This window comes from Bradyrhizobium sp. BR 10261 (assembly GCF_019455395.1).
Classification (GTDB): Bacteria; Pseudomonadota; Alphaproteobacteria; order Rhizobiales; family Xanthobacteraceae; genus Bradyrhizobium; species Bradyrhizobium manausense.
Map to the genome: position 1 here is coordinate 1 of NZ_JACOFQ010000015.1, position 113,547 is coordinate 113,547.

General features: G+C 64.8%; 106 protein-coding genes (1 of these 106 only partly in view). 41 read left to right on the forward strand and 65 right to left on the reverse strand.

From position 1 onward, the window contains the following. Window positions 1-78: 78 nt before the first annotated feature. On the reverse strand, window positions 79-918 hold the full coding sequence (locus tag HYH07_RS18700; protein WP_220003869.1) for an RMD1 family protein: 840 nt from the start codon (window positions 916-918) through the stop codon (window positions 79-81). Window positions 919-1,252: 334 nt separating this feature from the next. Between HYH07_RS18700 and HYH07_RS18705 the strand changes: the two genes are divergently transcribed. Beyond that, on the forward strand, window positions 1,253-1,828 hold the full coding sequence (locus HYH07_RS18705) for a glycosyl transferase (RefSeq protein WP_220003870.1): 576 nt from the start codon (window positions 1,253-1,255) through the stop codon (window positions 1,826-1,828). 77 nt (window positions 1,829-1,905) lie between these two features. Continuing rightward, complete coding sequence (locus HYH07_RS18710; RefSeq protein ID WP_220004021.1) at window positions 1,906-2,835, forward strand: helix-turn-helix domain-containing GNAT family N-acetyltransferase; 930 nt, start codon at window positions 1,906-1,908, stop codon at window positions 2,833-2,835. Between the two features lie 309 nt (window positions 2,836-3,144). Here the strand turns inward: HYH07_RS18710 and moaB are convergent, their stop codons facing one another. Together moaB and HYH07_RS18720 are read right to left on the reverse strand one after the other, a co-directional pair. Continuing rightward, window positions 3,145-3,708 carry a molybdenum cofactor biosynthesis protein B gene (moaB, locus tag HYH07_RS18715; RefSeq protein ID WP_220003871.1) on the reverse strand — a complete coding sequence of 188 codons (564 nt, stop codon included), beginning with the start codon at window positions 3,706-3,708 and terminating at the stop codon, window positions 3,145-3,147. 191 nt (window positions 3,709-3,899) lie between these two features. After that, window positions 3,900-4,841: a neutral zinc metallopeptidase gene (locus HYH07_RS18720; protein ID WP_057757147.1), complete on the reverse strand. Its 942-nt coding sequence runs from the start codon at window positions 4,839-4,841 to the stop codon at window positions 3,900-3,902. Between the two features lie 415 nt (window positions 4,842-5,256). Here HYH07_RS18720 and HYH07_RS18725 point away from each other — a divergent pair, with 415 nt between their 5' ends. Next, on the forward strand, window positions 5,257-6,387 hold the full coding sequence (locus HYH07_RS18725; RefSeq protein WP_283842832.1) for a site-specific DNA-methyltransferase: 1,131 nt from the start codon (window positions 5,257-5,259) through the stop codon (window positions 6,385-6,387). 231 nt (window positions 6,388-6,618) lie between these two features. Continuing rightward, the gene (locus HYH07_RS18730) at window positions 6,619-6,945 is read left to right on the forward strand and encodes a hypothetical protein (protein WP_220003873.1); all 327 of its coding nucleotides are present in this window, start codon (window positions 6,619-6,621) and stop codon (window positions 6,943-6,945) included. A 66-nt stretch (window positions 6,946-7,011) separates the two neighbouring features. On the opposite strand, the gene HYH07_RS18735 is transcribed toward HYH07_RS18730, so the two are convergent. Together HYH07_RS18735 and HYH07_RS18740 are read right to left on the reverse strand one after the other, a co-directional pair. Then, window positions 7,012-9,021: a methyl-accepting chemotaxis protein gene (locus tag HYH07_RS18735; protein ID WP_220003874.1), complete on the reverse strand. Its 2,010-nt coding sequence runs from the start codon at window positions 9,019-9,021 to the stop codon at window positions 7,012-7,014. 155 nt (window positions 9,022-9,176) lie between these two features. Beyond that, window positions 9,177-9,620, reverse strand: coding sequence for a nuclear transport factor 2 family protein (locus tag HYH07_RS18740; protein WP_220003875.1), 444 nt, complete (start codon window positions 9,618-9,620; stop codon window positions 9,177-9,179). 92 nt (window positions 9,621-9,712) lie between these two features. Here HYH07_RS18740 and HYH07_RS18745 point away from each other — a divergent pair, with 92 nt between their 5' ends. After that, window positions 9,713-10,627 (forward strand): LysR family transcriptional regulator, encoded by a 915-nt coding sequence (locus HYH07_RS18745; RefSeq protein WP_220003876.1) that lies wholly within the window; start codon window positions 9,713-9,715, stop codon window positions 10,625-10,627. Between the two features lie 141 nt (window positions 10,628-10,768). Here HYH07_RS18745 and HYH07_RS18750 read toward each other — a convergent pair whose 3' ends face one another. Continuing rightward, window positions 10,769-11,389 carry a glutathione S-transferase family protein gene (locus HYH07_RS18750; RefSeq protein ID WP_220003877.1) on the reverse strand — a complete coding sequence of 207 codons (621 nt, stop codon included), beginning with the start codon at window positions 11,387-11,389 and terminating at the stop codon, window positions 10,769-10,771. Window positions 11,390-11,516: 127 nt separating this feature from the next. Here HYH07_RS18750 and HYH07_RS18755 point away from each other — a divergent pair, with 127 nt between their 5' ends. Then, window positions 11,517-12,794 carry a flavin-dependent oxidoreductase gene (locus HYH07_RS18755; protein ID WP_220003878.1) on the forward strand — a complete coding sequence of 426 codons (1,278 nt, stop codon included), beginning with the start codon at window positions 11,517-11,519 and terminating at the stop codon, window positions 12,792-12,794. Window positions 12,795-12,971: 177 nt separating this feature from the next. Here the strand turns inward: HYH07_RS18755 and HYH07_RS18760 are convergent, their stop codons facing one another. Both HYH07_RS18760 and mutY read right to left on the reverse strand, forming a co-directional pair. Further along, window positions 12,972-13,391 carry a PaaI family thioesterase gene (locus HYH07_RS18760; RefSeq protein ID WP_220003879.1) on the reverse strand — a complete coding sequence of 140 codons (420 nt, stop codon included), beginning with the start codon at window positions 13,389-13,391 and terminating at the stop codon, window positions 12,972-12,974. Window positions 13,392-13,443: 52 nt separating this feature from the next. Beyond that, window positions 13,444-14,562, reverse strand: coding sequence for an A/G-specific adenine glycosylase (gene mutY / locus HYH07_RS18765; RefSeq protein WP_220003880.1), 1,119 nt, complete (start codon window positions 14,560-14,562; stop codon window positions 13,444-13,446). Window positions 14,563-14,684: 122 nt separating this feature from the next. On the opposite strand from mutY, the gene HYH07_RS18770 reads away from it, so the two are divergent. From HYH07_RS18770 to HYH07_RS18810, 9 genes are all read left to right on the forward strand, one after another. Then, complete coding sequence (locus HYH07_RS18770) at window positions 14,685-15,176, forward strand: DUF721 domain-containing protein (protein WP_220003881.1); 492 nt, start codon at window positions 14,685-14,687, stop codon at window positions 15,174-15,176. 135 nt (window positions 15,177-15,311) lie between these two features. Then, window positions 15,312-15,983 carry a DsbA family protein gene (locus HYH07_RS18775; RefSeq protein ID WP_220003882.1) on the forward strand — a complete coding sequence of 224 codons (672 nt, stop codon included), beginning with the start codon at window positions 15,312-15,314 and terminating at the stop codon, window positions 15,981-15,983. A gap of 216 nt (window positions 15,984-16,199) precedes the next feature. Then, window positions 16,200-19,664, forward strand: coding sequence for a chromosome segregation protein SMC (gene smc / locus HYH07_RS18780; protein ID WP_220003883.1), 3,465 nt, complete (start codon window positions 16,200-16,202; stop codon window positions 19,662-19,664). Between the two features lie 150 nt (window positions 19,665-19,814). Continuing rightward, window positions 19,815-20,795: a small ribosomal subunit Rsm22 family protein gene (locus HYH07_RS18785; RefSeq protein WP_220003884.1), complete on the forward strand. Its 981-nt coding sequence runs from the start codon at window positions 19,815-19,817 to the stop codon at window positions 20,793-20,795. A 140-nt stretch (window positions 20,796-20,935) separates the two neighbouring features. Further along, the gene (locus tag HYH07_RS18790) at window positions 20,936-21,496 is read left to right on the forward strand and encodes a LemA family protein (protein WP_128953324.1); all 561 of its coding nucleotides are present in this window, start codon (window positions 20,936-20,938) and stop codon (window positions 21,494-21,496) included. A gap of 32 nt (window positions 21,497-21,528) precedes the next feature. Beyond that, window positions 21,529-22,797 (forward strand): M48 family metallopeptidase, encoded by a 1,269-nt coding sequence (locus tag HYH07_RS18795; protein ID WP_220003885.1) that lies wholly within the window; start codon window positions 21,529-21,531, stop codon window positions 22,795-22,797. 196 nt (window positions 22,798-22,993) lie between these two features. Next, on the forward strand, window positions 22,994-23,746 hold the full coding sequence (locus tag HYH07_RS18800; protein WP_057757117.1) for a hypothetical protein: 753 nt from the start codon (window positions 22,994-22,996) through the stop codon (window positions 23,744-23,746). 60 nt (window positions 23,747-23,806) lie between these two features. After that, window positions 23,807-24,475: a hypothetical protein gene (locus tag HYH07_RS18805; RefSeq protein ID WP_220003886.1), complete on the forward strand. Its 669-nt coding sequence runs from the start codon at window positions 23,807-23,809 to the stop codon at window positions 24,473-24,475. An 82-nt stretch (window positions 24,476-24,557) separates the two neighbouring features. After that, window positions 24,558-24,890 carry a GIY-YIG nuclease family protein gene (locus HYH07_RS18810; RefSeq protein ID WP_220003887.1) on the forward strand — a complete coding sequence of 111 codons (333 nt, stop codon included), beginning with the start codon at window positions 24,558-24,560 and terminating at the stop codon, window positions 24,888-24,890. A gap of 6 nt (window positions 24,891-24,896) precedes the next feature. Here the strand turns inward: HYH07_RS18810 and HYH07_RS18815 are convergent, their stop codons facing one another. The 7 genes from HYH07_RS18815 to petA form a co-directional block, all read right to left on the reverse strand. Beyond that, the gene (locus HYH07_RS18815) at window positions 24,897-25,436 is read right to left on the reverse strand and encodes an adenine phosphoribosyltransferase (protein ID WP_220003888.1); all 540 of its coding nucleotides are present in this window, start codon (window positions 25,434-25,436) and stop codon (window positions 24,897-24,899) included. Between the two features lie 9 nt (window positions 25,437-25,445). Then, a complete protein-coding gene (locus HYH07_RS18820) occupies window positions 25,446-27,611 on the reverse strand; it encodes an anthranilate synthase component I (RefSeq protein ID WP_220003889.1) in 2,166 nt (721 codons plus the stop codon). A gap of 231 nt (window positions 27,612-27,842) precedes the next feature. Next, window positions 27,843-28,442 (reverse strand): hypothetical protein, encoded by a 600-nt coding sequence (locus tag HYH07_RS18825; protein ID WP_228749642.1) that lies wholly within the window; start codon window positions 28,440-28,442, stop codon window positions 27,843-27,845. A 59-nt stretch (window positions 28,443-28,501) separates the two neighbouring features. Next, a complete protein-coding gene (locus HYH07_RS18830) occupies window positions 28,502-28,945 on the reverse strand; it encodes a hypothetical protein (RefSeq protein WP_220003890.1) in 444 nt (147 codons plus the stop codon). Window positions 28,946-29,043: 98 nt separating this feature from the next. Continuing rightward, window positions 29,044-29,718: a dienelactone hydrolase family protein gene (locus HYH07_RS18835; protein ID WP_057757109.1), complete on the reverse strand. Its 675-nt coding sequence runs from the start codon at window positions 29,716-29,718 to the stop codon at window positions 29,044-29,046. Between the two features lie 242 nt (window positions 29,719-29,960). Beyond that, window positions 29,961-32,033 (reverse strand): cytochrome b/c1, encoded by a 2,073-nt coding sequence (gene fbcH, locus HYH07_RS18840; protein WP_220003891.1) that lies wholly within the window; start codon window positions 32,031-32,033, stop codon window positions 29,961-29,963. 62 nt (window positions 32,034-32,095) lie between these two features. Next, window positions 32,096-32,626 (reverse strand): ubiquinol-cytochrome c reductase iron-sulfur subunit, encoded by a 531-nt coding sequence (petA, locus tag HYH07_RS18845; RefSeq protein WP_057757105.1) that lies wholly within the window; start codon window positions 32,624-32,626, stop codon window positions 32,096-32,098. 279 nt (window positions 32,627-32,905) lie between these two features. Here petA and HYH07_RS18850 point away from each other — a divergent pair, with 279 nt between their 5' ends. The 5 genes from HYH07_RS18850 to HYH07_RS18870 all read left to right on the forward strand — a co-directional run bounded on the left by HYH07_RS18850 (window position 32,906) and on the right by HYH07_RS18870 (window position 36,150). Further along, window positions 32,906-33,370 carry a tRNA (cytidine(34)-2'-O)-methyltransferase gene (locus HYH07_RS18850; protein ID WP_220003892.1) on the forward strand — a complete coding sequence of 155 codons (465 nt, stop codon included), beginning with the start codon at window positions 32,906-32,908 and terminating at the stop codon, window positions 33,368-33,370. Window positions 33,371-33,383: 13 nt separating this feature from the next. Next, window positions 33,384-34,016: a 7-carboxy-7-deazaguanine synthase gene (queE, locus tag HYH07_RS18855; RefSeq protein ID WP_220003893.1), complete on the forward strand. Its 633-nt coding sequence runs from the start codon at window positions 33,384-33,386 to the stop codon at window positions 34,014-34,016. 14 nt (window positions 34,017-34,030) lie between these two features. Then, window positions 34,031-34,396 carry a 6-carboxytetrahydropterin synthase gene (locus tag HYH07_RS18860; protein ID WP_220003894.1) on the forward strand — a complete coding sequence of 122 codons (366 nt, stop codon included), beginning with the start codon at window positions 34,031-34,033 and terminating at the stop codon, window positions 34,394-34,396. A gap of 123 nt (window positions 34,397-34,519) precedes the next feature. After that, window positions 34,520-35,407 (forward strand): oxygen-dependent coproporphyrinogen oxidase, encoded by an 888-nt coding sequence (gene hemF / locus HYH07_RS18865; RefSeq protein ID WP_220003895.1) that lies wholly within the window; start codon window positions 34,520-34,522, stop codon window positions 35,405-35,407. Next, on the forward strand, window positions 35,398-36,150 hold the full coding sequence (locus tag HYH07_RS18870; protein WP_220003896.1) for an HAD family hydrolase: 753 nt from the start codon (window positions 35,398-35,400) through the stop codon (window positions 36,148-36,150). The genes hemF and HYH07_RS18870 overlap by 10 nt, the downstream gene beginning before the upstream one ends. A 172-nt stretch (window positions 36,151-36,322) precedes the next feature. On the opposite strand, the gene HYH07_RS18875 is transcribed toward HYH07_RS18870, so the two are convergent. Beyond that, complete coding sequence (locus HYH07_RS18875) at window positions 36,323-36,970, reverse strand: glutathione S-transferase family protein (protein ID WP_220003897.1); 648 nt, start codon at window positions 36,968-36,970, stop codon at window positions 36,323-36,325. Between the two features lie 141 nt (window positions 36,971-37,111). On the opposite strand from HYH07_RS18875, the gene HYH07_RS18880 reads away from it, so the two are divergent. From HYH07_RS18880 to HYH07_RS18900, 5 genes are all read left to right on the forward strand, one after another. Beyond that, window positions 37,112-37,759 (forward strand): hypothetical protein, encoded by a 648-nt coding sequence (locus HYH07_RS18880; protein WP_220003898.1) that lies wholly within the window; start codon window positions 37,112-37,114, stop codon window positions 37,757-37,759. Between the two features lie 261 nt (window positions 37,760-38,020). Then, window positions 38,021-38,707, forward strand: a complete 687-nt coding sequence (locus tag HYH07_RS18885; protein ID WP_220003899.1) for a YafY family protein — start codon at window positions 38,021-38,023, stop codon at window positions 38,705-38,707. Window positions 38,708-38,776: 69 nt separating this feature from the next. Continuing rightward, complete coding sequence (locus HYH07_RS18890; protein ID WP_220003900.1) at window positions 38,777-39,145, forward strand: VOC family protein; 369 nt, start codon at window positions 38,777-38,779, stop codon at window positions 39,143-39,145. A 183-nt stretch (window positions 39,146-39,328) separates the two neighbouring features. Beyond that, window positions 39,329-39,985: a hypothetical protein gene (locus HYH07_RS18895; protein WP_220003901.1), complete on the forward strand. Its 657-nt coding sequence runs from the start codon at window positions 39,329-39,331 to the stop codon at window positions 39,983-39,985. Window positions 39,986-40,271: 286 nt separating this feature from the next. Then, window positions 40,272-40,433, forward strand: coding sequence for a hypothetical protein (locus tag HYH07_RS18900; protein WP_167354013.1), 162 nt, complete (start codon window positions 40,272-40,274; stop codon window positions 40,431-40,433). A gap of 73 nt (window positions 40,434-40,506) precedes the next feature. On the opposite strand, the gene HYH07_RS18905 is transcribed toward HYH07_RS18900, so the two are convergent. The 5 genes from HYH07_RS18905 to HYH07_RS18925 are packed head-to-tail and all read right to left on the reverse strand — an operon-like array spanning window position 40,507 to window position 44,080. Then, window positions 40,507-41,277, reverse strand: coding sequence for a sulfite exporter TauE/SafE family protein (locus HYH07_RS18905; protein ID WP_220003902.1), 771 nt, complete (start codon window positions 41,275-41,277; stop codon window positions 40,507-40,509). Further along, window positions 41,274-42,527 carry a CCA tRNA nucleotidyltransferase gene (locus HYH07_RS18910; RefSeq protein ID WP_220003903.1) on the reverse strand — a complete coding sequence of 418 codons (1,254 nt, stop codon included), beginning with the start codon at window positions 42,525-42,527 and terminating at the stop codon, window positions 41,274-41,276. The genes HYH07_RS18905 and HYH07_RS18910 overlap by 4 nt, the downstream gene beginning before the upstream one ends. Before the next feature lie 10 nt (window positions 42,528-42,537). Beyond that, complete coding sequence (locus HYH07_RS18915) at window positions 42,538-42,801, reverse strand: DUF6111 family protein (RefSeq protein WP_220003904.1); 264 nt, start codon at window positions 42,799-42,801, stop codon at window positions 42,538-42,540. Next, entirely contained in the window at window positions 42,798-43,472 is a 675-nt protein-coding gene (locus HYH07_RS18920) for a CoA pyrophosphatase (RefSeq protein WP_220003905.1), read from the reverse strand. The genes HYH07_RS18915 and HYH07_RS18920 overlap by 4 nt, the downstream gene beginning before the upstream one ends. Continuing rightward, the gene (locus HYH07_RS18925; protein WP_220003906.1) at window positions 43,469-44,080 is read right to left on the reverse strand and encodes a DUF1285 domain-containing protein; all 612 of its coding nucleotides are present in this window, start codon (window positions 44,078-44,080) and stop codon (window positions 43,469-43,471) included. The genes HYH07_RS18920 and HYH07_RS18925 overlap by 4 nt, the downstream gene beginning before the upstream one ends. Before the next feature lie 274 nt (window positions 44,081-44,354). Between HYH07_RS18925 and HYH07_RS18930 the strand changes: the two genes are divergently transcribed. The 6 genes from HYH07_RS18930 (at window position 44,355) to HYH07_RS18955 (ending at window position 54,372) form a co-directional block, all read left to right on the forward strand. Continuing rightward, a complete protein-coding gene (locus HYH07_RS18930; protein WP_220003907.1) occupies window positions 44,355-45,353 on the forward strand; it encodes a MoxR family ATPase in 999 nt (332 codons plus the stop codon). Next, on the forward strand, window positions 45,353-46,297 hold the full coding sequence (locus tag HYH07_RS18935) for a DUF58 domain-containing protein (RefSeq protein WP_057757070.1): 945 nt from the start codon (window positions 45,353-45,355) through the stop codon (window positions 46,295-46,297). The genes HYH07_RS18930 and HYH07_RS18935 overlap by 1 nt, the downstream gene beginning before the upstream one ends. Further along, window positions 46,294-49,107 carry a DUF4159 domain-containing protein gene (locus tag HYH07_RS18940; RefSeq protein ID WP_220003908.1) on the forward strand — a complete coding sequence of 938 codons (2,814 nt, stop codon included), beginning with the start codon at window positions 46,294-46,296 and terminating at the stop codon, window positions 49,105-49,107. Before HYH07_RS18935 ends, HYH07_RS18940 begins: the two co-directional genes overlap by 4 nt. 7 nt (window positions 49,108-49,114) lie before the next feature. Beyond that, entirely contained in the window at window positions 49,115-51,178 is a 2,064-nt protein-coding gene (locus tag HYH07_RS18945) for a hypothetical protein (RefSeq protein ID WP_220003909.1), read from the forward strand. A gap of 378 nt (window positions 51,179-51,556) precedes the next feature. Then, complete coding sequence (locus HYH07_RS18950; protein ID WP_220003910.1) at window positions 51,557-51,955, forward strand: DUF2946 domain-containing protein; 399 nt, start codon at window positions 51,557-51,559, stop codon at window positions 51,953-51,955. Between the two features lie 224 nt (window positions 51,956-52,179). Further along, complete coding sequence (locus HYH07_RS18955) at window positions 52,180-54,372, forward strand: TonB-dependent receptor (RefSeq protein WP_228749643.1); 2,193 nt, start codon at window positions 52,180-52,182, stop codon at window positions 54,370-54,372. Between the two features lie 175 nt (window positions 54,373-54,547). On the opposite strand, the gene HYH07_RS18960 is transcribed toward HYH07_RS18955, so the two are convergent. The 7 genes from HYH07_RS18960 to HYH07_RS18990 all read right to left on the reverse strand — a co-directional run bounded on the left by HYH07_RS18960 (window position 54,548) and on the right by HYH07_RS18990 (window position 61,569). After that, window positions 54,548-54,931 (reverse strand): RidA family protein, encoded by a 384-nt coding sequence (locus HYH07_RS18960; RefSeq protein WP_220003912.1) that lies wholly within the window; start codon window positions 54,929-54,931, stop codon window positions 54,548-54,550. A gap of 25 nt (window positions 54,932-54,956) precedes the next feature. Continuing rightward, entirely contained in the window at window positions 54,957-56,567 is a 1,611-nt protein-coding gene (locus tag HYH07_RS18965; protein ID WP_220003913.1) for an amidohydrolase family protein, read from the reverse strand. A gap of 10 nt (window positions 56,568-56,577) precedes the next feature. Continuing rightward, entirely contained in the window at window positions 56,578-57,897 is a 1,320-nt protein-coding gene (locus HYH07_RS18970; protein WP_220003914.1) for an MFS transporter, read from the reverse strand. 265 nt (window positions 57,898-58,162) lie between these two features. Next, a complete protein-coding gene (locus tag HYH07_RS18975) occupies window positions 58,163-58,933 on the reverse strand; it encodes an IclR family transcriptional regulator (protein ID WP_220003915.1) in 771 nt (256 codons plus the stop codon). A 222-nt stretch (window positions 58,934-59,155) separates the two neighbouring features. Continuing rightward, window positions 59,156-59,671: a GNAT family N-acetyltransferase gene (locus tag HYH07_RS18980; protein WP_220003916.1), complete on the reverse strand. Its 516-nt coding sequence runs from the start codon at window positions 59,669-59,671 to the stop codon at window positions 59,156-59,158. A gap of 82 nt (window positions 59,672-59,753) precedes the next feature. Further along, window positions 59,754-60,905: a hypothetical protein gene (locus tag HYH07_RS18985; RefSeq protein ID WP_220003917.1), complete on the reverse strand. Its 1,152-nt coding sequence runs from the start codon at window positions 60,903-60,905 to the stop codon at window positions 59,754-59,756. A 172-nt stretch (window positions 60,906-61,077) separates the two neighbouring features. Next, entirely contained in the window at window positions 61,078-61,569 is a 492-nt protein-coding gene (locus tag HYH07_RS18990; RefSeq protein WP_220003918.1) for an NUDIX domain-containing protein, read from the reverse strand. Window positions 61,570-61,688: 119 nt separating this feature from the next. Between HYH07_RS18990 and HYH07_RS18995 the strand changes: the two genes are divergently transcribed. Then, window positions 61,689-62,570, forward strand: coding sequence for a metallophosphoesterase (locus HYH07_RS18995; protein WP_220003919.1), 882 nt, complete (start codon window positions 61,689-61,691; stop codon window positions 62,568-62,570). A 97-nt stretch (window positions 62,571-62,667) separates the two neighbouring features. Here HYH07_RS18995 and HYH07_RS19000 read toward each other — a convergent pair whose 3' ends face one another. From HYH07_RS19000 to HYH07_RS19010, 3 genes are all read right to left on the reverse strand, one after another. Then, entirely contained in the window at window positions 62,668-63,222 is a 555-nt protein-coding gene (locus tag HYH07_RS19000; protein ID WP_220003920.1) for a hypothetical protein, read from the reverse strand. Window positions 63,223-63,412: 190 nt separating this feature from the next. Then, complete coding sequence (locus tag HYH07_RS19005) at window positions 63,413-63,622, reverse strand: hypothetical protein (protein WP_008137787.1); 210 nt, start codon at window positions 63,620-63,622, stop codon at window positions 63,413-63,415. A 23-nt stretch (window positions 63,623-63,645) separates the two neighbouring features. Further along, window positions 63,646-65,280 carry an isocitrate lyase gene (locus HYH07_RS19010; RefSeq protein WP_220003921.1) on the reverse strand — a complete coding sequence of 545 codons (1,635 nt, stop codon included), beginning with the start codon at window positions 65,278-65,280 and terminating at the stop codon, window positions 63,646-63,648. Between the two features lie 233 nt (window positions 65,281-65,513). Here HYH07_RS19010 and HYH07_RS19015 point away from each other — a divergent pair, with 233 nt between their 5' ends. Beyond that, window positions 65,514-66,959 (forward strand): short-chain fatty acyl-CoA regulator family protein, encoded by a 1,446-nt coding sequence (locus tag HYH07_RS19015; RefSeq protein WP_057757041.1) that lies wholly within the window; start codon window positions 65,514-65,516, stop codon window positions 66,957-66,959. Window positions 66,960-67,102: 143 nt separating this feature from the next. Here the strand turns inward: HYH07_RS19015 and HYH07_RS19020 are convergent, their stop codons facing one another. Further along, on the reverse strand, window positions 67,103-67,396 hold the full coding sequence (locus tag HYH07_RS19020) for an antibiotic biosynthesis monooxygenase (RefSeq protein WP_220003922.1): 294 nt from the start codon (window positions 67,394-67,396) through the stop codon (window positions 67,103-67,105). Between the two features lie 227 nt (window positions 67,397-67,623). On the opposite strand from HYH07_RS19020, the gene HYH07_RS19025 reads away from it, so the two are divergent. Beyond that, window positions 67,624-68,436, forward strand: a complete 813-nt coding sequence (locus HYH07_RS19025; RefSeq protein ID WP_220003923.1) for a hypothetical protein — start codon at window positions 67,624-67,626, stop codon at window positions 68,434-68,436. A 178-nt stretch (window positions 68,437-68,614) separates the two neighbouring features. Then, on the forward strand, window positions 68,615-68,983 hold the full coding sequence (locus HYH07_RS19030) for a hypothetical protein (protein ID WP_220003924.1): 369 nt from the start codon (window positions 68,615-68,617) through the stop codon (window positions 68,981-68,983). Window positions 68,984-68,992: 9 nt separating this feature from the next. Here the strand turns inward: HYH07_RS19030 and HYH07_RS19035 are convergent, their stop codons facing one another. Both HYH07_RS19035 and htpX read right to left on the reverse strand, forming a co-directional pair. Next, window positions 68,993-69,634: a tetratricopeptide repeat protein gene (locus tag HYH07_RS19035; protein WP_220003925.1), complete on the reverse strand. Its 642-nt coding sequence runs from the start codon at window positions 69,632-69,634 to the stop codon at window positions 68,993-68,995. A gap of 257 nt (window positions 69,635-69,891) precedes the next feature. Then, a complete protein-coding gene (gene htpX / locus HYH07_RS19040) occupies window positions 69,892-70,824 on the reverse strand; it encodes a zinc metalloprotease HtpX (RefSeq protein WP_220003926.1) in 933 nt (310 codons plus the stop codon). A 286-nt stretch (window positions 70,825-71,110) separates the two neighbouring features. Here htpX and HYH07_RS19045 point away from each other — a divergent pair, with 286 nt between their 5' ends. The 3 genes from HYH07_RS19045 (at window position 71,111) to HYH07_RS19055 (ending at window position 74,463) form a co-directional block, all read left to right on the forward strand. After that, complete coding sequence (locus HYH07_RS19045) at window positions 71,111-72,412, forward strand: lytic murein transglycosylase (RefSeq protein WP_220003927.1); 1,302 nt, start codon at window positions 71,111-71,113, stop codon at window positions 72,410-72,412. Window positions 72,413-72,681: 269 nt separating this feature from the next. After that, window positions 72,682-73,185 (forward strand): DUF1993 family protein, encoded by a 504-nt coding sequence (locus HYH07_RS19050; RefSeq protein WP_220003928.1) that lies wholly within the window; start codon window positions 72,682-72,684, stop codon window positions 73,183-73,185. Window positions 73,186-73,362: 177 nt separating this feature from the next. Then, the gene (locus HYH07_RS19055) at window positions 73,363-74,463 is read left to right on the forward strand and encodes an alkene reductase (protein ID WP_220003929.1); all 1,101 of its coding nucleotides are present in this window, start codon (window positions 73,363-73,365) and stop codon (window positions 74,461-74,463) included. Window positions 74,464-74,541: 78 nt separating this feature from the next. Here the strand turns inward: HYH07_RS19055 and HYH07_RS19060 are convergent, their stop codons facing one another. The 15 genes from HYH07_RS19060 to glpD form a co-directional block, all read right to left on the reverse strand. Then, window positions 74,542-76,107 carry an aldehyde dehydrogenase family protein gene (locus HYH07_RS19060; RefSeq protein WP_220003930.1) on the reverse strand — a complete coding sequence of 522 codons (1,566 nt, stop codon included), beginning with the start codon at window positions 76,105-76,107 and terminating at the stop codon, window positions 74,542-74,544. A gap of 29 nt (window positions 76,108-76,136) precedes the next feature. Then, window positions 76,137-77,294: an alpha-hydroxy acid oxidase gene (locus HYH07_RS19065; RefSeq protein ID WP_220003931.1), complete on the reverse strand. Its 1,158-nt coding sequence runs from the start codon at window positions 77,292-77,294 to the stop codon at window positions 76,137-76,139. 7 nt (window positions 77,295-77,301) lie between these two features. After that, the gene (locus HYH07_RS19070) at window positions 77,302-78,105 is read right to left on the reverse strand and encodes an IclR family transcriptional regulator (RefSeq protein WP_271599742.1); all 804 of its coding nucleotides are present in this window, start codon (window positions 78,103-78,105) and stop codon (window positions 77,302-77,304) included. Window positions 78,106-78,195: 90 nt separating this feature from the next. After that, window positions 78,196-79,101 (reverse strand): 4-hydroxy-tetrahydrodipicolinate synthase, encoded by a 906-nt coding sequence (dapA, locus tag HYH07_RS19075; protein WP_220004023.1) that lies wholly within the window; start codon window positions 79,099-79,101, stop codon window positions 78,196-78,198. A gap of 33 nt (window positions 79,102-79,134) precedes the next feature. Next, the gene (locus tag HYH07_RS19080) at window positions 79,135-80,892 is read right to left on the reverse strand and encodes an ABC transporter permease subunit (protein WP_220004024.1); all 1,758 of its coding nucleotides are present in this window, start codon (window positions 80,890-80,892) and stop codon (window positions 79,135-79,137) included. 11 nt (window positions 80,893-80,903) lie between these two features. Then, window positions 80,904-81,992, reverse strand: coding sequence for an ABC transporter ATP-binding protein (locus HYH07_RS19085; protein ID WP_220003933.1), 1,089 nt, complete (start codon window positions 81,990-81,992; stop codon window positions 80,904-80,906). 26 nt (window positions 81,993-82,018) lie between these two features. Continuing rightward, window positions 82,019-83,098, reverse strand: coding sequence for an ABC transporter substrate-binding protein (locus HYH07_RS19090; RefSeq protein ID WP_220003934.1), 1,080 nt, complete (start codon window positions 83,096-83,098; stop codon window positions 82,019-82,021). 13 nt (window positions 83,099-83,111) lie between these two features. Continuing rightward, complete coding sequence (locus tag HYH07_RS19095; protein ID WP_220003935.1) at window positions 83,112-84,578, reverse strand: FAD-binding oxidoreductase; 1,467 nt, start codon at window positions 84,576-84,578, stop codon at window positions 83,112-83,114. Window positions 84,579-84,951: 373 nt separating this feature from the next. After that, on the reverse strand, window positions 84,952-86,748 hold the full coding sequence (locus tag HYH07_RS19100) for an ABC transporter substrate-binding protein (RefSeq protein ID WP_220003936.1): 1,797 nt from the start codon (window positions 86,746-86,748) through the stop codon (window positions 84,952-84,954). 78 nt (window positions 86,749-86,826) lie between these two features. Further along, entirely contained in the window at window positions 86,827-87,156 is a 330-nt protein-coding gene (locus tag HYH07_RS19105) for a DUF2160 domain-containing protein (protein ID WP_220003937.1), read from the reverse strand. An 11-nt stretch (window positions 87,157-87,167) separates the two neighbouring features. Further along, window positions 87,168-87,974 carry a carbohydrate ABC transporter permease gene (locus tag HYH07_RS19110; RefSeq protein ID WP_057757005.1) on the reverse strand — a complete coding sequence of 269 codons (807 nt, stop codon included), beginning with the start codon at window positions 87,972-87,974 and terminating at the stop codon, window positions 87,168-87,170. Next, entirely contained in the window at window positions 87,974-88,948 is a 975-nt protein-coding gene (locus HYH07_RS19115) for a carbohydrate ABC transporter permease (RefSeq protein ID WP_220003938.1), read from the reverse strand. The genes HYH07_RS19110 and HYH07_RS19115 overlap by 1 nt, the downstream gene beginning before the upstream one ends. Then, window positions 88,948-90,033 carry an ABC transporter ATP-binding protein gene (locus HYH07_RS19120; protein ID WP_220003939.1) on the reverse strand — a complete coding sequence of 362 codons (1,086 nt, stop codon included), beginning with the start codon at window positions 90,031-90,033 and terminating at the stop codon, window positions 88,948-88,950. The genes HYH07_RS19115 and HYH07_RS19120 overlap by 1 nt, the downstream gene beginning before the upstream one ends. 14 nt (window positions 90,034-90,047) lie before the next feature. Further along, complete coding sequence (locus tag HYH07_RS19125; RefSeq protein WP_220003940.1) at window positions 90,048-91,124, reverse strand: ABC transporter ATP-binding protein; 1,077 nt, start codon at window positions 91,122-91,124, stop codon at window positions 90,048-90,050. Then, window positions 91,121-92,671: a glycerol-3-phosphate dehydrogenase gene (gene glpD / locus HYH07_RS19130; protein WP_220003941.1), complete on the reverse strand. Its 1,551-nt coding sequence runs from the start codon at window positions 92,669-92,671 to the stop codon at window positions 91,121-91,123. Before glpD ends, HYH07_RS19125 begins: the two co-directional genes overlap by 4 nt. A 224-nt stretch (window positions 92,672-92,895) precedes the next feature. On the opposite strand from glpD, the gene HYH07_RS19135 reads away from it, so the two are divergent. Both HYH07_RS19135 and HYH07_RS19140 read left to right on the forward strand, forming a co-directional pair. Next, window positions 92,896-93,177, forward strand: coding sequence for a type II toxin-antitoxin system Phd/YefM family antitoxin (locus HYH07_RS19135; RefSeq protein ID WP_220003942.1), 282 nt, complete (start codon window positions 92,896-92,898; stop codon window positions 93,175-93,177). Next, entirely contained in the window at window positions 93,174-93,599 is a 426-nt protein-coding gene (locus tag HYH07_RS19140) for a type II toxin-antitoxin system VapC family toxin (protein WP_220003943.1), read from the forward strand. The genes HYH07_RS19135 and HYH07_RS19140 overlap by 4 nt, the downstream gene beginning before the upstream one ends. Window positions 93,600-93,605: 6 nt before the next feature. On the opposite strand, the gene HYH07_RS19145 is transcribed toward HYH07_RS19140, so the two are convergent. Then, window positions 93,606-94,451: a DeoR/GlpR family DNA-binding transcription regulator gene (locus tag HYH07_RS19145; RefSeq protein ID WP_220003944.1), complete on the reverse strand. Its 846-nt coding sequence runs from the start codon at window positions 94,449-94,451 to the stop codon at window positions 93,606-93,608. 111 nt (window positions 94,452-94,562) lie between these two features. Continuing rightward, on the reverse strand, window positions 94,563-95,237 hold the full coding sequence (locus HYH07_RS19150; protein WP_220003945.1) for an HAD family phosphatase: 675 nt from the start codon (window positions 95,235-95,237) through the stop codon (window positions 94,563-94,565). A 155-nt stretch (window positions 95,238-95,392) separates the two neighbouring features. On the opposite strand from HYH07_RS19150, the gene HYH07_RS19155 reads away from it, so the two are divergent. After that, window positions 95,393-95,785: a nuclear transport factor 2 family protein gene (locus HYH07_RS19155; RefSeq protein ID WP_220003946.1), complete on the forward strand. Its 393-nt coding sequence runs from the start codon at window positions 95,393-95,395 to the stop codon at window positions 95,783-95,785. A 223-nt stretch (window positions 95,786-96,008) separates the two neighbouring features. On the opposite strand, the gene HYH07_RS19160 is transcribed toward HYH07_RS19155, so the two are convergent. The 14 genes from HYH07_RS19160 to HYH07_RS19225 form a co-directional block, all read right to left on the reverse strand. Beyond that, window positions 96,009-96,200 (reverse strand): hypothetical protein, encoded by a 192-nt coding sequence (locus tag HYH07_RS19160; RefSeq protein ID WP_057756983.1) that lies wholly within the window; start codon window positions 96,198-96,200, stop codon window positions 96,009-96,011. A 221-nt stretch (window positions 96,201-96,421) separates the two neighbouring features. After that, window positions 96,422-96,832, reverse strand: a complete 411-nt coding sequence (locus HYH07_RS19165) for an acyl-CoA thioesterase (protein ID WP_220003947.1) — start codon at window positions 96,830-96,832, stop codon at window positions 96,422-96,424. Window positions 96,833-96,839: 7 nt separating this feature from the next. Then, window positions 96,840-98,936, reverse strand: coding sequence for a 3-hydroxyacyl-CoA dehydrogenase NAD-binding domain-containing protein (locus tag HYH07_RS19170; RefSeq protein ID WP_220003948.1), 2,097 nt, complete (start codon window positions 98,934-98,936; stop codon window positions 96,840-96,842). 2 nt (window positions 98,937-98,938) lie between these two features. Further along, window positions 98,939-100,192 (reverse strand): acetyl-CoA C-acetyltransferase, encoded by a 1,254-nt coding sequence (locus HYH07_RS19175; protein WP_220003949.1) that lies wholly within the window; start codon window positions 100,190-100,192, stop codon window positions 98,939-98,941. Further along, complete coding sequence (locus HYH07_RS19180) at window positions 100,192-102,459, reverse strand: acyl-CoA dehydrogenase (RefSeq protein WP_220003950.1); 2,268 nt, start codon at window positions 102,457-102,459, stop codon at window positions 100,192-100,194. Before HYH07_RS19180 ends, HYH07_RS19175 begins: the two co-directional genes overlap by 1 nt. A gap of 315 nt (window positions 102,460-102,774) precedes the next feature. Further along, on the reverse strand, window positions 102,775-103,398 hold the full coding sequence (locus HYH07_RS19185; protein ID WP_220003951.1) for a flavin reductase family protein: 624 nt from the start codon (window positions 103,396-103,398) through the stop codon (window positions 102,775-102,777). 172 nt (window positions 103,399-103,570) lie between these two features. Next, complete coding sequence (locus HYH07_RS19190; protein ID WP_220003952.1) at window positions 103,571-104,170, reverse strand: TetR/AcrR family transcriptional regulator; 600 nt, start codon at window positions 104,168-104,170, stop codon at window positions 103,571-103,573. Window positions 104,171-104,203: 33 nt separating this feature from the next. Continuing rightward, entirely contained in the window at window positions 104,204-107,341 is a 3,138-nt protein-coding gene (locus tag HYH07_RS19195) for an efflux RND transporter permease subunit (RefSeq protein ID WP_220003953.1), read from the reverse strand. 178 nt (window positions 107,342-107,519) lie between these two features. Continuing rightward, window positions 107,520-108,626, reverse strand: a complete 1,107-nt coding sequence (locus HYH07_RS19200; RefSeq protein WP_220003954.1) for an efflux RND transporter periplasmic adaptor subunit — start codon at window positions 108,624-108,626, stop codon at window positions 107,520-107,522. A 300-nt stretch (window positions 108,627-108,926) separates the two neighbouring features. Beyond that, entirely contained in the window at window positions 108,927-110,255 is a 1,329-nt protein-coding gene (locus tag HYH07_RS19205; RefSeq protein ID WP_220003955.1) for an MFS transporter, read from the reverse strand. Window positions 110,256-110,341: 86 nt separating this feature from the next. Beyond that, window positions 110,342-111,502 carry a winged helix-turn-helix domain-containing protein gene (locus HYH07_RS19210; protein WP_220003956.1) on the reverse strand — a complete coding sequence of 387 codons (1,161 nt, stop codon included), beginning with the start codon at window positions 111,500-111,502 and terminating at the stop codon, window positions 110,342-110,344. Window positions 111,503-111,619: 117 nt separating this feature from the next. Continuing rightward, window positions 111,620-111,874 (reverse strand): hypothetical protein, encoded by a 255-nt coding sequence (locus HYH07_RS19215; RefSeq protein WP_220003957.1) that lies wholly within the window; start codon window positions 111,872-111,874, stop codon window positions 111,620-111,622. Window positions 111,875-111,996: 122 nt separating this feature from the next. Beyond that, the gene (locus tag HYH07_RS19220; RefSeq protein WP_220003958.1) at window positions 111,997-112,254 is read right to left on the reverse strand and encodes a hypothetical protein; all 258 of its coding nucleotides are present in this window, start codon (window positions 112,252-112,254) and stop codon (window positions 111,997-111,999) included. Window positions 112,255-112,508: 254 nt separating this feature from the next. Next, window positions 112,509-113,547, reverse strand: the 3' portion of a protein-coding gene (locus tag HYH07_RS19225) for a caspase family protein (protein WP_220003959.1). 371 nt of this gene lie beyond the right edge of the window; only the last 1,039 of its 1,410 coding nucleotides appear in the window; its start codon lies off the right edge, out of view — the gene reads right to left on this strand; the stop codon is at window positions 112,509-112,511.

Genomic DNA, 113,547 nt, shown 5'->3' on the forward strand with positions numbered 1-113,547 from the left:
GGCGCAAGTGCGCCTTTGCCCACCCTACGAGACTTCGCTCGCCGAGACATCCGGCACGACAACGCGCAGGCTCAACGCTCAGTGAGCCCCCGCAAAAATCTGGACACACCCGATCACGACTTCGATCACGATCAGCACCACCACCGCGATTTCGAGCCGCAGTGAGCGTTGCGTGTCGATGATGTCGGTCAGCGCGTCGGCGGTCTCGGAAATAACCGTGAGCTTGCGCTCCAGCGTGTCGAGGCGCTCCTTCAGCTCGTACTCATCTTCGAGACGCGCATAGAGCCGGTCGAGCTGGGGTTTTTCCCAGAGCGCATCGGGCTTCTCGGCGACCGCGACGCGGCCGGCGACGCGCTGCTGCACCAGCAGCGCATTGCCGATCAATTGCAGGATGCCCTTGCGTCGCCGCGACGTCCGGCCCTTCTCGGCAAGCTCCCGCGCAAAGGGCTCGATGACATCGAAGACCGCAGCGACACGACGTTCGTCCCGCGCCAGTGACGTGCTCTTGGCGAGCGCGTCCGCGATCAGCAGCAGTCGCTCGTCGGAGAACTTGGAGAGGCAGATCGGCCCGCCCGGCTGGATCGCCTCGGCGCTTTCGTCCTTGCACAGCTGCGCCTGGGCGATCTCCTCCTCGATCGGGCTGAGCTCGCCGGTCACGCGGGACTTCAGGCTGTCGAGCAGCACCTTCTCCTCCGAAGGGAGGAGGCCGATCAGCACCACGACGCCGTAGCGGAAGATCACGGCGAGGCCGCCATGGACGCGAAACGCCGCCGGCGTCGAGGACACGAGGGTGCCGAGTTCGAGGTTCGAGGCGTTGATGCGTTCGCCGAGCATCACGGCGCGGATCCGCAAGGTCGGCGCGGGGTCCGGCTTCGGCGATGTTGACAGCGCACCAACGGGAAGTTGATCGACGGTCATTGGACATCTCGCTCTGCGCGGCGGCACTTGAACTTTTTTCCCACTTGAACTTTTTTCTCATCAGCAAGGTTCGTGTCAGACTACCGATGCACGATGGCTCGCGCGACGACATCGACCGAGAAAACCCGCGCTGAAGGTCACGAACCCGTCACTCGCCGAAATATTCGGCAATATGACCACCCTGCGCGCGACACATTCGGCTGCGGTGGACCGGCGGTGTTTACCATCGCACGACCAAACGCCGCCGAAAGTTGCACTCGGCATCGCTGCGTGTTTATGACAGTATCATAACGAGTTACGCTTCTCCCGAAGTGCTGATATCGAAGCCTCAATCATGCTGAGCGTCATCATAGCAACTGAAGGCGTCGAGCAGACGGCGGTCGCAACTCTGGCCGCGCTGGTCCCCGGCGCCGCAGCGGGCATCATCAAGGAAGTTTTGCTGGTCGACGGCGCCCGCAACGGCGTCATCGAGCGCGTTGCCGACGTCGCCGGCTGCCGTTTCATCGGCTACGAGGGAACTTCGCAGGGCGCAGCGCTGGCCGCCGGCGCGCTCCAGGCCCGTTCGCCGTGGCTGATGTTCCTCCCAGCCGGCGCGGTGCTGGACACCGGCTGGATCGAGGAAACAACCCAATTCATCCAGGCCGTCGCGGCCAGTGGCCGGGACCGCGCGGCCGTGTTTCGCTACGCGCGTTCGCCCTACGCAAATACCGGTTTTCGCGACCTGCTGTGGTTTGTGGCGCGCAAGCTGGTCGGCCCGCTCGGCGATCAGGGGCTTTTGATCGCGCGCGACCATTACGACCGGATCGGCGGCTATCCACCCCAGGCCCGCCGTTCCGAGGCCCGGCTGCTGCGGCGGCTCGGCCGTTCCTCCCGGACGTTGCTGCGCAGCCGGATCGTCATGGTCGGGTGAGGCCATCACATACTTGCCAAAGTCAAATAATTATTTGACAATGGCAATTATTGAGGTGTCCCATGCCAATCAGTTCCATGGCTATCAACGGTGTCGACGACCAGATCGCAGCGGTGCGCGCTTTCAACCGCTTCTATACCCGCAAGCTCGGGGTGCTCGACCAGCACCTCGGCAAGAGCCCGTTCTCGCTGAGCGAGGCCCGCGTGCTCTATGAGCTCGCGCATCGCGACGACGCTTCGGCGAAGGAGATTGGCAACGAGCTCGGCCTCGACCCCGGCTATCTCAGCCGCATCGTCCAGAGCTTCGACGAACAGGGGCTGATCACGCGCACGCCCCTGCCCGCGGATCGCAGGCAGTACCAGCTCAGCCTCACCACCAAGGGCCGCCAGGCCTTCGCCAAGCTGAACCTGGGCTCGCAAAACGAGGTTGCCGCCATGCTGGCCCGGCTCTCGGCCGGCGATGCAGCGCGGCTTACCCAGGCGATGGCGACCGTCCAGGCCGTCCTCGAGCAACGCCAGAGCCAGCCCGCATCCGTCGTGCTGCGCAGCCACCGCGTCGGTGACATGGGCTGGGTCATCTCCAAGCAAGGCGCCGCCTATGCCGCGGACTACGGCTGGGACATCAGCTACGAGGCGCTGGTCGCCGAGATCTGCGCACAGTTCATCAAGTCTTACGACGCCGCACGCGAGCATTGCTGGATCGCCGAATTGGATGGCGAGCCGGTCGGCTCGGTCTTCCTGGTCAAGGCCACCGACGAGCTCGCCAAGCTGCGCCTGTTGCAAGTGGAGAAGAAAGCGCGCGGCCTCGGTGTCGGCCGCGCGCTGGTCGAGCAATGCATCCAGGGCGCGCGCGAGCGAGGCTACAAAAGGATGACGCTGTGGACGCAGAGCATCCTGGTCGCCGCCCGCGGCATCTACAAGAGCGCCGGCTTCGAGCTGGTCGCAACCAAGCCGCATCACAGTTTTGGGCATGATCTTGTGGGCGAGACCTGGGAGATGGATCTGTAGCGATATCGCCACAACCGAGGTCTCGTGGGGTGGGTTAGGCGAAGCCGTAACCCGCCACGCTTCCGAAGATGCCGATCGAAGATGGTGGGTTACGCTCAACGCCTGCGCTTTGCGCAGCCGCTGAGCTAACCCACCCTACGAACCTGGAAAAAATCTCCGGCGAGTCTGGTCTCGTAGGGCGGGCAAACGCGCACTTGCGCCGTGCCCACGGACCCAGCATTACGGAAAGAGATCGTGGGCACGCTATCGCTTTGCCCACCCTACGATGCCTTTGGCTTGGCTTGCGAACGGGCTTGCGCGCCGGCGCAGCTACACCGTCGCGCCCTGCGCTTTCGGCCGGCGCAGGTGCTCGTCCAGCCGCGGCATGATTTCGACGAAATTGCAGGGGCGTGTGCGGTAGTCGAGCTGGCTTGCGAGGATGCCGTCCCAGCCATCGCGGCAGGCGCCGGGCGATCCGGGTAAGCAGAAGATGTAGGTCGCACCCGCAACGCCTGCGGTGGCGCGGCTCTGGATTGTCGAGGTGCCGATCTTGGCATGGCTCAGCATGTGGAAGGCGATCGAGAAACCATCCATGCGCTTTTCGAACAGCGGCTCGATCGCCTCCGGCGTGACGTCGCGCCCGGTGAAGCCGGTGCCGCCGGTGGTGATGACGACATCGACGCTGCTATCTGCGATCCAGCGGCGGATGACGGCGCGGATGGCCTCGACATCGTCGGTGACGATCTCGCGCGCGGCGAGATGATGGCCGGCTGCTGTAAGCCGGTCGACGAGCGTCTGTCCGGATTTGTCATCGGCCAGCGCGCGCGTGTCGGAGACGGTGAGCACCGCGATGTTGAGCGGGATGAACTGCTTGGATTCGTCGATGGAGGCCACAATTTTGCTCCTGCTTCCTCAAGCACTGCCGTCATCCCGGGACGAACGCACTTGCGTTCGCCCTCGAGGAGCGAACCTTGCGATGCAGCGCATCGCAAGGTGAAGCCTCGAAGGATGGCTTACGGGCTCCGCCCTCCTTCGAGGCTCGCCGAAGAGGCGAGCACCTCAGGATGACGCCACTAATAGCCGTGCTACGGCCCGCCGCCGCCGAACGTGTTGCATGCCTGCAGCGTGCCCTGCTGATAGCCGGTCATGAACCATTGCTTGCGCTGCGCGGCCGAGCCGTGGGTGAAGGAGTCAGGCACCACACGCCCCGTCGCCTGGCGCTGCAGCGTATCGTCGCCGATCGCGCTCGCCGTGGTCAGCGCGGCGTCGATGTCGCCGGCCTCGAGGAAGTTCGGACGCTTCTTCGCTTCGCGATTGACCCAGATGCCGGACAGACAATCGGCCTGGAGCTCGACCTTCACCTGCAGCGCGTTCGACTCGGCCTTGCTGCTGGCCTGCTGCTGCAGCCGCGTCACCTTGGGGATGATGCCGAGCAGGTTCTGGATGTGATGTCCGGCCTCATGCGCGATGATGTAGGCGGTGGTGAAGTTGCACGCCGACTTGCCGGAGCAGCCGCGGAAGCGCGTCTCGACCTCGCGGAAGAACGAGGTGTCGAGGAAGATGGTGCGATCCGGCGGGCAGTAGAACGGCCCCATCGCCGACTCGGCCCGGCCGCAGCGGCCGCCATTGGTGGCGTTGCGGAACAGCACGACCTTCGGACCGGTGTAGGACTGGCCGCTCGCCTGGAAGATCTCGCTCCAGCGATCGTCGATCTCGCCGAGGATGCCCGAGATCATGCTGCCCATCTCGTCGGTCGGCGCGCCGCGCTTGGCCTGACTGGACGGACGGTCGCTCTGGTAGCTCGGCGCCTGGCCGCCACCGGTGAGGATCTCGGCGCCGCCGATCAGGATGCGCGGGTCGATGCCGAAGGCGTAGCCGACCAGACCAAGCACGATGATGGTGCCGATGCCGAGCCCGCCACCGCCCATCGGCAGACCGAACCCGCCGCCTCCGCCGCCGAATCCTCCACCACCGTCGTCGCGACGATCCTCGATATCGTCGCTGCGGCGGAAATCATCGTAACGCATGGCGGGCTTCCCTTAGGTCGGCGATCATACGGCGCGGGCACGCGGAAATGCGAAAACCTTAACGCGCCACATACCTAAAATTTCCATTGCGTTAATCAATATCCCGCTCGGCAATTATTGCCTAGTGCGACAGCCTGCGACGCCAGCAATTTTTTCCGAGGGCCGAGCATTTTTTTCCGAGAGGAATTTGAGAGTCTTTTGCAGATCCAGCCACCCCCGCAACGCGAAGAAACGCGAAACACACTATAAAACACGGCAATTGCGCGCGGCTTCTCGCATGCAACAGGCGATGCGGGGCCTGCTCACGAAAGCGGCGGGTTAAGTCGATTTTTACTTTGCCGCTCCATTGTAACGGCCAGTCGGTTGTTTGGTCCCGCGTCGCCGACAGCGTCGCCTGAGTCAGAGTTCTTGAGTCATGGTAGTGTCGCGTCGCGGGGCGTCTGCAAAGGCGCCCCGCACAAATTTTGAGTCCGCTTCGCACAGCATCATTGTCGGCGATTGCGTCGCCGAGATGTCGAAGCTTCAGGCCGGCTCGGTCGATCTCGTGTTCGCCGATCCGCCCTACAATCTGCAGCTCAAGGGCGATCTCAAACGCCCCGACGAATCCCATGTCGATGCCGTCAACGACGACTGGGACAAGTTCGATTCATTCTCCGCCTATGACGATTTCACCCGCGCCTGGCTGCTCGCCGCGCGCCGCGCGATGAAGCCGTCGGCGACGATCTGGGTGATCGGCTCCTATCACAACATCTTCCGCGTCGGCGCGATCATGCAGGACCTCGGCTTCTGGCTCCTGAACGACATCGTCTGGCGCAAGACCAATCCGATGCCGAATTTCCGCGGCCGCCGCTTCACCAACGCGCACGAGACCATGATCTGGGCCGCGCGTGACGAAAAGGCCAAGGGCTACACCTTCAATTACGAGGCGCTGAAGGCGGCCAATGAGGACGTGCAGGCACGCTCCGACTGGCTGATCCCGCTCTGCACCGGCGAGGAACGCCTCAAGGGCGCCGACGGCAAGAAAGTGCATCCGACGCAAAAGCCGGAAGGCCTGCTCGCGCGCGTGCTGCTGTCCTCGTCCAAGCCCGGCGACCTCGTGGTCGATCCCTTCAACGGCACCGGCACCACCGGCGCGGTCGCCAAACGCCTCGGCCGTTCCTATATCGGCTTCGAGCGCGACAAGACCTATGCCAAGGCCGCAGAGGCGCGCATCGCCGCGGTCGAGCCGCTGCCGGAAGAGAGCCTTGCCCCGTTCATGACCGCGCGCGAGGCGCCGCGCGTGGCGTTCTCCGAATTGATCGAGCGCGGCATGATCATGCCCGGCACAAAACTGTTCGACGCCAAGAAGAAGCTGGGTGCGCTGGTGCGTGCCGACGGCGCCATCATGCTCGGCGACAAGGTCGGCTCGATCCACCGCATCGGCGCGGTGGCGCAAGGCGCGCAGGCCTGCAACGGCTGGACCTTCTGGCATGTCGAGACCAAGAAGGGTCTCAAGCTGATCGACGAGCTGCGCGCCGAGATCCGCGCCGGCATGGTGGCGGAGTAGTATCCTCCGCGCGCGTAGGGTGGGCAAAGCGAAGCGTGCCCACGTCCTGCCCGATTGATGCGAAGACGTGGGCACGGCGCTTCGCGCCTTTGCCCACCCTACGGCACTGCGGCCCAATGGATTCCGGGCTCGCGCCAAGCGGCGCGCCCCGGAATGACATAGTGTTGATTGGACGCTGTCGCCATCAGGATTACCTTTGAGCCATCAAACCGTCATGACGGTCCGGCTCCCATGCGACGACAGTCCGAGACCTTGCTGCTGGTGCCGCTGCTGCCGATCTTCCTGGTCGGCATGTTTCCGATGTTCCTGATCGCCCTGCTCGGCTTTTTCGGCCTCGCTTTGTTCGGCGTGCTCGTGATCTGCGTCGGGCTCGCGAGCAGCAACGAGGCGCACGACAATTTCAATCACGATGTCATCGTGCACGGCTACGCACGGGGCTCGGAGCGCAAGGCGCGCGTCTCCGACATGCATCTCGCGGCCAAGCTCGGGCTTCGCCTGGAAGCGGTCGGCGCCGCGATGATCGTCGCGGCCGGCATCGGCTTCGTCTATGCCGGCTGATCTGCGCACCACGCAGACACCGCCCGGCAAACCCGCTGTCGCTCTCCCCGGCCACGCTCAGGCACCTTAGGCAGCCTTGACCGACGCGATGAACTTTGCGACCTCGGTCTTCAATCGGTTGCTGTCTGTCGACAACGAGCGCGCCGCCGACAGGACCTGCGACGAGGCCGAGCCGGTGTCGGCCGCGCCGCGCTCGACGTCGCGGATATTGGTCGAGACGCGCTGGGTGCCGTGCGCGGCCTGCTGGATGTTGCGGGAGATCTCCTGCGTCGCTGCGCCCTGCTCTTCCACGGCAGCGGCGACCGCCGAGGAGATTTCCGACAGCCGCTCGATGGTGCCGCTGATCTCCCTGATGGAGCCGACCGACTCTTCGGTCGCGGTCTGGATGCCGGAGACCTGCTGGGCGATCTCGCCGGTCGCCTTTGCGGTCTGCTCGGCCAGCGCCTTGACCTCGGAGGCGACCACGGCAAAGCCGCGGCCGGCCTCGCCCGCGCGCGCGGCCTCGATGGTGGCGTTGAGCGCCAGCAGATTGGTCTGGCCGGCGATGGTGCTGATCAGCTCGACCACGTCGCCGATGCGGGCAGCCGCCTTGGAGAGCTCGCTGACGCGGGCGTTGGTCTTGCTTGCCTGCTCCACCGCCTCGCCGGCGATGCGGGCGGAGTCCTGGACCTGACGGGCGATCTCGCTCACCGAGGACGAGAGCTCCTCGGTCGCCGAGGCGACGGCCTGGACGTTGGCCGAGGCTTCCTGCGATGCGGAGGCGACTTCCGTCGACAGGTCCTGGGCGCGCGTCGCCGTCGTCGTCAGCGTGCCGGCCGAGGCCTCGAGCTCGCTGGAGGCCGACGACACGGTGTCGACGATCTCGCCGATCGCCTGCTCGAACTGGTCGGCGAGGCGGACCATGTCCTTCTTGCGATCCTGGGCCTGCCGCGCCTCGCTCTCGGCCTGCTCGTGGCGCAGGCGCTCGGTGTCGATCATGCTGTCCTTGAACACCTGGATCGCCTTGGCCATGTCGCCGATCTCGTCGGTCTTGCCGCGCGAGGGGATATCGACCGCGAGGTCGCCGCCGGCGAGCCGGCCCATCGCGCGCGTCATCGAGGTCAGCGGACCGACGATGCTGCGGGCGATCAGGAAGGCGACGATCACGCTGAATACGACCGCAAGGCCACCTGCGGCCGCCTGAATCCACGTCGTGCTGGCGATGACGCCTGCGGCGATCGCTCGCGTCTTCTGGGAGTCGGCCGTGAGCTCGGCATCCGCGACCTTGAGCTTGTCGATGCTTCCGGCGATCAAGGGCGCAATGTTGTTGCGGTAGGTCTCCTCCGCCACGAGGATTGCGGCGGACGTCGCCTCGAACGCCGCCTGGTAGGACGAAAGCGAGGCCTTGACGGGCGCGAGCGCAGACTTGACCTGCTCCGGCAGGGTGGCGTCCTGGAGCGCCGTGATCCGTTGCTGCGCCCTCTCGGTATTGGCTCTGAAGGTCGAGGACGCCTTGGAATCGCGCATGGCGAGGAAGCGCCAGCTCGCCAGACGCGCCTGCAGGATCTTGGACTCGAGGTCGGCGACGGGCGCGGTGATCTCGGGATCGTGGGTGCCATGCGCCGCAATGACCAGCTTGCCGGCATAGGTGTTCAGTTCCTCGCCACCGGGTAGCAGGGCGGCCTTGCCTTTCGTCGTCTCCTTGACCGCTGCGCCCATGCGCTGGCGCAGCGCCTGCAGCTTGTCGATATCGCCGATGAGGCCGTCGTAGATCTTGCGCCCCTCCTCGGTGAAGGACGCCGCCGAGGCCGCTTTCAGCAACTCGACCGCCGCCGCCTCCCGCTCCGCGGCCTCCTTGAAGGCGGGTTCGTTGGCGTCATAGATGTAGCGCAGATTGGCCCGTTGCAGCGCCTGGAGATGGACCGATATCTCCCGAACGCGCGCTGCATTGTCCGAGAAGGCGGACATTTTCGCGACCTGGTCCTGGACCGTCCGGAGGTTCCAGACGGCAACCACGGTCATGATCAGGCCCACGGCGGCAAGAGCCGTGAACCCGGCGTAAAGACGTCCCCGGATTCTCAAACGAATGCCCCGCATGATGCCACCCCCCGGATTCGAGCAGCCGAACGTCCTAACGGCGTTTCTCGCTGCGCGGCGACACAATGAGGCACACTTGTTAATTGTGTCCTTCCTGCTCGGGCGGAGGCGCCGAGGAGCGGGCGCCTGCCAAGCAACCGCCCGCCGCAGCCGGATCAGCCAGCGGCCCCGATTGCTGCTTGCGGGAACCGGCCCAGCACCTTCTCGGTCAGCACGGAGTCGCAGTACTCGCGGATCTCCTTGATCTTGCCGTCCTCGAACCGAAACACCAGGCAATAGTCGTTGTCGTAGCGCACGCCCTCCGGCGTGACGTTGTCGCCCTTGGCCTCGACCACGACGATGTCGCCATCGGCAATGAAGCGCTCGGCGACCGTGCGCGTGCGCTCGCGCAGGCGGGAGCGCACATAGCCGTGCAGATCCCTGAGGATCGCGTCCCTGCCAGTGAAGGTGCGCGACCAGGAATACTGTCCGGTGACGATCCATTTGGCGTCGTCGGCAAGGCTTGCGCTGAACAGCGACCGGTCGCGGACATCAGCGTCGGGGCTGGCGACGGCGGCGAAAATATCCTGCATCAGTTTCTTGTTGGCGGCAGCGCTCATGGCGGCATCTCCTTGTCATGGCAACACGGAGAACCTTGCCGCCGTGCTGAGAATTCTTCAAATCGATAGCGAATATGATATCTATTCGCCTCATGAATTTGAACTCGCTCGATCTCAACCTCCTGACCGCACTCGACGCGCTGCTGGGCGAGGCCAATGTCAGCCGCGCCGCCATGCGCATCGGGCTGTCACAGCCGGCCACCAGCCACGCCCTGCAGCGGCTGCGCGATATCTTCGCCGACCCGCTGCTGGTGCGAACCGGCGCACGGATGGAGCTGACGCCGCGGGCGCAAGCCCTGCGCGCGCCGCTGGCGCAGGCGCTGGACCAGGTGCGCGGGCTGTTCGTGCCCGAGGAATTCGACGCCGCGCGCAGCGAGCGGCAGTTCCGCCTGATGATGCCTGATCTCGCGGTCGAGCTATTGATGCCGCCCTTGATGGAGAAGGTCACGCGCCTTGCGCCCAATGTCCGCATCGACGTCGTGCCGTGGCGGGGACCGGCGATCTTTCACGCCGAATTCGCCCGCACCATCGACCTCGTGATCTCGATCGGCAACGCCTTCAAGGGTTTTCATCGCCAGCTGCTCTACACCGACAGCGATGCGCTGGCGGTGCGGCGCGGCCACCCGCTTGCGCCAAAGCTGAAGCGGCGCGAGGCGTTCCTCGCCGCGCGCCATCTCGGCGTGATCATCCGCGGCCAGCCCGAGGACCTGATCGACACCTGGCTGCGCAGCAAAGGCATCGAGCGGCACATATCGCTGGTGGTCTCGGGCTATCTCGAGGCCCTGCACGTCGCCGCCCGGACCGACCTCGTCGCCTTCGTGCCGCGGCGGCTGATCGCCGCGCTGTCGAAGCAGCTCGGCCTCGTCACAGTCGCGCCGCCGCTCGATCCCGGGATCGACGAGCAGTTCATGTTCTATCCGACCCGGGCGCAGATGGACCCGGGCTCGATCTGGCTGCGACGCTTGATGCTGGAGACGGGGCGGGAGTTGGAGAAGAAAGCTTCGTAGGGTGGGTTAGACCTGCGGCTGCGCAAAGCGCAGTCCGCTGGGCGTAACCCACCACTTCTGTTTCCGCCGATAGTGAAGAGGTGGGTTACGCCGAGCAGATGCGCTTCGCGCATCTGCAGGGCTAACCCACCCTACGAGACTTCACGCCTTCTGCGCGTCCATCACCTTGCGCACGGCGGGGCGGTCCGACATGCGCTTGAAATGGTCGGCGATCTTCGGCGTGGCGTTGATGTCGACGCTGTCGCCTTCGAGCCAGTGCGAGAGCGTGTGGAGATAGGGATCGCAGACCGTGAACTGATCGCCCATCACCCAGGGCCCTTTGAACATCCTCTGCTCGATCAGCTTGAAGCAGGCGCCCATGGTCTGCGGCACCATCGCCTTCATGTCGGCGAACGAGCTCTCCTGCGTCGCCCAACGCGCGCCGCGCAGCTTGTGGGCGTGATTGATGTGCACGGTCGAGCACAGATAGGAGTTGAAAGACTGCACCTGGGCGAAGTCGAAGGGATCGTCGAGCGGCGCGAGTTTCGCCTTCGGGAAGGTTTGCGCGATATAGGCCAGCATCGCCGGCGTCTCGGTGAGGACGCCGCGGTCGGTCACCAGGGCCGGGACGCGCCCCTTCGGGTTGATGGCGAGATATTCCGGGCTGTTCTGCTGATTGTCCTTCAAGCTCAGCCGTTCGGCCGTGTAGTCGGCTCCGGCCTCCTCCAGGGTCATGTAGGTGGCGAGCGCGCAGGTGCCGGGGGCGTAGTAGAGCTTGAGCATGTCGGACCTCATGGGAAAGCCGGACGTTAACGGCTGTTGCCCCCGAGGTCTAGAGCACGACATCCTCTTCGCAGTTGCCCACATCCGCCCGCCTGTGCCAAGACGCCTGCAATCGGAGGGGTTTGTCATGACGGTCCTCATCGCCGGCGGCGGCATCGGCGGGCTGACGCTCGCGCTCAGCCTGCATCAAATCGGCGTGCCGGTAAAAGTGTTCGAGAGCGTCGCGGAGCTGAAGCCGCTGGGCGTCGGCATCAACGTGCTGCCGCATGCGGTGCGCGAGCTGATCGAGCTCGGGCTGCTGGACAGGCTGGATGCCAGCGGCATGCGGACCCGCGAGCTCGTCTATTTCTCCAAGCACGGCAAGCCGATCTGGAGCGAGCCGCGCGGGCTGGAAGCCGGCTACAAATGGCCGCAGTTCTCGATCCATCGCGGCACGCTGCAGCAGATCCTGCTCGATGCCGCAATCGAGCGGCTCGGCCGCGAGAACATTTTGACCAGCCATCATCTGACCGGCTGGACCGAGACGGCCAGCGGCGTGCGTGCCGACTTCATCGACAAGGCGACCGGCAAGGCCGCAGGCACATATGAAGGCGCGATCCTGATCGCCGCCGACGGCATCCATTCCGCCGCGCGCGAAAAGCTCTATCCGAACGAAGGCCCACCGATCTGGAACGGCCGCATTCTCTGGCGCGGCGTCACCCCTTCGAAAGCCTTCCTCACCGGCCGCACCATGATCATGGCCGGCCACGAGATCCTGAAATTCGTCTGCTATCCGATCTCGAAGGAGCCGGACGCCGCAGGCAACCACCTGATCAATTGGGTCGCAGAGCGGCACATGCCGCCGACCTATCAATGGCGCCGCGAGGACTATAACCGCACCGCGCGGCTGGAGGAGTTCCTGCCCTGGTTCGAGAGCTGGACATTCGACTGGCTCGACGTGCCCGGCCTGATCAGGAATTGTCCGCACGCCTACGAGTATCCGCTGGTCGACCGCGATCCGGTCTCGCAATGGACCTTCGGCAAGGTGACGCTGATGGGCGATGCCGCGCATCCGATGTACCCGATCGGCTCGAACGGCGCCTCGCAGGCGATCCTCGATGCCCGCACCATCACCCGCGAGATCCTGGCGCATGGCCCGACGACCGCAGCTCTGCTCGCCTATGAGGCCGAGCGGCGGCCTGCGACCACCGATCTCGTGCTGCTCAACCGCAAGAACGGCCCCGAGCAGGTGATGCAGCTCGTCGAAGAACGCGCGCCTGACGGCTACAAGGTCGTCACCGACGTGCTGTCACAGAAAGAGCTGGAAGGCATCGCCGCGAACTACAAGCGCGTGGCGGGCTTCCAGGTCGAGGCGCTGAACGCCAAGCCGCCGATCGTGAGCAAGAACGCGCGGGTGGAGGTGTGAGCTCTATTCGCGCATAGCGCGGATTTTTAGGCTTCGTCATGCCCGGGCTTGTCCCGGGCATCCACGTTCTTCATTCTGCTCGGCAAGGCGTGGATGGCCGGGACAAGCCCGGCCATGACGGGGCGGATGCTTTGGCGCTCCAACACCAACATCGGATGCGGAGCTGCAGGGGATCCCTCACTTCACCACCCTCGCCGCCTCCAGCAATCGCTCGCTCGCGCTGGCCGTCGCCAGCACCGTGCCATCCCCCGTCATCAGCTTGGCCTCGACGAACGCGATGGTCTTGCCGAGCTGCGTCACCCTGGCTTCGCCGATGATCGGACCAGGCTTTGCGGGCGCGAGGAAATTCACGGTCATGCTGATGGTGGTGGTGTAGAGGCGGCCCTCGCTCATCACCAGCACCGCCGGTCCCATCGTGTCATCGAGCATTGCCGAGAGCATGCCGCCCTGAATGAAACCGGCCGGATTGCAGAATTCGGGTCTGCCCTCGAAGCCGAGCTTGATCCAACCCTCGTCGGGACGCGCGTCGAGCAGGCGCCAGCCGAGCAGCTCGGCGCAGGGCGGCCTCTTGAAGTTGTCGAGCGCGGTCTTGACCATTAGCAACCTCCGTATCGCATGCTGATAGCGCAGCGCTGCTGCCAGCGTGCTGTCAGGAAGCTGGCCCCGATGAAAGGTCCAGCGCGTGCGCGATCACCTTGCGCATGACGTTTGGCAGCGCCTCGTCGGCCAGCGTCGCGATCGGCACCCAGCGCATACCCGCTGGTGCCCGCGTGCGGGCGTCGGCCTTCGCGGTGTAGACCACCAGCTCCAGCGGAAAATGCGTGAAGACGTGGCTGACGACGCCCAGCTTGCGCTGCCAGCGTGACAATCGCTTCATAACAGGCGCCTGCTGTTTCGCGGTCGCATCGTCTTGGCCCGCCAGCCAGTCCGAGCCCGGCACCTCGGTCATGCCGCCGAGCAGGCCCTTTTCGGGCCTCGAGCGGACCAGCAGCTCATCGCCACGCGTGACGACGAAGGCAGCGCCGCGCCGCAGCGTCCCGCTCTTCTTCGGCGCCTTGCGCGGAAACGTCTCCTGCGTGCCCTGCGCGCGCGCCACACAATCCTCGTTCAACGGGCATAGTGAACAGGCCGGTTTCTTCGGCGTGCAGATCGAGGCGCCCAGATCCATCAGGGCCTGGGCACTGTCGCCGGCACGTGCGTTGGCCAGCAGCGTCGCTGCCATCCGCTGGATCAGCGGCTTGGCCTGCGGCAGCTCCTCCTCGACCGCATACAGGCGCGACACTACGCGCTCGATATTGCCGTCGACAGGCATGGTGTGGCGGTCGAACGCGATCGCGGCAATCGCCGCCGCCGTGTAGGGCCCAATCCCCGGCAGCGCCCGCAGCCCCTCCTCCGTATCGGGGAAGACGCCGCGATGCTCGCGCGTCACTGCGACCGCACAGGCATGAAGATTGCGCGCACGCGAATAATAGCCGAGCCCGGCCCACATCCGCAGCACGTCATCAAGCGAGGCGGTTCCCAAGGCCGTGACGTCAGGCCAGCGCGCGACGAATTTCTCGAAATAGGGCCCGACCGCCTTCACTGTGGTCTGCTGCAGCATGATCTCCGAGAGCCAGACGCGGTAGGGATCCGACGTCTCGCCGGGCGCGGCGCGCCAGGGCAGCCTGCGGCGGTGGCGGTCGTACCAGGCGAGCAACTCGACTGGGCGCGACACGGTCTCTGACGGTCTGGGTTCCGATGTCGCCATCCGGGCGGATTTGGTGCTCATACTCTCACAGTAGCGACAACGCACCGGCCTCTCCACGTCATGCCCGCGCTCGTCGCGGGCATCCACGTCTTTCTTCGCTGCGGGGAGTCTGCCGGTCGCACGCCGGAGTGCTATAAGGCCCCATGGCCAAATTCCCCCCCAAACCCGGGCCCATCAGCGCCAAGCCGCTCGGGATCCTGCTCAACGACGTCTTTGCCGAGGCCTATGCCAAGCAGGGATTTGCGTCGCGCGAGCTGGTGACGCGGTGGGCGCAGATCGCGGGACCCGAGATCGCCGCCCATGCCGAGCCGCTGAAGATGCAGTGGCCGCGGCCCGTGGAGGGCCAGCCGCAGGAGCCGGCGACGCTGGTGCTGCGGGTCGAGGGGCCGATGGCGCTGGAAATCCAGCACTCGGCCGACGTGATCCTGGAACGGGTCAACCGCTTCTTCGGCTGGAGCGCGGTCGGCAAGCTCGCCTTCCGCCAGGCTCCCTTGTCGCGGCGCCGGGTCCGCAAACGACCCGGCCCGCCGGACCCCAAGGCCGTCGCCAAGGTGGCGGAGAGCCTGGGCGATATCGAAGATGAGGAATTGAAGACGGCGCTGGCGCGGCTCGGAGCCGCCATCAAGCGAAATTGAGCCTCATTCCCGGGCTATTCTGGACCCGTTGCTGCCGCTCGCCATTGCCTCAAACCACGTTTCAAGCTAGCGACAGGCCGCCCGGGAACCTCGATACGCACCTCGGGCAAGACCACGCCAATTCGGGAGCCGACCTTGATCATCACCCGCCGCGCCTTCACCACGATGCTGTCGCTGACCGGTCTTGCCGCGCTCGCCGGGCTCTCGCCGCTGCGGTTCATCTCCGAAGCCTTGATCCCTGAAGCCATGGCGCAGGACGCCGCAGCCGTGGCCAAGCCCGTATCGCTGCCCGACATGGCGCTCGGCCCGAAGGACGCCGCTGTGACCATCACCGAATTCGCCTCGATGACCTGCCCACACTGCGCGGCCTTCAACGAGCAGGTGTTCCCCAAGATCAAGTCGGAGTACATCGACACCGGCAAGATCCGCTACGTCTTCCGCGAGTTCCCGCTCGACATCAAGGCCGCTGCGGGCTCGATGCTGTCGCGCTGCATCGCCAATGGCGACGCCGCGAAATACTTCGCCGTCACCGACATGCTGTTCCGCCAGCAGAACGACTGGGTGGCGAAGAACACCACGGAGACCCTGACGCGGATCGGCAAGCAGGCCGGCCTCACCCAGCAGCAGGTGGAAGCCTGCCTGAAGGACCAGGCGCTGCTCGACAAGATCGCCGCCGACCAGAAATACGCCAGCGACGTTCTCAAGGTGGATTCGACGCCGACCTTCTTCATCAACGGCGAGAAGATCAAGGGCGAGGCTTCGTTCGAGGAGTTCGCCAAGAAGATCAATCCGCTGCTGAAGAGCTGATTCGCTCGTCAAGATCCTGATTCGCATCTCGAAAGCCGTATCTTTCCCGGCATAAATCCCTTGGGAAAAGCGGCTTTCGCTGGTTGCCCTCGCGGCGCACCGCGGCCATTGTCCGCCGCATGAGGCGCCCCGCGCGACTCGCCCAGACAGCGACATTGCCTTCCATGGTATTGTCCGGGCAGGGGGATTCGCGCCTGCCAACAGAGATGCGTGCTTATGAAAATCACCCGCCTGCGCCTTCACGGCTTCAAGTCTTTCGTTGAGCCCACGGACTTCGTCATCGAGCCTGGCCTCACCGGCGTGGTCGGCCCCAACGGTTGTGGCAAGTCGAACCTCGTCGAGGCGCTGCGCTGGGCGATGGGTGAAACCTCCTACAAGAGCTTGCGCGCCGCCGACATGGACGCGGTGATCTTCGCCGGTTCCGGCAACCGTCCGGCGCGCAACCACGCCGAAGTGACGATGACGATCGACAATGCCGATCGCACCGCGCCGGCGGCGATGAACGACAGCCAGATTCTCGAAATCTCCCGCCGCATCGAGCGCGAGGCGGGCTCGGTCTATCGCATCAACGGCCGCGACGTGCGCGCCCGCGACGTGCAGATCCTGTTCGCAGATGCCGCCACCGGCGCTCGCTCGCCGGCCCTCGTCCACCAGGGCAAGATCGGCGAGATCATCCAGGCCAAGCCCGAGCAGCGCCGCCGCGTGCTGGAAGACGCCGCGGGCGTTGCCGGTCTGCACGCCCGCCGCCACGAAGCCGAGCTGCGGCTGAAGGCGGCCGAGACCAACCTTACCCGCGTCGAGGACGTGATCGGCCAGCTCGCAGGGCAAATGGAAGGCCTGAAGAAGCAGGCCCGCCAGGCCGTGCGCTATCGCGAGGTCGCGGCCAAGGTCCGCAAGGCGGAAGCGACGCTCTTCCATCTACGCTGGATCGGCGCCCATGCCGACGTCAACGAATCCGGCCAGACGCATGACCTTGCCGTGCGCGAGATGGCCGAGCGCACCCAGCATCAGGCCGAGGCCGCGCGTATCCAGGCGATCCGCGCCGCCGAAATGCCGGCGCTGCGCGATGCCGAGGCGCGCGCCGCCGCAGGCCTGCAGCGCCTGACCAATGCCCGCGAGCAGCTCGACCGCGAGGAAGAGCGCGCCAAGGAGCGCGTCGCCGAGCTCGAGCGTCGTCTCGCCCAGTTCGAAGGCGATATTTCCCGCGCTCAGCAACAAACCATGGATGCCGACGTCGCGCTGCAGCGGCTCGACACCGAAGACGCCGAGCTGAAGGAAGAAATCAAGTCGCGCGTCGAGAAGCGTTCCGGTGTCGACGAGCGTGTCGCCGAAGCCGAGGCGGTGCTGACCGAGACCGAGCAGCAGTTCGCCGAGCTCACCACCGCGCTCGCCGACCTCACCGCCAAGCGCAACCAGCTCGAGGCCAACGTCCGCACCCACCGCGACAAGCTCGCCCGCCTCGACCACGAAATCGCGAATGTTGCCGCCGAGGAGCAGAAGCTCGCTGCGGAGACCGGCGGCTTCGGCGACCTCGACGAGCTGACCGCCGCGGTCGAGAGCGCCGAGCAGACGCTGGCGGCTTCGGAAGCGGCAGCTCAAGCGAGCGAAGCCGCGCATGTCGCCGCACGCCAGACGCTGGAAGCCTCGCGCTCGCCGCTGGTCGAAGCCGACAAGCGCGTGCAGCGGCTCGACACCGAGGCGCGCACGATCTCGAAAATCGTCAACGGCGAGACCAAGAATCTGTGGCCGCCGATCATCGACGGCATCACGGTCGACAAGGGCTTTGAAAAGGCCATCGGCGCCGCGCTCGGCGACGATCTCGATGCGCCGATCGATCCCTCGGCACCGATGCGCTGGACCAATGTCGGCGTCACCGAGGGCGATCCGGAGCTGCCCGAGGGCGTCACCCCGCTCGCCAACCATGTGCAGGCGCCGGCCGAGCTGACGCGCCGCCTGGCGCAGATCGGCGTGGTGCCGCGCGAGCGCGGGGCCGAGCTGGTCGCCCAGCTCAAGACCGGCCAGCGACTGGTCTCGCCCGAGGGCGATGTCTGGCGCTGGGATGGTTTTGTCGCCGCCGCGCACGCCCCGACTGGCGCGGCACGGCGCCTCGCCGAGCGCGCCCGCCTCGTCGACATCGAGAACGAGCTGGAGCAGGCCCGCATCGACGCGCAGATCAAGCGCCAGGCGCTGGAGAATGCCGAGTCCGAGCTGCAGATGGCGGCGAGCACCGAAGGCGCCAGCCGCGAAGCCATGCGTGCCGCGCAGCGCGAGCTGAACGTCGCGCGCGAGCGCCATGCCGCCGCCGAGCGCGAGATCAGCCGCCATGCCGCGCGCAAGGCGACACTGTCGGAAGCGCATAGCCGTCTTGCCGCCGACCGCGCCGAGGCTGAAGCTGCCTACGAATACGCCGAAGCCGGCATCAGCGAGCTGCCGTCGAGCGAGGACACCGAGACGCGTCTCGCCGCGGTGCGGAGCGACATCGAAAACCACCGCCGCATCGCCGCTCAGGTCCGCGCCGAGGCGCAGGCCCTGGCGCGCGAGGCTGAGCTGGCCGACCGCCGCGTCCAGGCGATCCTCGCCGAACGTACCGAGTGGCAGAACCGCAAGGAAAGCGCGGCTTCCCACATCGACACCATCCAGGCCCGTATTGCCGAACTCACGATCGAGCGCAGCGAGCTCGAAAACGCGCCCGCATTGTTCGCCGAGAAGCGCAGCGCGCTGATCACCGAGATCGAATACGCCGAGAACGAGCGCCGCATGGCCGCCGACGCGCTCGCCACCGCCGAGACCGCGATGGCCGAGACCGATCGCGTCGCCAAGCTGACGCTTGAGGCTTTGTCGAGCGCCCGCGAGGCCACCGCCCGCGCCGAGGAGCGCATGGAAGGCGCGCGGCGCCGGCTCGAGGATATCGAGCGAGAGATCCGCGACATGCTGGAAGTCGAGCCGCAGGCCGTCGCCGGTCTTGCCGAGATCGAGCCCGGCGCCGAGCTGCCGCCGCTGCACGACATCGAGGAAGACCTCGAAAAGATGCGCCGCGACCGCGAGCGCCTCGGCGCCGTCAATTTGCGCGCGGAGGAAGAGCTGCGCGAGGTCGAAACCCAGCACACGGGCCTCGTCACCGAACGCGACGATTTGGTCGAAGCCATCAAGCGACTGCGCCAGGGCATCCAGAGCCTCAACAAGGAGGCGCGCGAGCGGCTTCTGACCTCGTTCGAGGTCGTCAACAACCACTTCAAGCGCCTGTTCGTCGAGCTGTTCGGCGGCGGCGAGGCCGCGCTGCATCTGATCGAGAGCGACGATCCGCTGGAGGCCGGTCTCGAAATCATCGCCAAGCCGCCGGGCAAGAAGCCGCAGACGCTGTCGCTGCTGTCGGGCGGCGAGCAGGCGCTGACCGCAATGGCGCTGATCTTCGCGGTATTCCTCACCAACCCCTCCCCGATCTGCGTGCTGGACGAAGTCGACGCGCCGCTCGACGACCACAACGTCGAACGGTACTGCAACCTTCTGCACGAGATGACCGGCTCGACCGACACGCGCTTCATCATCATCACGCACAACCCAATCACGATGGCGCGGATGAACCGCCTGTTCGGCGTCACCATGGCCGAGCGCGGCGTCTCCCAGCTGGTCTCGGTGAGCCTCGCCGAAGCCGTGGACATTCTCGACCAGAACGTGGCGTGAGTCCGCAGTCGCGCCGCACCCATTGACGTCATCATCCGCCTTGTGCGCAAATTGCGCACTGGAGCGGATGATCCAGTACGCCGCGGCTGCTCGGTTGACGGCACTGTCTCGGAGTACTGGATGCCCCGCCTTCGCGGGGCATGACTGCGGATGATGATAGCCCCCAACCTCCCCGCCGAACTCAAGGCCGCGCTCGACGCCAGGCTGCAGGGCTTTTCCCGCACCGACGCGGCACAGCGGTCACAAAAGATCTCGACCACCTATCGCGCCGGCGGCGGGTCCGGCACGATCAAGTCGGAGGCCGATGCACTTGCCTATGCGCTGGCGCGGATGCCGGCCACCTACGCGGCCGTCGCTGCGAGCCTGAGCGCGCTGGCTGAGATCGCGCCCGATTTTGCACCGGAAACATTGCTCGACGTCGGCGCAGGCCCGGGCACCGCGAGCTGGGCCGCCGCGGAAGTCTTTTCCTCGCTGCAGGATTTTACGCTGCTCGATGCCAACGCGCCCCTGAGCCGGCTCGCGCTCGAGCTGGCGCGCGACAGCACGCGCCTCGCCGACTGCCGCCATTTGCCCGGCGATGCCGCCACCAACCTCGCCGAGGTCGCACAATCCGATCTCGTCGTCGCGAGCTACATCATCGGCGAGATCAGTGAAGCCGACCAGCGCAAGCTCGCGGAGGCGATGTGGGCCAAAGCGCGCCGCGCACTGGTGGTGATCGAGCCCGGCACGCCTGCCGGCTACGACCGCATCCTCGCGCTGCGCGCGCAGTTGATCGCGCAAGGCGCCTTCGTCGCCGCGCCCTGCCCGCACGAAAAACCGTGCCCGCTCATCGCACCCGACTGGTGCCATTTCAACCAGCGCCTGCCGCGCTCCCAGGCGCACCGCCAGATCAAGGGCGCCGAGGTGCCGTTCGAGGACGAACGCTTCATCTACGTCGCATTGACCCGCACGCCGCCGGCAATCCGCGCCGCACGCGTGCTGGCGCCGCCTGAGGTCGGCAAGGTCGAGGTCACGGCAAAGCTTTGCACCGGGGACGGTGTCGACATCGCGAAAGTCCCGCGGCGCGACAAAGCGGCCTACGCAAGCGCCCGGCGCTGGCGCTGGGGCGAGGCCGTTATTGCCGAAAGTTAACCTCGGTTCAGGGCTTTCTCCTTGAACTTGGATGGTTCCTGTTCCGACCAAGCCTTACCTTCCCTCTGCGCCGGGGCTCTCGCCCTGCGCCAATTTGGTCTACCCTAGCGCCCGCCTTCTTCCCTCTTCAGGAGTCCTCCATGTCGACCGGCTGGATCGTTCTCGGCGTCATCGTCGTCCTCGTGTTCCTGGCGTTCAGCGCCTACAACCGGCTGGTGGCGCTGGGCCAGCGCGTCAGCCAGGCCTTTGCCGATGTCGACGTGCAGCTCAAGCAGCGTCATGATTTGATCCCGAACCTGGTCGAGACGGTGAAGGGCTATGCCTCGCACGAGCGCGGCACGCTCGACGACGTCATCAAGGCGCGCAATTCGGCGATGTCGGCGCAGGGACCGGCGCAGGTGTCCGCGGCGGAAAACCAGCTCTCCGGCGCGCTCGGCCGGCTGATTGCGCTGTCGGAGGCCTATCCGGACCTCAAGGCCAACGCCAATTTCCAGCAGCTCGCGAGCGAGCTCTCCGACCTCGAAAACAAGATCGCCGCAAGCCGCCGCTTCTTCAACAACGCGGTCCAGGAGTACAACACCGGCATCCAGCAGATGCCCGCCGCTTTGTTCGCCGGCATGTTCGGTTTCACCAAGAAGGACTTCTTCGATCTCGGCACCAGCCGCACCGAGGTCGAGGCCGCCCCTCAGGTGAAGTTCTGATCTGAGCCGACAGGCCGGCAGGGCAACGCGTCATGGCCGCGTATGGTCTCTACACGCACATCGCCTCGAACAAGTTTCGTTCGATGCTGCTGCTCGCCGGCCTGTTCGCGCTGGTCTATGTGCTGGTCTTTGCCGGCGCGCTGGTTGCCGAGGTCGTCACCAATGGCAACGGCACCGTCGCCTATTATCTGAACCGGGGCTTCCACGACCTCATTGTCGCTTTCCCGTTCGCGACGGCCGCGGCGATTGCCTGGATCGCCATTGCCTATTTCTTCCACCAGTCGATGATCGACGCGGTCACCGGCGGCCGCGACGTCACCAGGCAGGAGGAGCCGCGGCTCTACAATCTCCTGGAAAATCTCTGCATCTCGCGCGGCATCACCATGCCGAAGCTGAAGATCATGGATTCTCCGGCGCTGAACGCGTTCGCGACCGGCCTCAATCCGCGGCAATATGCCGTCACCGTCACCACGGGTCTCCTGAAAGCGCTTGATGACCAGGAGATCGAGGCGGTGCTCGGCCACGAGCTGACCCACATCAAGAACGGCGACGTGCAGCTGATGGTGGTCGCCGTGATCATCGCCGGCGTGGTCGGCTTCTTCGGCGAATTGTTCTTCCGCCTGTTCACCAATTTGAGCTGGAGCTCCGGTGGCGGATCGTGGTCGTCGGGCTCCTCCTCGTCGTCCCGCTCGTCCTCATCGTCGAGCGACAACAAGAATTCCGGCGGCGGCGCGATCATCGTCATCATCATCGCGGTCGTGCTGATCGTGGTGGCCTGGCTGGTGTCGCAGGTGGTCAAGCTCGCATTGTCGCGCTCGCGCGAATATCTCGCCGATGCCGGCTCGGTCGAGCTGACGAAAAACCCCGATGCCATGATCTCGGCGCTACGCAAGATCGAAGGCCGCGGCGAATTACCGGGCGCAACCTCCGCAGTGATGGAGCTGTGCCTGGACAATCCGCGCGAAGGCTTTGCCGATCTGTTCGCGACTCACCCCTCGGTGCAGTCCCGCGTCGACGCGCTGGTCAAGTTTGCCGGCGGCCATGATCCGGGTCCGCTGCCGCCGCCCGCTGACGAGACCGAGCGGCCCGAGACCGACGCGCCCGAGGCACAGGGCGATCCGCAGAGTGCCCCTCCTCCAATCCCGCATGGCCCGTGGAACGATGCGACCAACCCGCCCGGTCCGCCGCCAGTGCCCGCGCCGAGCTCCGCTGGAACCGCTGCAGCCGATCCGCTGGGCCCTCCGGGCAATTCCACGGGTAATTCTATGGGTAAATCTATGGGTCCCTGGGGCCGTCATTGAGCGAGCCATTCGTGACGCCTTGCAGCCGGTTTCACGGCGCTTGGGAAAAACTCCAGGAATTGCAGCTGGGCTGCGCCAGAGATTTGAATTCTCCCTTGTTTCTGCCATGTTCGCGCCCAACAGCAGACTCGGGACATTGATTTGGGGCCCGGCCGATTGCGACCTCGCGATCGGGGGCGCGCGTTAGGGGACAGCAATGGCAAAGCCGGCGGTAGTTGTGGTGGGCGCGGACAAGGGCGGGGTCGGCAAGACCACGGTATCGCGCACCTTGCTCGATTATTTCTCAGCCAACAACGTGCCGACGCGCGCCTTCGATACGGAGTCGCCGCGGGGAACACTGAAGCGCTTCCACCCCGAGATCACCGAGATCGTCGACATGACGACGACGGCCGACCAGATGAAGATCTTCGACACGCTCAACGCCGTCAGCCCTTCGGTCACCGTCATCGACGTTCGCGCCGGCCTGCTCTCGCCTGCGCTGGCCTCACTGCGCGACATCGGCTTCCTCGACGCCGCCAAGGCCGGGCAGATCACCTTTGCCGTGTTCCACATTCTCGGACCTTCGATCGCCTCGCTGGAGGAGATCGCTGAGACCGCCGGCTTCATGGGTGGTGCAAAATACTTCCTGGTGAAGAACTTCATCAACGACACCCAGTTCTTCCAGTGGGACCAGGCGACCTATAATTCCTACTTCCACCGCATCAAGGACGCGACCGAGCTGACCATCCCGAAGCTCAACGAAATGGCCTATGAGCAGGTCGAGGTATCCTCGGTCCCGTTCCTGAAATTCGTCGCCAACAAAGGCATCCACGACGAGGCCGCGAACTATTCGTTCGTGCTGCGCGGCTATGTCCGGCATTGGCTGGCGAATGTCTGGAGCGAGTTCGACCGGATCCGCCTGACCGACATCGTCGGTTCAAAACCCGTCACCCGCAACAGCGAAAAATAGTTGCGCTAGCAGAGCTGATACGGCTGGATTGGGCGGTGACTTCGCTCAGATAATAGCGTGATGCCCGCGACGCCGCTCTACATCATCTGCTCGCCCCGCCCGCAGGTCGGCAAGACGCTGCTGGCGCGGCTATTGAGCGAATTCCTGCTGCTCAAGAACGGTAATGTCGCGGCCTTCGACGTCAATCTGAAGGAGCCGTCGCTGCTCGACTACCTGCCGAAGGTGACCGAGACCGCCGACGTGGTCGATACCTTCGGCAAGATGCAGCTGATGGACCGCGTCATCATCGATGACGGTCTTGCCAAGGTCATCGACCTCGGCTTCCATGCCTTCGACGAATTCTTCAAGATGACCGACGAGATCGGCCTGCTCAAGGAAGCGGCGCGCCGGCATGTCGCACCACAGATCCTGTTCGTCGCCGAAACCGACCGCGTCTCGGCCCGTGCCCATGAGATGCTGCGCCAGCAGATCCCGCGGATGAACCTGATCACCGTCGACAACGAGTTCGTCATCCGCGGCGAGCTGCCGCCCGCGATGGAAAGCGGCCGGCTGTTCCGCCTTCCCGCGCTGCCCGGCTTCCTCAAGACCTATATCGACCGGCTGAGCTTCTCCTTTACCGGCTATCTGCGCCAGGAGAAGGATTCCTCGACCGAGCTGCACCAGTGGATCCGGCGCAACTACCTCGCCTTCCGCGAGCTCGAGCTCAGCTTGATCCTGCAGCGGTCTTGAATTTATTTTATCCGGGTAATATTGACGCTGGGCGGCGGTCCCGGTACAAGGCTGCGCGACAACGCTCTCAGCAAGGATCCCCGTGAGCATCGACCGGAAAGCAGCCATCGCCGCCTACAAGGAGCGGAAGACCGTTGCGGGCATTTTCATCGTCCGCTGTGCGGCCTCCGGCGAGGTCTGGGTCGGCCAGGCCCCGAACCTCGAGACCATCCAGAACCGCATCTGGTTCACGCTGCGCCAGGGCGGCCACCCCTGCCACAGCCTCCAGGCCGCCTGGAACGCCCATGGCGAGGCTGGCCTGAGCTTTGGCGAATGCGAGCGGCTGGAGGATGAGGAGAGCGCTTACGTCAGGAACGCGCGGCTGAAGGAGCGCGCGCTGCACTGGCAGGCGGAGCTGAAGGCCGAGGCGATCTGAACCGCCTCAATGCCCCTCGAACGTCATCAGCGTGCGCACCGGCACGTCCATGGTGCGCAGCTTGGCGGCGCCGCCGAGCTCGGGCAGGTCGATGATGAAGCAGGCCGCGACGACATTGGCGCCGATCTGGCGCAGCAGCTTCACCGCGCCTTCTGCGGTGCCGCCGGTGGCGATGAGATCGTCGACCAGGATGACGCGCTCCCCGGGCTGGATGGCGTCGACATGCATCTCCATCTCGTCGATGCCGTATTCGAGCGAATAGGCGATGCGCACGGTGGTGTGCGGCAGCTTGCCCTTCTTGCGGATCGGCACAAAACCGGCCGAAAGCTGATGCGCCACGGCGCCGCCGATGATGAAACCGCGCGCCTCCATGCCGGCGACCTTGTCGATCTTGTTGCCGGCCCAGGGATTGACGAGCTCGTCGACCGCGCGGCGGAAGGCACGCGCATCCGCGAGCAAGGTGGTGATGTCGCGGAACATGATCCCCGGCTTGGGATAGTCGGGGATGGTGCGGACGCTCGCCTTCAAATCGTGGTCAAAGGTCATTGGTGCCTCTCAATTGACCGGCGCATCCAGCCGGAACGCATTCTCGACAATACGCAAGCCCACCTCGCCACCGAGCGACATCAGCGATTCCGGGTGGAATTGCACGCCGGCGACCGGCAGGGTCTTGTGCTCCAGCGCCATGGCGACGCCGTCCTCGGTGCTGGCGGTGACGGATAGGACATCCGGCATGCTGTCGCGCTCGACAAAGAGCGAATGATAGCGGCCGATGACGATCTCGTTCGGCAGATTGCGCATCAGGCGCCCGCCGCGCACCTGCACCCGCGAGGGCCGGCCATGGGCGGGATGGGTGAGCTGGCCGAGCTCGCCGCCGAAATATTCGCCGATCGCCTGCACGCCGAGGCAGACGCCGAACACCGGCAGCTTGTTCTCCAGCGCCGCATCGATGGTCTTCTTGATCCCGAAATCCTCAGGCCTGCCAGGACCGGGCGACAGCACCAGCAAATCCCACCTCTTCTGCTTGAGCATGTCGAGCGCATGCACATAGCGGACCACGGTGACCTCGGCGCCAACCTGACGGAAGTAATCGGCGAGCATGTGTACAAAGCTGTCGTCGTGATCGATCAGCAGCACCCGCTTGCCCGAGCCGGTCGCGTCAGGCGCAAAGCTCGACAACGGCTTCGGCGGATCGCCGCGCAGCGCCTGGAACAGGGCCGCGGCTTTCACTTGGCATTCGCGGTCTTCCGCGGCCGGATCGGAATCGAACAGACAGGTGGCGCCGACGCGCACCTCCGCAAGACCATCCTTCATCCTGATAGTGCGGATGGTGAGGCCGGTGTTGATGCTGCCGTCGAAGTTCACAGCGCCGATCGCGCCGGCATACCAACGCCGCGGCGAGCGCTCATGGTCCTCGACGAACTGCATCGCCCACAGTTTTGGCGCGCCTGTCACGGTGACAGCCCAGGCGTGGGTGAGGAAGGCATCAAGCGCGTCGAAGCCGGGACGCAGCATGCCCTCGACATGGTCGACGGTGTGGAACAGCTTGGAATAAGTCTCGATCTGACGGCGCGCGAGCACCTTGATCGTGCCGGGCACGCAGACGCGCGCCTTGTCGTTGCGGTCGACGTCGGTGCACATGTTGAGCTCGAACTCGTCCTTCTCCGAGTTCAGGAGCTGGCGGATCTGCTCGGCGTCACCGATGGCATCGGTACCGCGCGCGATCGTGCCCGAGATCGGGCAGGTCTCAACACGACGTCCGTCGGAGCGCACGAACATTTCCGGCGAGGCCGAGACCAGGAATTCGCCCTCGCCGAGATTCATCAGCGCGCCATAGGGCGACGGGTTGATGACGCAGAGGCGCTGGAACACTTCGGCCGGCGAGCGCTCGCAGGGCTCGGCGAAGAGCTGGCCCGGCACGGCCTCGAACAGATCGCCGCGGGCGAAGGCCGCGCGCGCGGTCTCGACCGTCGCCTGATATTCGCCGGGCGCGTGATCGGCAAAGCCTTGACGATCGGTCTTCACATACGGGCTCTCGGCCGTCTCGCGCGGCAGACCTTCGGTCGATTTGCCCTTCCAGGCGAAATCGTAGGAAAGCACGACGCCGCGCCCGGTGGCGCGGTCATAGGCGAGCAGGCGATCCGGGACATAGAGCACGATGTCGCGCTGGTCTTGCTCGCGCGGACGCTTCTGCACGAGGTCCTCAATCTGGAAGACGAGGTCATAGGCAAAGGCGCCGAACAATCCGAGCAGCCCGTCGTCATTGGCGGAGAAAGCAGCAATGATGTCGCGCACCAGCGACATCACGCTAGCGCGACGGGTGCGCTGATCTTCCTCAACTGGTGCATCACCCCGGATGATGTGACCGGCAAGGCGGGTCGCTGATTTCTTGGAGATCACCACGCAAGGCTCGCGCAGGACATCTGCGAGGAACGCGATCAGCACCTCGCCACGCGCATTGAGCGCTTCCAGCTTGAAATTGACGCCAACGGTTTCGAGCTTGAGCGGCGGGTCGGAAAAGCCGAGGTCAAAGCTCTCGTAGCGGCCCGGCACGGTCGTGCCCGAGGACAGCACCACGCCACGGCGGCGGTCGAGCAGGCTGACGAGATCGTCGAGCCTGTTGGCGCCGCCGGTAAATTGTTCGGCCACGCGCATGATCGCAAGACCGCCGCGGGTGACGTAATCGCTTCTGGGAGGGAGGGCAAAGACTGTCCTGTTCATGTCGTCCTCTTACGAAACTTGCCGAGGGAACGCCACACAGGACAAACGATCAGGCCGCCGCGCTGTGCTGGCGACCTCAGACGATTTTGGGAGAATAAATCGCACCGGCCACCTCTTAGGAGGTGCGCCACCAACGACGGGATGGGCGGGCTGCGGTGCTCATGCGCCGGATACTCACCATGGCGCGGGGGCGGCGTCAAGGGCCGCCGCCTTCGGTCGCCGGCTTTTGGGCTATTGCTCGGCCGGGTCCGGCTGCCAGTCGAATTTGCGCTTCTTCCGGTCCCATTTCAGGACCGAGAAGTTGTCGCACTCCATGCACGCCCAGGCCACGATGCTGTTGTCCTCACCCTTTTGCAGGGCACCGAATTGGTGATCCGTCCGCAAGGCATTCACGAACCGGATCTTTGGCTTTCCTTCCGCCAATTGATCCAGAATGAGAATAAACCTGCCCCTGTCACCTGAGCACTCCTCGAAGACGCCGACCAATGCGACCTGCTTGGTCGCCGTACCATCGAAGCGCCCCTCGATGGCGAAGGACATGTTGGCGGCTGCCATCGCATCAGTACCGCCCTCGAAGAGCAACTCCCTTGGAATGAGGTCTTTGCGGAATTCAGTGGCCTTGCACCAGCTCTTTCTTATCTCCCTCGCCGGAATCCCGCGAACCTCTGTCGTGAACGGATGGAAGTCGGCAAGGACCCACCAGGCGATGCTTTTGAGGTCGCCCTCGACCGTCACAAATGCCGGCTCGGCCCCAGCATGCGCAACGGCCAACCAACAGCACAGAGCAATGATCCGCCGCGCGGCGCGGACGAACGTACATGTATGAAGCATGGCCTCACTCCCACAAGAACGTGCGCTACCAATTCTCCGCACGCCTGCATGTCGTCCTCCTAGTAAGCTCCGACCTCATATCCGATCGCTCGAAACCCGCCCTCGGGAGTATATCGGAATTCAAAGGTGAATTCGGAGTTCGTGTCATGCCAGGTCAGTGCGCAAAGGTCGCCGGGCAGCGATAGCAGCTTTGCAGTGTGCAGATGCTTGCGCATGGCGGGCGTAAACAACGTGTCGTAGCGCTGCAGAAATTCGGCCTCGTTCTTGACCGGGCCGCTCTGAACGTCGTGTTTGCCTTCCGCCGACCAGTACTCGACCGGAAATGCAATGAGCTTGACGATGCGCGTCTTGTCGTTCGCGTTCGCCGCGGTCTCGAAATCGGTTCGGAACGTCTGGAATTCCGGCCCGTTACACCCAGGCTGTTTCGCCCAGCAGGGCACAGTAAGGCTGGCGACGAACAAAGAGGCGATCAGGTAGATTTTCATAGGGATGCCGGGCGCCAATGTGTTGGCTCCGACGCATCAGGGGCGTGCGACGACGCCAGAGCGGCCACCGGACTTCCCGGTGGCCTGCCTTGTGTCGCATCAGCGCGCCGCTGCGTTCATCCCAAATGCTTCCTGAAAAACTCCGTCGCCCGTCCCCAGGCGAGCTCGGCGGCTTCGCGGTCGTGCACGGCCTGGCGTTGCTCGTTGACGAAGGCGTGCTCGGCGTCATAGCGGAACAGCTCGAGCGACTTGCCGGCGGCCTTCATGGCTTTTTCGAAGCCACTGACCAGCTCCGGCGTGCACCAATCGTCCTTGTTGGCGAAATGAGCCTGGAGCGGGATCTTGACGTCGGCGGGCTTGGCCGCCTGCTCCGGCGGGATGCCATAGAACACGACGCCGGCGGCAAGCTCGGGCACATGCACCGCACCGATGATGGTGACGGCGCCGCCGAGGCAGAAGCCGGTCAGCCCGACCTTGGCGCCGTTGCGCGACAGATATTGCGCGGCGCCGCGCACGGTCTGCGTGGTCGCGTCCATGAAGTCGAGCGAGTTCATCTCCTTGTTGGCGGAATCCGTGTCGTGATACGGCACCACCTTGCCCTTGTAGAGATCGGGCGCCAGCGCATCGAAGCCGGCGAGCGCAAAGCGATCGCACAGGCCCTTGATCTGGTCCGACAGGCCCCACCATTCCTGGATCACGACCACGCCCGGCGCATTGCCGCGCGCGGCATTGGCGAGATAACCCGAGGCGTCCTTGCCGTCCGGGCGCTTGAAGGTGATGGCGGTTCCCATGGTGTCCTCCGAGGCGTTTCTGGGGGAGAGCTTGGCGGCATTTTGGCGGGTAAGCGGGCGTGAGGCAATCCACACTCTCGTCATTCCGGGGCGCGCGATAGCGCGAGCCCGGAATCCCATCGAGCCTCAGAGAGGGTGGAATGAATGGATTCCGGGTGCGGTGTTGCGCATCGCCCCGGAATGACGGCCCAACAAAAAAGCCCCCTTGCGGGGGCTTCTTCCTGCCGTGTCGCGTGCGACGCTCAATGCGAGTCGGCCCAGACCTTCTTCTTGGTGAAGTACATCAGGAACGCGAAGATGATCAGGAAGATGAACACCTGGAAGCCGAGGCGCTTGCGCGCTTCCATGTGAGGCTCGGCGGTCCACATCAGGAATGTGGTGACGTCCTTGGCATATTGCGCGACGGTCGTCGGCGAGCCGTCGTCAAAGGTGACCTGGCCATCGCTAAGCGGCTTCGGCATCTTGATGGCGTGGCCCGGGAAGTACCTGTTGTAGTACGAGCCTTCCGGGATGGTCACGCCTTCCGGCACCTTCTCCTCGAAGCCCTGCAGCAGCGCAGCGACATAATCCGGGCCCTGCTCCTGGTACTGGCTGAAGAAGTCGACCAGGAACATCGGGAAGCCGCGGCCGTAGGAACGCGCCTTGGTGATCAGCGACAAGTCGGGAGGCGCCGCGCCGCCGTTCGCCGCGCGGGCCGCCTGCTCGTTCGGGAATGGCGAGGGGAAGTAGTCGGCCGCCCGGCCTGGGCGCTCGAACATCTCGCCCTGGTCGTTCGGGCCGTCCTTGATCTTGTACTCGGACGCGAACGCCGCCACTTGCGCTGCCGAATAGCCGGGGCCGCCGGGATCGCCGAGATTACGGAACGCGATCAGGGACAGGCCGTGGCAGTTGGAGCAGACTTCCTTATAGACCTTCAAACCGCGCTGGAGCGCACCGCGGTCATACTTGCCGAAAGGGCCGGCGAACGACCAGCTGTTGCCCGGCGGCTTGGTGCCGCCTTCCTCGGCGCGGGCCTTGTCGGCCGACGCGGCGAACAGCGCGCCTGACAGGGCGAGCACGATCGCGGTCGAGACCATTGGCGTCGACTTGCCGCCGGTTTTGGCGAGGATCGCTTCCGAGATCGAGTTCGGCACCGGCCGCGGCTTCTCGATTTTTGAGAGCAGCGGCAGCACGATCAGGAAGTAGGCGAAGTAGCAGACCGTCAGAACCCGGCCGGCGATCACGTAGATGCCTTCCGGCGGCTGCGCGCCGAGATAGCCGAGCAGGATGCAGACCGCGACGAAGATCCAGAAGAACTGCTTGGCCAGCGGGCGGTACTTCGACGAACGCGTCCTGGCGCTGTCCAGCCAGGGCAGGAAGCACAGGATGATGATCGCCGAGAACATCGCGATGACGCCCGCGAGCTTGTTCGGGATCGAGCGCAGGATCGCGTAGAACGGCAGGTAATACCATTCCGGCACGATGTGCGGCGGCGTCACGCCCGGATTCGCCGGGATGTAGTTGTCGGCGTCGCCGAGATAGTTCGGCATGTAGAAGATGAACCAGGCATAGAGCAGCATGAAGCAGGCGACGCCGAAGCCGTCCTTGATGGTCGCATGCGGCGTGAACGGCACCGTGTCCTTTTCGGTCTTCGGCTCGACGCCATCAGGATTGTTCTGGCCGGCGACATGCAGCGCCCAGACATGGAGCACGACGACGCCCGCGATCAGGAACGGCAGCAGATAGTGCAGCGAGAAGAAGCGGTTCAGCGTCGGGTTACCGACCGAATAGCCGCCCCACAGCAGCGTCACGATGCTCTCGCCGAAATAGGGGATGGCGGAGAACAAATTGGTGATGACGGTGGCGCCCCAGAAGCTCATCTGGCCCCAGGGAAGCACGTAGCCCATGAAGCCTGTTGCCATCATCAAGAGGTAAATGATGACGCCGAGAATCCAGAGGACCTCGCGCGGCTCCTTGTAGGAACCGTAATAGAGGCCGCGCAGCATGTGGACGTAGACCGCGAAGAAGAACATCGACGCGCCGCAGGCATGCATATTGCGCAGCAGCCAGCCGTAATTGACGTCACGAACGATCAGCTCGACCGACTTGAATGCGAGATCGGCATGCGGCGTATAGTGCATCGCCAGGATCACGCCGGTCACGATCTGCATCCCCAGCATGAAGGAGAGGATGGCGCCGAAGGTCCACCAGTAGTTCAGATTGCGCGGGGTGGGATAGACGACGAAGGAGGAATGGACGAGACCCAAGATCGGCAGGCGCCGCTCGATCCATTGCAGGGCCGGATTGCTCGGCTGGTAGTCGGATGGTCCGCTCATGATGCGATCCTGAGGAAATATTACGACGTGACGGTTCGAGGCTTCGGACGCAGGTCCGAAGCTCAGCCGATCTGGATTTTGGTGTCGGAAACGAAAGTGTACGGCGGCACGGCCAGGTTCGCGGGCGCGGGCCCCTGGCGGATGCGGCCGGACGAATCGTACTGCGAACCATGGCAGGGGCAGAAGAACCCGTCGTAATTGCCTTCATGGGCGATCGGAATGCAGCCGAGATGGGTACAGATGCCGATCACGACCAGCCACTGGTCATGGCCGGACTTGACCCGGGCCTCGTCGGACTGCGGATCAGGCAGGCTCGCCACATTGACGGCGCGCGCCTCGTCGATCTGCTTCTTGGTGCGATGGCTGATGTAGATCGGCTTGCCGCGCCAGAACACCTTGATGTCCTGCCCCTCGGCAACCGGGCTCAGATCGACCTCGATCGGCGCACCCGCGGCGATGGTCGAGGCGTCCGGATTCATCTGGGAAATAAAGGGCCAGAGCGCGGCCGCGCCCCCTACTGCGGCAGCTGCCCCCGTTGCAACGAATAAGAAATCACGGCGTGTCGGATGGTCCGCCGAAGACGCTGTCGTCACGATTCCAACCCTTTCTTCTTATGCTGCCGGTGGAACCGCTCCGGGAGCCCCCAAGGTCCCCGGAACAGCGTTGCCGGCGCCCGCGGCCCCCCGCGGCGGCAGAACTTGGCTCGTCCTCGCCAAAACAAGGCGAAAACAGCAGTCCAGAATCGTTCTATTGGCACCCTTGCAAGGCGAGCGCAAGCCCGCTAACGGCGCGGGAGCGTGCAATGCACGAATTCCCGCGCGAGCGATGTTTTATTGAGACAATTCCGTCCCGGCCGAAGCCCTGTAACGCCCATGCAGATCGCACTTTTCCAGCCCGACATTCCCCAGAACACCGGCACGATTCTCCGCCTGTGCGCTTGCCTCGGCATCGCCGCCCATATCATCGAACCGGCCGGCTTCCCGGTCTCCGATCGGCATTTCCGCCGAGCGGGAATGGATTACCTCGACCATGTCAGCATCACCAGGCATGACTCCTGGACCAAATTCGAGGAATGGCGGATGGCACAAAGCTACCGCCTGCTGCTGTTCACCACCAAAGGCGCCACCGACTACCGCGATTTCCGTTACCAGACGTCGGACATCCTGCTATTCGGGCGCGAGAGCGCCGGCGTCACCGACGCGGTGGTCGAGGCCGCGGATGCGCGGCTGGTGATCCCGATCACCGAAGGGTTGCGGTCGCTCAATGTCGCCATGAGCGCGGCGATGGCCGCAGGCGAAGCGCTCCGGCAGGTCCGGAACCCGCACGAATTGATATGACGAGGAGAGACCAGTGAGCTACGCGGTCAAGGAAATCTTCCTGACCCTGCAAGGCGAAGGCGCCCACGCCGGCCGCGCGTCGGTGTTCTGCCGTTTTGCCGGCTGCAACCTCTGGAGCGGCCGCGAGGCGGACCGCGCCGGCGCGACGTGTCAGTTCTGCGACACGGATTTCGTCGGCACCGACGGCACGCTCGGCGGCCGCTACGCCACGGCCGCGGAACTCGCCGATACCATCGCCGGGCAATGGACCGGCCCGGCCACCAACCGCTATGTGGTGCTGACCGGCGGCGAGCCGCTGCTTCAGGTCGACGACGCCCTGGTCGCGGCGCTCCATGCCAAAGGCTTCGAGATCGGCGTCGAGACCAACGGCACGGTCGAAGCCCCCGCAGGCCTCGACTGGGTTTGCGTCAGCCCCAAGGGTGGCAGCGAACTCGTGCTCAAGCGCGGCCATGAGTTGAAGCTGGTCTATCCGCAGGCCCTCGCGGCGCCCGAAGCATTCGAGGGCCTCGCCTTCGAGCGCTTCTCGCTGCAGCCGATGGACGGGCCCGAGGTCGCCGAGAACACCGCGCGCGCGATCGATTATTGCCTGCGCCATCCGCAGTGGCGGCTGAGCGTGCAGACGCATAAATCGCTCGGCATCAGATAGGACTGAACGGACAGATGTGGGAATTGACGAAATCGTTCCGCTTCGAGGCGGCGCATACGCTGAAGGGAACGACCTTTGGTGAAGCGAGCGAAGAGATCCACGGCCACTCCTTCCGCGCGGAGGTGACGGTGCGCGGCACGCCGGATCCTGCGACCGGCATGGTGGTCGACCTCGGCCTGCTCCAGCGCGCGATCGAAGAGGTGCGCTTGATGCTCGACCACAAGTTCCTCAACAAGATCGAGGCGCTCGGCACACCGACGCTGGAGAACCTGTCGCGCTTCGTCTGGGAGCGGCTGGCGCATATCGGCAAGCTCACCCGCGTCAGCATCCACCGCGACAGTTGCAACGAAAGCTGCACCTATTACGGTCCGCAAGGATAGCTACGATCTCGGTCTGGTAGGGTGGGCAAAGCGGAGCGTGCCCACCAATCGAGACGAGGGTGAGAGATGGTGGGCACGGCGCAAGGGCGCCTTTGCCCACCCTACGAGAGCGGTGGAATGGAGATGGACGTTTCAATAATCGAAGACCGCAAGGCCCGCGCCCGCGCCTGGTTCGAGCGCTTGCGCGACGACATCTGCGACAGCTTCGAGCGGCTCGAGGATGACGCGCCGCACGGCCTCTATCCCGGCGCGGCTGGCCGCTTCAATCGTACGCCCTGGCAGCGCACTGACCACAGCGGGGCCAAGGGTGGCGGCGGCGTGATGTCGATGATGCATGGCCGGCTGTTCGAGAAGGTCGGCGTGCACTGCTCGACCGTGCATGGCGAGTTCGCCCCGGAGTTTCGTGCGCAGATTCCGGGCGCGGCGGAAGATCCGCGGTTCTGGGCCTCCGGCATCTCGCTGATCGCGCATATGCGCAACCCGCACGTGCCGGCCGTGCACATGAACACCCGCTTCGTCATCACCACCAAGGCATGGTTCGGCGGCGGCGCCGATCTCACACCGGTGCTGAATCGCAGGCGCACGCAGGAGGATGCTGATACCCTCGCCTTCCACGCCGCGATGAAGCAGGCCTGCGACCAGCCGGGCGGCGTTGCCGACTACGACAAGTACAAGAAGTGGTGCGACGAGTATTTTTATCTGCCGCACCGGAAAGAGGCGCGCGGCGTCGGCGGCATCTTCTACGACTGGCACGACAGCGGCGACTGGGACGCCGACCTCGCTTTCACCCAGGACGTCGGCCGCGCATTCCTGAAGATCTACCCAGATATCGTCAGGCGCAATTTCGCGACAAGCTGGACCGCTGGGGATCGCGAGGAGCAGTTGATCCGTCGCGGGCGCTATGTCGAGTTCAACCTGCTCTACGACCGCGGCACCATCTTCGGGCTCAAGACCGGCGGCAATGTGGAGTCGATCCTGTCCTCGCTGCCGCCGGAGGTGAAATGGCCATGACCACGACAAACAGCGTGATCAAGCCGCTGCCCCGCGCCATGCTGATCGACATGGACGACACCATCCTGTCGGCCTATGGCCGGCCCGAGATCGCCTGGAACACGATCGCGGAGGAATTCGCCGAAGAGCTCGCGCCGCTGCCGCCGCCGCAGGTCGCCACCGCCGTGCTGGCCTTTGCGCGGCAGTTCTGGTCGACCGCGGGAGCAGAGTGGCGCATGAAGCTCGGCGAAGCCCGCCGGCTGACGGTGCGCGGCGGCTTTGCCGCGCTTGCCGCGAGCGGCCATCGCGCGCTCTCCGACGATCTCGCCGATCGCCTCGCCGACCGCTTCACAACCTATCGCGAGGAAGCGATCTTCGTCTTCCCCGGCGCGCATGATGCGATCGACGCCTTCAAGGCCCACGGCGTCAAGCTCGCACTGGTCACCAACGGCGCTGCCGACATGCAGCGCGCCAAGGTCGAGCGCTTCGAGCTGACCCATCGCTTCGATCACATCCAGATCGAGGGCGAGCATGGTTTCGGCAAGCCCGAGGAGCGCGCGTATCTGCACGCGATGGAAGCGCTCGGCGTCACCGCCGAGGACACCTGGATGATCGGCGACAATCTGGAATGGGAAGTGGTGACGCCGCAGCGCCTCGGCATCTATGCGATCTGGCTCGACGCGCATGGCGAGGGCCTGCCCGAGGGCTCGACCGTCAAGCCCGACCGCATCATCCGCTCGCTGACCGAGCTGGTGCCGGGCTAGATTTTCGAAAACAACCCCATGCACAGTAGGCGGCCGCTGCAGAATCAACAGCTTGCCGCAAGGGGCAGCACGACTACGGATTTTACGAAAATTGCTTGTCCCGTCGGGCAAAACAGGCGTATGATGCCATCCTAGGCAATTTCGATCCGGCGCACTTCGCGGGCCGCCGTCGTTATTGGGGTGCTTGGGGCAATCGCGGCATCGTGGCCAGGAGCGCGGCTCTCCGGGAGAGCGCGGACCACCAACGGCTGAGCCTGATGTGCTTCTGCAGGAGTGCCAGCCCTTCGGGGGCCAACACAAAGTAGCGGATCATCGGCGCGAGGTGGATGTCGGCTAGCGACAAATCCTCGCCGGTGAGATATTGCCCCCGGCCAGCGATTGTCTCCAGAGCCGCGAGGACCTTTGGCGCTGCTTCGAGGCCCCGTTCAACCTCGCTCTCGTCAACCGGTCGCCTCAAGGCTGGCCTGAAAACCCTGTGCGAAAAGACCTGTCTCACCAGGGGCCAATAAGCGTAGCTGTCCACGATCGACATGATCTGACTGCAGCGCGCGCGCTCTCTCGGCTCGGTTGGCTGCAGCTTCGGACCATCAAAGGCCTCATCGACGTATCGCGTGATGGCGCCCGTCTCGTAAACGGCGAAGCCGTCGTGAACCAGCGCGGGCACGCGCTTGAACGGATGGATGGCAAGATAGCTTGCCGGCACATTTTCGGAGAACGGATCGACTTCGATCCAATTGTAGACCACGCCCTTTTCATGGAGAGCCAGCCGAGCGATCCAGGAATAGACGCTGTACTGGTAGCCGTGCAGCTCAACCGACATTTGCCCTCTCATCTCACCACTTCTCGTCGACCATATGCCGCTCCTTCGGATCCGCTCTTGGTGTCCGTCAAGCAGCGCAAGCCCTTTGGATCGGTCCGGGCGAGCCGCTGAAGGTTCAGGCTCCCACCGGAGCCTGCTCCATTGCAGCAGTTCGCACAGCGCGAATTGCCGGTATCGGAATATTGTGATACAACCCCTGGCTGTCGGGAAAGCATTTCCGACTATTTTCTGGAGGTACCCATGCGATCGTCGTTTGGCTTCGCCGTGCCGTCCGTCGTCTTTACTTTGTCAGCTGTCTTGCTGTGCAGCACATCAGGCACGGCACTGTCGCAACCTACACCAAACTCCTCGCTTCCCGCCGTTTCGGTCGAAGCGCCGAAGCCCAGACCGATCGTTGCGCCACGGCAGGGGCCGACGACCGCGACCTCTCACCACCGGGCGAGCGGCTCATCATCCGCTCAAGATCCGGCGTTCGCGCCGGGCACACCATTGGCCAGGCTTGCGAAGCTGGAGCGATCCGCCAGCAGCTGCAACGGTGGCTGCGAAACCAGCTATAGGGTCGGCAACGCGCCCTGGGTCGGATGCAGCTTGAGTGGTGGCTCTGAGCCTTACACCAGTCATTTCTCGGCAACCTGCCGGGACACGCTGACCTACAATACCTACGCCCAGTGCGTCGAAACCAAAGCGTTCCTCGGCGCATCGCCCCGAGAGACCAGGTGGCTTTGCACCAGCCTGTTGGCCGGAGGCAAGCTGGCCGGCGAAAAGCAGGTCGCCGAAAGCCGCCGCTAGAGCGTTTTCGAGCGAAGTGGATACCGGTTCGCGTCAAGAAAACGCGTCATAAAAAGAATCTAGAGCCCGTTCCGATTCCATCGGAACGGAAAAGTTCTAGTCCACGCCTCAGGAGCGCCGTCCGGAATGCCGGGCGGTCGCTTCCCGTCTACCCCGCCGCATCCCGTCAGCTGATATTTGCCGCAGCCCTCGGCGACGTCACGGCGACGCCTTGTGTCCGATGCTGACAGAATCTGGCAGCAGCGCGTGATATCAGCCGGCATGTCGCGCGCTCAACGCCTTCTTGACGTGATCCAGCTCCTGCGCAGGCACCGCCGGCCGGTCGCGGCAGGCCGGCTGGCCGAGGAGCTGGGTGTCTCGCTGCGGACGATCTATCGGGACATCGAGACGCTGAAGGGCCAGGGGGCCCACATCGATGGCGAGGCCGGCATCGGCTATGTGCTGCGGCCGGGGTTCATGTTGCCGCCGCTGATGTTCTCGGAAGAGGAGATCGAAGCCTTGGTGCTGGGCGGCCGGTGGGTTGCGGCACAGCCGGACGACCCGCTCGGCAAGGCAGCCAAGAACGCGCTTGCGAAGATCGCCGCCGTGCTGCCGGACGACCTGCAGCGGAGCCTGGAAACGTCGAGCCTGATGGTGGCGCGCCGCGATCCGGCGGCAGGCGACGCCGAATTGCCGGTCATCCGGGCCGCCATTCGCAACGAGCGCAAATTGCGCATCGCCTACAGCGACGAACGGGGCAACCGCACCAGCCGCACGATCTGGCCGATCGCGCTCGGGTTCTTCGACCAGGTCCGCATGGTGGCGGCCTGGTGCGAGAGCCGCAGCGACTACCGCCATTTCCGCACCGACCGGATCGTGTCGATCACGCTGACGGAGCGCCGCTATCCACGCCGCCGCACCGATTTGCTGCGGGAATGGCGGCAGCGGGAATGCATTGGCGAGCACTGACCATGCTGACAGAATCTGGCAGCACCTTCTTGTAAGCCTCGGCCATCGCCAGCTGAACAGGAGATGCAAATGGCCGACTTCAACCTCGTGGTGCTCTATGTCAACGACGCGCAAGCGAGCTCCACTTTCTATCAGACCCTGCTGGGGTGCCCCGTCGCGCAATCATCCCCCAAATTCGTGGTTCTTCCGCTCGGGAACGGCACCAGGCTGGGTCTGTGGCAGCGCGATGCCGTCGTGCCGCCGTCTGCTTCGGAAGCCGGCTGCAACGAGATCTCATGGGCGGTCGCAGACGCGGAAGCCGTGCGCGCGACCTTTGAGACGTGGACGACCCGCGGTGTCAGGATTGCGCAGCCTCCGACCGCCATGCCCTTCGGAGACACCTTCGTCGGACTCGATCCCGACGGCCATCGCCTGCGCGTGCTAGCGACCGCCGCTTAAGGACTGACTGCTTCGCGTGAGAGGCTGGGCGTTTGGCACTGCCGCGACCAGCCTTTCCGTCGCGTCGCCTCGACGGGGACGCCCTAGGGATGCCGATCGCCGAAGCGCCGATTGCGTGGAGCGAAAAGTCTGACTAAAGCGCGAGAGACTTCATTAGATCGTCATCGCGCTTTAGCTCTTTGTTTGAGCATGATCTCCGCGCAAATGCGTTCCGCGTTTGGCGCGAGGGAAAACCGCTTCACACTTTTCCGGATCATGCTCTATGAAATTCGGATGAATTCCGAATCGCCCCCCAGTTGGCCAGTCGTGGAGCCACCACCCTTCCTGCCCGCGCCGCGTCGCCGGTGGCCGCTTGCGCTCCTCGTGGCCGTTGTCCTTGCGCTCGCAGGCGCAGGGGCCGGTTATGTCTGGCTGAACCCGGGGTTTTTCATTCAGTCCGCGGCGCGCGAGGCTGGGGAGGCCGATACCGGCGCCAATGACAAGGCAGTGATGACGGACCTGCTCGCCACGCAGCAAAAGACGGCTGACGATTTGGCCGCGCTCGAAAGGGCCGTCGCCGATCAGCAGGAGCAACTGAAGGCGATCGTCAGTCAGCTTGCCAATCTCAGTTCGAAGATAGAGGCTCTGAGGAGCCCGGCCCCGCAGCCACCGGCCGCACCGTTCCCGTCACCTGGGCCTGTCACGTCGATGCCGCCAGCTTCAGGGCCTCCTGTCGCGCCAGCTCAAGCAGCGCGCGTTGTCCCAAGGCAGAAGAAGCCGCCGCGCGTAGCGACCCCGACGGGTCCGATCTCGGTCGGGGGAGCGCCGTTGAACGCTGCGCCCGCGATGATTGCGCGCTGAGCAAGTCCGTCTAAGCGATCAGCTCCGCTCGACCGATCCTGCAAGTTAATCCCGGTTCACTAGCCCAAGCCTACCTAGGTATGGTCGCTTCATACCTGTGCGCGATGGCGCCGAACAGGTGCTCGGTGTTACCAATACATGCAGAGTGACAAGCAGCGGAACTGGTGCTCCGAGCCGGCAGTTGCGGGACACGGCCGGCGGCGTAATGCCCGTCGGCCCTGCTCCAGATCTTGCCGCGCTTCGCTCAGCTGATGCTTACAGCCATGGTTGGTGCGGAGAGTACGCCATGAGAAACATCGCAGATCTCCTGATGTGGTTCTGGCCGGGACGCCAGACCGCGGCCAATACCGAGGTCGCGGATATGGCTGACAACCGGGATCGATCAAGCATGGCTGATTTTGTCCGGATCCTGCAGACCTACGATCAGGCTCAGTGGGGCACGAGCTAGGGGCGTCGGCGTCAGTCCGGAAATACGACGTCCGAGCCAACCAAAGCCGAGATCCGCGTCGCGCGAATACCCTTTAAGCGATCAGCTGCTTCGCCGCCGCCGAGATCATCACGAGGCCGCCGGTGATCACGGCAACATCCAGGATCGCGGTGTGGATGTGCACCGGCATCCGCTCGACGAAGGCTTTGGCCAGGAACGCGCCGGGGATGGCGATGCCTCCGATCAAAAGCGCGAAGGCGAGCACTTGCGCGGTGACGGCGCCGGCAACGCCGAACACCGAGATCTTGATGAGGCCGGTGCCGAGCGAGATCATCGCGTCGGTCGCGATCACGGCGGCGCCTTCGAGGCCGGCGGCCATCAGCAGCGAGAGCAGGATCACGCCGGAGCCTGAGGTGCCGCCGACGAGGACGCCATAACCGACCGAGCCCGCTGCCAATCCCGTGTCGCCGATCCTGACCTCGCGGCGACGGAGCGCGCGACGCAGCGGCACGCTCAGGATCAGCATGGTGCCGATCACGATCGCGGCGCCGGCGTTGGTGAGGCGGGTGTAGCCGTAGGCGCCGAGCCCCGTCGTCAGCGCCGCGCAGGCCAGCACGATCGCTGCGCGGCGGCGATCGGCGTAGCGGAGATAGGCAACAGCGCGGCTGGAATTGGTGAAGAGCGCCGAGATCGCGATGATCGGCACCACAGGTTCGGCGCCAACCAGGGGCACCAGCACCAGCGGCATCAAGGCGCCGGTGCCGTAGCCGGCGAGACCACCGATGATGGAAGCAAACAACGCCATCATTGCGACCAGCAGCAGCTGGAGAATCGAGATGTCAGCGAAGCCTGCGACGATGGTCAATGTTTCTCGCGAGTGATGCGTGCTGTGGCTTGATCGGCGATAGCAGCGAGTGCGGCTTCCTCTAACGGAAAATCCGCAGCTAGCCAAGCGTCCTCGGCGAGCGTCAACACATGTCCGAGCGCAGGGCCTTCGGCCATGCCGCGTGCGATGAAGTCGGCGGCCTTCAGCGGGAATTTCGGCGCGCTCCAGCGCTGCGGCAGCTCGGCGAGCTCGCGCCAGCGCGACGAACTGGCATCGCTGCCGCTGCGCGCCCAGGCCAGCAACACGCGATCGTGATAGCGTTCGGGCCCGAGTCGATAGAGCAGCCGCCGTGCACGCGCCTCGTCCATGGCGGCAAAGCGCCACCAGCGATGGCCCATCGAATCCAGCGCCTTGGCTTCGGCGTTGGAGAGCCGAAGGCGGGTCGCAACACGCTTGGCGTCTTCGGTGACGGCAACAGTGAGCGCAGCGAGACGGCGCGTGCCGCTGGCCGTCAGGCCGAGTGTGCGCTCGATCGCGATCATCGCCGTCAGCGGCCCGGCATAGGCAACGCCGCCGATCATCGCCTGCAGCAAACCGGCATCGACCATGGCCAGCGCGGCGGCGGATGCGCCCTGCGCCACCAGCAATTTCAGCATCTCCATGCGCAGCCGCTCGGCCGAGAGCGTGGCAAGTCCGGCGCGGCCGCGGATGCAGGCGAGAGTGCCGTCGCGGTCGGGCTCGCCGGCGCCGAAGGCGGCGTGGATGCGGAAGAAGCGCAGGATGCGCAGGTAATCCTCGGCGATGCGCTGATCGGGATCGCCGATGAATCGCACGCGGCGCGCCTTGGCATCGGCGATGCCGCCGACATAGTCGTAGACGACGCCGCTAGCGTCGACCGACAGGCCGTTCATGGTGAAGTCGCGCCGCTCGGCGTCCTTCACCCAGTCGCGGCCGAAGGCAACCTTGGCCTTGCGGCCGAAGGTCTCGGTGTCCTCGCGCAGCGTCGTGACCTCATAGGGCGCGCCGTCGATGACCAGCGTGACGGTGCCGTGGTCGATGCCGGTCGGCACGCACTTGATGCCCGCGGCCTTCGCGCGCCGCACCACCTCCTCCGGCAGCGCCGTGGTGGCGATATCCATATCGCCCGGCGGCAGGCCGAGCAGCGCGTTGCGGACGGTGCCGCCGACCACGCGCGCCTCCTCACCATTAGCGTTGAGCAATTGCAGGACGCGCGCGGTCCCGCCTGCAGTCAGCCAGGGCGCACCCGCAAGGATCGGCTCCGCGCTCATCGTCCGGCCCTTATCTTTCGGTGCCCGGCACGAGCCTGCCGTTCTCGATATGGGCGGGAGTGTAGGTCGAGTTCGGCGCGGCACCGGAGAAATGCGCAAGGCCGACCAGCCCGGCAATGACGAGCACGAGCGCCACCAGGATGAGGCGCGCGACGATGGTAACAGGCCAGGAGGATTGCACGAACAGGCCGGACCGCGTGGCGGCCAGGAACAGCGCATAGACGGCAAAGGGGATGAGGAAGATTCCGATCTCGGTCAGAACCGGCCGGATCATGATGAATAGATCCGCTCATACAGCACACGCAGCATTCCGGCCGTGGCGCCCCAGATGTAGCGCTCCGCAAACGGCATCGCATAGTAAAACCGCTCCATGCCGCGGAATTCCTTGCTGTGGACCTGATGATTGGCCGGATTCATCAGGAAGGATAGCGGTACTTCGAATGCGTCATCAACCTCGGAATGGTTGATGTTGAGCTGAAAACCGGGCCTGACACGGGCGACCGTGGGCAGGATGCGGAAGCCGAACGCGGTGCCGTAGAGATCGAGATAGCCGATCGGCTCGATAAAATCCCGGGATAATCCGACCTCCTCCTCGGCCTCGCGCAGCGCGGCGTCGAGCGGCGAGGAATCGATCGCGTCGATCTTGCCGCCGGGAAAGGCGATCTGGCCGGCGTGGTCGTTGAGATGCGCCGAGCGCTGCGTCAGCAGGATGGTCGGCTCGGGATGGTCGACCACCGCGATCAGCACCGCCGCCGGGCGCACCGGCTGCTCGCGCGCGACGATCTCGAGCATCTTGTCGGTGCCGGGATCGCCGGAGGCGGGGACAATATTCGGATCAAAAAGTCCGGCCGGCACGTCGAAGCTGAGCCTCGCCTTGGAGCGGGCGAAGAAATCCGCAGCTCCCATCGCGTACTTGGAATCGCTCTTGGAGATAGGCTTGTTCAAAGCGCGGCCCTCACCTGCTCCGCGTCGGCCATGGCGAAGAACTCGCCGGCCGACTCGACGCCAAACATCGGCTGGCCATCGACCATCCGCTCCTCGCCCATGTCAACCAGATCATAATAGAGCGCGCGCGTGACCTTGGCCCAGAGATCGGCGCGGACATGCAGGTAGGGCGTCAGGCCGCCATCGGCCGCCTGCTCGAAGCGCAGCCGGTGCGCGGCATCGCAGGTGACCCAGTCGTCGACATTGGTGCGGAAGCTCAGCACGGGATGGTTGTCCTCGTCGCGCTTCAGCATCTCCACCGCCATGAACGGCGCGTCATCGACGACGATGCCGACCTTCTCCACCGGCGTGACGAGGAAGTGCTTGTCGCCCTCGCGCTTGAGAATGGTGGAGAACAAGCGGACCAGCGCGTGACGGCCGATTGGCGTGCCCATGTAGAACCAAGTACCATCGGAAGCGATTCGGATATCGAGATCGCCGCAAAACGGCGGATTCCACAGATGCACCGGAGGCAGGCCCTTTTTGGCACCTTCGGCATTGGCAGCACTTTTGGCGGCGGCAGTCAGCCCCTCAAGCCCGCGATCGGCGCTCTGCCCTTGGTTCGCCATGGTTTGCCCTGACTTTGTCCGTTGGCACGATTGGTGCAGGTCTGACTTAGAAGTCTACGTTGTACGTAAGTCTACGGTTCCACCCCGGTTTCCCCCGGTGTGGAGGTCTCCACTTCGTGATGCCGTACATACCCCGAAGCCGATAAGGTGGGGATAGGTTAATTCAACGAATACATGGCGTTCCTGCAAGTCTAGCATAGGGGCCATGACGCAGATTGATGCGATAAATTCGACGACGCAGCAGAGCCGCGTGGCCGGCTTGAGGAGCTAACGGATGGCAGAGAGTGTCGAGAAGCTCGAAGACGGCATCGTTCGTTCGGCCGAGCAGGTGTCTGCGCAGATTCGCGCAGCGAAGGATGCGATCGGGTCGGTGATCTTCGGCCAGGATCGCGTGGTCGAGAACACGCTGGTCACCATCCTCTCCGGGGGCCACGCGCTTCTGATCGGCGTTCCTGGCCTGGCCAAGACAAAGCTGGTCGAGACGCTCGGCGTCACGCTCGGTCTCGATGCCAAGCGCATCCAGTTCACGCCCGACCTGATGCCCTCGGACATTCTCGGCGCCGAAGTGCTCGACGAGAGCACCGCGGGCAAGCGCTCGTTCCGCTTCATCTCCGGTCCTGTGTTTGCGCAGCTGTTGATGGCCGACGAGATCAACCGCGCCTCACCGCGCACGCAATCGGCGCTGCTGCAGGCGATGCAGGAGCAGCACATCACCGTCGCCGGCGCGCGCCATGATCTGCCGAAGCCGTTCCACGTGCTGGCCACGCAAAACCCGCTGGAGCAGGAAGGCACCTATCCACTGCCCGAGGCGCAGCTCGACCGCTTCCTGATGGAGATCGACGTCGACTATCCCGATCGCGACGCCGAGCGCCGCATCCTGTTCGAAACCACAGGCGCCGAGGAGACGCTGGCGAAGGGATCGATGAGTGCGGAGGCGCTGATCACGGCGCAGCGGCTGGTGCGCCGCTTGCCGGTCGGCGATTCCGTGGTGGAGGCCATCCTCTCGCTGGTGCGCTCGGCGCGTCCGGGTCCTGACAGCGGCGAGGCCGGCAAGTTCATCGCCTGGGGCCCCGGTCCGCGCGCCAGTCAATCCCTGATGCTGGCGGTGCGTGCGCGCGCGCTGATCGACGGGCGCCTCGCGCCCTCGATCGACGACGTGCTCGACCTCGCCGAGCCGGTGCTGAAGCACCGCATGGCGCTGACGTTCCAGGCGCGCGCTGAAGGGCGCACGATTCCGGACGTGATCCGGCAATTGAAGACACGGATCGGTTAATGGCTGCAGAGACCGGGCACACGGCCAAGGAGATCATCGCAATCCGACGTGCCGATGGCGAAAGCCGCACGCTTGCAGCTTCCTTGCCGCGCCTGGTGCTCGAGGCCCGCCGCATCGCCGCCAACGTCATCCACGGCTTGCACGGCAGGCGCCGCGCCGGCTCCGGCGAAAACTTCTGGCAATATCGCCGCTTCGTCTCCGGCGAGCCGTCGCAGAATGTCGACTGGCGCAGATCGGCGCGTGACGACCATCTCTATGTCCGCGAGCTCGAATGGGAGGCCTCGCACACGGTGTGGATCTGGCCCGATCGCTCGCCCTCGATGGCGTTCGCCTCGAGGACCGCGCGCGAATCCAAGCTGGAGCGCACCCTGATCGTCGCCTTCGCGCTGGCCGAGCTGCTGGTCGCGGGCGGCGAGCGCGTCGGCATTCCCGGCCTGATGGCGCCGACCGCGAGCCGCAGCGTCATCGACAAGATGGCGCAGGCGATGCTGCATGACGATGCCATCAGGCTCAGCCTGCCGCCCTCCTTCGTGCCCGCGGCTCTGGCCGAAACCATCGTGCTGTCGGATTTCTGGTCGCCGATATCAGAGATCAGGACGACGCTCGCAGGGCTGTCCGGCTCCGGCGCGCATGGCACCCTGGTGCAGATCGTCGATCCCGCCGAAGAGAGCTTCCCCTATTCCGGCCGCGTCGAGTTCGTCGAGCCCGAGGGCTTTGGCGTCATTACCGCCGGCCGCGCCGAGAGCTGGGCGGAGGATTACACCACGCGACTGGCGCTGCACCGCGACCAGATCCGCGCCGAGACGGCCAAGCTCGACTGGCTGTTCACGACGCACGCGACCGACCGCTCGGCCGCCGAATTGCTGCTGTTCCTGCATGCCGGCATGCAGGTGAGCAAGTCCGGCGCCCGCGTCACCTCGATCAAGGCGGGGCCGGCCGCATGATGGGATTGCCGCTCGCCTTCACCGAACCGCTGCTCCTGATCGGCCTGGTCAGCCTCCCCGTGTTGTGGTGGCTGCTCCGCGTGATGCCGCCGCGGCCGCGCCGCATCGAATTTCCGCCGACCCGCCTCTTGTTCGACATCGCGCCGCGCGAGGAGACGCCTTCGCGGACGCCATGGTGGCTGACGGCGCTGCGGCTGCTCGCCGCCGCGCTGGTGATCTTCGCCGCCGCCGGCCCGATCTGGAATCCGCAAATGGGCCTTGCCGCCAGCAAGGCGCCGCTGATGATCATGCTCGACGACGGCTGGAGCGCCGCCTCGAACTGGGACACCAGGATCCGGGCCGCCGACGAGCTGATCGCGAATGCCGAGAACGACCGCCGCGGCATTGCGCTGGTGCCGCTGTCGGAGCCGAACCGCGACATCACGCTGATGCCGGCGGGCGCGGCGCGCGTTGCGCTGCGGCAGATCGTGCCAAAACCCTATTCGGTCGAGCGCGTCGAAACTCTCACCGCAATCGATCGTTTCCTGAAAGCAACCGGCGATTGCGAGATCGCCTGGCTGTCCGACGGCGTCGACACCGGCCGCGGCGAAGAGTTCGTGGCCGGGCTCGGCAGGACCATGGGGGATCGCAGCTTGACGCTGTTCGAAGGCGGCGCCTCCTCCCCGCTGGCGCTGGTCGCCGCGGAAAACGCGGCGGCGAAGATGACGGTGAAGGTGCTGCGCACCGACAGCGGCATTCTCGCCGGCACCGTGCGGGCGCTGGACCAGAAAGCCTCGCCGATCGGCGAGGCGCGCTTCACCTTCGGACCGCAGGACAAGGAGGTCGACGCCGCGTTCGACCTGCCGGTCGAGCTGCGCAACGACATCTCCAGGCTCGAGATCTCCGGCGAGCGTTCTGCGGGCGCGGTGCAGCTGCTCGACAAGCGCTGGCGCCGCCGCGCCATCGGCATCGTCTCGGGCTCGACCAGCGAGACCTCGCAGCCGCTGCTCGCGCCGACCTTCTACCTGACGCGGGCGCTGGCGCCGTTCGCCGACGTGCGGCTCGCCGACAAGGGCGCCCCGCAGCAGGGCATCACCCAGTTTTTGGACCAGAAGCTGCCGATGATCATCCTCGCCGATGTCGGCACCGTCGCGCCTGACTTGCGCGAGCGCCTCAACGCCTGGATCGCCCAGGGCGGCGTGCTGGTGCGGTTTGCCGGGCCGCGCCTGGCGCAGGCCGAAGACGATCTCGTGCCGGTCAAGCTGCGCAAGGGCGGGCGCACGCTCGGCGGCAGCCTGACCTGGGAGAAGCCGCAGCATCTCGCCAGCTTCACCGCCGACGGCCCGTTTGCCGGCGTCGTGGTGCCCAAGGACGTCACCGTGAGCCGGCAGGTGCTGGCCGAGCCGGACGCGGTGCTTGCCACCAAGAGCTGGGCCTCGCTCGAGGACGGCACGCCGCTGGTCACAGGCGAGCACCGCGGCAAGGGCATCGTCAGCCTGTTCCACGTCAGCGCCGACATGCGCTGGTCTGACTTACCGATGTCCGGCACCTTCGTCGAAATGCTCCGGCGTGTCGTCGACATGTCGGGCTACACCGCCAAGCCCGGCCCCGGCGTTGTCACTGAAGCGACCGCCGAGACGCTGGCGCCGCTGCATATGCTCGACGGCTTCGGCGCCTTCGGCCCGCCGCCCGCCACCGCCAAGCCGCTGACGGCTGATTATCGCGACCGCGCCACGCCGGACCATCCGCCCGGCTACTACGGTCCGGCAGAAGGACCGCTCGCCGTGAACACGCTGGCCGCCGCCGATCGCATCGCAGCCCTCAACACCGCGCCGCTGCACGCAAGGCGCGCCACCTACACCAATGCCGAGCCGCGCGACCTGCGCGGCTGGCTGCTGTCGACTTCGCTGGCGCTGTTCCTGATCGACGCACTCATCGTCGCGCTGCTCGGTGGCGGCCTTGCCGCGCTGCTGCGCCGGCGCGCCGCGCCCGCCATCATCCTGCTTGGCGTCCTGCTCGCAGGTGTCGCGGTGCTGTCGCCGACGCCCTCGCGCGCCGACGGCGTCTCGGACGAGTTCGCGATGAAGTCGACGTCGCAGACCCGCCTTGCTTATGTGGTCACCGGCAATGCCGACGTCGATTCCATCGTCAAGGCCGGCATGTCCGGCCTGACGCTGTTCCTGGCCCAGCGCACCGCGCTGGAGGCCGGCGACCCCGTCGGCGTCGATCCCGCGCGCGACGAGCTCGCCTTCTTCCCGCTGATCTACTGGCCGATCGTGCCGGGCCAGCCGAAGCCGCCGCAGGACGCCATCAACAAGATCGAGGCCTATATGAAGCAGGGCGGCACCGTGATCTTCGACACCCGCGATGCGGTCGAAGCGCCGCCCGGCGATAACGGCGCCGCGCAGACGCCGGGCATGCAGGCCCTGCGCGAGATCCTGTCCTCGCTCGACGTGCCCGAGCTCGAGCCGGTGCCGCGCGAGCACGTGCTGACCAAGACGTTTTATCTGTTGCGCGACTTCCCCGGCCGCTTCAATTCGGGCCAGACCTGGGTCGAGACGCTGCCGCGCGAGGACGACGACGAGAGCGCGCAGCGGCCCGCCCGCGGCGGCGACGGCGTTTCGCCGATCATCATCACCTCCAACGACCTCGCCGGCGCCTGGGCGCTCCGGCCCGACGGCCAGCCGATGCTGCCGCTGACGCCGGGCGAGCCCCGCCAGCGCGAATTCGCCTACCGCGCCGGCGTCAACATCGTGATGTACACGCTGACCGGCAACTACAAGGCCGACCAGGTGCACGCGCCGGCCCTGATCGAACGGCTGGGGCAATAGGATCGATATGAACTACGGCATCGCGTTCACGCCGCTTGTCCCCGCGATCGTCCTGTGGATCGCGCTCGCTGCGATCGTCCTCATCGCCATCGTGCTGCTGGTGGCGCGGGCGCGCGGCGCGGCGGTGCGCGTGGCGGCGCTGGCGCTGTTCCTGCTGGCGCTCTCCAATCCCTCCTTCACGCGCGAGGACCGAGATCCCCTCACCTCGGTCGCCGCGGTCGTCGTCGACAAGAGCCCGAGCCAGAATTTCGGCAAGCGCAACCAGGAAGCCGCCAAGGCGCAGGAGGCGCTGGTCGACAGCCTGAAGAAGATCAAGGGGCTGGAGGTGCGCGTCGTCGAGGCCGGACAGGCCGACGGCGAGACCGACGGCACCAAGCTGTTCGGCGCGCTGGCCTCCGCCCTGTCGGACGTTCCGGTGGACCGCGTCGCCGGGGCCTTCCTGATCACCGACGGCCGCGTCCACGACATCCCGGCGAGCGCTGCCGCGCTCGGCTTCCAGGCGCCGGTGCAGGCCCTGATCACCGGACAGAAGGACGAGCGTGATCGCCGCGTCGCGATCACCGCGGCGCCGCGCTTCGGCATCGTCGGCCAGAACCAGACGATCTCCTATAAACTCGACGACCAGGGCGTCACCGGCGAGCGCGCCAAGGTCACGGTGCGCCGCGACGGCGAGGTCGTCAACGAGCGCACGCTTTCGAGCGGCCAGAGCGCGAGCGTCGATATCGAGATCAAGCATGCCGGCCCGAATATCGTCGAGATCGAGGCCTCGCCGCTCGAAAGAGAATTGACCCCGGTCAACAACCGCGCCGTCGTCGCCATCGACGGCGTGCGCGACAAGCTGCGCGTGCTGCTGGTCTCGGGCGAGCCGCATTCCGGCGAGCGCACCTGGCGCAACCTGCTCAAGTCCGACGCCAGCGTCGACCTCGTGCATTTCACCATTCTGCGGCCGCCGGAGAAGCAGGACGGCACGCCGATCAACGAATTGTCGCTGATCGCGTTTCCGACGCGCGAGCTGTTCCAGCAGCACATCAACGAATTCCAGCTCATCATCTTCGACCGCTACGCCCGCCAGGGCGTGCTGCCGATCCCCTATTTCGAGAACATGGCGCGCTATGTGCGCGCGGGCGGCGCCGTGCTGGTCTCGGCAGGCCCCGACTATGCCTCGACCAGCAGCATCTGGCGCACGCCGCTGGACACGGTGCTGCCGGCCGAGCCGGTTGGCGTCACGGAGAAGCCGTTCTATGCGCATCTCTCCGACATCGGCAAACGCCATCCCGTGACGCGCGGGCTCGAGGGCTCGGCGTTCGAGCCGCCGCATTGGAGCCGCTTCTTCCGCACGGTCGAAACCCGCAATGCGGTCAACCCGCCGGTGATGACAGGCGCAGACGGCAAGCCGCTGCTGTTCCTGTCGCGCTTCGGCGAGGGCCGCGTTGCGCTCTTGCTGTCCGACCACATCTGGCTGTGGGCGCGCGGCTATGAGGGTGGTGGCCCGCATCTCGATCTGCTCAGGCGGATGTCGCATTGGCTGATGAAGCAGCCTGATCTCGACGAGGAAGCGCTGCGCTTGCAGGTGCAGGGCAAGGATCTCGTCGTGGTTCGCCAGACCATGGCCGACAGCGTGCAGCCGGTGAGCGTGACCTCGCCTTCCGGCGTCTCGCACGATCTGACGCTCAGCGCCGGCGATCCCGGCGAATGGCGCGCCAGCCTGCCCGCGAACGAGCTCGGCCTGTGGCAGGCGACCGACGGCACGCTGAAGGCGCTGATCAATGTCGGCCCGACCAATCCGAAGGAATTTTCGGAAGTCACCTCCACCACCGAGACCCTGAAGCCGCTGACGCAGGCGACCGGCGGCAATTCGGTGCGGATCGCCGATGGCGGCAGCGTCGAGCTGCCGCGCATCGTCCCGGTGCGCTCAGCGAGCGTCTTTGCCGGTGACGGCTGGATGGGCGTGCGGATGCGCGATGCCAGCGTCGTCAAGGGCGTCGGCGTGCTGCCGATCTTCGCCGGCCTCATTGGGCTCCTGCTGCTGCTCGGCGCGTTTGCAGCGACCTGGGTGCGTGAGGGGCGTTAGGCGGAGTGAGTTGAAGTTCAGCGAATAGCATAGCTCTCTCCGTTGCCTCTTCACGAGGATTGCCTGCGGTTTGCTCCGCCTCTCCCGCTCGCGGGAGAGGCCGACACGCAGAGCGTGGCGGGTGAGGGTTCTTTCCTCTTGGGGACAATCCCGTCGCGGAGACACCCTCTCCCCAACCCTCTCCCGCAAGCGGGAGAGGGAGTCCACCTGCCTCGTTGCTGCATCGAACCTGATCCCGTTGCCTGAACGACACAACGCATCGGCCGCTTGCGTGTGCCGGTCTGCGTGCGATTGACATTCGATCCAGCTTCTTGCGATGTTACAATATAACATCGCGGCATCAGATCGGTGCCTCGCGATGTGGGGTGGCGTTTGCAGATGAAGTGGTTCCGGTCGAATATCAGGCACGGCTCCCGGCTCGCGATATTCGCGATGCTGGTGCAGTTCGCGCTGACCTTCGGCCACAGCCACTGGTTCGCGCAGGCCGCGCCGCTCGCGCAGTCGCGGCTCACCGACAGCGCCAAGACCATCACGCCGACCGACGGCGCTGTGGTCCAGAAGCAGTCGCCTGCAAATCCCGATCGCGAACAGCCGGGCGAGGACAATTGCGCGATCTGCGCGCTTGTCGCGATGGCCGGCACGGTCCTGTCGGCGACGCCGCCTCTGCTGCATTTGCCGCAGGCGGTCGAGTTGCTCTACCGCACCACGGATGCCGAGTTCATCCATCTGGAATCGGCACGCCACGCGTTCCAGCCGCGCGCCCCTCCCGCCTCCTGATGTCAATCGATTGAGCTGCCTTCGGCATCGGCCGCGCATGCGCGCCGATTGCGCTGGGCCATCGAGGATGATCCGTCGCATGTCGACGGCGCGCGCTGCCTGCAGGTGCTCTGAAGAGCCGCAGTGGTGCGCGATCGGAAATCAGGACAATGGTGTCTTCAAGAGCAATATTGGCGGGCGCGAGCCTCGCCGCACTCACGCTTTCTTATCCCACCGGCAGAGCCATGGCGCAGACGACGGCTCCGGTCACGACGCTGCCGACCGTCGAAGTCGAAGCGCCCAAGCAGACGCAAGCGCCGCGCCGTCCAAAGGTGCGCGTCGCCGTCGCCAAGCGGCGCGCGACGCCGCAGGCGCGGCCACAGACCGACGCGCCGGCCGCCGTCGAAGGCCTGGGCGAGCGGTTGGATGCCGCACGCCAATCCATTCTTCCGCCGGGCGGCGCCACGACCCACACGCTCACGCGCCAGGCGATCGAGGCGCTGCCGCAGGGCAGCAACGCCTCGCTCGACAAGGTGCTGCTGCAATTCCCCGGCGTCACCCAGGATTCGGCGGCGAGCGGCGACCTGCATGTCCGCAACGAGCACGCCAATCTGCAATACCGCATCAACGGCGTGATGCTTCCTGACGGCGTCGGCGCGTTCGGCCAGATCCTCGACACCGGCATCGTCGGCAGCCTCAGCCTGCTCACCGGCGCGCTGCCGGCGCAATACGGCCAGCGCACGGCCGGTGTGCTCGACATCCAGACCAAGGCTGACGCCTTCAACAATTCGGGCGTCGTCGGCGTCTATGGCGGCAGCAATGGCACGATCTCGACCAACATCGAGTATGGCGGGACGGCCGGGCAGACGCAGTATTTCCTGTCGGGGCGTTTCCTGCAGAACAATCTCGGCATCGAGAACCCGACGCCGTCGGTCAACGCGATCCACGACCGCACCAACCAGGAGAAAGGATTTCTCTATCTCTCGACGATGATCGACCCAACGAGCCGCCTCACCTTCATGAGCGGCGTGTCGAACGCGACGTTCCAGATTCCGAACAATCCCGGCCAGACGCCTGCGAACACGGCATTCGGCGTTTCGAATTTCGACTCGTCACGGCTCAATGAGCACCAGAACGAGTTCAACCAGTTCAACGTCGTGTCCTACCAGACCTCGAACGGCGCGTTCGACACCCAGACCTCCTACTTCAACCGCACCAGCCTGCTGCACTTCTATCCTGATCCGATCGGCGATCTCGTCTTCAACGGCGTGTCCTCGGACGTCTACCGCCAGAGCGTGGTCAACGGCATTCAGCAGGACACCGCCTGGCGCATCGGTTACGCGCACACGCTGCGGTTCGGCCTGTCGGTGAGCGCCGAGCGAACCCTGGTCAACAGCGGGACCACGGTGCTGCCGCTGGCCGATCCCACCGATCCGACCGCAGGCACGATCGACGCGCCGTTCTCGGTGTTCGATTCCAACGCCAAGACCGGCTGGCTGATCGGAACCTACGTCCAGGACGAGTGGAAGATCACCGACAAGCTGACGCTGAACGCCGGCCTGCGCTTCGACCAGATGTATCAATTCGTCGATGCCAACCAGCTCAGCCCGCGCGTCAGCCTGACCTGGAAGCCGTTCGACGGCACCACCTTCCATGCCGGCTATGCGCGCAACTTCACTCCGCCCTCGCAGGTGATTGCCAGCCCCGTCAATCTCGCGCTGGTGACGCCGCCCGGTGCGCCCGCCAACACCCAGACGCCGGAGGTCGGGCTGAACAGCCCGGTGCTGCCGGAGCGCTCGCACGTGTTCGACGTCGGCGTGACGCAGAAGATCTATGCGATCCCCGGCCTCGAGGTCGGCGTCGATGCCTATTACAAGAAGGCGCGCGATTTGCTCGACGACGGCCAGTTCGGCGCGGCCTATGTGCTGAGCGGCTTCAACTATGATCGCGGCGAGAATGTCGGCGTCGAGCTGAAATCGACCTACAAGAATGGTAATTTCAGCGCTTACGCCAACCTCGCCTGGGCCAAGCAGATCGCGACCAATGTGGTCTCGAACCAGTATCTGTTCGGCGCGGACGAGCTCGCCTATATCGACGGCCACTATATCTACACCGACCACGCGCAGATGCTGTCGGCGTCGGCGGGCGCATCCTATCTCTGGGAGGGCACGCGCTACAGCGTGTCCATGATCTATGGCAGCGGACTTCGGTCCGGCTTTGCCAACACCGATCACCTGCCCGGCTATGCGCAGGTGAATCTCGGCCTGTCGCACGATTTCAACATCGTTGCACCGAACAAGCCGACGACTGTGCGATTCGACGTGGTCAATGTGTTCGACACGATCTACCAGATCCGCGACGGCTCCGGCATCGGCGTGTTCGCTCCGCAATACGGCCCGCGGCGCGGCTTCTATGTCGGCATGTCGCAGCGGTTCTAGCTGAGCCGTTTGCTTGTGGCGCATCCTTCGAGACGCCCGCCTTCGGCGGGCCCTCAGGATGAGGACGGTGAGCGTGGCGGGATTTGCAGCGAGCGCCGATGGCACTTAGCCTCATCCTGAGGAGACCGCTGGAAGCGGTCGTCTCGAAGGACGAGGCGTGCGCGCACTCGTCGCCTCACTTGCGATAGGCGACGCAGTCGATTTCCACCTTGCAATCCACCACCATGCTCGAGACGACGCAGGCCCGGGCCGGCGGATTGGCGCCGAAATATTCGGCGAAGACCTTGTTGAAGCTTTGGAAGTCTCTGGGGTCATCGAGCCAGACGCCGCAGCGCACGACATCCTTGGGCTCATAGCCCGCTTCAGCCAGGATCGCGAGCATGTTGCGGATCGCCTTGTAAGACTGCGGAATGATGCCGCCCTCGATCACCTCGCCGTTCTCCATCGGCGTCTGGCCGGAGACGTAGAGCCAGCCGTCGGCCTCCACTGCGCGGGCAAACGGAAGGTGCTGGCCGCCGGTGCCGGTGCCGCCGGCCGCGCCGTATCGTTTCAGCGTCATTGCATCATGTCCTGGGTATGGTGGTTCAAGTCAGGGCCCGGCCCGGCCGTGCAAAGGTGCTGCGTCCGTCCGCGACCACGGCTTCGCCGGCGACGAAGACCGCACGGATGCCTGCGGGCATTTCCGTCGGCGTCTCGAAGGTTGCCTTATCCAAGATGGTCTCGTCGAACAGGGTGAGATCGGCAATCATGCCGGGCCGCAGGATGCCGCGGTCGGACAGGCCGAAGCGCTGCGCGGGCATCGCGGTCATCCGCCGCACGGCATCCTCCAAGGTCAGCCAGCCTTGCTCGCGCGTCAGCCGGCCGGCAACACGCGGGAAACTGCCATAGGCGCGCGGATGCGGCTTGGTGCCCGGGCGCGGAATGCCGTCGGAGCCGACCATGTGCAGGCGATGGGTGAAGGCGGCGCGCAAATCGGCCTCATCGAGCTGGAACATGATGATGCCGGTCTGGCCCTGGTCTTCCTCGATGCAGCGGACCATCAGCTCGAACGGCGAGATGCCGAGCTCGCGCGCGGCCTCGACCATCGACTTGCCCTCGAGCGGCTTCAGCCCGGGGTTGGCGGTGGCGGAGATGCGCACATTGTGCCAGCCGATCAGCACGATCTTGGACTGTGCGGCATGCGGATCGGGATCACCCTCTTCGACCAGCACGCGCAGCGCCTCGCGCTGGCCGGGATCACGCAGCCGCGCCAGCAACGCGTCGATGCCGCCTTCGAGCGCGGCCGGCGGCAGCAATTGCAGCATGTAGGAGCTGCCGGCGGGATAGGGATACATGTCGAAGGAGATGTCGATGCCCTCCGCGCGCGCCGCCTCGAGCCGGTCGAGCGCCTTCGGAATCGCGCCCCAGTTCGGCTTGCCCGCCGATTGCAGATGCGACAGCAGCCCCGCCGCACCGGAGGCGCGCAGGATCGCGACGAACTCGTCGATGGATGGCAAGAGGCCTGCTTCATAGCTGCGGACATGCGCGGTGAGCAGCTTGCCATGCGCTCTGACGGTCTCTGCCAGCGCGTTGAGCTCAGCGGTGTCGGCATAGGCGCTCGGGGGATAGACCAGGCCAAGCGACAGGCCGGCAGCTCCTTGCGTGAGTTGCTGCGCCAGCAGCGCCTGCATCGCCGCGATCTCCTCGCGGCTCGCCGCACGGCGCTCGTAACCGAGCACGGCGAGACGGATGGCGGCATGTCCGACCAGGGAGACGAGGTTGAGCGCGACGCCCGGCCCTTCCAGGGCCTGCTTGTAGCCGTCGAAGCTGCCGAAGACTTCATCGGGTCGGGTTTCGCCGGCGAGCCCCGAGAAGTGCAATCGCAGCATCTCGGCGGAGCCTGCTGTCGCAGGATAGAGCGAGAAGCAGCAATTGCCGACCACGAGCGTGGTCACACCCTGCAACACCTTTTCGGGCCGGTCGGGCTCGCGCAGGCAGATCAGATCGTCATGACAATGGGCATCGATGAAGCCCGGCGCGAGATAGCATCCGCGCGCGTCGATGATGTCGGCCCCCTCTGCCGGCAACGCGGCACCGATCGCCGCGATGCGGCTGCCCTTGATGCGCAAGTCCGCCTCGAACCACGGCGCGCCGGTGCCGTCGATCAGCCTGGCGTTGCGGATCAGCGTGTCCTTGCCGCTGGTCGTCTGGGGCATGCCCCTCTCCTCAATGAACAGCCACGGCGCCTGATGGTGCGACCTCTTCGTAGTCGGGGATCGATTCGATCCGGCCGAGCACCACGACATAGAAGAAGATGCCGATCAGCAGCACCACGCCGGCGATCATGAAAGCACCGGCAAAGGATTGGGTCCAGTCGACCACGATGCCTGTCACGATCGGCGCGAGCACGCCCATCATGTTGTTGGTGAAGTTCAGGATGCCGCCGACCGTTCCCGCGCCACCCTTGGGCGCGATCAGCGACACGATCGAGGAACCGACGGGTGCGGCGGCCGACAGGCCCGAGATCGCGATCGACAACCACAGCAGCGCCCAGCCTGGCTTCACGGTGAAGGCGGCGCCGATCACGGCGAGCCCCATCAGCATGCCGATGATGATCACGGACTGGCGCACCCGCGTCGAATCGTAGCCGCGCGCGATCAGATGATCGACCAGAAAGCCGCCGATCAACAGGTCCGACAAGGTCGCGAAGATCCACGGGATGGTCGAATAGCCCGCGGCCGACATCAGGTTCATGTGCATGGTCTGGGCGAGATAGCCCGGGAGCCAGGTGAGGAAGAGATAGAAAGTGTAGCCATAGGCGGAGAAGCCGATGGTCAGACCCCAGACCTTGCGGTTGCGCAGGAGGTAGCCGAGCATGCGGCTCTGCCCCGCCGCAGCCGGGCCTTCCGGCGTGCCGCCGCCGGCGATGATGTAGTCATGCTCCGCCTTGGAGAGCTTCGGATCCTCGCTCGGATTTCGATAGATCACGTAGTAGGCGATGAAATAGGCAAAGCTGAGCAGCGCGGTGACGCCAAAGCCCCAGCGCCAGCCGTAGAGAAAGATCACATAGGCGACCAGCGGCACGCCGATCACGTTGGAGAATTTTGCGGCGGAATCGAAGATTGCGGTCGAGCGCGCGCGTTCGTCGAGCGGAAACCAGTGGCCGGTCGCCTTCTGGCTGGCTGGAAACGCCGGCGCTTCCGCGACACCGAGCAACAGGCGCGCGCCGGCGATGCCCCAGAGACCGCTGGCGAGCGCGGTGATGGTGGCGGCGACCGCCCAGAGGAAGCTCGAGACGCGGCCGACCATAGTGACGCCGAAGCGGTCGAGCACCATGCCGCCGGGGACTTGCAGCAGCGAATAGGTCCAGAAGAACGCGCTGCCGAGCAGGCCGATGTCGGTGGCGGTGAGGCCGAGCTCCCTGGTGAGCTCCGGCGTCGCGGCCGAGAGGCCGACGCGATCGATGTAGTTGATGAGAATTCCGACGCCGAGGAGACAACCGATCAGCCAGCGTCGTCCGGGTACCTGTTGGGTCGCCTTCATCATGTTGAATCCTCGCTTGGACACGCAGGATCGCGTCTCTCGACCCGACATGGGACCGCGAGAACCTCATCGCGCCTGCAACTGCATTGTCTCTTATAGTGGACAATATTATCTTATAGCGACACGTTAGGGATGACAGCGTCGCGATGTCAAGCGGACATTCTGGCCGCGACGCGCGTTCGCCCCGCGTCGCGTTCTGCGCGGACGTGCGGCGACAACGCACAACGATGCGGGAACATCGGTCAGTCACGTTGACGGTCGGTTCGGTTCAGGAACGATCCGAGAGTTCTGTCGCGGTGGCGACGAGATCGTCGAGCAGCGCGGTCCTGCGCTCCTTCACCGAATCTGCGGGAACGACGAAGCAAAGCGTCGCGACCGCGACACCCTTCTTGTCGCGGATCGGCGCGGCAAGGCACGACGTGAAGCGATCGGACAGCGCCGTCGTCACGCATTTGCCGTCGCGCCGCGCCCGTGCGACGTCCTTGATGAAATCATCGACGTCGAGCACGCGGCCATCAGGAAGGCGGAAATCCTCCTTCGGAACGAACGCGCGAATCTCCGCCGGGCTCATGTGATCGAGCAGCAACCGGCCCGATGCCGTCCAGGGCAGCGGCACCTCGATGCCGACGTCGGTGGTGATGCGGAACAGACCCGACCCGTCGCGGGTATCGACCACCACATATTTGCGACCGCGCAGCGCGCAGAGTTGCGCGGTGGCGCTGTGCTGGGTCGCCAAACGATCGAGCGCCTCGCGGCAGCGGCGGTGCAGCGGATTGGCCTCCGCATAGGCCCGGCCGTAGAGATGCACCGCCTTGCCGAAATAGACCTGACCGCCGTCGCCGACGCTCTCGAGCAGGTCCGCCTCGATCAGGCGGTTGGCGATGGCATAGACCGTCGATCGCGGCGCGCCCATCTGCTTTGCGAGGTCGCTGAGCTTGGAGGGCGCGCGCAAATGCAGCAGCGCTTCGAGCAGATCGATGGTCCGATCAATCCCGTTCTGGCGTTCCGCGGGCAAGGCGCCCTTCTTCGATGCGGCCAAACTTCAACAATCCTTCGTCAGCTTCGCCTGCCGTTTTGGCACAAACCGCGCCGACGGTATAGCGGGTCAGACTTTCGCATTCAAAGCTCTGGAGTGACATCGGCGTACTGGCAGTCAGCCCTGTGCAACCCGGTCAGATCGCGCTTCGCGCGGGATGGAAATCGAGATAGGCCTGCAATGTCTCGGTGGTGGCGCGGAAGATGTGAGCTCCGAGCGGATGCGCTACCCTCGCGCCTTGCTCCAGTCCGGAGCAACCGCGCCCGATACGCCTTCGAAGGCGCCGTCGACGAGCTCGAACACCAGGATCCGCGCGGCATCGACCGGGCCCGGCATGGTGACGCGGCCCTTGGGGACCGGCTTGAAGCCGACGCGGCCGTAGTAGGGCTCGTCGCCGACCAGCAGCACGATGCGATGGCCCCTGTCCTTCGCTTCTTTCAGGGCCCGCTCCATCAGCATGCGGCCGATGCCGCGGCTGCGGAACGGCGGCTCGACCGTGAGCGGCCCGAGCAGCAGCGCAGGCGTCTCGCCGACCGTCACGGGCAATTGCCTGACGGAGCCGACCAGCAGCGTGCCGATGCGGGCGGTGAAGGAGACGTCGAGCAGGTGTTCGACGTGCTCGCGGATGCGATAGGCGCTGAGCACGAAACGGCCGGGGCCGAAGGTGCGCTCGTGCAGCCGCTCGATCGCCTGCGCGTCGCCTGCGGCTTCGGGACGGATGGTGATGGAGAGATCGTTCATATCATTTGCGGGATAGCATCTGCGCTTGGCGAGGTCCATGGGCGTCACGCCCAACTTCAGTCCCTTTTCAGCGCCGACGACGTCATCGCGGCACCGCTCCAAGGCTCGCCGCTGCGCTCCGGACCGATGCGGCCATAGGCACCGCGGCGGGCTGTAACACCTGCGCAAACGTCAGCGTCCACAGCGACAGCATCGTGATCGGGACGACATAGTATGGTGTGAAGATCGGGTGGCTCATGAAAAATCCGAGGTTGACGACGAGGTTGCCGGCAACGACGAACGCGGCCTGTCGCACATGTCGTTCACCGGCCCACAGCAGCCAAAGCGTCGCGCCGATCGCGAGCACGATCAGCACGATTTGCATGTCGCGCAGATATTGGCCGAACACGGCAAGATCGAAGGCCGGCGCAACCACGTCGGCGCTGCCATAGGTGGTCGCCAGCGCGCTGCCGGCGTTGATGGCCTGCGCGGCCAGCGTCGGCGCCATGCCGACGAGCACGCCGGCACCGAAGGCAAGGCCGCGCACGAACGTTGCGAGCGAGCGCGTCCACAGGAAGGGAATGCCGAGGAACAGGAAATAGCCGGCCGCGAGCAGCACGTTCGGCAGCCTGAGATTGACGGACACGCCGAGCAGGAGGCCGATCAAAGCGATCAGCAGGACGCTGCGCTTGTCGCGGCTCAACCACACCGCCGTCAGCAAACCCGCAACAGCGCACAGCGCCATGGTCGGCGCCACCGAATAGCTCGCCTTGGCCGGGTTGATCATGAGACAAATCGCAAGCCCGCCGAACACGCCTGCGCCAATGAGCGACGGCAGGCTGCTCGCGATCGCAATCGCTGATAGCGCCAGCCCGCCAACAATCAGGTTCGCGGCAATGTAGAGCGGCACCACCTGGTGGCCTTCCGGAAACAGCGCCAGCAGGAAACCGGTGCCCGGCGGATATTGCAACACGACCTTGCCACCAGGCATCGGGTTGTGACAGGGCCAGCGGATCGGATCCTTCCATTCGGAAAACGCGATCTCCTTCAGCTTGCCTTCGAAATAGCGGTCGTCGTCCCTGACTGCGTTGGTGTCGAGCCCATTGATGCCGAAGCGCTGGAACAGATGGGCCTGCCTGAGATAGCAGATGTCGTCATAGACCCCGCGCGCCTCGCTCCATCGCGACATTCCCCAAATGTTGCTGGCGAGGATCGCAAGACAGATGAGGCCGAAGGCGAGTTTTGCTGATTTCATCAGGTTTCCGTGGCGCCGGTTCGGGTCCCTAAAGCGCGATGAGATTGGGTTGAATCGTCATCGCACTTTAGCTCTTTGTTTGGGCATGATCTCCGCGCAAACGCGTTCCGCGTTTGTCGCGAGGGAAAACCGCTTCGCACTTTTCCGGATCATGCTCTAGCATAGCCGGCCATCAGCGCCACGTCGCCATCACGGGCCTACCATCGAGCACTTCGGCAATCCTTAAGCGAGTACCTGGAGTCACCCCCTCCGGCAGCGCGGCGGCGTCGAAGAAGCCGCATTCGATGATCTCGCGGTTGGGCTGGGGTAGCCGGTCCTGGCGGAAATGCCTGACGACATAGACCGCGACATGGTCGCGGCGGGAGACGTGGCTGTTCAGGAAAATGCCATGCAGCACGGCCTCTCCGGTCAGGACGATGTCGCCCTCCTCCTTGAGCTCGCGGCGCATTGCCTGTTCCATGGTCTCGCCAAAATCGACCCCGCCCCCGGGCAAATACCAGCCCGAGACATAGCTATGCTTGACCAGGAACACCTTGTTGTCGGCATCGAGCACCACGGCGCGAACGCCCAGCGTCATGCCGCGGACCACCAGGAAATAGGCATGGAAGAACCGCCGCAGCAGCGGCTCGAATTTCCGTCGGATCCGGTACAGAGGCTCTCCCATCAGTCTTTCAGGCTTTGCTCTTTCAGGCTTTCCTCTTTCAGGCTTTCCTTGCACGTTGCCGGAGACCTTGCCATTACGGCATCGGAATAGCGAGGCCATCGCGCGCGATGACATCTTTCATGGTACCCTTCACGCTCGCCCATCTGTCCGACCCGCATCTGCCGCCGCTGCCGAAGCCGCGGCTGACCGAACTCGCCGGCAAGCGCGCGCTCGGCTATGTCAACTGGACGCGTAACCGCCATAAATACCAGCGCCGCGAGGTGCTTGATGCGCTCGTCGCCGATGTGCGGGCGCAGGCGCCGGACCACATTGCCGTCACGGGCGATCTCGTCAATTTGGCGATGGAGGCGGAGTTCGCGCCGGCGCGCGCCTGGCTCGACGAAGTCGGTCCGCCTGACCGCGTCACCACGATCCCCGGCAATCACGACGCCTATGTCCGCGCGACCTATCATCGCTTCGGCGAGACCTTTGCGCCCTATCTTGCAGATGACGACGGCCGCATTGGCTTTCCCGGCGTGCGCCGGCGCGGGCCGGTTGCGCTGATCAGTCTCTCCAGCGCGGTGCCGACGCTGCCCTTGATGGCGACGGGCACGCTCGGGCGCGATCAACTCGCCGACCTCGAACAGGTGCTCGAGCAGCTTGCGACCGAGGACGTCTTCCGCGTGCTGCTGGTGCATCATCCCCTGAAGTCCGACGCCCGCCAGAAGCGGCTGACGGATTCGGCCGCGCTGCTGGCGCTGCTGAAGCGCCGGGGTGTCGAGCTGGTCCTGCACGGGCACGACCACATTCATTCGACGATGTGGTTCGAAGGCCCCAACGGCAGGATTCCCGCGATCGGCGTGCCATCGGCTTCCGCGCTCGCGCATGGACGTTATCCTGCGGCGGCCTACAATCTGTTTGCGATCGAGAAGGACAATGAAGGCTGGCGCTGCGAGCAGATCGTGCGGAGCATCGATCATGGCTTGCAGATCCGCGAGATCAAGCGCGCTCGGGTGGTGTAGCTTCCTGTCATTCCGGGGCGGCTCGAAGAGCCGAACCCGGAATCTCGAGATTCCGGGTTCATGCTTCGCATGCCCCGGAATGACGGTGGATGGAAGATCACCAGCTCCGCAACGCCGCGAGCACGGCGACACCGAACAGCGCGGCGGCCCCGAGGATGAAGCCGAACAGGAACGGCCAGAGGCGCGAGCGGCGCGGCGGCTCCGCCACTTCCTCCTTGGGCTCCGGCGGCACCACCATCGCATGTTCGCGCTCGATCATGCGGCGGGCGACGTAGTCGGTCACGGCGTCCACGATCACGGCGGTGTCGTGCGATTCGGCGAGCACGATGCGGCCGAAGCGGGTGTCCTGGACGAAGCGGTACTGCCGCTTGTCGCGCCCCATCATGATATGGGCGACGACGTCGATCCAGAGTCTCGGCGTATCACCCTGGCTGATGCCGCGGTCGAACAGATCGATCCTGTCGGGTATCTGGGCGAACAGGGGATCGAGCGCGTCGTTGAGGATCTCGAGCCGGGCCACTTCGGCGTCCCTGAGATCGACGACCACCCCGGTCCGGTCGGCAGCCTCGATCCGTGCGCGGAGCAGCGCATCGCGCAGCCGCACCGGGCGCGGCTGGCCGGGATTGATACCGCTGGTCTCGGGCTCTGACATTGTCGTCCCTGTCCTCAACTCTCCCCGTTAACCTATCAGCAACCAGCTCCCCCGCAAAGGGCCCATTATTCCAGATACTTACGGTGCCCACAGGCCGCTGATATGTGCCAAAAACAGACGATCCCATCCGGCTTGCGCCGGATGGGACCCTCCGTCCTTGGACGTCTTCTTGAGACTTGTCAGCTGGCCATCAGGCCGAGACCCGCGACGGCTCTTCCACGATCGAGAAGCGGACGCCGGCCTTGTGGCGGTTCTCTTCCGAAACCGAGCGCCAGGCGTCTTCGGCTTCCTTGCGCGTCTTGAACGGGCCCTGCACCTGGGCCGAGCCCTCGACCAGCTTGTGGAAGTTCATCGAGCCGAACTCGCCGCCGATCACCCAGAAATTGCTGCCTTTGGTCATTGTCAGTCTCCTGTCGAGGTGCGTTAGCCGAACTGGTTCATGGTGTTGTGGGCGCCGCCCGCCTTCAGGGCCGCTTCGCCCGCGAAGTATTCCTTGTGGTCGTCGCCGATGTCGGAGCCGGCCATGTTCTGGTGCTTGGCGCAGGCGATGCCCTGACGGATCTCCTGGCGCTGCACGTTCTTGACGTAGCCGAGCATGCCCTGCTCGCCGAAATACTCGCGTGCGAGGTTGTCGGTGGACAGCGCGGCCGTGTGATAGGTCGGCAGCGTGATCAGGTGGTGGAAGATGCCGGCGCGCTTGGCCGAATCCGCCTGGAAGGTGCGGATGCGCTCGTCGGCTTCGAGGGCCAGTGGCGTATCGTCATATTCCGGCTTCATCAGCTCGGCGCGGCTGTACTTGCTGACATCCTTGCCGGCTTCCTTCCACGCGTCATAGACCTGCTGACGGAAGTTGATGGTCCAGTTGAACGACGGCGAGTTGTTGTAGGCGAGCTTGGCGTTCGGGATGACCTTGCGGATGCGGTCGACCATCTTCGCGATCTGCTCGATATGCGGCTTCTCGGTCTCGATCCAGAGCAGGTCCGCCCCGTTCTGCAGCGAGGTGATGCTATCGAGCACGCAGCGGTCCTCGCCCGTGCCGGGACGGAACTGGTAGAGGTTCGAGGGCAGCCGCTTCGGACGCATCAGCTTGCCGTCGCGGTTGATGATGACGTCGCCGTTCTTGGCGTTCTCCGCCGTGATTTCCTCGCAATCGAGGAAGCTGTTGTACTGGTCGCCGATGTCGCCCGGCTTGTGGCTGACCGCGATCTGCTGCGTCAGGCCGGCGCCGAGCGAGTCGGTGCGGGTGACGATGATGCCGTCTTCGACGCCGAGCTCGAGGAAAGCGTGGCGACAGGCGCGGATCTTGGCGATGAACACCTCGTGCGGCACGGTGACCTTGCCGTCCTGGTGGCCGCACTGCTTCTCGTCCGAGACCTGGTTCTCGATCTGCAGCGCGCAGGCGCCCGCTTCGATCATCTTCTTGGCGAGCAGATAGGTCGCCTCGGCGTTGCCGAAGCCGGCGTCGATGTCGGCGATGATGGGGACGACATGGGTCTGGAAGGCGTCGATCTTCGCGATCAGCTCCTTCTCGCGCGCGGTGTCGCCTTCCTTGCGCGCCTTGTCGAGGCTGCGGAAGATGTCGTTGAGCTCGCGGGCATCCGCCTGGCGAAGGAAGGTGTAGAGCTCCTCGATCAGCGCCGGCACCGAGGTCTTCTCGTGCATCGACTGGTCGGGCAGCGGGCCGAACTCGGAGCGCAGCGCCGCGATCATCCAGCCGGACAGGTACAGATATTTGCGGTCGGTCCTGCCGCCGAAGTGCTTCTTGATCGAGATCAGCTTCTGCTGGGCGATGAAGCCGTGCCAGCAGCCCAGCGACTGGGTGTACTTGGTCGGATCGTTGTCATAGGCCGCCATGTCGGCCCGCATCAGCGCCGCGGTGTAGCGGGCGATGTCGAGGCCGGTCTTGAAACGGTTCTGCAGGCGCATGCGCGCGACCGCCTCGGCCGTCACCCCGTTCCAGGTCGGCTGGGTCTTGAGGAGCGCCTGGGCCGCCTCGATCTCGCTCTGATACGAGGCCGGGCCCTGAAGGGTGCTGACGCCGCGGGGCTGGTAGTTCATGTGCCTTATCCTTCTCGACGGATGACGAAGCGAAGTGCTTCGTCATCGACATTTTTGACAATGCATTGCGAAATGCGTGTCACGAGATAAACGCGAGAAAGAGAAGTTCGTATAGAGCCCTTGTATTCGAATGGTGATGTCATGTAACATCGGAACATGTAATATATGTTATTTTGTAAATTTTGTAAATTATAGGTCAGAATAACTGACCTTGATGCGTCTGGAGGCCTGAAATGCCCGCCGAGTCAGGGAAAAAGCTTTTCGTCGGTCCGCGCTTCCGGCGGATCCGGCAGCAATTGGGGCTGTCGCAGACCCAGATCGCCGAGGGGCTCGGCATCTCGCCGAGCTATGTCAATCTGATCGAGCGGAACCAGCGCCCTGTGACGGCGCAGATCCTGCTGCGGCTGGCCGAGACCTATGACCTCGATCTGCGCGATCTCGCCACCGCCGATGAGGACCGCTTCTTCGCCGAGCTGAACGAGATCTTCTCCGATCCGCTGTTCCGCCAAATCGACGTGCCCAAGCAGGAGCTGCGCGACCTCGCCGAGCTCTGTCCCGGCGTCACCCATGCGCTGCAACGCCTCTACGCGGCCTATACCGAGGCGCGCCAGGGCGAGACGCTGGCGGCCGCGCAAATGGCCGACCGCGACGTCGGCACCCGCTATGAGGCCAATCCGGTCGAGCGCGTGCGCGAGCTGATCGAGGCCAACCGCAATTATTTCCCGGAGCTGGAGCAGGCCGCGGAGACGCTTCGCGATGAGCTGGACGTGCCGGCCGAAGGGCTTTACGCCGCGCTTGCCGCGCGGCTGCGCGAAAAGCATTCGATCCAGACCCGGATCATGCCTGTCGACGTGATGCGCGAGACGCTGCGGCGCTTCGACCGCCACCGCCGCCAGCTGCTGATCTCGGAGCTGGTCGATCCGCCCGGCCGCGCCTTCCAGCTCGCTTTCCAGCTGGGCTTAGGCGAATGCGCGCAAGCCCTGGAGACCATCATCGGCCGCGCCGGCCCGCTCGACGATGCGCCGCGGCGGCTGTTCCGCATCACGCTCGGCAATTACTTTGCCGCCGCCGTGATGATGCCCTACCCGGCCTTCCTCGCCGCCGCCGAGGCGCTGAACTACGACATCCACGTACTGGCGCAGCGCTTCAATTCCGGCTTTGAGCAGGTCTGCCATCGCCTGACCACGCTGCAGCGGCCGAATGCGCGCGGCATTCCGTTCTTCCTCTTGCGCGTCGACAATGCCGGCAACGTCTCCAAGCGCTTTTCCTCCGGCACATTCCCGTTCTCGAAATTCGGCGGCACCTGTCCGCTGTGGAACGTGCACTCGACCTTCGACACGCCGGATCGCCTGCTCAAGCAGGTGATCGAGCTCTCCGACGGCACGCGCTATTTCTCGATCGCGCAGATGGTGCGCCGCCCCGTCGCGCCGCACCCGCTGCCGCAGCCGCGCTTCGCCATCGGCCTCGGTTGCGAGATTCGCCACGCCGCGCGCCTGACCTATGCCGCCGGCATGGACCTGGAGAAGACGGAAGGCACGCCGATCGGCGTCAACTGCCGGCTCTGCGAGCGCGAAAATTGCGCCCAGCGCGCCGAGCCGCCGATCACCCGCACGCTGATTTTGGATGAGACGACGCGGCGGGTGAGTTCGTTCGCGTTCTCGAATGCAAGGGAGTTGTGACCTCCCACCTCGGTCATGCCCCGCGACGGCGGGGCATCCAGTACGCCGCGGCCTGTCGACTCTATCGCTGCTGTCACGGAGTACTGGATCGCCCGGTCAAGCCGGGCGATGACAGCGGAGAGTGTGGCGCGAGCCTCGCGCCCTCACGCCAGCGTATGCACGATCACCGGCCCCGCAGCGGCGCTGGCGTGCCCGGCCAGCAACGAGCCCAGATCCTTCTCGATCCAGGCGATGGCGCGCCTGTTCGCCTCCTCGGCCTGCTCGAACTTGTCGAAGATCGAGATCGCAGTCACCGTGTCGTCGCCGGCATAGACCACGTAATAGGCCCTGAAGCCGTCGACGTCGCTGATGATCGGAACGGCACCGTCCTTGATGCGGCGCGCCAGCTCCTCGGCGCTTCCGCTCCTGGCCTTGGCCTGACGGATGGCGGCATACATGGCATCCTCCCTTCCGGCTACTGATGAGGGGCTTGGGGCCCGTTCGCATGTTACGCCGAAGCGCGCGGCCGATCTACAGCTTGGTTAACCCTGCCCTAACGTGCGCCCGCGATCTGCAACCAAGGATTAAGCACGCCTCAACATCGCTGCCCTAGTCTCCCCCCACTCACTTTTCGCAAACAACGGCAGCCTATCCTGCCGCGTGAGGTGACATCAGGGGGTTCATCATGCGCATTGCGTTGCTGCTGACCGCGACCATTGTCGGCGCGCTCTTTGCCAATCCGTCCAACGCCGGCCCGCTCGACGCCGCGTCAGCCGATGCCGCGAAATCGCTGCCGCCGGGCTTCCAAAGCTACCGCGGCTACATGTTCGACGTGTCGGAGGCGTCCGATCGCAAGGACCTCGACAAGCTCACCGAGAATCTGAAGCAGCAGATCGACGTCGTCGAGGCCGCCGGCCTGTCGCCGCGCGTGATGCGTTTCTTCCACACCGTTCCGATCATCGCGAGCGAGCTGGCCTGCCTCGACGAAGGCGCCGCGACCGCCTGCTACGGCCGGGTCACGCCGGACATCCAGCGCACCACTCCCCGCACCCTGACGGTGTGGGACCATGACAAGCAGCGCTGGACCAATCCGAATGCCGTCGACCTCGCGGTCGATTCCGGTCTCGGCGTGATCATGATCCGGCCGGACATGATGCGTTACGAGAAGGAGGCCGTGCTGCTGCACGAAATGCTGCACGCCTATCACGCACGGCTCTTGCCCGACGGCTACGCCAACAAGGGCGTGATCAGCTATTACGCCTACGCCAAGTCCAAGGATCTCCTGCCCAAGGAGGCCTACGCGATGAAGAATCACATGGAATTCTTCGCGGTGACCGCGAGCATTTTCCTGGCGGGAAAGAGCGATTACCAGGATCCCAAGACCCGCGAGGCGCTCAAGGAGAAGATGCCGGACTATTACAAATATCTGATCGGCGTGTTCGGCTTCGACCCGGACCCGGCAGCGGCCTCGAGCGGACCGGTCGCCTCGCTGAAGTGAGTTCGCACTGGCGCTGCGAGCGCCAACCTGATGCCAAAAAGCCGCGCGACATGCGCGGCTTTTTTCGTTTTGTAAGGCCGGAAGCTGCGGATGACGCGCGGGCGGCAATTGCCAAGGCGGGGGCTGATCTGCATAGTCCCGCCGCATCGATTGGACTGTTTCGAAGAGGATAGAAGACATGGCGGACGCCGACCTGGATGTCGTGATCCGGCAACTGGCCAGACAGCTGCAGACGGGCCTGATGACCCGCGCCAAGGAGCGGCGGGATCGCTTCAGCGGCCTCGCGGCCAAGGCCAAGAGCCAGGAGACCGGCGCCCGCTTCAAGATGATGGCCAAGGCCACCATGGAGCAGGCCACCGCCGCCGCGCGGCGCCTCCAGATGTCCGCCGACAACGTCGCCGACAGCTACGCCCGCGCGATGCGGCTCGCCGCCAGCACGCCCGTCGAGGTGAAGTCGGAAAAGCCGGCCAAGGACAAGCCAGCAAAGGACAAGCCCGCGAAGAAGGTCAAGAAGGCGAAGGCGGCAAAAGCCAAGAAGGCGAAGTAGCCGGCGCTTTCACCGTCGCGGTGTGGAGACCTTGGTCGGCTCGGAATTGGTGAGCTCGGCGAGCTTGGCGCGCGCGGCGTCATGGGCCCGGCTGTCCTTGCCGGAAGGTAGCGCAAGGGCGGCTTCGAAATCGGCGCGGGCCTCAATGGCCTGGCCGCGGGCGAGGAATGCGAGGCCACGGTCGATGCGGGCTTGCGCATCGCGGGGGTCGAGACGCACCGCCGTGCTGTAGCTGAGAATGGCGCGATCGAGATCGCCCTTGGCGATGAGCGCAAGGCCGCGCTCGCGATAGGGCGCCGCTGGCTTTGGATCAAGCGCGATCGCCTGGTCATAATCGGTGATCGCAAGCTCCGGCTCGCCGTTCTGCCGGTACGCCTGCGCGCGGTCGCGGTAGAGCGAGGCGCGGTTGGGATTGAGCTGGATAGCCTCATTGAAATCGGCGATCGCCCGGGCGTTGTCGCCGTGGCGGAGCGCGATCCGCCCGCGCCCCTCATAGGCGAAGGCGATCAGGGAGCCGCGCAAGGGCGAAAAGCCAATCACGGCCGAGCAGATGTCGGGCTCGTCCTCGTCGCCGCAATTCACGACCGTATGCACGGACAGGCCGATGGCCAAGCCCAGCACGATCAACAATGGCACGGCAACTCTGGTCATCTTTGGCGGTGACCGACAGGCCGGTCACACATCCCCTTTCCAAGGAACACGCTGGGTGAGGTGTTAACACCCCCCGGGAGGGCCCTCTGTGCGCCAGATCACAATGGCAGCATAATGCATGGCCGCGCCAGGTGTCGTCCTGCCCGCCTGCCGTTCCCTGGGCCAGATCGCGACAGGTGCCGGCAATGCGACGTTGCATCAGAAATTTCCCGCTCGAATTGCAGCGCGATCAGAATACGACGGCGCTACGCGCGAGCTCATCCCCACGGCCCGCGCGAGGACGAGCGGCCCCAAGGGCCGTGCGGCGGATAGTTCTCGTTGGCGCCGACCGCGGGCATCGCATGCGTGCCGAGCTCGGCCGCGAGCTGCCGGAGCGCCGCGATGCGGTTCTGCGTCGAGGGATGGGTGGCGAAGAGGTTGTCGACGCCGTGGCCCGAGAGCGGGTTGATGATGAACATATGCGCGGTCGCAGGATTGCGCTCGGCATCATAATTCGGCACCTGATGCGCGGTGCTCTCGATCTTGAGCAGCGCCGAGGCGAGCCACATCGGTTGCCCGGCGATCCGCGCGCCGAGATTGTCGGCGGCATATTCGCGGGTGCGGCTGATCGCCATCTGCACCAGCATGGCCCCGAGCGGCGCGAGGATCATCATCAGGATCGAACCGACGATGCCGGGACCGTTGTTGTCGCGATGGCCGCGGAAGAACATGCCGAACTGCGCCAGCATCGAGATCGCGCCCGCAATGGTCGCGGTGATGGTCATCAGCAGCGTGTCGTGATGCTTGATATGCGCAAGCTCGTGCGCGATCACGCCGGCGAGCTCCTCGCGGCTGAGCTGGCGCACCAGGCCGGCGGTGACGGCCACGGCCGCGTTCTCGGGATTGCGTCCGGTCGCGAACGCATTGGGTTGCGCCTCGTCCATCAGGAACACGCGCGGCATCGGCAAGCCCGCACGGCCCGCCAGCTCGGCGACGAGGCCGACCAGCTCCGGCGCGCTATTTCGGTCGACCTCATGGGCGCCGTACATCGAGAGCACCATGCGGTCGGAGTTCCAATAGGTGAAGAGATTGGTCGCGGCCGCGATCACAAGCGCGATCATGGCGCCCGAGGCGCCGCCGATCAGATAGCCCACGCCCATGAACAGGGCGGTCAGGCCCGCGAGAAGCATCGCTGTACGCAGATAGTTCATGGCTCGTCTCCAGCGCCGGCGATGGCCGCCAAGGGCACTGCGGGCCGGCAGACATCAGGTAGGGACGACCCCTGCTAAGGCGCAAGGTTTCAGGGTGCGTCGCGGAGCCGCGGCACTGGCTCGACTATGCATTGTCATTGCCGGCCTCCCGAAGGGCGAGCCCGGAATCCCGAGATTCCGGGTTCGATGCTGCGCATCGCCCCGGAATGACGAGGGGATGGTTTGCGGACGATCATTCCATTAAACTTCGTCAAGAATCCAAGCGTCCCCCCCTTTCGGAAACCTCATGCTCCTGACCCGATTTGCGATCGCGGCCGTTATCCTCGCCGTGTTCTCCGTTCCCGCCTCCGCCCAGTTCGTGCCGCCGCCCGCAAAGCTCGCGGCACCGAAGGCAACCGCGCCGTCGCCACGTGCCGCCTCGTGCCACAACGGAGCGAGCTTCGATCGCTTCCTCGCCGAGGTGAAACAGCAGGCGGTCGCGGCGGGCGTGTCGCAACGAACGATATCGGAGGCGTCGCCCTACCTCGTCTACGACCAGGGCATCGTCAATCGCGACCGCGGCCAGCGCGTGTTCGGCCAGCTCTTCACCGAATTCGCCGGCCGCATGGCCGCGCCCTATCGCATGCAGAACGGCCAGCAGCACATCAGGCAGCACGCGGCAGCGTTTGCGCGCGCCGAGAAGGAGTACGGCGTGCCGCCGGCGGTGATCGCCGCGTTCTGGGGCCTGGAGAGCGACTTCGGCGCCAATATGGGCAATCTGCCGACGCTGAAATCGCTGGTGTCACTCGCCTATGACTGCCGGCGCTCGGAGATGTTCGTGAACGAGACCATCGCCGCGCTGAAGATCATTGATCGCGGCGATCTCACGCCCGACGAGATGATCGGCTCCTGGGCCGGCGAGCTCGGCCAGACGCAATTCCTGCCGACACACTACGTCAACTACGCCGTCGACTATGACGGCGACGGACGGCGCGACCTCTTGCGCAGTGAGGCCGACGTGATCGGCTCGACCGCAAACTATATCGCCAACGGCTTGAAGTGGCGGCGCGGGGAGCCGTGGCTGGAAGAGATCAAGGTGCCGCAGAACCTGCCGTGGGATCAGACTGATCTCAGCGTGCAGCTGCCGCGCTCGAAATGGGCGCAGTTCGGCGTCACCTATCCCGACGGCCGGCCACTGCCGAACGACAATCTTCCGGCCTCCGTGCTGCTGCCGATGGGACGCTTTGGTCCGGCCTTCATGGCCTACGCAAATTTCGCGGCCTATACCGAATGGAATAACTCGCTGATCTATTCGACCACCGCCGGCTATCTCGCCTCGCGCATCGCGGGTGCAGCGCCGATGCGCAAGCCGGCGACGCCGGTCGCACAATTGCCGTTCAACGAGCTCAAGCAATTGCAGCAGCTGCTGGTCCAGGCGGGCTTCAATGTCGGCAAGATCGACGGCGTTCTCGGCCAGCAGAGCCGCGCAGCCGTGAAGGCGATGCAGATCAAATACGGCCTGCCCGCCGATTCCTGGCCGACCGCGGAGCTGCTGGCCCGCATGCGCGGCGGCACGGCACAAGCGCAGCCCGCGAGCACGGTGCGGTAGCGGCCACATCTGCTGTCATGCCCGGCGAAAGCGGGGGATCCAGTACTCCGCAGCGTCTCGGCTCTATCACAGCCGCCGCGGCGTACTGGATCGCCCGGTCAAAGCCGGGCGATGACAGCGAGGGTGTGGCGCCGACGAGACCGAAATTCGGGAGCCGTAGAATTTTCGCACCGCACAAGCGGTTTTCGCGATTGTATTATTCCATGAGGCTCCCATGTGAGTGGCTCAGGTTTTCCGCCTGAGATTCCCACCATTAAAGCGAGCATCACATGTCCTTCTATGACGCCGTCGTTCCCGCCTATTTGCAAATGCTGAACAGCTTGATCGGCCTGCTCACCAAGGCCGAGGCACATTGCGCGGCCAAGAAGATCGACCCGAGCGTCATGCTCGGCTCGCGCCTCTTCCCGGACATGCTGCCGCTGTCAAAGCAGATCCAGCTCGCCAGCGATTTCGCCGCCAAGGGCTGCGCCCGGCTGACCCATAGCGAGCTGCCCTCGATGCCCGACACGGAAAAAACCTTCGAGGAGCTGAAGCAGCGGCTCGCGAAGACGATCGACTATGTGAAATCGTTCAAGCCGGAGCAGTTCGAGGGCGCCGAGGCCAAGGACGTGACCTTCCCGGCGGGCCCGGACCGGACCATGACGCTCAAGGGCCAGCAGTTCTTCAGCGCCGTCTCGCTGCCGAACTTCTATTTCCACGCCACGACCGCTCACGGCATCATGCGCCACAACGGCGTCGAGATCGGTAAACGCGATTTCCTCGGCGCCAACTGATTGCTGGATCGACCACCGCGTAGCGGAATTCCGCTGCCGTGGCCGAAATTGCACACGAAATATGCTGCGCGGAGCCTGCCGCGCAGCTCGCCTGCACTTTCCGTATGGCTCGTCTCTTGCGCCCGATGTCGCAATGCACAAGTGTTCCAGACCCCTTAACCTCTGGAATCATCCTCAATGAGCCGCTCGACCAAATTGTTTGAGACCTACAAGCTCGGCCCGATCACGCTGGCCAACCGCCTCGTGATGGCGCCGCTGACGCGCAACCGGGCCGCGCCCGGCAGCTTCGTCCCTTCCCCGCTCGCCGCCGAGTATTACGGCCAACGCGCTTCCGCAGGCCTGCTGATCACCGAAGCGAGCCAGGTCTCGCAGCAGGGCCAGGGCTATCAGGACACCCCCGGCATCTACTCGAAGGACCAGGTCGCCGGCTGGCGCAAGGTCACCGACAAGGTGCATGAGCGCGGCGGCAAGATCTTCATCCAGCTCTGGCATGTCGGCCGCATCTCGCATGTCGATCTCCAGGCCGGTGGCGTAGCGCCGGTGGCGCCGAGCGCGATCCGCGCCAAGGGCAAGACCTTCGTGAACGGCACCTTCGCCGACGTCTCCGAGCCCCGCGCGCTCGAACTCTCCGAAATTCCAGGCATTATCGACGATTTCAAGCGCGCTGCGAAGAACGCGCTGGAGGCCGGTTTCGACGGCGTCGAGATTCACGGCGCCAACGGCTATCTGCTCGAGCAGTTCGCCAAGGACGGCGCCAACAAGCGTACCGATGCCTATGGCGGCTCAATCGAGAACCGTGCCAGGCTGATGCTTGAGGTCTCCAAGGCCGTCGCGGCCGAGGCCGGCGCCGACCGCACCGGCATCCGCATCTCGCCGGTGACGCCCGCCAACGACATCTCGGATTCCAACCCGCAGGCGCTGTATGACCATATCGTCGACGGACTCAGCGCCTTGAAGCTCGTCTATCTCCACGTCGTGGAAGGTGCCACCGGCGGTCCGCGCGACGTCGCCCCGTTCGACTATGCAAGCATCCGCAAGCGCTTCGCCGGTGCCTATGTCGCCAATAACGGCTACGATTTCGATCTCGCCACCAAGGTTCTGGACGCGAACGCGGCCGATCTCATCGCCTTCGGCAAGCCCTTCATCTCCAACCCCGACCTGGTCGAGCGGCTGAAGCAGGGCGCAGCGCTGAACGATTGGGACAAGAACACCTTCTATGGCGGCGGCGCCAAGGGCTACACGGACTATCCGACGCTGGCGGCCGAGCCGGCGGAGTAGGTTCCCACGCGAACGCTGTCATGCCCCGCCTGGTGCGCAATTGCGCACGGGGACGGGGCATGACAGTACGCCGCGTCCTCACACCACGTCGAACTTGACGCCTTGAGCCAGCGGGAGCGTGCGGCCGTAATTGATGGTGTTGGTCGCCCGCCGCATATAGGTCTTCCAGGCGTCGGATCCGGACTCGCGTCCGCCGCCGGTCTCCTTCTCGCCGCCGAAGGCGCCTCCGATCTCCGCGCCGGATGGGCCGATATTGACGTTGGCAATGCCGCAGTCAGAGCCACGCGCCGACAAGAATGTTTCCGCTTCGCGCAGATCATTGGTGAAGATGGACGACGACAGCCCCTGCGGAACGGCATTGTGCAACTCGAGCACGGCATCGAAATCGCGATATTTCATCACGTAGAGGATCGGCGCAAAGGTCTCGTGCTTCACCGGTCCGGTCTGCGTCGCGATCTCGACCAGCGCCGGGCGGACATAGTAAGCGTCGGCCGCCCCTTCGATGGCGATGCGCTCGCCACCTTGGACTTGACCTCCGGCAGCGCTCGCAGCCTCGAGCGCACTCTGCATCGCGCGATAGGCCGCGCCGTCGATCAGCGGACCGACCAGGTTACCGCCTTGCAGCGGAGAGCCGACGGTGACGGACGCATAGGCCTGCTTCAGTCGCGGCACAAAGCTGTCATAGATGCTCTCGTGGACGAACAGGCGGCGCAACGTCGTGCAGCGCTGTCCCGCCGTTCCCATCGCAGCAAAGGCAACGCCGCGCAGGGTGAGATCGAGGTCGGCCGTCGGCGCGACGATCGCGGCGTTGTTGCCGCCGAGTTCGAGCAGCGCCCGGGCGAACCGGCTGGCGAGCCGCGGACCGACCGCGCGTCCCATCGCCGTGGACCCGGTTGCCGAGACCAGAGGCACCTTCGCATGGTCGACGAGCACCTCGCCGATCTCGCGGCCGCCGAACAGCACTGCCGCAAGCCCCTGCGGCGCATCCCCGCCAGCTTCGTTGAAGCGTTTGACCGCACGCCCAAACAGGGCGTGTGTCGCAAGCGCGGTGAGCGGTGTTTTCTCGGACGGCTTCCAGACGAGGCTGTTGCCGCACACCAGCGCCAGGGCTGCGTTCCAGGCCCACACGGCGACCGGAAAATTGAACGCAGAGATGATGCCGGTGACGCCAAGCGGATGCCAGCTTTCCATCATGCGATGCTCGCCACGCTCGGTTGCGATCGTCAGGCCGTAGAGCTGCCGCGACAGGCCGACCGCGAAATCGCAGATGTCGATCATTTCCTGAACCTCGCCAAGACCCTCGGAGACGATCTTGCCGACCTCGATCGACACCAGCCGGCCCAAAGCCTCCTTGCTGGCGCGGAGCTCCTCGCCGAACAGCCGCACGAGCTCCCCTCGCTTGGGTGGCGGCACCAGCCGCCAGCCGAGATACGCCGCGTGCGCCTGCTCGATCGCGCCGGCAGCTTCGGCTGCGCCGATCTCCGCGACGCGGCCAATGATCCCGCCAGTGATCGGCGTACGAACGAGGATGCTGCCCTCCGTATAGTCGGAGCGCTTGACGCCGAGTTCGGCGAGAAGCCTGTCGACTTCGCCGGCAAGATCGGCATTGGCGGTATGCGTCTGCGGTGCTGATTTGACGGACATGGCGGCTTTCCAAAATGTTGGAGTTGATCTTAGTTCGGTTGCTCGCTCGTGCGCCCATTCCGCAAGGCCGGAACGCAATGCGCTCCCAGGAAAGCCATCGCGGTATCCATCTCGCGCAGGGCCATGCGCAGGACGGCTTCGGCGCCTGCCTCTCCCCCGGCCGCAAGTCCCCACAGCGGCAAGCGACCGAGAAGCACGGCTTCCGCGCCGAGCGCAAGATATTTGAGGACGTCGGTGCCGCGCCGGACGCCGCTGTCGGCCAGAATCGTCAGACGTCCCTTCACGGCAGCCACAATCGCCGGAATGCAGTCCGCGGGAGGCGGCAGACAATCGAGATTGCGCCCGCCATGAACCGAGACCACGATGCCGTCGGCACCGATCTCGACCGCCTTTTCAGCATCGTCCACCGCGAGCACGCCCTTGATGGTGAGTTTACCCGGCCAGATCTCGCGCAGCCAGCGCATATCGTCCCAGCTCAGGTGCGGTTCGATCCGGACCGACTCGGCGATGTCAGCGCGGGTGATGGCGGTGCGAAATGCATCCGGATAGTGGCCATAGGTCGGCACACCCTCGCCCATGAGATAGCGCGCGAGAACCCCGAACAGCCAACCGGGATGCAGTGCCACGTCGATCATGCTGCGCAGCCGCAGCTTGAAGGGAATGCCGAAACCGTTGCGTTCATTATACTCCCGGTTCGGCGAGACCGGCGTATCGACGGTGACGAGCAGGTTGTCGCAGCCACAGGCACTCGCACGCTCCAGGAGCCGCGCGGTCAAGGCGCGATCGCGCCAGACATAGAGCTGGAACCAGAGCAGGGCATCCGGCGCGCCGCGCCGGATCGCCTCGACTGATGTCACCGATTGCGTCGAGATGCAGACGGGAATGCCGATGCGCGAGGCCGCGCGGGCAAGCTTCGTCTCCCCGTCATGCGAAACAAGACCGGCGAGCGCCGTCGGCGCGACAATGAGGGGCGCAGCGATCCTCCGGCCGAACAACACCGTGTGGAGATCGCTTCTGTCGCGCCCCGTCAGGACCGCTGGCAGCAAGGTAATGGCGTCGAGCGAGTCACGCAGGCGCGCGAGCGCGGTTTCGTCCTCGGAGCCGCGATCGATATACTCGAACAGCCCGCGCGGGAGAAATTGTCGCGCGCGGCTGCGATAGTCGCTGGCATTGAGGAGCATCGGCATCGGCGTTTCAGGCCGCGTAGCGTTTGAACTTGGACTTGGAGATCGAGGTTGCGGCGACGTGAACGTGCTGAACGAGCTCGGCCTCGACACGCTCCGTGGTCCAGCGCGTCGTGGGCACCGAGATGTTGACCGCAGCGATAGGCCGCCCGTGCTCGTCGATGATCGGCGCCGCAACGGAAATGTCGCCCATGACGCTTTGGTTGATCTGGATCGAATAGCCGCGTTTGGCGGCCAGGTGCACCTGCTCTGCGAGCTTGACAGGATCCGTAATTGTGTAAGGCGTGAGCGGCTCAAGCCGCGTACGCTTCAAGAGATCCTGTTGCTCTGCTTCAGGAAGGGCCGCCAGGATGGCTATGCCGGAAGCCGTGAAGTAGGCCGGAAGCCGGCTTCCGATCACGAAATCGATATGGATCAGGTGCTGCCCGGGAAAGCGCGCCACGAACACGACCTCGTGGCCGTCGAGCTCATGCAGGTTGCAGGTCTCGCCAAGATTGCGGCTCATGTCGAGCAGATAGGGCGAGGCCTTGTCGACGAGTTCGTTGGCCTTGAGATAGCTATGGGAGAACTGCAGGACCTTCGAGGTGAGGCCATAGTTCCGCGTGCCCTCGATGCGCTTGAGATAGCCGAGGGTCTCGAGCGTGTAGACCAGGCGCTGGGTGGCGCTGCGGTCGAGATTGGCGGCGCGCGCGATGTCAGCAAGTGTCATGTAACGCTGCGGCCCGTCGAAGGCATGCAGGACCTGGAACGCCTTTTCGGTCGAGCCGACGAACAAGGACGAGCGCGGCTCGTCGGCCTTGTCCGTCGTCTTCACGCTGGTTTTCCCGCTCGCCTTGACGGCCTCCTTTGCCTTTACAGGCCGGCCGCCGCTCGCGCGGCTGCTATGCGCCATGCTGCCACCCTCTCATGCGATACCCTCCGAGATCGCCAGCTGCCGGCCGAGCTCGGCGCGCAAGGAGGCGACCAGCGCCGGCGCCGGCTGCACCAGCGGCGCCAGCATGCGCGGCGCCTCGACGCCGACCATGTCCATCACCGCCTTCATCGGTCCCGGATTGGTCTCGGCGAACGCCATGTTCATCAGTGGGATCAGGCGGCGATGCAGGCTCAACGCCTCCGCTGTCTTGCCCGCCGTCGCCGTCTCGAAGATCTGACGCCAGGCGCGCGGCAACAGGCACGCGGTGACGATGATGCCGCCCTTCGCGCCCGCTGCGAGATGCAACGGAAACAGGCTGTCCTCACCGCTCAGCACCGCAAAGCTCTCGTCGACGCCGGCCACGACCTGAAGGAAATGGTACATGTCGAGATTGCAGGCCTTCATGCCGATGATGTTGGGATGCCTGGAGAGCTCGTGCAGGATCTTGGGCTCGATCGCGATCCGGGTGCGATAGGGAATCTCGTAGATCAGGATAGGCACCGGCGAGGCATCGGCATAGCGCAGGAAATAGTCGCGAACGCCCGCCTGAGTCGGATTGGTATAATATGGCGTGAGAACCAGCAGGCCGTCCACGCCCTCGGCTGCGAATTCGCGGCCGGCCTGCAAGGCATCGTGGAAGCCGGTGTCGAGCACGCCGGCGATGACCGGGCCCTTGCCCGCCATCGCCTTCACCGACAGGCCAGCCATCTTGATCCGCTCGGATCTGGCCAGCGCGCCATATTCGCCCGTGCCGCCGAGCGGCACCACGCCGTCGATGCCCTGCTTGTTGAGCCAGGTGAACATGGAAGAGACCGCGCCGGCATCGATGGTGTCGTCGGCCTTGACCGGGGTCGGAATGGCCGGAAACAGGCCGCGGAGACTGATGGCAGTGAGCATCACTTTAGAACCTCTGGTTGGACGGCGGCGCTTCTATCTCGCGGCGGCGCGCCGGCGCAGGCGTTCGGCGACGAAGATGAGAAGCCCCATGAAAACGAACAGACAGGTCGAGACGGCGGCGATCACAGGCGAGACCTGAAGCGTCACCTCGTCCCAGAACTGTTTGGGCAGCGTCGCATTGAGGCCGCCGGTGGCAAACAGCGCGATGGTGAGCTCGTCGAACGAGGTCGCAAACGCAAACAGGAAGGACGACATCATGCCTGCAGCGAGGATCGGGAACGTGACGTAGCGCAGCGTCCCAAGCGGACGCGCCCCGAGGCTCTGCGCGGCCTGATCCAGCCGCGTGTCGTAATTGCGCAGCACCGCCATCATGGTGATGACCACGTAGGGCACCGCGACGACGGTGTGGCCGAGAACGAGGCCGACGGCGCTGCCGACGAGGCCGATGCGCGCGAACACGTAGAACAGGCCGACCGCGATGATCATCCGCGGCACCACGATCGGTGACAGGATGAAGGCGAGCCACGCCGCCTTGCCGCTGATGTCGCTGCGCACCAGCAGGAACGCGGCTGGCGTGCCGATCAGCATGGCGAGCAGCCCCGTGCCGATGCCGACCAGCAGCGAGCGCAGCATGGCCTGGGTCCAGACGGGCGAGCTCAATACCGTCTCGTACCAATGCAGGGTAAAGCCCTGTGGGGGCCAATTGAGGCCGCCATTGCCGAACGATAGCGGGATCATCAGAATCGTCGGCGCGCTGATGATGAGCAGCATGGTCCAGACGAAGGCCTGCAAGCCCATGCCGGCCTCATCGGGATTGCGGTCGCGGCGGCGCGAGGACAGCACCAGAATGATGCGGTCGGAAATCGCGCCGAGCAGCGTGAGCAGCGCATCGCCTGCCCGCACGACCGGGCCCGACAGGCGCGACGGCTTGGCATTGCGCGGCGCCGATGCGCCGGTCATGGTCGACAGGCCGAGCAGCCGGTCATAGGCGGCAAAGACGATGAGGACGACGACCAGCAGCAGCACCGAGATCGCACCGGCAAAGCCCCAGTTCATGGTCTGCTGCACCTGGTCGATGATGAGCTGCGTGATCATGGTCTCGCGGCGCCCGCCGAGCAGCGCAGGCACGATGAAGAAGCCGATCGCGGTGACGAACACCATGATCCCGGCAGCGGCCACGCCGGGCAGCGACAGCGGAAAATAGATCTTCCAGAACGCCATGCCCGGACGCGCCCCGAGCGTGGCGGCGGCGCGCGGCAAATTGCGGTCGATGTTCTCCATCACCGAGAGCATGGTCAGCACCGCGAGCGGCAGCAGCGCGTTGACCATGCCGACCAGGACGCTGCCGAAATTATAGAGCAGGCTCGCGGGACTCGAGATGATGCCGAGCCAGAGCAGGAGCTTGTTGATGACGCCGTTGCGGCCGAGCAGCACGATCCAGGCGAAGGCGCGAACCAGAAAGCTGGTCCAGAACGACAGCAGCACCCAGAACAGCAGCGTCGCCTTGCGCTCCTTGCCGACGGCCGAGATCAGATAGGCGATCGGATATCCGGTGACGACGCAGACCAGCGTCGTCACCAGCGAGATCTTCAGGGTGATCAGGAGAACATCGAGATAGACCGACGAAGCAAACAGCTGGCGATATTGCGCGAGCGTGAAGCCATTGTCGCCATAGACGCTGAGCAGCAGCAGCTGGCCGACGGGATAGACCAGGAACAGCACGAGCAGCAGCACCAGCGGCGCGCCCATCGCGGCCCGCGTCCAGGCCAGCCTCTGCGATATCGCGCGCATGGTGGCCAAGCTCAGATCCCCTTCCCCTCATGGATCGCGACGGCATCCGCCGCATGCCATCCGAGTGACAGGCGTTGGCCGATCTCGTAGGGCGGAGAGCCGCTGCGGGTCGGATGCGCGGCCACGAGCTGGGGCAGGCCCGCAGCCTCCGGCGCGATGTAGAGCCGCGTCAGACTGCCGCTGATCATCACGTCGGTGAGACGTCCGGACAGCTGGCCACCCTCGCCCACCACGAGGTTCTGCGGGCGCACCATGACCTTGATAGGTTCGCCGGCGGCGAAACGCGAGCCATTGCCGACCGCACGCGAGGCCGCAAGCTGCTCGGCGAGGACGATGTCGAGCCCCTCGCCGTCGACGCCACGCACGGTGGCGCTGAGCAGGTTGGACTCGCCGAGGAAGTCGGCGACGAACAGCGAGCGCGGCCGGAAGTAAAGATCCTGCGGCGTACCGAGCTGCTCGATCGCACCCGCATTCATCAGGCAGATGCGATCCGACATGGTCATCGCCTCTTCCTGGTCGTGGGTGACATAGACGATCGTGGTGCCGAGCTCGCGATGGATGCGCTTGATCTCGAGCTGCATCTGGTCGCGCAGCTTCTTGTCGAGCGCCCCGAGCGGCTCGTCCATCAGGATGATCGCAGGGCGATAGACGATGCAGCGCGCCAGCGCGATACGCTGCTGCTGGCCGCCGGACAGCTCGCGCGGATAGCGCTTTGCGACGTGCGGGAGGCGTACCGTCTCCAGCGCCTCGCCAGCGCGCCGGCGTGCTTCCGCATCCGACACCTTTCGCATCTTCAGCGGAAACGCGATGTTGTCCTCGATCGTCATGTGAGGAAACAGAGCGTAGTTCTGGAACACGACGCCGATGTCGCGGTCATAGGCCGGGCTATGCGTGACGTCGGCATCGTCGATCAGGATCTGTCCCTCGTCGGGCTGGGCGAGCCCGGCGATCAGGCTGAGCAGCGTGGTCTTGCCTGATCCCGACGGGCCGAGCAGGGTGAGGAATTCACCCTTGGCGACGTCGAGGCTGGTCGGCGCCAGGGCTACGAAATCGCCGTAGCGCTTGCAGAGCTCACGAATGCACAGGCTCGACGAGATCACGGGCCGCTCCGATCCGTTTGACCCGATCAAGCCAGGATCCAGCTGTTGAAGCGCTCGATGACGGCGGCCTGGTTGTCGAGCCAGTACTTGGCGTTGATCTTCAGCCCGGCCTTGATGTTATCAGGGTAGGTCGGGCAGTTCTTCGCGACCTCCGGCTTCACGTAGTTGAAAGCCTCCGGCTGCGTCAGGCCAGCCGGGAAATATTCGACCAGCGCCGCCTGCCGCTTCGGATCGGAGGCGAACTTGATGAAGTCGCGGCAGGCATCGGCATTGGGCGTGCCTGACAGGATCGACCAATTGTCGCCGCCCCAGATGCCCTGATTCCAGACGATCTCGACCGGCGCGCCGGCTGCTTGCGCGGCCTGGGGACGCGACACCCAGGTCGGCAGCAGATCGATCTCGCCCGAGGTCAGCATCTGCTCGACCTGCGCGCCGCTGGTCCACCACACCGCGACCTGCGACTTGATCTTGTCGAGCGAGGCAAAGGCCTTGTCGAGATCGCAGGGGTAGACCTGCGCAGTGGGCACGCCCGCCCCCATCAGCGCCTGCTCGATCGTGTCGAACGGATGCTTGCGCACCGCGCGGCGCCCCGGAAACTCCGCCACGTTCCAGAAATCAGCCCAGGACTGCGGCGCCTTGCGTCCTTTGAAGGCATCCGTGCGGTAGGCCAGCACAGTGGTGTAGACGTTGGTGGCGACGCCGTAGGGCGAAGCAAATTCAGCCGGGATCGACTTGACGACCGGCTCGGATTCGAGACCGTGCTTCTCCAGATATTGCTTGCCGCCGCTGGTCAGGATCTCGATCGCGGGCCAGGAGATCTTGGCCATGTCCCAGGTGTAGTTCTTGGTATCGACCATGGTCTTGATCTGCGCGACCGGCTCGGCATTGGCCTGCACGCCGACGACCTCGATGCCGGTCGCTTCGGTGAACGGACGGTAGAACACCGCACCGTAGGCCTTGGTGTAGATGCCGCCATCGTCGCGCACGACGATGCGCTTGCCAGCGGCGCGCGACGGCGACCAGACTGAGGGCGCGGCCAGCGCGACGGCTCCGGCGCCAAGCAGCAGACGACGGCGGGAAGTAATGAGCTTCGATGCGCTGGTCATGTCAGTCCCCTCTCTACGATGTTGCATTGGTCGGCGAAGTTGCGGCCACCTCGGTCGCCGATGACGGCGGCAGAACGCGGCCGGGATTGAACAGGCCCGACGGGTCGAACGCCTGTTTCACGGCGCGCATGAGAGCGAGCTCGACCGGCGGCTTGTAGCGGATCATCTCGCCGGTCAGCGTGCGCCCGACGCCGTGCTCGGCGCTGAAGGTGCCACGCAAGGAACTGGCGACATCGTTCATGGCGCGCCGGATCCGCTGCGCAGTCTCGTCGCGGTTCGGCAGCGCGTCCCATTCGGCGAAGCTGAAGAAGGGGATGAGATGGATGTTGCCGTCGCCCATATGGCCGACGATGATGAACGGCAGATCCGGCACGATCGCGCGCACGGCCGCCATGGCCTGGTCGATGAAATCGGGCACGGTCGAGACCGGCACCGCGGTATCCGAGGTCAGGCCGACGCCCGCTTTCTTGTTGGCTTCCGACACGCTGTGACGTACCAGCCACATCGCCTTGCGCTGGGCCTCGCTGGTGGCGACCACGCCGTCGCGGACAAGCCCGGCCTCGAGCGCCTGCTCGAGCACCGTCTGCATCGTCGCCGCGAGCGCGGCGGCCTCGCCGGTGTCGGAGAGTTCGACAAGGACGTGCCAGGCGTCGATCTCCGCGACCGGGCAGCGCCGGCCCGGCACCTGCTCGAGCACGAGTTCAATCTGCTTCGCATTCATCAGCTCGAAGGCGGAAAGCCGCGAGCTGCACGACGCCTGGAACAGGCCGAGCACCTTGAGCGCGGCCTGCGGACTGTCGACCGCGAGCCAGGCGACCGACTCCGCGGTTGGCAGCGGATGCAGCTTCAGCACTGCGCCGGTGATGATGCCGAGCGTGCCTTCCGAGCCGATAAAGAGATGCTTGAGGTCGTAGCCGGTGTTGTTCTTGCGCAGCGCGTAAAGGCCGTCCCAGACCGAGCCATCCGGCAGCACGACTTCCAGCCCGAGCACGTTGTCACGCGTGTTGCCGTAGCGGAGCACGCCGGTGCCGCCGGCGTTGGTGCCGATATTGCCGCCGATCTGGCAGGAGCCTTCGGCGCCGAGGCTGACCGGATAAAGCCGACCAGCGGACGCGGCGACCTCCTGAACGGTCGCCAGCACGCAGCCGGCGTCGACCACCATGGTGTTGTTGACGGGATCCAGCGAGCGGATCCGGCGCATGCGCGTCAGCGCGACGATGACCGGTGGCTTGCCCTGCTCTGACGGCGTCGCGCCTCCGCACAGGCTGGTGTTGCCGCCCTGCGGCAGCACCGGCGTATCATGGGCGACGCAGAGACGGACGATGGCGGCGACCTGTTCGGTGGTCGACGGCAGCACCGCGCAGAGCGCCGGCGCCTGAAACCGGCCGCGCCAATCCTCGGTGACAGCGGCGAGATCCTCCTCCCGCGTCAGCACGGCCGTGTCGCCCAGCAACTGCCTGAACGCCTCGATCAAGGGCATCTACCGACCTCCGGGACGGGCCGGTGCCGGCCCAAACCGTTTGCGCATGTAATCGCAGTACGATTACTTCAATCGCATTATGCTGATCATGAATTCGATGGGACGGGGAGTCAAGCGGGGGGTATCGCTTCGAAGCCCTGCATTGCGGGATGTGCCCAAACCTCCGCTGTCGTTCCCCGCGAAAGCGGGGAATCCAGTACGCCGCAGCCTCTCCGTATCCCACGCCTGCCTCTGGAATACTGGATCGCCCGACCAAGTCGGGCGATGACACCGAGATTGCGGAAAGCACCAACAACAAAGTGGAAGCAGCAGAGCACCAAAACAAAAAGGCCGGGATTGCTCCCGGCCTTTCGTCGTCGTTGTGAGACGTTGCTTACTGCAGCGAGGCGCGCTTGGGCGGGCTGGCCGGCCACGACTTGATCAGCGTGTCGTAGTCAACCGTCTCGCCCTTCGGCTTCTCGTTGGCGAGCTTGCGCTGCGGCGCGATGGTGCCGTCCTTCTCGGCCTTGGCGAACCAGTACTCGGCCGACTCCTTCTTGTTCAGCTTCGGACCGCATTTGCCCTGCACGCCGGACTTCTCCAGACGCTCCATCACGGAGTCCTGGGCAGCGGCCAGCGCATCCATCGCGGCTTGCGGCGTCTTCGAACCCGACGACGCATCGCCGATGTTCTGCCACCACAGCTGCGCGAGCTTCGGATAGTCAGGCACGTTGTTGCCGGTCGGGGTCCACTGCACGCGCGCGGGCGAGCGGTAGAACTCGATCAGGCCGCCGAGCTTCGGCGCACGCTCCGTGAACGACTTGTCCCAGATGTCGGATTCACGGATGAAGGTGAGACCGACATGGCTCTTCTTCAGCGACACCGTCTTGGAGATGATGAACTGGAGATAGAGCCAGGCTGCCTTGCGGCGATCCGCCGGGGTCGACTTCAACAGCGTCACGGAGCCGGCGTCCTGATAGCCGAGCTTCATGCCTTCCTTCCAGTAGGCGCCATGCGGCGACGGAGCCATACGCCACTTCGGCGTACCGTCCGCGTTCATCACGGCGATGCCCGGCTTCACCATGTCGGCGGTGAAGGCGGTGTACCAGAACATCTGCTGGGCGATGTTGCCCTGAGCCGGCACGGGGCCTGCTTCAGAGAAGGTCATGCCCTGCGCCTGCGGCGGCGCGTACTTCTTCAGCCACTCGAGGTACTTGGTGATCGAGTAGACTGCCGCAGGACCGTTGGTGTCGCCACCACGTTCGACTGAAGAGCCGACCGGGCGGCAGCCTTCCATGCGGATGCCCCACTCGTCGACCGGCAGGCCGTTCGGGATGCCCTTGTCACCGTTGCCGGCCATCGAGAGCCAGGCGTCGGTGAAACGCCACCCGAGCGACGGGTCCTTCTTGCCATAGTCCATATGGCCATAGACCTTGACGCCGTTGATCTCCTTGATGTCGTTGGTGAAGAACTCGGCGATGTCTTCATACGCCGACCAGTTCACGGGCACGCCGAGATCGTAGCCATACTTGGCCTTGAACTTGGCCTTGTAGTCCGGGTTGGTGAACCAGTCGTAGCGGAACCAGTAGAGGTTCGCGAACTGCTGGTCGGGAAGCTGATAGAGCTTGCCGTCCGGCGCGGTCGTGAACGACTTGCCGATGAAGTCGTTGACGTCGAGCATCGGATCCGTGACGTCCTTGCCCTCGCCGGTCATGTAGTCCGACAGAACGATGGTCTGGCCGTAGCGGAAATGCGTGCCGATCAGGTCCGAGTCGTTGATCCAGCCGTCGTACACGTTCTTGCCGGACTGCATCTGGGTCTGCAGTTTCTCGACGACGTCACCTTCCTGGATGATGTCGTGCTTGAGCTTGATGCCAGTGAGCTCGGTGAACGCCTTGGCCAGCGTCTGCGACTCATATTCGTGGGTCGTGATGGTTTCGGAGACGACGTTGATCTCCATGCCCTTGAAGGGCTCGGCCGCCTTGGCGAACCATTCCAGCTCCTTCTTCTGGTCGTCCTTCGACAGGGTCGAGGGCTGGAATTCCGCGATCCACTTCTGGATCGTGGCGTCGTCCGCGGCGCGGACCGGCGCCGAGGCAGCGAACGCGGTGGCGAGAATAGCCGCGGCGCTCGATACGGTTAGAAAGCTGATTTTGGTCAATGGACCTTTCCTTCTCCTAAACTGTCGCATGTTGTTCCTCCGTTGCAGCGACAAACTTTTATACAGGCCCGGGTTGCCTCCCGGATCTGGCCGTCCCTTTCGCGAGCTTCAGACCGTGCGAAAAATGAGCACGGCCGTGGCCAGCGAAATTCCACTTGCGAGCCACAGGCTCGAAATCTCGATGCTCTCTTCACCGATCGGCACCGAGGCGATCGGGTCGGTGCCGACGAGGCCGATCCACACCAGGTGAATGACGGCCGCGAGAATCAGCGAGATGAACAGGCGATCCCCGCGCGTGGTCGGGATGCTGAGCACGCCGACACGCTCGGCCTCGGGATAAGCAGCCGCGAGCCACGTCATCACCGCGAGCGTGCAAGCGAGCGCGACGAAGAAGATCGCCGTCGGCAGCGTCCAGGCCATCCATGCAATGGATTCCATGATTGCCTCCCTTAGACGCGACCGAGCGCAAAACCGCGCGCGATGTAGTTGCGGACAAACCAGATCACGAGCGCGCCCGGAATGATGGTGAGGACGCCGGCGGCAGCCAGCAGGCCCCAATCCATGCCGGCTGCCGACACCGTACGCGTCATGATCGCCGCGATCGGCTTGGCCTGCACCGAGGTCAGCGTCCGCGCCAGCAGCAGTTCGACCCAGGAGAACATGAAGCAGAAGAAGGCGGCGACACCGATGCCGCTCGCGATCAGCGGCACCAGGATGCGGACGAAGAAGCGCGGGAAGGAATAGCCGTCGAGGAAGGCCGTCTCGTCGATCTCGCGCGGCACGCCGGAGACGAAGCCCTCGAGGATCCACACCGCCAGCGGCACGTTGAAGATGCAGTGCGCGAGCGCAACCGCCCACGGCGTATCGAACAGGCCGATCGCCGAATAGAGGTTGAAGAACGGCAGCGCATAGACCGCCGCCGGCGCCATGCGGTTCGACAGCAGCCAGAAGAACAGGTGCTTGTCGCCGAGGAAGCGATAGCGCGAGAACGCATAGGCCGCAGGCAACGCCACCGAAATCGAGATGATGGTGTTGAGGACCACATATTCCAGCGAGTTGATGTAGCCGGAATACCAGCTCTCATCGGTGAAGATGCGCTTGTAGTGCTGCAGCGTCGGGGTATGCGGCCACAGCGTCATCGTCGAGACGATTTCGCCGTTGGTCTTGAAGCTCATGTTGACGAGCCAGTAGATCGGCAACATCAGGAAGATCAGGAACAGCCCCATGATGAGGCGGCGGCCGGGGATCGAATGCATCAGGCCACTCCTTCCTTCGGCTTGAGCGCGGGCGCGGGCTGGAGCGCGCCTGCGGGCTTGGGCTCCGCCGCCGGCTGCTTCGCCGTCTGTGCCTTACGCTCGACGCCTGCATTGGTCATCACGGTGTAGAAGATCCAGCAGACGATCAGGATGATCAGATTGTAGACCAGCGAGAGCGCGGCAGCCTTGCCGAGGTCGAACTGGCCGAGCGCGATCTTGACGAGCTCGATCGACACGAAAGTGGTCGAGTTGCCGGGGCCGCCGCCGGTGACGACGAACGGCTCGGTATAGATCATGAAACTGTCCATGAAGCGCAGCAGCACCGCGATCAAGAGCACGCGGTTCATCTTCGGCAGCTGGATCGCCTTGAACACGGCCCAGCGCGAGGCGCCGTCGATCTGGGCGGCCTGGTAATAGGCCTCGGGAATCGACTTCAGGCCGGCGTAGCAGAGCAGCGCGACGAGGCTGGTCCAATGCCAGACGTCCATCACAATGACGGTGACCCAGGCGTCGACTGCGTTGGCCACGTAGTTGTAGTCGATGCCCATCGCATTGAGCGTATAGCCGAGCAGGCCGATGTCGGGACGGCCGAAGATCTGCCAGATCGTGCCGACGACGTTCCACGGAATCAGCAGCGGCAGTGCGAGGGTGACGAGGCAGGCAGCCACCGTCCAGCCCTGCCGCGGCATCGACAGCGCGACGACGATGCCGAGCGGCACCTCGATCGCGAGGATCACCAGCGAGAAGAACAGATTGCGCCCGAGCGAGGCCAGGAAGCGGCCGCCGAGATCGGTCGAGGGATCGAGCAATTCCTTGAACCAGCCGACGCCGTTCCAGAAGAACTGGTTGTTGCCGAACGTGTCCTGCATCGAATAGTTCACCACCGTCATCAGCGGCAGCACCGCGGAGAAGGCGACGACCAGGAACACCGGCAGCACCAGGAACCAGGCTTTTTGGTTGATGGTCTTGTCCATCAGGCGGCTCCCTCAACCAGACGGCTGTCGGCATAGACGTGGACGTGCGCCGGATCGAATTTCAGCCCGGCCTTGCCGTCGGAGCCGGTGAAGCCGGCCGGCGCACGCGCCGCGATCCTGGCCTCGCCGAGGCGGACGCGCGCGAAACGGATGCGGCCGAGATCGTCGATGCGCTCGATCTTTGCGCTGAGCAGGCCGGACGCCGGCGCAACCGCGTCGACGAATTCCGGACGCACGCCGATCTCGATCTTGGCGCCTGCGGGCAGGTTGTCGTAGCTGCGGTTGAGCGCAATGACATGGCCGTCGACCCTGGCCTGGCGTCCCTTCACCTCGGCCGGCAGGATGTTCATGCCGGGCGAGCCGATGAAATAACCGACGAAGGTGTGGGCGGGCTTGTCGAACAGCTCGGCCGGCGTGCCGCTTTGCACCACGCGACCGTCATGCATGACGACGACGGTGTCGGCGAAGGTCAGCGCCTCGGTCTGATCGTGGGTGACATAGATCATCGTGAGATCGAGCTCGCGATGCAGCGCCTTCAGCTTGGAGCGGAGCTGCCATTTCAATTCAGGATCGATCACCGTCAGCGGCTCGTCGAACAGCACGGCGGCGACATCGGAGCGGACGAGGCCGCGGCCGAGCGAAATCTTCTGCTTGGCGTCCGCGGTGAGCCGCGTCGCCTTGCGGTTCAGGTAGGGCTCGAGATCGAGCAGACGGCCGATCTCGGCGACGCGCTTGTCGATTTCGGCCTTGGGCACGCCGCGATTCTTCAGCGGAAACGCCAGGTTCTCCCCCACCGTCATGGTGTCGTAGATCACCGGGAACTGGAACACCTGGGCGATGTTGCGCTTCTGGGTCGACAGCGGTGTGATGTCCTGGCCGTCGAACAGGATCTTCCCGCGCGAGGGCGTGATGATGCCGGAGATCACGTTGAGCAGCGTGGTCTTGCCGCAGCCGCTTGGTCCGAGCAGCGCATAGGCGCCGCCCTGCCGCCAGGTCATGGTCACCGGCTTCAGCGCAAAGGTTTCCTGCGGCGCGGCATTGCCACCGTAGGAATGGGCGAGATCGACGAGGTCAATGCGGGCCATCGCGCATCTCCCCCTTACGAGCTCGGAGCGGCGACCAAGCGGTCTGCCGCATCGAAGACGAAGATATCATTGGGATCGAGCACTGCATCGATGGTCTGACCCGGCTCGAACTCGTGCACGCCGTGCAGCACGGCAACCCAGTTCGATCCGTCGCGGGTCAAATGCACAAAACTCTCCGAACCGGTGATCTCGGTCACCGTGACAGTGGCATGGAAGGCGTGGCGATCAGTCTCGCCATTGGCGAGCGCAAGCTGGTGGGCGCGAAAACCGACGCGATAGGCGCCGTCGGCGAGCGAGGAATAGAGGCCGGACGCCGGCGCGGCGATGCCTCCCGCATATTGCACGGAGCCGTTCTTCTTCTCGATGCCGACGAGGTTGAGCGGTGGATCGGAAAACACCTGCGCGACGCGCAGCGTCTGGGGACGGCGGTAGACGCCGGGCGTCTCGCCGATCTGGAGCGCCTTGCCCTCCCACATGCACACCGTGTTGCCGCCGAGCAGCAGAGCCTCGGTCGGCTCTGTCGTGGCATAGACGAAGATCGCGCCTGAGGCCTCGAAGATGCGCGGCAGCTCGGCGCGCAGCTCTTCACGCAGCTTGTAGTCGAGATTGGCGAGCGGCTCGTCGAGCAGCACGAGGTCGGCGCCCTTCACCAGCGCGCGCGCCATCGCGGTGCGCTGCTGCTGGCCGCCGGAGAGCTGGAGCGGCGTACGCTTCAGGAACGGCTCGAGCCGCAACAGCCTGGCGGCCTCCGCCACGCGCGTCTCGATCTCCTCGCGCGGCTTGCCCTGCACGCGCAGCGGCGAGGCGATGTTCTCGTAGACCGTCAGCGAGGGGTAGTTGATGAACTGCTGATACACCATTGCGACCGAACGCTGGCGCACGTCGATACCCGTGACGTCCTTACCATTGACCAGCACCTTGCCCGTGGTCGGCTTGTCGAGGCCGGCGAGCAGCCGCATGATCGAGGTCTTGCCAGACAGTGTCGGCCCGAGCAGCACGTTGAGCGTGCCGCTCTCGAGCGTCAGCGAGACATCGCGGATATGCTCGACACCGTCGACGGTGTGGGTCACGTGCTCGAGTGTCACACTCATGAGCGTCCTCCTGCTTCCAGCAGAGGACTTTGCGATACAATTTGGGTCCTGATCCAGTCGTCCAGTGCGGCAATTTCGTCGGCGGATAGACGCAGGCCAAGCTTGGAGCGGCGCCAGACGATATCCTCGGCGGTCACCGCCCACTCGTTCGTCATCAGGTAGCGAACCTCACGTTCGGTCAGAGTTGCGCCAAAGGCCTGGCCGAGATCGGCCGCCGATTTGGCGTCGCCAAGCAGCTTGATGGCGCGGGTGCCATAAGCGCGTGCGAGACGTCGCGCATGCCCGTGGCTCAGGAAAGGGTAGCCGCGCTGGAGCTCGGCGATCAGACCATCGACGGCGGAAACGTCCATGTCACCGCCGGGCAGCGGCCATTTGCCGGTCCAGCCTTCGCGTGCTTTCGCACTGCGAAGATAGGGCGCGAGCCGCTCCAGTGCCTCTTCGGCAAGGCGGCGGTAGGTCGTGATCTTGCCGCCATAGATCGACAGCAGGGGGGAACCGCCGGGCGTGTCCAGCTCGAACACATAGTCGCGGGTCGCGGCCTTGGCTTCGCTGGCGCCATCGTCATAGAGCGGTCGCACACCGGAATAGGTCCAGACCACGTCCTCAGGAGTCACCGGCTTGGCGAGATACTCGCTCGCGGCAGCGCAGAGATACTGGATCTCTTCCGGCGTTGCCTTCACCTTGGAGGGATCGCCGTCATAGTCGCGGTCGGTGGTGCCGATCAGCGTGAAGTCGTCCTGATAGGGAATGACGAAGATGATGCGGCCGTCGGCGTTCTGGAACATGTAGGCGCGGTCGTGGTCGTAGAGCTTCTTGACCACGATGTGCGAGCCCTGCACCAGCCGCACCTTGGCTTTCGCGTTGACGCCGGCACCACGCCCGAGCACGTCCTCGACCCAGGGGCCACCGGCATTGACCAAGGCGCGGGCCTGGATCTGGGAACGCGCGCCGGTCAGCGTGTCGACCATGCTGACGGTCCAGACGCCGTCGGATTGCCTGATATCCGTCGCGCGGGTGCGGGTGCGGATCTCGGCGCCCTTGTCGGCTGCATCGCGCGCATTGAGCACGACCAGGCGGGCGTCATCGACGAAGCAGTCGGAATATTCGAATGCGCGGCTGTAGCGATTCGGGATCAGCGGCTTGCCGACCTCGTCGCGCCTGAGATCGAGCGAACGCGTCGCCGGCAGCAGATGGCGGCCGCCGATGTGATCATAGAGGAAGAGGCCGAGGCGCAGCAGCCAGGCCGGACGCAGTCCGGCGTGATGCGGCAAAACGAAACGCAGCGGGCGGATGATGTGGGGCGCGATGCCCCAGAGGATCTCGCGCTCGATCAGCGCTTCGCGGACCAGGCGGAACTCGTAATATTCGAGATAACGCAGGCCGCCATGCACCAGCTTGGTCGACCAGGACGACGTCCCGCTCGCCAGATCGTTCATTTCGCACAGGAAAACCGTGTTGCCGCGGCCCACGGCATCGCGCGCGATGCCGCAACCGTTAACACCGCCTCCAATGATGGCGAGATCGAAAATACGCTCCAACAGACGCATCCCCCGGAAACCGCTCGTTCAGTCGAGCGGCAGCTTTCGTTTTTGATTAGATCACACCCGAAAACGAAAGCAAGACGAAAGAGAGACGAAAGGAAGCGAAAATGGAACTTTCTGTTGGGCAATTCGCCCTCAAATTGAGCACCCAGAGTGGCATCCTGCGCGCAGCCCGCCCTTGAATAGTCAGCTCAGGACCATATAGTCATAATAGTCATATTGGTTCTGGCATGACGGATCACAGCACAGCTTCCAATTCACTCCAGACCGACACGTGGACCCTCGCCAACGCCAAGGCACGCCTGTCCGAGGTGATCGACCGCGCCCAAACCGGTCCGCAAATCATCACCCGTCATGGCAAGCCCAACGCCGTGGTCGTTTCGGCCGACGAATGGGCGCGAAAGACTACGCGCAAAGGCACGCTCGCGGAGTTTCTACTGGCCTCGCCGCTGCGCGGCGCTGAGCTCGAATTTGAACGCGTACAGGACGAACCACGCGACGAGACGCCGTGAATCTGCTCCTCGACACCAATGTACTCTCCGAGGTTCAGCGGCCATTGCCCTCACCAAAAGTGCTGGCATGGCTTGATACGATCGATGAGGATCGCGCGTTCATCAGCGTGGCCTCAATCGCCGAACTTCGCCGCGGCATCGCATTGCTGGAGGACGGCCGCCGGCGCACGGCGCTGGCCGCTTGGCTGGCCCACGATCTGCCCGAGCGTTTTGCCGGGCGCATTCTGCCGATCGGTCTGGCAATAGCCGAGCGCTGGGGCGACCTGATGGCTCAAAGCCGCAGAAGCGGCATTGCATTGTCGGTCATGGACGGATTCTTCGCCGCGACCGCACTTGCAAACGATCTCACGCTCGTCACGCGCAACGTGAAGGATTTCGCGGCCTTCGGCGTGTCGCTGCTCAACCCCTGGGACGGCGCGTAAAAACTCTTATCGTAGCCGCACCACCGGCGCAGCCTCAGGCGCCGCGTCTTGCGCATCAGCCTGGGTCTCGTCGATATCAGCGCCCTTCGGCATCGCTTCCACCACCTCGATGCCCTTGCTGTGGCAGATGGTGGCCAGGCGCTCGGGCAGCTCCTGGTCGGTCACGAAGGTCTGGATCTGGGTCATGTGCGCAATGCGGACCGGCGCGCTGCGGCGAAGCTTTGTGGAATCGGCGACCAGCATGACGCTGCGGGCATTGGCGATGATGGCCTGAGCCACCTGTACCTCGCGATAGTCGAAGTCGAGCAGCGCGCCCTCCTCGTCGATCGCGGAGGCGCCGATGATGGCGTAATCGACCTTGAACTGGCCGATCAGCTGCGTTGCGGTCGAGCCGACCACGGCGCCGTCCGCGCGGCGCACCGTACCGCCGGCGACCACCACCTCGATGCGGGGATGGCGGTAGAGCAGCATGGCGACATTGAGGTTGTTGGTGATGACCAGCAAATCCTCGTGCGAGGTCAGCGCGCTCGCCACCTCCTCCGTCGTGGTGCCGATGTTGATGAACAGCGAGCAGCCGTTCGGGATCAGCGATGCGGCGGCGGCGCCGATCGCCTTCTTCTCATCGGCGGCCACGAAGCGCCGCGCCTCATAGGCGAGGTTTTCGACGCCTGAGGCGATGATGGCGCCGCCGTGGATACGGGTGAGCGATCGGCGCTCGCAGAGATCGTTGAGATCCTTGCGGATGGTCTGCGCCGAGACTTCGAACCGGCGCGCCAGCTCCTCGACCATGACGCGGCCGGAGGCGCGGGCGATGTTGAGAATCTCGGCTTGGCGATGGGTTAATCCGGTCACGGCAATGGCCTCAAATCAGAATGGTGCATGGTGCGGCTTCCCGCGCGCGCGGTCAATGCGCATGCCGATCACGGTTCACGGATGAAGCCCTTTTTCTGACCAAGCCAAGCCTTACCACGCCATGGCGCGGGCGAGCCGCGCGAGCAGCTCGGGATCGTCGAAGGCGCTGGCGGAGGCGACCGCGCCGGACCCGACAAGGTCAGCATCGCCAAGGCTGGTCCGGATGCCGATGGTCGGGATACCGGCGGCGGTGGCCGACTGCACGCCGGAGCGGGAATCCTCAAAGGCGATCGAGGCTGCCGCGCTGGCACCGACGAAGCGCAGCCCCTCCTGATAGGGCAGCGGATGCGGCTTGCCATATGGCAGCTCGTCGCCGATCACGAGTGCCTTGAAGCGCTGCGTGATGCCGAGGCCGGTGAGCAACAGCTCGGCATTGAGACGCGGCGCGTTGGTGACGGCGACCATCGGAATGCCGGCAGCATCGGCGCGGTCGAGCAGCGCCATCAGGCCCGGCAACGGTTCGATCTGCCCCGCGACCAGGTCGCGGAACACTGCCTCCTTCTCGCCGAGAATCTCGGCGCGGCGCTCCAATGTCTCGTCAGGCAAAAAGCGTTCACCGATCGAGACGTTGGCGAAACCTTGCAGCTCCCTGGAGAAGCGCGCGTGGTCGAAGACATGGCCGTGCGGGCCCAGCACCTGATTGAACGCCCTCAAGTGCAGCGGGTCGGTGTTGGCGAGCGTGCCGTCGATGTCGAACAGCAGTGCCCTGCCCAGTCCCTGGATCATATCGTGTTCCTCTCGCGCACGGCGCAACGATGCGCGAGACGTATCAATTTGCCCCTGATGACGCAATGCAGCCCGTTGCGGCGATGGCGACGTGACACTCGACAAAATCGAATGCGGCTGCAACATTGGCCGCAACATCAAGAATGGAGGATACGATGACACTCGATCGCGATCACGCCGCCAGGACCGACCTTGATGCGGTGGCACAAAAAGTCGAGGCTTTTCGCCTCGCCCAGATCGCGGCCGATCCAAAGGCGCTCAGTGCGCTATGCGCGGACGATCTGAGCTACAGCCATTCCAACGGCTTCCTCGAGGACAAGGCAGCCTTCGTCGCCAATGCCACAGACGGCAAGACGAAATTCCTGTCGATTGCGTACAAGGATCCGACCATCAAGATCGTCGGCCCTGCCGCGATCGTCCGCTTCCACTGGATGGCCGAGATGATGACCGACGGAAAGAAAGTGGCAAACAGCCTTCACATCCTGATGAACTGGCAGAAACAGGGCGACGAGTGGAAGCTGTTGTCGCGCTCGGCGACGAAATTGTGATCATGCTCTTTCCCTCTCCCCTTGTGGGAGAGGGTGGCTCGCCGTGTTAGCGGCGAGACGGGTGAGGGCTATCTATCCTCACGAACGATCTTGCGAGTTGGAGAGATACCCCTCATCCGGCGCTTCGCGCCACCTTCTCCCACAAGGGGAGAAGGAAAAGGCAGCGGCATCAAGGGCTGCAAAAATTTCCGACCACGCTCCGCGCGCTCCGGAATGACGGCTCCTACGCCGCCTCCTTCACATCGCCGTTCACCAGCTTGCGCGCAGCACGTTCGGCTTCGCGGGCGTTGCGGAAGAGCTGGCCTTCGAGGCGATTGAATTGATGGGACGAGGCGAAGAAGCGGTAGCCGCCCTGACCGCGCACGACGATGCCCGCGGTCTCCGAGTTAACTTCGATAATGTAGCTGTCTGGCATGGCCCGTGGATTCCTCAGTGCGGGCAAATAACGGCAATTTTGCCCAAAGGTTCCTGAGAGCAAATCGGCCGTTCCACCCCGAATCGACGGGCTATTGAGTACGCCGGGACCTCATCCGTTTTGTGACCCGTTCTTGGCAAAGAAGCGACGGGTTGACTCATCAGTGCCGCGTTTCGCGATGCCGCAAGTTTTCGCGAGACGGGACGAAGCGCGGCGCGCGATTACGTCGCGATTGGCGGATCGTTTCGCTGAATCACTTGTGGGTGGCCGTGATCGTCGATCGAGACATAGGTGAAATTGCCGTCGGTCACGAGCATCGGTTGCAGCTCGCGCCGCCGCAGCGCCCAGGCTTCGAGATGAACGGTCATCGAGGTGCGGCCGACGCGCACAAGGGTGGCGTAGACGGAGACGAGATCGCCGACATAAACCGCTTTGCGAAAATTCATCGCCTCGATCGCGACCGTAACGGTGCGCGACTTCGCGACTTTCGAGGCGAACACGCCGCCGCCGACGTCCATCTGGCTGAGCAGCCAGCCGCCAAAGATGTCGCCATTGGCGTTGGTGTCGGCGGGCATCGCCAGCGTGCGGATGCAGAGATCGCCGCTCGGCTCGGTAGTCCCCTGGTCGCTCATGCGTCTCTCACTTGAAATTGTCCCAGCCCGGATCGGGCGCGAAGCGTTCGCCGAATCGCTCGGCCAACGCGCGCAAGGTGGATACAATATTTTCCACGCCGCGCGTGCGCGCATAGTTCAGGGGACCGCCGCGGAACGGCGCATAACCCGTGCCGAAGATCATGGCGCCGTCGACCGCATCGCCATCGTCGACGATGCCTTCGCGCAGGGCTGCGACACAGACATTGGACATCGGCAGCACCAGGCGGTCGATCATCTGATCAGTGACGCGCGGACCGGTCTCGGGTAATGGCGCCTTCTCGGCCTTGCCGTCCTTCCAGGTGTAAAAGCCCTTGCCGGACTTGCGGCCGAGCTCGCCCCTGGTAACCTTCTCGCGCAGCCAGGCCGGCGTCGGCGGCAGCATGTCGCCGAACTTGGCGCGGAGCATGTCGCCGACATCGAGGCAGATATCGAGACCGACCTGGTCGGCGAGCTCGATCGGTCCCATCGGCATGCCAAACTGTTCCGCGGCCGCATCAATCAGGCGCTGGTCGGTCTTCTCGTCCAGCATCACCATGGCTTCGAGCATATAGGGCGTCAGCGCGCGGTTGACGAGGAAGCCGGGCGAGCTCTTGACCGCGAGCGGCAGGCGATCGATCGCGCCGACAAACGCGAGCGCTTCCCTCAGCACCTGCGCGTCGTTGCCGTCATGGCTGACGACCTCGACCAGTTGCAGGCGCGATACCGGATTGAAGAAATGCAGGCCGACCAGCCGCTCCGGCCGCGCCAGCGTGGTGCGCAAATCCTGAAGCGGAATGCTCGACGTGTTGGTTGCAAGGATCGCGCCCGGCTTCATCCTGGGCTCGAGGCCGGCATAGACCTTCTGCTTCAGCTCGAGCTTTTCCGGCACCGCCTCGATGATGAGATCGGCATTGCGGATGCCCTCGCCGTCCATGTCCGGGATCAGCCGATCGAGCGCGTCGCGCACCTCGATCGGCTTGCGGATGATCTTGCCGTAGAGCTCGGCGGCGCGCTTCACCGCCCCCGCGATCGGCTCGGCCTTCATATCTGCCAGGGAGACGCGCAGCCCCTGCCCGGCGACCCAAGCCGCGATGTCGCCACCCATGGCGCCGGCGCCGATGACATGGACGTGCTTGATCGTGTTGCCGGAGCCTGCGGCTTTCTTCATCTGCTCGCGCAGGAAGAAGACGCGAATCAAATTCTGCGCGGTTGGCGTCACCATCAGCCTGGCGAAGGAGGCCTGCTCCGCCTGCAGCATCGCGGCCTTGCTGCCGCCATGCGTCTCCCAGAGATCAATCAGCGCGTAAGGCGCAGGATAATGCTCGCGCGGCGCGGCCTTCGCCGCCTCGGTGCGCATGCGCTTGGCAAGCAGCCCGCGCACGGGGCCGAGATTGGCCGCGCGGGTGAGCAGGCCGGGCTTGACCCGCTTCAGGCGGCCGAACAGCACGTCCTTCACGGCGCCCCTGACGTGACGCTCCTGCGTCACGCTGTCGACGAGGCCAAGCGCTTTGGCGCGGCGTGCATCGATGGTGCGGCCGGTCAGCATCAGCGCCATGGACTGAGTCGGATTGACCAGCGTCGTGAAACGCGCGGTGCCGCCGAGGCCGGGATGCAGGCCCAGCATCACCTCCGGGAAGCCAAAGCGCGCGCCGTCGATGGCGATGCGCGACTGGCAAGCGAGCGCGACCTCGAGCCCGCCGCCGAGGCAGAAACCGTGGATGACCGCGACCGTCGGCAGCTTGAGAGCTTCCAGATGATCGACCACCGCATGCGCGGCACGGATCCGCGTTTCCACCACCTTGGGATCGGACGCACCGCGGAATTCGTTGACGTCCGCGCCGGCGATGAAGCCGGACGGTTTCGCCGAACGGATCACGAGGCCAGCGGGGCGCTCGGTCTCGATCGCCGCGAGGGCGGCGTCGAACTCCTCCATCACATCGGAGGACAGCGTGTTGGCACTGGAATCCGCACGATCGAACAACAGCCAGGCGATGCCATCGGCGTCACGCGTCAGCTTGAAGTGCTTGTAGGGACCATCTGCTGCCGGCGGGGGCCCGAGCGAGAGCACGCGATCGCCGAGCGCGGTCATGATTCTTGAATCCATGATCACACCGCCTCGATCAGCATGGCGCCGCCGAGCCCGCCACCGATGCATTCGGTGGCAATCCCGCGCCGCGTGCCGAGCCGCTTCATCGCATTGACGAGATGCAGCACGATGCGGTTGCCTGACGTGCCGACGGGATGGCCGAGCGAAATGGCGCCGCCATCGACGTTGAGTTTTTCGCGGTCAATCTCGCGGCAGAACTTGTCGTCGTTCCAGGCGGCGAGGCAGCCGAGCACTTGCGTGGCAAAGGCCTCGTTCAGCTCCCAGGTCTCGACGTCCTGGAGGGTGAGGTTGTTGCGGGTCAGCAGCGGCGTCGCCGACATCACGGGGCCGAGCCCCATGACGCTGGGATCGAGCGCGGCCCAGTTGCTGTCGACGATCGCGGCTTTCGGCGTCAGCTTGTGTTTTGCCACAGCCGCGTCGGAGGCGAGGATCACCCACGATGCGCCGTCGGTGATCTGGGAGGAATTGCCGGCGGTGACCTGGCCCCAGGGACGCTCGAACACCGGCCGGAGTTTTGCCAGCGTCTCGGCCGTGGAGTCCGGCCGCACGCCGTCGTCATGGTCGAAGAATTTGCCGTCTCGCGAGAACGCAGTTTCGACCTCGCCTTTCAGGAAGCCTTCGGCTTGCGCATGGGCGAGCCGGCGATGGCTTTCGGCGGCATAGGCATCGGCCTGCGCGCGGGTGATGCCGAAGAGATGACCGACGACTTCGGCGGTCTGGCCCATGTTCAGTTCGGTGATGGGGTCGGTGAGCCCGCGCTCGAGGCCGATGATCGGCTTGAGATAGCGCGGCCGCAGCCTGAACGCTGCGGCGAGCTTCGCGGCTAGGCCTTTGGCCGTGGCGAGGCCAGCGAACCAGCGCACGCCGGAATTCGGCCAGACCAGCGGCGCGTGGCTCAGCGCCTCGGTGCCACCAGCCAAAATCATGTCGGCATGGCCCTCGCGGATATAGCGATAGGCGGTGTCGATCGACTGCATCCCGGAGCCGCAATTGATCTGCACGGTGAAGGCAACCATGTCTTCGCCCATGCCGAGCCGGAGTGCGGCAACGCGGGCCGGGTTCATCTCGTCGGCGATAACGTTGACGCAGCCGAGGATGACCTGGTCAAAATCCGTTGGCACAAACGGCTGGCGCGCCAACAGCGGCCGTCCGCATTGCACGGCGAGATCGACAGGCGTGAACGGCCCGGGCCCGGATCTCGCCTTCAGAAACGGCGTCCGGCTGCCGTCGACGATGAAAACCGGTCGTGCCATCAGCTCGCCGCCCTCTGTTCACCGAGTTCCTGGAAGAACTGATGCACGTCGCCGGTTTTCTTGTAAATCGGCGACAGCGCCTCCGGCGCAAAATCGTCGACCTCGATGACGCTTGTGACCGCTGCATGAGCGGAAGCGAGCTGCTCGCCTTCGGCCTGCGTGATCACGCCCTTGGTCACCGCGTCCTTCCAGTCCCGGACATGCGCGGCGCGCATGCGCTTGGCAATGGCGTCGGTCGCCGCGACCAGCTTGAAGGCGCGCTCCAGCCGGGCGAAGCCACTGTCGTCATCGACGTGGGCGAGATCCGGCGTGAGGCGCTCACGTGCGGCCGAGGGCTCGAGCACGAGGCTGGCGCATTGATGCACGACGCGATCGGAGGGACCGAGTACGCGGGCACCGAAGGGCTGGACCACGAGCTTGAGGATGACGGCGACGAAGCGGTTCGGCAAATTGGCGAGGATTTCGGCAAACCTCGCTTCGATGGTCTTGAAGCCCGTCGCCATGCACCATTCCAACGCGGCAAAATCCTCCTTCTGCCGGCCCTCGTCCTGCCAGCGTTTCAGCGCGGCCGAGAGCAGGTACAGCTCGGAGAGGATGTCGCCGAAACGCGCCGACAACATCTCCTTGCGCTTGAGCGCGCCGCCAAGCGTCAGCAGCGCCATATCGGCGCAAAGCGCGAACGCCGCGGAGTAGCGCGAGAGCTGGCGATAGAACGGTGTTGCATCGCCGGCATCCGGCGCCAGCGCAAAAGCGCCAAAAGTCCAGCTTCGTCCGAAGGCACGGAACAGCGTCTGGAAGCTGTGACCGACATGTTTCCAGAACGCCTTGTCGAATGCGGTAAGCCCGCGCTCGCGATCGGTGTCCGCAAGCGCGTTCATCTCGTCGAGCAGATAGGGATGGGCGCGGATTGCGCCCTGCCCGAATATGATGAGGTTGCGCGTCAGGATGTTGGCGCCCTCCACGGTGATGCCGACAGGCACGGCGCGGTGCAGATTGCCGATATAGTTTTGCGGGCCGTCGATCACGGCCTTGCCGCCGTGGATGTCCATGGCATCGTCGATCGCGATGCGCATGCGTTCGGTCGCATGCAGCTTCATGATGCCTGATATCACGGCGGGGTGGACGCCGGCATTCAGCGCCGCGCAAGTGAGCCGCCGCGCGGCGTCGAGCTGGTAAGCGGTGGCGACGATGCGCGCGAGCGGCTCTTCGACGCCCTCGAACCTGGAAATGGAGATGCCGAACTGCTCGCGGATGCGGGCATAGGCTCCGGTCGTCCGTGCCGCATAGGCGGCACCGGCTGCGGAGAGCGACGGCAGCGAGATGCCGCGACCGGCGGCAAGCGCGGTCATCAGCATCTTCCAGCCCTGGCCCAGCCGTTCCTGGCCGCCGATGACATAGTCGAGCGGAATGAAGACATCGCGGCCCCAGTTCGGGCCGTTCTGGAATACCTGCATCGACGGCAGATGACGGTGGCCGATCTCGACGCCGGGCAGATGGGTCGGGATCAGCGCGACGGTGATGCCGAGCTCTTCCTGATCGCCGACGAGATGATCGGGATCATAGGCTTTGAAGGCGAGGCCGAGCAGCGTCGCGACGGGACCGAGCGTAATGTAGCGCTTGTGCCAGTTCAGCCGGAGACCTGTGACCTCGCGGCCCTCGAACACACCCTTGCAGATGATGCCGCTGTCGACCATCGAGGCGGCGTCGGAGCCCGCCTCCGGGCTGGTGAGGCCGAAGCAGGGAATGTCGCGGCCGTCGGCAAGCCGCGGCAGCCAGCGCTCCTGCTGCTCTTTCGTGCCGAAGCGCATCAGGAGCTCACCGGGGCCGAGCGAGTTCGGCACCATCACCGTGACGGCGGCGGCGATCGAGCGGGTCGAGATTTTCCGCACCACTTCCGAATGGGCATAGGGTGAGAAGCCGAGGCCGCCAAATTCCTTCGGGATGATCATGCCGAAGAACTTCTCGCGCTTGATGAAGGTCCAGGCGTCCTGCGGCAGGTCGCGCCACTCCCAGAAGATCTTCCACTCGTCGAGCATGGCGCAGAGCTCATCGACGGGGCCGTTGAGGAAGGCGCGCTCCTCGGCGGTCAATGTCGCCTGCGGGGTCTTCAGCAGCTTCGACCAGTCGGGGTTGCCGGTGAAGAGGTCAGCGTCCCACCAGACGTCGCCCGCCTCCAGCGCCTCGCGCTCGGTGTCGGACATCGCCGGCAGCACGCCGCGGGCCCAGGAAAAGATCGGTTTTGTCAGTCTGTCGCGGCGGAAGCTCATGGCGGACCTCATGGATCGGCGCGGTGACAGGGCATTTTAGCGGAAAGTGGCCGGAGTGAGTGAGCACTTCGCGGGCAAAATGACGCGATTGAACGCGGCCGGGCGGCCGTCCGAACCATAACGGTTGGGGCGTGCAGGCAGTTCCGGGTGGGTTCGGGGACAGCATCTCCGCCGCCGTTCCGGGGCGCGCCGTCAGGCGCGAGCTATGGTGCGCAATTGCGCACCTGAGAATCCATCGTGCGGCAGCGTTGGTCGGTGGATTCCGGGTTCGACGCTACGCGTCGCCCCGGAATGACGTGTGGAGCGAGACGCGACCTAATCCGGCCGGACCATCTCGAACATGTTTTCCGGCTTGATCTCGAAATAGTCGCCGCGGCGCCCGGCGCGCACGATCGGGCGGGCCGCGGCGGTCTGGTAGACGCCGTCCTTGATCATGGCCTTGTCAATGTGGACGGCGACGACCTCGCCGAGCGTCAGCCAGGCATTCGCCTCCTTGCCGTCAGCACCCTTGAGACGGACGATATCGGACACCTTGCACTCAAAGGCGACCGGGCTCTCGCCGACGCGCGGCACGTTGACGAGCTTGCCCGGGACTGCCGTCAGCCCTGCGAGCTTGAACTCATCGACTTCGGGCGCGACATGCGCGGCGGTCGCATTCATCTGCCTGGCCAGATCCATGGTGGCGAGATTCCAGACGAACTCCCCGGTCTGCTGGATGTTCTCGACCGAGTCCTTCCAGTGGGTGGAGGAGAAGCCGATGATCGGCGGCACGTAAGCGAAGGCGTTGAAGAAGCTATAGGGGGCGAGATTGACGTGGCCCTTGGCATCGCGGGACGAGATCCAGCCGATCGGCCGCGGCGCAATAATGGCGTTGAAAGGGTCGTGCCTGAGGCCGTGGCCCTTGGAGGGTTCGTAGAAATGCAGGTCTTTCTCGGTCACGCCGCTGTTTCCTTTTCGTCATTGCGAGCGTAGCGAAGCAATCCAGAATCCCCCCGAGGAGACAGTCTGGATTGCTTCGCTGCGCTCGCAATGACGGAGTTTGTTGATCCGTCCTTGCCCCTCACCCTCTGGCGGGCGGCACATCAACTTATAGGGGAAAATGCCCGCCCCGTCAGTGACGCGGCGACAGACCGGCGATGACGAAATCGATCATCTGGTCGATGGTCGGGCCCGGCTTGGTGGCGCACTGGGCGATCATCTGGGGGTGGAAGAAGCGGATCATCGCGGAGCAGGAGCAGAGCGCGGCCAGTTGCAGGTCCGGCGCCTCGAACTCGCCGGAGGCGACGCCCTGCGCGATCATCTGGCCGATCATTCCGGCGATGCACTCCATATGGGTGACGCAGACGTCCCAATCCTCCTCCATCGCGATCGCGACCATCTCATGCAGCTTGTTATCGCCGACATAGCGCTCGGTGTTCATGCGGTGGATGGTGGTGAGCAGCTCGCGGAAACGCGGCAGCACCGGACCAGGCCGCGCCACGATCCGCTGCGCCTCCAGCTCGACCCCGCCCATCAAAGAGCGCGCCACCGCCTGATGGATCGCCTTCTTCGATTCGAAGAAGCGATAGACGTTGGCGGGGCTCATCCTGAGCTCCTTGGCGATGTCGCCGACCGTGGTCTTTTGGTAGCCGATCTGGCGGAACAGCCGCTCGGCCACCTCGAGGATGCGATCCCGGGTGTCGACTTCGATATGTTCCGAAACAAGGGCCATCAGTCAGGACTCGTTGGTCAGCAGTCTTCTCATCTATTCAGCCGCTTCGGCAAGCGGAATTGCGTGCGGGTCATCGCTGCCATGTTGCGGTGCGGCAGGCTGCTCGGGCGTTCCGGCCTCGTCCAGACTCTTGCGGAACCAGAGGGCGTAGAGGCCCGGCAGGTACAGCAACGTCAGGAACGTCGCGACGAACAGGCCGCCCATGATGGTGATCGCCATCGGGCCCCAGAACGCCGAGCGCGACAGCGGTATCATGGCCAGGATGGCGGCAAGCGCCGTCAGCACCACGGGACGGGCGCGGCGGACCGTCGCCTCCACGATCGCCTCGCGGCGGGTCAGGCCGTGGCTGACGTCGGTCTCGATCTGGTCGACCAGGATGACGGTGTTGCGCATGATCATGCCGGCGAGCGCGATCAGGCCGAGCAGCGCCACGAAGCCAAACGGGGCATTGGCGACGTTGAGGCCGAAGGAGGCGCCAACAATGCCGAGCGGCGCGGTCAGGAACACCAGGAACAGGCGCGAGAAGCTCTGCAACTGGATCATCAGCAGCGTCAGCATCACCATGACCATCACCGGAAAGAGGATGAAGATCGAGGCATTGCCCTTGGCGGATTCCTCGAACGCACCACCCGGCTCGATGCGGTAGGCCGGCTCGAGGGTGTCCTTGATGGCCTGAAGCTTCGGCGTGATCTGGTTGGTGACGTCAGGCGCCTGCACGCCGTCGACGACGTCGGAACGCACCGTGATCGCCATGTCGCGGTTGCGCCGCCACATGATCGGCTCCTCGTGCGCATACTCGATCTTGGCGATCTGCTGCAGCGGCACGGCAACGCCGTTCTTCGAGGTGATGGTGAGATCGCCGACGCCGCCGAGGTCGAGACGCTCCGACGGGATCGCACGGGCGACCACGCCGACCTTCTCGATGCCGTCACGCACGGTCGTGACCTGCGCGCCGGAGATCAGCATGGACAGCGCCTGCGAGACCTCCTGCGGGGTCAGGCCCATGGCGCGGGCGCGGTCCTGGTCGACGACGAGCTTGAGATAGGGCGACTGCTCGTTCCAGTCGAGCTGGACGTCCTTGACGTTCTTGTTCTCGCGCATGACATCGCGAACCTGATAGGCGATTTCGCGCACCTTGTTGGCGTCAGGCCCGATCACGCGGAACTGCACGGGGAAGCCGACGGGAGGGCCGAAATTGAAGCGGTCGACGCGGACGCGCGCTTCAGTGAGCATGCCGTCGGCGACGGCGCCCTCGATCTTGGCCTTGACGCGCTCGCGCGCCTCGACGCCCTTGGCGACGATGACGATCTCGGCGAACGCCTCGTTCGGCAGTTGCGGGTTGAGGCCGAGCCAGAAGCGCGGCGAACCCTGGCCGACATAGGACGTATAGGTCTCGATGTCCTTGTCGTCCTTGAGCAGCGTCTCGGCCTTCTTCACGGCCTTCTCGGTGACGTTGAAGGCGGTGCCCTCGGGCAGGCGCAGCTGGAGGAACAACTCCGGGCGCTCCGACAGCGGGAAGAACTGCTGCTGGACATGGCCAAAGCCAACGATCGCGGCCACGAAGACGCCAACGGTCGCGGCCACCACGGTGATGCGGTGGCTGACGCACCATTGCACGACGGCACGCAAGCCGCGGTACATGCGGGTCTCGTAGACCGCATGCGGATCGTGGTTGGCGTGGACCTTGATGTTCGGCAGCAGCTTGACGCCGATATAGGGCGTGAAGATCACCGCCACGAACCATGAGGCGATCAGCGCAATCGCCACGATCCAGAAGATGCTGCCGGCATATTCGCCGACCGCGGAATTGGCAAAGCCGATGGGGAGGAAGCCAGCGGCCGTGACCAGCGTTCCCGTGAGCATCGGAAACGCAGTTGATTCCCAGGCAAAGGATGCCGCGTGCATGCGATCCCAGCCCTGCTCCATCTTCACCACCATCATCTCGACCGCGATGATCGCATCATCGACGAGAAGTCCGAGCGCGATGATCAGCGCGCCGAGCGAGATGCGGTGCAGGTCGAGCGACATCGAGTTCATGACGATGAAGACGATACCGAGCACCAAGGGCACGGAGAGCGCGACCACGATGCCGGTGCGCCAGCCCAGCGCCAGGAACGAGACGAACAGCACGATCGCGAGCGCTTCCATGAAGGAGTGCACGAACTCGCCGACGGCATGCTCGACCACCTTGGGCTGATCGGCGATCAGCGAGACGTCCACGCCTTGCGGCACCGCCTTCATGAATTCGGCGGTCGCCTTCTCGACGTCCTTGCCGAGCTCGAGGATGTTGGCGCCCTTGGCGGTGACGACGCCGATGCCGATCGCGGCCTTGCCTTCCTGACGGACGACGAAGCTCGGCGGATCGACATAGCCGTGGGTGACGGTGGCGATGTCGCCGAGGCGGAAGACGCGGCCGTTGCTTTCGACCGGGGTCTCGGCCACGGCCTTGGCGCCGTCGAGCGCGCCGGTGACGCGCAGCGGCACGCGCTGCGACGAGGTCTCGACCGTGCCGGCCGGCGTCACGTTGTTCTGCTTGGCGAGCGAATCGAACAGCGCCTGCGGCGTGATGCCGAGCGTGGCGAGCTTGGCGTGCGAAAACTCGACGAAGATGCGCTCGTCCTGGTTGCCGTACATGTCGACCTTGGTGACACCGGGCACCTTGAGGAGGCGCTGGCGGAAACCTTCCGCGACCTTCTTGAGCTGGGCGTAGTCGGCGCCGTCGCCGGTCATCATGTAGAGGATGGAATCGACGTCGGAGAATTCGTCGTTGACGACGGGTCCGAGAATGCCGGCCGGCAACTGGCCCTGCACGTCGACCAGCTTCTTGCGCAGCAGATAAAACAGATACGGCACGTCCTTTGGCGGCGTGGAGTCGCGGAAGGTGACCTGGAGCGCGGTGAAGCCCGGCTTGGAATAGGTTTGCACCTTCTCGAAATAGGGCAGCTCCTGGATCTTTTTCTCGATGGGATCGGCGACCTGGGCCTGCATCTCCTGTGCGGTCGCCCCCGGCCACAGCACGGAAACGTTGACCACCTTCACCGTGAAGAACGGATCTTCGGCGCGGCCGAGCTTCTGATAGGAGAAGAAGCCGGCAACGCCGAGCACGAGCATCAGGAACAGGACCAGCGTCGGATGGCTGACGGCCCAGGCCGAAAGGTTGAAGCGCTTCATCGCACTCTCCGGAAAATCGATCCAATTGCCCAAACGACAGCCGCTCTGATCAACCGTCGTCGCGAGGCAGCGAAGCAATCCAGGGGGCTGGGCAGGTTCTGGATCGCTTCGCCGCTTCAGCCTTTGCGTAGGGGCAAAGGCAGAAGCTCACCTCACACGACGTAACTGGTAGCCACGCCTAGAAAGACAGCGCCGACACGACCCGCACCTTCTGGCCGGGATCGAGCTTCTGCACGCCGAGGGCAACGATCTTGGCGCCCTCGTCGACGCCGCCGGTGATGACGACGTCGTTGCTGTCGTAGGACTTCACCACAACAGGCTTGAGCGTGACCGCGCCGTTGTCGTCGACGACGAAGAAGGACGGCTTGCCGCCTTCGTTGAACAGCGCCGACAGCGGCAGCCGTGCGACGCGCTCGGTGCCGGCATCCGACAGCGTCAGCGTCGCGGTCATGCCGAGCGCGACCTTGTCGCCAGCCTCGGGCAGCGAGAATTTTGCGAGATAGGTGCGCGTGGCCGGATCGGCGGCGGGCGCGATCTCGCGCAGCTTCGCGACATATTTCTTGTCCGGCTCAGACCAAAGAGTGACGCTGGCGACGCCCGACTTGGCGCGTCCAACCAGCGTCTCAGGGATCGCGACGACCGCTTCCTTTTCGGCAAAGCGGGCGACACGGATCGAAGCCTGGCCCGCGGCGACCACCTGGCCGGGCTCGATCAGCGTTGCGGTGACGACGCCACGGGCGTCGGCAACAAGCGTCGCGTAGGAAAGGGAATTCTTGGTCAGCTCGACCGAGCGTACGGCGCGATCAAGGCGCGCACGGGCTTCGTCAGCCGCGGCGCGGCTCGAATCCATCGCGGCGTCCGTGGTCCAGCCCTTGGCTTTCAGATCCTTGGCCCGCTGCTCTGCCGCGGCGGCCTGGGCCAGCACGCCGGTTGCGGCGGTCTGTTCGGCGACGGCCTGCTCGGCCTGGAGCTTCAGATCGACCTCGTCGAGGGTGGCGAGTGCCTGACCGACTTCCACGGTCTGGCCGACCTCAACAAGGCGTTTTGCGACCTTGCCGGCGACGCGGAAGCCGAGATCGCTCTCGATGCGGGGCTTGATGGTGCCGACGAAGCTGCGCTCCGGGGTCTCGGCGTCATAATGCGCGGTCGCGACCAGGACCGGCCGCGGCGGCTCGGCTTTTTGCGCCACGGAATCGTTGCATCCGGCCAGCGCCGCGGCCATCAGGGCCAGCGACACACCTGCCAGGAGCCTGGAATAGCTAGACAAAACGTGCCGAACGAACATCGGAGGACACTCCTGCGTCTGCAATGAGAGGAATGTCGACTGATCACTGATAAAAGTCAATAATCGTCAGTCATCAGGAGTGCGTGATCGTTAAGAGGTGGTAAGGTCGACCAAGTGGTAGTCAGGAAGGTGCTATCGTAGGGTGAGCAAAGCCTGCGGGTCGCGCGAATGCGCGCCCGATGACAGGCTCCGCGTGCCCACGCCTTTGGCGATGTCGGAAGAGATCGTGGGCACGGCGCGCGAAGAGCGCGCCTTTGCCCACCCTACAAAAGGCTGCGCGAAAGCCATGGCGACGTTGGATCACCGCCCCTGGTCACCGAACTCGTGCTTGGTCTCGTGTCCGCCGATGAAGACCAAAATGCCGGCGAGCAGCGGCAGCACGGCGAGCACCAGCAGACCTGTCGAGGTCTGCCCCGTCGCTTCCTTGACCCAGCCGATCAGATAAGGCCCGCCGAAGCCGGCGAGATTGCCGATCGAGTTGATCAGCGCGATGGCGCCGGCGGCCGCCGTGCCGGAGAGCCAGGCAGTCGGCAAGGTCCAGAACACGCCGAAGACGCAGAACACGCCGATCGCGGCGAAGGTCAGCGCCACCATGGTCAGGGTGGGGTCGGTGAGATAGCTGGAGATGGCGAGCGCGATCGCAATCAGGATCATGGGCGCGCCGACATGCATCACCCGCTCGCGCGTGGCGTCCGAATGCCGCGCCCACAGGATCATGGCAATGGTGCCGAACAGATAAGGGATTGCAGTGACGAAGCCGGTCTGGGCATTGGTGAGGCCGAACGCCTTGACGATCTGCGGCAGCCAGAACTGCATGCCATAGAGCGCACCGACGAAGCCGAAATAGATCAGGCTGAGTGCGATCACCTTCGGTGACGACAAGGCTTCGCCGAGCGACAGATGCTTCACCGCCTGCTTGGCGGCGATCTCCGAATCGAGCTTCGCCTTGAGCCAGGCCTTCTGCTCGGCCGAGAGCCAGTCCGCCTTCTCCGGCTTGTCGGTGAGGTAGAACCAGGTGACGATGCCAAGCAGCACCGAGGGAATGCCCTCGAGAATGAACAGCCACTGCCAGCCCCTCAGACCCATCACGCCGTCGAGCCCGAGCAACAGGCCCGAAATCGGCGCGCCGATCACAGTCGAAACCGGCACGGCGATCGCGAAGGCTGCGAGAAAGCGGGCGCGATATTCGGCCGGATACCAATAGGTGAGATAGAGGATGATGCCGGGGAAGAAGCCGGCTTCGGCGACGCCGAGCAGGAAGCGCAGGACGTAGAAGCTGGTCACGCCGCTCACCAGCGCCATCAGCGCCGAGATGATGCCCCAGGTCACCATGATGCGGGCGATCCAGCGGCTGGCGCCGAACTTTTCCAGCGCAAGGTTGCTCGGCACCTCGAAGATGAAATAGCCGATGAAGAAGATGCCGGCGCCCCACGAGAAGATCAGCGGCGTGAACTTCAGCTCCGCGTTCATGGTCAGCGCGGCGAAACCGAGATTGACGCGATCGAGATAGGAGAAGAAGTAGGCCAGAACCAGAAACGGGATCAGGCGCCAGGAGATGGCGCTAATCGTTGAGGTCTCAATGGCGCTTTTCGCACCGGCGGAAGCGGTATAGGTCGTGGTCTGGCTCATGGCGTCCCCCCGTATTGTTGCTTTTGTGAGCTGATCCCGGTTTTGAGCATCGCGGGCAAAGAGTCAATGGAACAAGCGCACGATCTTCACTCCGCCAATTGAAACCGCTCGAAACGATCGAGCTCGTCCTCGATCTTTCGCTTCAGCTCCTTGCGCCCTGCCGTCTTCTTGCCCTGCCCGACCCAGGTCCATTTCTGCATCAACACCTTCTTCGCCTGCCGGTCAGTCTTGAGATCGAGCGCGGCGACGATCTCGTCGCCGACCAGCACCGGCAGCGCGAAATAGCCGAGCTGGCGCTTGGCCTTCGGCACATAGGCCTCGAACAGATGGTTGTAGCCGAAGATAAGATTGGTGCGCTTGCGCTGGATGATCAGCGGATCGAACGGCGAGAGGATGTGGACGAGGTCCGGCGGCACCTCGGCAGGCTCGAGCGCCGCGGGCGTCGCCCAATGCGCCTGCTTGCCGGCGCCTTCAATTGCCACAGGCACGAGTTCGCCGCGCCGGACGCGCGAAGCGACCAGGGCGCCCACCGCCTTCTTGCTCGGCGCATCGAGATGGCAGATCGAATCGAGACTGACGATGCCCTGCGAGCGCAGCGCGCGGTCGAGCAGATAGGCCGTGATCTCCTTCGGCGATGCCGGCTTCGGCAATTTGTCCCAGCCGAAATGCCGCGTCATCAGATCATAGGTCTTGAGCATGCCCTGGCGCGCGCCGATGGTCGCGACGCCGGTATAGAAGGCCAGCTGAAGCGCCCGCTTCGAAGGTTTTCGGCTCTGCCAGAGATGCTCCTTCTCGGTGAGCACATCGTCCTCGATGTCACGAATGGTCAGGGGACCGGCGCGTAGCAGCCGCATCACCTTGCGGGTGTCGGCCGGCGTCACCGACGCGTACCATTTGTGCCCTTCGCGCTTGTGCTCGCGCATGGCCGGCAGGAAAAAGCGAAAATCATCCGACGGTACGTAGGACAGTGCATGAGTCCAGTATTCGAACACGCTCTTGTCGACGCTTTGGGCATGACGCAGATCGGCGCGGCGATAGGACGGGATACGGCTGAACAGGATGTGGTGGTGGCAGCGCTCGATCACGTTGATAGTGTCGATCTGCACATAGCCGAGATGGGCGACCGCGTCTTTAACCGCCTGCGGCCCGTCCCCGAATGGTTCACGCGTGTCGAGCCGCTGGGCCCGCAGCCAGATCTGCCGGGCCTGTGTCGTCGGGATTGGGAGGGGTTTTGGGGCGCGGGGCATTGCGCGAGGCAATGTAGTGGGATTCGCGCCAAGAAAAAGGACAAGAGCAAGAACAACGCTGCATAGAAAAGCCGCGCTGCCATCTGCTGACAGCGCGGCGGATGGTGCGGCCGAGGCCTACTTCATCGTCATCGCCTTCTGCGCCTTCATGTAATGCATGCAGGCGCCCTTCATCTTGCCCATGCTCATGTCCGTATTGGCCATGGCCATTTCCTTGTTCATGGCCATCTTGGCGGGCGTGTCCGCGGTGCCGGTCATCATGGCCGTCGATTTCATCATATTGGCGCTGGTGCACGCCATCATGGCGGCGGATGCGGGCGAAACGGAAAGAGCGAACGCGACAAAGGCTGCGGCGGTGAGCAAGGTCTTCATCGAAAAGTCTCCTTGAGCAAAACGAAACCGGCGTCATGCCGGCATTCGCAATTACGTATTTTCCGGCGAGAACGTTTCGTGGAGAAGACAATTTTCTTGCTGCAATGCAAAGCGAACCGACGTTAACGGCCGGCCTTCGGAGGCTTGGTCCGGTCGTTGGGCCTGTCACTGAGGCTGCCGGTGGCGATGTCGGGCTCGCAGGAGGCCCTGCCCCGCCCCTCCGCCTGACAGCGATAGACGCTGCCGGTGAGACGGTCCACCAGCCACATGTTCTCGTCGGTCGGTGCTTCAAGCCCGACATAGCGGCTGGTGAGCCCCGTGATCAACGTCGAGAGCAGGATCGCCACCGCGATCATTGCCGCGCCGATATAGATGGGCATCGCGCTCAGAGACACAGTCCGATCCGGCGGGCCGCTGCGATAGAATTGGTAGTCACTGGGCCTCGGCACTGGATGGAACTCAGCTCCCTTCGGCTTGCGGTGACGGCTCGTCGAGGTCTGCTAGGCGTGTATCTGGCCAAATTCTTGTTCGCACGCAGGCCATGCCGCGACGGCTTTGCGACGATGGGTAAGCACTGGTTCCGGAACAATGGGCGGCCCAAAGCGGGCCGCCTTTTACTTACTCCCCTGCACCCTCAGCGGCGGCCGAACAACCCGCCCATCATACCGCCGAGTAGACCACCGGGACCTGCCGGAGCGCCACCACCGCCGCTATAATGGCGGCGACCGCCACCGCCCGAGTAACGGCGGTGCGCCGGCTCATCGTCTGCCTGTGCCGAGGAAGCCGCGCGGGTCGAGACAATCTCCGACAGCAGAGCCTTATGCTGGAGCTTGTTGAGATAGCCCGTAGCGGGATAACCGCGCGCAGCCTGCCACCGCCTGATCACGGAACGCGCCTCGTCGTCGAACTGGCCTGTCGCCCTGACGTCGAAACCGAGCCCAGTGAGGCGACGCTGCACGTCACGACGCTGGCTCTTGTCCAGACCAACCTGGTCTTCAGATACTTGGTTGGCCTCTTCCGTGAAGGTCGCGGGATCGATCCCAACCGACAGGTTGCGGGTGGCATTGGATGGACCATCCTGCAACGCCGCAATGCGGGCGAGTGCGATCGATTTGAACGTGCCGTTGGGATAGCTGGTGAGATAGGCGTTGAGCTCCTCGACCCTGTTGGAGTCCTTGATCGAGCGCCAGAACTCGAGTTCGACGTCGGAGCCTTGCTTGCTTGCGGCCATCACCGGCGCGCTCGACGTATCAGTCGCGCCCGCAGCCGGCCCGCCAACCGGATTGAGGTAGACGTTGCCCGTCAGGTTGGTGTGCCCCCAAGGCAATTGCCCTTTACCGGTCTCGTCACTGACCTGGGCGCGGACCTTGGTCATCGCCTGCTGAATCTCGATCCCAGGCTGGGCAATGTTGGCGACAAGCGCGCGCGTGAACGGGCTGTTGGTCCCGGCTTCGCCGTCGAGCGCGGTTTGACCTGGGCCGGTGGCAAAGGCAATCAGCGTGCCCTCGCCCGACTTCATCTCTGCCAGACCGGCCTGGACGTTGACCGATCGGGTGGCTTTCGCCGAGCGGATCTTTGCCGCGAAAGGATTGTCACGACAGGCATCCAGGAACACGAGCTTCACCTTCGCGTCCGACATGGTTTGATCGAGCGTGAGGTCGACATTGATCGCC

Bases quoted from the DNA above. Each gene is read 5' to 3' on its own strand.
- HYH07_RS19025 (WP_220003923.1), top strand. From the start codon at position 67,624: ATGCGCATTGCGTTGCTGCTGACCGCGACCATTGTCGGCGCGCTCTTT.
- HYH07_RS18970 (WP_220003914.1), bottom strand. From the start codon at position 57,897: ATGATGAAGGCGACCCAACAGGTACCCGGACGACGCTGGCTGATCGGT.
- HYH07_RS19000 (WP_220003920.1), bottom strand. From the start codon at position 63,222: ATGTCAGAGCCCGAGACCAGCGGTATCAATCCCGGCCAGCCGCGCCCG.
- HYH07_RS18925 (WP_220003906.1), bottom strand. From the start codon at position 44,080: ATGGCGAACCAAGGGCAGAGCGCCGATCGCGGGCTTGAGGGGCTGACT.
- HYH07_RS18725 (WP_283842832.1), top strand. From the start codon at position 5,257: ATGGTAGTGTCGCGTCGCGGGGCGTCTGCAAAGGCGCCCCGCACAAAT.
- HYH07_RS18835 (WP_057757109.1), bottom strand. From the start codon at position 29,718: ATGGGAACCGCCATCACCTTCAAGCGCCCGGACGGCAAGGACGCCTCG.
- HYH07_RS18710 (WP_220004021.1), top strand. From the start codon at position 1,906: ATGGCTATCAACGGTGTCGACGACCAGATCGCAGCGGTGCGCGCTTTC.
- HYH07_RS19155 (WP_220003946.1), top strand. From the start codon at position 95,393: ATGACACTCGATCGCGATCACGCCGCCAGGACCGACCTTGATGCGGTG.
- HYH07_RS18885 (WP_220003899.1), top strand. From the start codon at position 38,021: ATGTCGCGCGCTCAACGCCTTCTTGACGTGATCCAGCTCCTGCGCAGG.
- HYH07_RS18985 (WP_220003917.1), bottom strand. From the start codon at position 60,905: ATGAAATCAGCAAAACTCGCCTTCGGCCTCATCTGTCTTGCGATCCTC.
- HYH07_RS18795 (WP_220003885.1), top strand. From the start codon at position 21,529: ATGGCCGCGTATGGTCTCTACACGCACATCGCCTCGAACAAGTTTCGT.
- HYH07_RS18745 (WP_220003876.1), top strand. From the start codon at position 9,713: ATGAATTTGAACTCGCTCGATCTCAACCTCCTGACCGCACTCGACGCG.
- dapA (WP_220004023.1), bottom strand. From the start codon at position 79,101: ATGCTCACTGCCATCAGTCTCCGCGGCCTGTTTCCGGCCATTCCGACC.
- HYH07_RS19180 (WP_220003950.1), bottom strand. From the start codon at position 102,459: ATGAGCTTCCGCCGCGACAGACTGACAAAACCGATCTTTTCCTGGGCC.
- HYH07_RS19110 (WP_057757005.1), bottom strand. From the start codon at position 87,974: ATGCATTCGATCCCCGGCCGCCGCCTCATCATGGGGCTGTTCCTGATC.
- HYH07_RS18805 (WP_220003886.1), top strand. From the start codon at position 23,807: ATGCCCGCGACGCCGCTCTACATCATCTGCTCGCCCCGCCCGCAGGTC.
- HYH07_RS18790 (WP_128953324.1), top strand. From the start codon at position 20,936: ATGTCGACCGGCTGGATCGTTCTCGGCGTCATCGTCGTCCTCGTGTTC.
- HYH07_RS18755 (WP_220003878.1), top strand. From the start codon at position 11,517: ATGACGGTCCTCATCGCCGGCGGCGGCATCGGCGGGCTGACGCTCGCG.
- HYH07_RS18900 (WP_167354013.1), top strand. From the start codon at position 40,272: ATGAGAAACATCGCAGATCTCCTGATGTGGTTCTGGCCGGGACGCCAG.
- HYH07_RS18785 (WP_220003884.1), top strand. From the start codon at position 19,815: ATGATGATAGCCCCCAACCTCCCCGCCGAACTCAAGGCCGCGCTCGAC.
- HYH07_RS18760 (WP_220003879.1), bottom strand. From the start codon at position 13,391: ATGGTCAAGACCGCGCTCGACAACTTCAAGAGGCCGCCCTGCGCCGAG.
- HYH07_RS18935 (WP_057757070.1), top strand. From the start codon at position 45,353: ATGGCTGCAGAGACCGGGCACACGGCCAAGGAGATCATCGCAATCCGA.
- HYH07_RS19135 (WP_220003942.1), top strand. From the start codon at position 92,896: ATGACGGATCACAGCACAGCTTCCAATTCACTCCAGACCGACACGTGG.
- HYH07_RS18750 (WP_220003877.1), bottom strand. From the start codon at position 11,389: ATGCTCAAGCTCTACTACGCCCCCGGCACCTGCGCGCTCGCCACCTAC.
- HYH07_RS19165 (WP_220003947.1), bottom strand. From the start codon at position 96,832: ATGAGCGACCAGGGGACTACCGAGCCGAGCGGCGATCTCTGCATCCGC.
- HYH07_RS19005 (WP_008137787.1), bottom strand. From the start codon at position 63,622: ATGACCAAAGGCAGCAATTTCTGGGTGATCGGCGGCGAGTTCGGCTCG.
- HYH07_RS19035 (WP_220003925.1), bottom strand. From the start codon at position 69,634: ATGACCAGAGTTGCCGTGCCATTGTTGATCGTGCTGGGCTTGGCCATC.
- HYH07_RS19150 (WP_220003945.1), bottom strand. From the start codon at position 95,237: ATGATCCAGGGACTGGGCAGGGCACTGCTGTTCGACATCGACGGCACG.
- HYH07_RS18910 (WP_220003903.1), bottom strand. From the start codon at position 42,527: ATGAGCGCGGAGCCGATCCTTGCGGGTGCGCCCTGGCTGACTGCAGGC.
- HYH07_RS18930 (WP_220003907.1), top strand. From the start codon at position 44,355: ATGGCAGAGAGTGTCGAGAAGCTCGAAGACGGCATCGTTCGTTCGGCC.
- HYH07_RS19120 (WP_220003939.1), bottom strand. From the start codon at position 90,033: ATGGCCCGCATTGACCTCGTCGATCTCGCCCATTCCTACGGTGGCAAT.
- glpD (WP_220003941.1), bottom strand. From the start codon at position 92,671: ATGCGTCTGTTGGAGCGTATTTTCGATCTCGCCATCATTGGAGGCGGT.
- HYH07_RS19215 (WP_220003957.1), bottom strand. From the start codon at position 111,874: ATGAAGACCTTGCTCACCGCCGCAGCCTTTGTCGCGTTCGCTCTTTCC.
- HYH07_RS18730 (WP_220003873.1), top strand. From the start codon at position 6,619: ATGCGACGACAGTCCGAGACCTTGCTGCTGGTGCCGCTGCTGCCGATC.
- HYH07_RS19015 (WP_057757041.1), top strand. From the start codon at position 65,514: ATGCCCGCCGAGTCAGGGAAAAAGCTTTTCGTCGGTCCGCGCTTCCGG.
- HYH07_RS19160 (WP_057756983.1), bottom strand. From the start codon at position 96,200: ATGCCAGACAGCTACATTATCGAAGTTAACTCGGAGACCGCGGGCATC.
- HYH07_RS18740 (WP_220003875.1), bottom strand. From the start codon at position 9,620: ATGAGCGCTGCCGCCAACAAGAAACTGATGCAGGATATTTTCGCCGCC.
- HYH07_RS18980 (WP_220003916.1), bottom strand. From the start codon at position 59,671: ATGAACGATCTCTCCATCACCATCCGTCCCGAAGCCGCAGGCGACGCG.
- HYH07_RS19115 (WP_220003938.1), bottom strand. From the start codon at position 88,948: ATGGACAAGACCATCAACCAAAAAGCCTGGTTCCTGGTGCTGCCGGTG.
- HYH07_RS18860 (WP_220003894.1), top strand. From the start codon at position 34,031: ATGTGGGAATTGACGAAATCGTTCCGCTTCGAGGCGGCGCATACGCTG.
- HYH07_RS19200 (WP_220003954.1), bottom strand. From the start codon at position 108,626: ATGTTCGTTCGGCACGTTTTGTCTAGCTATTCCAGGCTCCTGGCAGGT.
- HYH07_RS18800 (WP_057757117.1), top strand. From the start codon at position 22,994: ATGGCAAAGCCGGCGGTAGTTGTGGTGGGCGCGGACAAGGGCGGGGTC.
- HYH07_RS18770 (WP_220003881.1), top strand. From the start codon at position 14,685: ATGGCCAAATTCCCCCCCAAACCCGGGCCCATCAGCGCCAAGCCGCTC.
- htpX (WP_220003926.1), bottom strand. From the start codon at position 70,824: ATGAACTATCTGCGTACAGCGATGCTTCTCGCGGGCCTGACCGCCCTG.
- HYH07_RS19095 (WP_220003935.1), bottom strand. From the start codon at position 84,578: ATGCCCTTGATCGAGGCGTTCAGGCAGTTGCTGGGCGACACGGCCGTG.
- HYH07_RS18875 (WP_220003897.1), bottom strand. From the start codon at position 36,970: ATGTCGGTTGAGCTGCACGGCTACCAGTACAGCGTCTATTCCTGGATC.
- HYH07_RS18700 (WP_220003869.1), bottom strand. From the start codon at position 918: ATGACCGTCGATCAACTTCCCGTTGGTGCGCTGTCAACATCGCCGAAG.
- HYH07_RS19125 (WP_220003940.1), bottom strand. From the start codon at position 91,124: ATGAGTGTGACACTCGAGCACGTGACCCACACCGTCGACGGTGTCGAG.
- HYH07_RS19170 (WP_220003948.1), bottom strand. From the start codon at position 98,936: ATGGATTCAAGAATCATGACCGCGCTCGGCGATCGCGTGCTCTCGCTC.
- HYH07_RS18945 (WP_220003909.1), top strand. From the start codon at position 49,115: ATGAACTACGGCATCGCGTTCACGCCGCTTGTCCCCGCGATCGTCCTG.
- HYH07_RS18870 (WP_220003896.1), top strand. From the start codon at position 35,398: ATGGCCATGACCACGACAAACAGCGTGATCAAGCCGCTGCCCCGCGCC.
- HYH07_RS19080 (WP_220004024.1), bottom strand. From the start codon at position 80,892: ATGCGCGCGATATCGCAGAGGCTGGCCTGGACGCGGGCCGCGATGGGC.
- HYH07_RS19090 (WP_220003934.1), bottom strand. From the start codon at position 83,098: ATGACCAGCGCATCGAAGCTCATTACTTCCCGCCGTCGTCTGCTGCTT.
- HYH07_RS18990 (WP_220003918.1), bottom strand. From the start codon at position 61,569: ATGGGAGAGCCTCTGTACCGGATCCGACGGAAATTCGAGCCGCTGCTG.
- HYH07_RS19020 (WP_220003922.1), bottom strand. From the start codon at position 67,396: ATGTATGCCGCCATCCGTCAGGCCAAGGCCAGGAGCGGAAGCGCCGAG.
- HYH07_RS18915 (WP_220003904.1), bottom strand. From the start codon at position 42,801: ATGATCCGGCCGGTTCTGACCGAGATCGGAATCTTCCTCATCCCCTTT.
- HYH07_RS18735 (WP_220003874.1), bottom strand. From the start codon at position 9,021: ATGCGGGGCATTCGTTTGAGAATCCGGGGACGTCTTTACGCCGGGTTC.
- HYH07_RS18950 (WP_220003910.1), top strand. From the start codon at position 51,557: ATGAAGTGGTTCCGGTCGAATATCAGGCACGGCTCCCGGCTCGCGATA.
- HYH07_RS18815 (WP_220003888.1), bottom strand. From the start codon at position 25,436: ATGACCTTTGACCACGATTTGAAGGCGAGCGTCCGCACCATCCCCGAC.
- HYH07_RS19010 (WP_220003921.1), bottom strand. From the start codon at position 65,280: ATGAACTACCAGCCCCGCGGCGTCAGCACCCTTCAGGGCCCGGCCTCG.
- HYH07_RS19205 (WP_220003955.1), bottom strand. From the start codon at position 110,255: ATGAGCCAGACCACGACCTATACCGCTTCCGCCGGTGCGAAAAGCGCC.
- HYH07_RS18965 (WP_220003913.1), bottom strand. From the start codon at position 56,567: ATGCCCCAGACGACCAGCGGCAAGGACACGCTGATCCGCAACGCCAGG.
- HYH07_RS19195 (WP_220003953.1), bottom strand. From the start codon at position 107,341: ATGAAGCGCTTCAACCTTTCGGCCTGGGCCGTCAGCCATCCGACGCTG.
- HYH07_RS19220 (WP_220003958.1), bottom strand. From the start codon at position 112,254: ATGCCCATCTATATCGGCGCGGCAATGATCGCGGTGGCGATCCTGCTC.
- HYH07_RS19105 (WP_220003937.1), bottom strand. From the start codon at position 87,156: ATGGAATCCATTGCATGGATGGCCTGGACGCTGCCGACGGCGATCTTC.
- HYH07_RS19060 (WP_220003930.1), bottom strand. From the start codon at position 76,107: ATGTCCGTCAAATCAGCACCGCAGACGCATACCGCCAATGCCGATCTT.
- HYH07_RS18705 (WP_220003870.1), top strand. From the start codon at position 1,253: ATGCTGAGCGTCATCATAGCAACTGAAGGCGTCGAGCAGACGGCGGTC.
- HYH07_RS18820 (WP_220003889.1), bottom strand. From the start codon at position 27,611: ATGAACAGGACAGTCTTTGCCCTCCCTCCCAGAAGCGATTACGTCACC.
- HYH07_RS19045 (WP_220003927.1), top strand. From the start codon at position 71,111: ATGCTCCTGACCCGATTTGCGATCGCGGCCGTTATCCTCGCCGTGTTC.
- HYH07_RS18890 (WP_220003900.1), top strand. From the start codon at position 38,777: ATGGCCGACTTCAACCTCGTGGTGCTCTATGTCAACGACGCGCAAGCG.
- hemF (WP_220003895.1), top strand. From the start codon at position 34,520: ATGGACGTTTCAATAATCGAAGACCGCAAGGCCCGCGCCCGCGCCTGG.
- HYH07_RS18720 (WP_057757147.1), bottom strand. From the start codon at position 4,841: ATGCGTTACGATGATTTCCGCCGCAGCGACGATATCGAGGATCGTCGC.
- HYH07_RS18825 (WP_228749642.1), bottom strand. From the start codon at position 28,442: ATGCTTCATACATGTACGTTCGTCCGCGCCGCGCGGCGGATCATTGCT.
- HYH07_RS18995 (WP_220003919.1), top strand. From the start codon at position 61,689: ATGGTACCCTTCACGCTCGCCCATCTGTCCGACCCGCATCTGCCGCCG.
- HYH07_RS18955 (WP_228749643.1), top strand. From the start codon at position 52,180: ATGGCGCAGACGACGGCTCCGGTCACGACGCTGCCGACCGTCGAAGTC.
- HYH07_RS19055 (WP_220003929.1), top strand. From the start codon at position 73,363: ATGAGCCGCTCGACCAAATTGTTTGAGACCTACAAGCTCGGCCCGATC.
- HYH07_RS19190 (WP_220003952.1), bottom strand. From the start codon at position 104,170: ATGGCCCTTGTTTCGGAACATATCGAAGTCGACACCCGGGATCGCATC.
- HYH07_RS18960 (WP_220003912.1), bottom strand. From the start codon at position 54,931: ATGACGCTGAAACGATACGGCGCGGCCGGCGGCACCGGCACCGGCGGC.
- HYH07_RS19030 (WP_220003924.1), top strand. From the start codon at position 68,615: ATGGCGGACGCCGACCTGGATGTCGTGATCCGGCAACTGGCCAGACAG.
- HYH07_RS19210 (WP_220003956.1), bottom strand. From the start codon at position 111,502: ATGCCCCGCGCCCCAAAACCCCTCCCAATCCCGACGACACAGGCCCGG.
- fbcH (WP_220003891.1), bottom strand. From the start codon at position 32,033: ATGAGCGGACCATCCGACTACCAGCCGAGCAATCCGGCCCTGCAATGG.
- HYH07_RS19065 (WP_220003931.1), bottom strand. From the start codon at position 77,294: ATGCCGATGCTCCTCAATGCCAGCGACTATCGCAGCCGCGCGCGACAA.
- HYH07_RS18940 (WP_220003908.1), top strand. From the start codon at position 46,294: ATGATGGGATTGCCGCTCGCCTTCACCGAACCGCTGCTCCTGATCGGC.
- smc (WP_220003883.1), top strand. From the start codon at position 16,200: ATGAAAATCACCCGCCTGCGCCTTCACGGCTTCAAGTCTTTCGTTGAG.
- HYH07_RS19175 (WP_220003949.1), bottom strand. From the start codon at position 100,192: ATGGCACGACCGGTTTTCATCGTCGACGGCAGCCGGACGCCGTTTCTG.
- HYH07_RS18850 (WP_220003892.1), top strand. From the start codon at position 32,906: ATGCAGATCGCACTTTTCCAGCCCGACATTCCCCAGAACACCGGCACG.
- HYH07_RS19100 (WP_220003936.1), bottom strand. From the start codon at position 86,748: ATGCGACAGTTTAGGAGAAGGAAAGGTCCATTGACCAAAATCAGCTTT.
- mutY (WP_220003880.1), bottom strand. From the start codon at position 14,562: ATGAGCACCAAATCCGCCCGGATGGCGACATCGGAACCCAGACCGTCA.
- HYH07_RS19050 (WP_220003928.1), top strand. From the start codon at position 72,682: ATGTCCTTCTATGACGCCGTCGTTCCCGCCTATTTGCAAATGCTGAAC.